113 protein-coding genes, 3 pseudogenes, 1 riboswitch and 1 other annotated feature are annotated in these 115,111 nt (G+C 29.1%); of the genes and pseudogenes, 20 read left to right on the top strand and 96 right to left on the bottom strand.

Translation table 11 applies throughout. The annotated features are described in order from the left end of the window. Window positions 1-179 precede the first annotated feature (179 nt). Both H8S20_RS17905 and mnmH read right to left on the bottom strand, forming a co-directional pair. Window positions 180-866, bottom strand: a complete 687-nt coding sequence (locus H8S20_RS17905) for a SpoIIIAH-like family protein (protein WP_186860973.1) — start codon at window positions 864-866, stop codon at window positions 180-182. An 83-nt stretch (window positions 867-949) separates the two neighbouring features. After that, window positions 950-2,059, bottom strand: coding sequence for a tRNA 2-selenouridine(34) synthase MnmH (mnmH, locus tag H8S20_RS17900; RefSeq protein WP_186860972.1), 1,110 nt, complete (start codon window positions 2,057-2,059; stop codon window positions 950-952). Window positions 2,060-2,273: 214 nt separating this feature from the next. Here mnmH and selD point away from each other — a divergent pair, with 214 nt between their 5' ends. Further along, complete coding sequence (gene selD, locus H8S20_RS17895) at window positions 2,274-3,311, top strand: selenide, water dikinase SelD (RefSeq protein WP_186860971.1); 1,038 nt, start codon at window positions 2,274-2,276, stop codon at window positions 3,309-3,311. 78 nt (window positions 3,312-3,389) lie between these two features. Here selD and H8S20_RS17890 read toward each other — a convergent pair whose 3' ends face one another. The 13 genes from H8S20_RS17890 to H8S20_RS17830 form a co-directional block, all read right to left on the bottom strand. Then, window positions 3,390-4,766 (bottom strand): FAD-binding oxidoreductase, encoded by a 1,377-nt coding sequence (locus H8S20_RS17890; protein WP_186860970.1) that lies wholly within the window; start codon window positions 4,764-4,766, stop codon window positions 3,390-3,392. Between the two features lie 23 nt (window positions 4,767-4,789). Next, on the bottom strand, window positions 4,790-5,452 hold the full coding sequence (locus tag H8S20_RS17885) for a methionine ABC transporter permease (RefSeq protein WP_032118738.1): 663 nt from the start codon (window positions 5,450-5,452) through the stop codon (window positions 4,790-4,792). A gap of 1 nt (window position 5,453) precedes the next feature. After that, window positions 5,454-6,482 (bottom strand): methionine ABC transporter ATP-binding protein, encoded by a 1,029-nt coding sequence (locus tag H8S20_RS17880; protein WP_186860969.1) that lies wholly within the window; start codon window positions 6,480-6,482, stop codon window positions 5,454-5,456. Between the two features lie 32 nt (window positions 6,483-6,514). Next, the gene (locus tag H8S20_RS17875; RefSeq protein WP_186860968.1) at window positions 6,515-7,357 is read right to left on the bottom strand and encodes a MetQ/NlpA family ABC transporter substrate-binding protein; all 843 of its coding nucleotides are present in this window, start codon (window positions 7,355-7,357) and stop codon (window positions 6,515-6,517) included. A 96-nt stretch (window positions 7,358-7,453) separates the two neighbouring features. Further along, window positions 7,454-8,611 carry a pyridoxal phosphate-dependent aminotransferase gene (locus H8S20_RS17870; RefSeq protein WP_186860967.1) on the bottom strand — a complete coding sequence of 386 codons (1,158 nt, stop codon included), beginning with the start codon at window positions 8,609-8,611 and terminating at the stop codon, window positions 7,454-7,456. An 86-nt stretch (window positions 8,612-8,697) separates the two neighbouring features. After that, window positions 8,698-8,930, bottom strand: a riboswitch (SAM riboswitch). A 167-nt stretch (window positions 8,931-9,097) separates the two neighbouring features. Continuing rightward, complete coding sequence (yedF, locus tag H8S20_RS17865; RefSeq protein ID WP_032118742.1) at window positions 9,098-9,694, bottom strand: sulfurtransferase-like selenium metabolism protein YedF; 597 nt, start codon at window positions 9,692-9,694, stop codon at window positions 9,098-9,100. Window positions 9,695-9,859: 165 nt separating this feature from the next. Next, window positions 9,860-10,528 carry a biosynthetic peptidoglycan transglycosylase gene (locus H8S20_RS17860; protein WP_186860966.1) on the bottom strand — a complete coding sequence of 223 codons (669 nt, stop codon included), beginning with the start codon at window positions 10,526-10,528 and terminating at the stop codon, window positions 9,860-9,862. A gap of 174 nt (window positions 10,529-10,702) precedes the next feature. Further along, window positions 10,703-11,728: a pyruvate kinase gene (locus tag H8S20_RS17855; protein ID WP_186860965.1), complete on the bottom strand. Its 1,026-nt coding sequence runs from the start codon at window positions 11,726-11,728 to the stop codon at window positions 10,703-10,705. Between the two features lie 255 nt (window positions 11,729-11,983). After that, window positions 11,984-13,000 (bottom strand): alpha-hydroxy-acid oxidizing protein, encoded by a 1,017-nt coding sequence (locus H8S20_RS17850; RefSeq protein WP_186860964.1) that lies wholly within the window; start codon window positions 12,998-13,000, stop codon window positions 11,984-11,986. 200 nt (window positions 13,001-13,200) lie between these two features. Continuing rightward, a complete protein-coding gene (rbsK, locus tag H8S20_RS17845) occupies window positions 13,201-14,127 on the bottom strand; it encodes a ribokinase (RefSeq protein ID WP_186860963.1) in 927 nt (308 codons plus the stop codon). 218 nt (window positions 14,128-14,345) lie between these two features. Next, on the bottom strand, window positions 14,346-16,334 hold the full coding sequence (locus H8S20_RS17840; protein WP_186860962.1) for a sensor histidine kinase: 1,989 nt from the start codon (window positions 16,332-16,334) through the stop codon (window positions 14,346-14,348). Between the two features lie 197 nt (window positions 16,335-16,531). Then, complete coding sequence (locus H8S20_RS17835; RefSeq protein WP_186860961.1) at window positions 16,532-17,893, bottom strand: 8-oxoguanine deaminase; 1,362 nt, start codon at window positions 17,891-17,893, stop codon at window positions 16,532-16,534. A 165-nt stretch (window positions 17,894-18,058) separates the two neighbouring features. Further along, entirely contained in the window at window positions 18,059-18,850 is a 792-nt protein-coding gene (locus tag H8S20_RS17830; protein WP_032118748.1) for a TIGR00266 family protein, read from the bottom strand. 279 nt (window positions 18,851-19,129) lie between these two features. Between H8S20_RS17830 and H8S20_RS17825 the strand changes: the two genes are divergently transcribed. Next, complete coding sequence (locus tag H8S20_RS17825) at window positions 19,130-19,720, top strand: hypothetical protein (protein ID WP_032118749.1); 591 nt, start codon at window positions 19,130-19,132, stop codon at window positions 19,718-19,720. Between the two features lie 191 nt (window positions 19,721-19,911). Here the strand turns inward: H8S20_RS17825 and H8S20_RS17820 are convergent, their stop codons facing one another. From H8S20_RS17820 to H8S20_RS17770, 11 genes are all read right to left on the bottom strand, one after another. After that, window positions 19,912-20,652: an SIS domain-containing protein gene (locus tag H8S20_RS17820; RefSeq protein ID WP_032118750.1), complete on the bottom strand. Its 741-nt coding sequence runs from the start codon at window positions 20,650-20,652 to the stop codon at window positions 19,912-19,914. Between the two features lie 72 nt (window positions 20,653-20,724). Next, on the bottom strand, window positions 20,725-25,920 hold the full coding sequence (locus H8S20_RS17815; RefSeq protein ID WP_186860960.1) for an alkaline phosphatase family protein: 5,196 nt from the start codon (window positions 25,918-25,920) through the stop codon (window positions 20,725-20,727). A gap of 170 nt (window positions 25,921-26,090) precedes the next feature. Further along, window positions 26,091-28,115 carry a DUF6259 domain-containing protein gene (locus H8S20_RS17810; RefSeq protein ID WP_186860959.1) on the bottom strand — a complete coding sequence of 675 codons (2,025 nt, stop codon included), beginning with the start codon at window positions 28,113-28,115 and terminating at the stop codon, window positions 26,091-26,093. 13 nt (window positions 28,116-28,128) lie between these two features. Further along, a complete protein-coding gene (locus H8S20_RS17805) occupies window positions 28,129-28,869 on the bottom strand; it encodes a sugar isomerase domain-containing protein (protein WP_186860958.1) in 741 nt (246 codons plus the stop codon). Continuing rightward, window positions 28,863-29,828, bottom strand: coding sequence for a BadF/BadG/BcrA/BcrD ATPase family protein (locus tag H8S20_RS17800; protein ID WP_186860957.1), 966 nt, complete (start codon window positions 29,826-29,828; stop codon window positions 28,863-28,865). The genes H8S20_RS17805 and H8S20_RS17800 overlap by 7 nt, the downstream gene beginning before the upstream one ends. An 82-nt stretch (window positions 29,829-29,910) precedes the next feature. Continuing rightward, the gene (locus tag H8S20_RS17795) at window positions 29,911-31,203 is read right to left on the bottom strand and encodes an ABC transporter substrate-binding protein (protein WP_186860956.1); all 1,293 of its coding nucleotides are present in this window, start codon (window positions 31,201-31,203) and stop codon (window positions 29,911-29,913) included. An 83-nt stretch (window positions 31,204-31,286) separates the two neighbouring features. Further along, window positions 31,287-32,141 carry a carbohydrate ABC transporter permease gene (locus H8S20_RS17790; protein WP_186860955.1) on the bottom strand — a complete coding sequence of 285 codons (855 nt, stop codon included), beginning with the start codon at window positions 32,139-32,141 and terminating at the stop codon, window positions 31,287-31,289. A gap of 1 nt (window position 32,142) precedes the next feature. Further along, a complete protein-coding gene (locus tag H8S20_RS17785; RefSeq protein ID WP_243177763.1) occupies window positions 32,143-33,078 on the bottom strand; it encodes a carbohydrate ABC transporter permease in 936 nt (311 codons plus the stop codon). 62 nt (window positions 33,079-33,140) lie between these two features. Further along, a complete protein-coding gene (locus tag H8S20_RS17780) occupies window positions 33,141-33,440 on the bottom strand; it encodes a DUF3307 domain-containing protein (protein ID WP_141395448.1) in 300 nt (99 codons plus the stop codon). A gap of 60 nt (window positions 33,441-33,500) precedes the next feature. Beyond that, window positions 33,501-34,643 (bottom strand): glycerate kinase, encoded by a 1,143-nt coding sequence (locus tag H8S20_RS17775; protein ID WP_032118757.1) that lies wholly within the window; start codon window positions 34,641-34,643, stop codon window positions 33,501-33,503. 161 nt (window positions 34,644-34,804) lie between these two features. Continuing rightward, window positions 34,805-35,938: a CdaR family transcriptional regulator gene (locus tag H8S20_RS17770; RefSeq protein ID WP_186860954.1), complete on the bottom strand. Its 1,134-nt coding sequence runs from the start codon at window positions 35,936-35,938 to the stop codon at window positions 34,805-34,807. A 220-nt stretch (window positions 35,939-36,158) separates the two neighbouring features. On the opposite strand from H8S20_RS17770, the gene H8S20_RS17765 reads away from it, so the two are divergent. Next, complete coding sequence (locus tag H8S20_RS17765) at window positions 36,159-37,265, top strand: DEAD/DEAH box helicase (protein ID WP_032118759.1); 1,107 nt, start codon at window positions 36,159-36,161, stop codon at window positions 37,263-37,265. 177 nt (window positions 37,266-37,442) lie between these two features. Here the strand turns inward: H8S20_RS17765 and H8S20_RS17760 are convergent, their stop codons facing one another. Next, complete coding sequence (locus tag H8S20_RS17760) at window positions 37,443-38,030, bottom strand: nitroreductase family protein (protein WP_186860953.1); 588 nt, start codon at window positions 38,028-38,030, stop codon at window positions 37,443-37,445. 170 nt (window positions 38,031-38,200) lie between these two features. On the opposite strand from H8S20_RS17760, the gene H8S20_RS17755 reads away from it, so the two are divergent. Then, on the top strand, window positions 38,201-38,536 hold the full coding sequence (locus H8S20_RS17755; RefSeq protein ID WP_032118761.1) for a winged helix-turn-helix transcriptional regulator: 336 nt from the start codon (window positions 38,201-38,203) through the stop codon (window positions 38,534-38,536). A gap of 206 nt (window positions 38,537-38,742) precedes the next feature. On the opposite strand, the gene H8S20_RS17750 is transcribed toward H8S20_RS17755, so the two are convergent. From H8S20_RS17750 to H8S20_RS17740, 3 genes are all read right to left on the bottom strand, one after another. Continuing rightward, the gene (locus tag H8S20_RS17750; protein ID WP_186860952.1) at window positions 38,743-40,710 is read right to left on the bottom strand and encodes a class I tRNA ligase family protein; all 1,968 of its coding nucleotides are present in this window, start codon (window positions 40,708-40,710) and stop codon (window positions 38,743-38,745) included. 59 nt (window positions 40,711-40,769) lie between these two features. After that, window positions 40,770-41,038: a binding site (T-box leader), on the bottom strand. A gap of 114 nt (window positions 41,039-41,152) precedes the next feature. Continuing rightward, complete coding sequence (locus H8S20_RS17745) at window positions 41,153-41,449, bottom strand: YciI family protein (protein WP_032118770.1); 297 nt, start codon at window positions 41,447-41,449, stop codon at window positions 41,153-41,155. 49 nt (window positions 41,450-41,498) lie between these two features. Next, the gene (locus H8S20_RS17740) at window positions 41,499-42,245 is read right to left on the bottom strand and encodes a DNA alkylation repair protein (protein ID WP_186860951.1); all 747 of its coding nucleotides are present in this window, start codon (window positions 42,243-42,245) and stop codon (window positions 41,499-41,501) included. Window positions 42,246-42,471: 226 nt separating this feature from the next. Here H8S20_RS17740 and H8S20_RS17735 point away from each other — a divergent pair, with 226 nt between their 5' ends. Continuing rightward, complete coding sequence (locus H8S20_RS17735; protein ID WP_186860950.1) at window positions 42,472-43,176, top strand: DUF421 domain-containing protein; 705 nt, start codon at window positions 42,472-42,474, stop codon at window positions 43,174-43,176. A gap of 137 nt (window positions 43,177-43,313) precedes the next feature. Here H8S20_RS17735 and H8S20_RS17730 read toward each other — a convergent pair whose 3' ends face one another. Further along, window positions 43,314-43,850, bottom strand: coding sequence for a flavin reductase family protein (locus H8S20_RS17730; protein ID WP_032118772.1), 537 nt, complete (start codon window positions 43,848-43,850; stop codon window positions 43,314-43,316). 105 nt (window positions 43,851-43,955) lie between these two features. Here H8S20_RS17730 and H8S20_RS17725 point away from each other — a divergent pair, with 105 nt between their 5' ends. Further along, window positions 43,956-44,273 carry a winged helix-turn-helix transcriptional regulator gene (locus tag H8S20_RS17725; RefSeq protein WP_032118773.1) on the top strand — a complete coding sequence of 106 codons (318 nt, stop codon included), beginning with the start codon at window positions 43,956-43,958 and terminating at the stop codon, window positions 44,271-44,273. Between the two features lie 17 nt (window positions 44,274-44,290). Here H8S20_RS17725 and H8S20_RS17720 read toward each other — a convergent pair whose 3' ends face one another. Both H8S20_RS17720 and H8S20_RS17715 read right to left on the bottom strand, forming a co-directional pair. Further along, window positions 44,291-45,073 carry a ZIP family metal transporter gene (locus H8S20_RS17720; protein ID WP_186860949.1) on the bottom strand — a complete coding sequence of 261 codons (783 nt, stop codon included), beginning with the start codon at window positions 45,071-45,073 and terminating at the stop codon, window positions 44,291-44,293. 216 nt (window positions 45,074-45,289) lie between these two features. Continuing rightward, window positions 45,290-46,168: a hypothetical protein gene (locus tag H8S20_RS17715; protein ID WP_186860948.1), complete on the bottom strand. Its 879-nt coding sequence runs from the start codon at window positions 46,166-46,168 to the stop codon at window positions 45,290-45,292. A gap of 226 nt (window positions 46,169-46,394) precedes the next feature. Between H8S20_RS17715 and H8S20_RS17710 the strand changes: the two genes are divergently transcribed. From H8S20_RS17710 to H8S20_RS17695, 4 genes are all read left to right on the top strand, one after another. Beyond that, window positions 46,395-47,207 (top strand): GDSL-type esterase/lipase family protein, encoded by an 813-nt coding sequence (locus tag H8S20_RS17710; RefSeq protein ID WP_186860947.1) that lies wholly within the window; start codon window positions 46,395-46,397, stop codon window positions 47,205-47,207. A 113-nt stretch (window positions 47,208-47,320) separates the two neighbouring features. Further along, the gene (locus H8S20_RS17705) at window positions 47,321-47,830 is read left to right on the top strand and encodes a DUF4358 domain-containing protein (protein WP_186860946.1); all 510 of its coding nucleotides are present in this window, start codon (window positions 47,321-47,323) and stop codon (window positions 47,828-47,830) included. A 23-nt stretch (window positions 47,831-47,853) separates the two neighbouring features. Then, a complete protein-coding gene (locus H8S20_RS17700; RefSeq protein WP_186860945.1) occupies window positions 47,854-49,260 on the top strand; it encodes an MBOAT family O-acyltransferase in 1,407 nt (468 codons plus the stop codon). Between the two features lie 15 nt (window positions 49,261-49,275). Continuing rightward, a complete protein-coding gene (locus H8S20_RS17695) occupies window positions 49,276-50,469 on the top strand; it encodes a DHHW family protein (protein WP_186860944.1) in 1,194 nt (397 codons plus the stop codon). 124 nt (window positions 50,470-50,593) lie between these two features. Here the strand turns inward: H8S20_RS17695 and H8S20_RS17690 are convergent. The 5 genes and pseudogenes from H8S20_RS17690 to katG form a co-directional block, all read right to left on the bottom strand. Next, a pseudogene (locus H8S20_RS17690) lies at window positions 50,594-50,908 on the bottom strand (nucleotide pyrophosphohydrolase). An 844-nt stretch (window positions 50,909-51,752) separates the two neighbouring features. Further along, window positions 51,753-52,295 (bottom strand): flavodoxin family protein, encoded by a 543-nt coding sequence (locus H8S20_RS17685; protein WP_186860943.1) that lies wholly within the window; start codon window positions 52,293-52,295, stop codon window positions 51,753-51,755. Between the two features lie 370 nt (window positions 52,296-52,665). Further along, window positions 52,666-54,042, bottom strand: coding sequence for an MATE family efflux transporter (locus H8S20_RS17680; RefSeq protein ID WP_186860942.1), 1,377 nt, complete (start codon window positions 54,040-54,042; stop codon window positions 52,666-52,668). Between the two features lie 106 nt (window positions 54,043-54,148). Next, window positions 54,149-54,463, bottom strand: coding sequence for a hypothetical protein (locus H8S20_RS17675; RefSeq protein ID WP_207725355.1), 315 nt, complete (start codon window positions 54,461-54,463; stop codon window positions 54,149-54,151). 192 nt (window positions 54,464-54,655) lie between these two features. Beyond that, the gene (katG, locus tag H8S20_RS17670) at window positions 54,656-56,866 is read right to left on the bottom strand and encodes a catalase/peroxidase HPI (protein WP_186860941.1); all 2,211 of its coding nucleotides are present in this window, start codon (window positions 56,864-56,866) and stop codon (window positions 54,656-54,658) included. 200 nt (window positions 56,867-57,066) lie between these two features. Between katG and H8S20_RS17665 the strand changes: the two genes are divergently transcribed. Then, window positions 57,067-57,363: a hypothetical protein gene (locus H8S20_RS17665; protein ID WP_186860940.1), complete on the top strand. Its 297-nt coding sequence runs from the start codon at window positions 57,067-57,069 to the stop codon at window positions 57,361-57,363. A 63-nt stretch (window positions 57,364-57,426) separates the two neighbouring features. Here H8S20_RS17665 and idi read toward each other — a convergent pair whose 3' ends face one another. Continuing rightward, a complete protein-coding gene (gene idi / locus H8S20_RS17660) occupies window positions 57,427-57,960 on the bottom strand; it encodes an isopentenyl-diphosphate Delta-isomerase (protein ID WP_366456554.1) in 534 nt (177 codons plus the stop codon). Between the two features lie 189 nt (window positions 57,961-58,149). Continuing rightward, window positions 58,150-58,827, bottom strand: a complete 678-nt coding sequence (locus H8S20_RS17655) for a Dph6-related ATP pyrophosphatase (RefSeq protein WP_186860939.1) — start codon at window positions 58,825-58,827, stop codon at window positions 58,150-58,152. A 245-nt stretch (window positions 58,828-59,072) separates the two neighbouring features. Between H8S20_RS17655 and H8S20_RS17650 the strand changes: the two genes are divergently transcribed. After that, on the top strand, window positions 59,073-59,738 hold the full coding sequence (locus tag H8S20_RS17650) for a hypothetical protein (protein WP_207725354.1): 666 nt from the start codon (window positions 59,073-59,075) through the stop codon (window positions 59,736-59,738). 158 nt (window positions 59,739-59,896) lie between these two features. Continuing rightward, entirely contained in the window at window positions 59,897-60,166 is a 270-nt protein-coding gene (locus tag H8S20_RS17645) for a hypothetical protein (protein ID WP_186860938.1), read from the top strand. Between the two features lie 121 nt (window positions 60,167-60,287). Here H8S20_RS17645 and H8S20_RS17640 read toward each other — a convergent pair whose 3' ends face one another. From H8S20_RS17640 to H8S20_RS17505, 29 genes and pseudogenes are all read right to left on the bottom strand, one after another. After that, window positions 60,288-60,710: a polysaccharide deacetylase family protein gene (locus tag H8S20_RS17640; protein ID WP_366456574.1), complete on the bottom strand. Its 423-nt coding sequence runs from the start codon at window positions 60,708-60,710 to the stop codon at window positions 60,288-60,290. Window positions 60,711-60,884: 174 nt separating this feature from the next. Further along, window positions 60,885-61,640: an AIM24 family protein gene (locus tag H8S20_RS17635; protein WP_032118785.1), complete on the bottom strand. Its 756-nt coding sequence runs from the start codon at window positions 61,638-61,640 to the stop codon at window positions 60,885-60,887. Window positions 61,641-62,046: 406 nt separating this feature from the next. Further along, window positions 62,047-63,675, bottom strand: coding sequence for a hypothetical protein (locus tag H8S20_RS17630; RefSeq protein ID WP_186860937.1), 1,629 nt, complete (start codon window positions 63,673-63,675; stop codon window positions 62,047-62,049). A 204-nt stretch (window positions 63,676-63,879) separates the two neighbouring features. After that, window positions 63,880-64,755 carry an aminoglycoside 6-adenylyltransferase gene (locus H8S20_RS17625; protein WP_186860936.1) on the bottom strand — a complete coding sequence of 292 codons (876 nt, stop codon included), beginning with the start codon at window positions 64,753-64,755 and terminating at the stop codon, window positions 63,880-63,882. Between the two features lie 120 nt (window positions 64,756-64,875). Then, window positions 64,876-65,088 (bottom strand): hypothetical protein, encoded by a 213-nt coding sequence (locus H8S20_RS17620; protein WP_186860935.1) that lies wholly within the window; start codon window positions 65,086-65,088, stop codon window positions 64,876-64,878. Then, window positions 65,081-65,305 (bottom strand): hypothetical protein, encoded by a 225-nt coding sequence (locus H8S20_RS20565; RefSeq protein ID WP_243177760.1) that lies wholly within the window; start codon window positions 65,303-65,305, stop codon window positions 65,081-65,083. The genes H8S20_RS17620 and H8S20_RS20565 overlap by 8 nt, the downstream gene beginning before the upstream one ends. A 4-nt stretch (window positions 65,306-65,309) precedes the next feature. Further along, a complete protein-coding gene (locus H8S20_RS20560) occupies window positions 65,310-65,603 on the bottom strand; it encodes a GNAT family N-acetyltransferase (RefSeq protein ID WP_243177758.1) in 294 nt (97 codons plus the stop codon). 225 nt (window positions 65,604-65,828) lie between these two features. Then, window positions 65,829-67,202: an MFS transporter gene (locus tag H8S20_RS17610; protein WP_186860934.1), complete on the bottom strand. Its 1,374-nt coding sequence runs from the start codon at window positions 67,200-67,202 to the stop codon at window positions 65,829-65,831. A 37-nt stretch (window positions 67,203-67,239) separates the two neighbouring features. Beyond that, a complete protein-coding gene (locus tag H8S20_RS17605) occupies window positions 67,240-68,811 on the bottom strand; it encodes a carboxylesterase/lipase family protein (RefSeq protein WP_186860933.1) in 1,572 nt (523 codons plus the stop codon). A 105-nt stretch (window positions 68,812-68,916) separates the two neighbouring features. Beyond that, window positions 68,917-69,810 carry an ROK family protein gene (locus H8S20_RS17600; RefSeq protein ID WP_186860932.1) on the bottom strand — a complete coding sequence of 298 codons (894 nt, stop codon included), beginning with the start codon at window positions 69,808-69,810 and terminating at the stop codon, window positions 68,917-68,919. A gap of 67 nt (window positions 69,811-69,877) precedes the next feature. Next, complete coding sequence (locus H8S20_RS17595; RefSeq protein ID WP_186860931.1) at window positions 69,878-72,115, bottom strand: glycoside hydrolase family 3 protein; 2,238 nt, start codon at window positions 72,113-72,115, stop codon at window positions 69,878-69,880. A 253-nt stretch (window positions 72,116-72,368) separates the two neighbouring features. Further along, complete coding sequence (locus H8S20_RS17590) at window positions 72,369-73,289, bottom strand: AraC family transcriptional regulator (protein WP_186860930.1); 921 nt, start codon at window positions 73,287-73,289, stop codon at window positions 72,369-72,371. A gap of 576 nt (window positions 73,290-73,865) precedes the next feature. After that, on the bottom strand, window positions 73,866-74,117 hold the full coding sequence (locus tag H8S20_RS20555) for a MerR family transcriptional regulator (RefSeq protein WP_243177756.1): 252 nt from the start codon (window positions 74,115-74,117) through the stop codon (window positions 73,866-73,868). A 159-nt stretch (window positions 74,118-74,276) separates the two neighbouring features. Continuing rightward, entirely contained in the window at window positions 74,277-74,855 is a 579-nt protein-coding gene (locus H8S20_RS17580; protein ID WP_186860929.1) for a DapH/DapD/GlmU-related protein, read from the bottom strand. Window positions 74,856-74,949: 94 nt separating this feature from the next. Next, complete coding sequence (locus H8S20_RS17575; RefSeq protein ID WP_186860928.1) at window positions 74,950-75,693, bottom strand: MFS transporter; 744 nt, start codon at window positions 75,691-75,693, stop codon at window positions 74,950-74,952. Between the two features lie 192 nt (window positions 75,694-75,885). Then, complete coding sequence (locus H8S20_RS17570; RefSeq protein WP_186860927.1) at window positions 75,886-76,422, bottom strand: GNAT family N-acetyltransferase; 537 nt, start codon at window positions 76,420-76,422, stop codon at window positions 75,886-75,888. 54 nt (window positions 76,423-76,476) lie between these two features. Further along, window positions 76,477-76,635 carry a hypothetical protein gene (locus H8S20_RS17565; protein ID WP_186860926.1) on the bottom strand — a complete coding sequence of 53 codons (159 nt, stop codon included), beginning with the start codon at window positions 76,633-76,635 and terminating at the stop codon, window positions 76,477-76,479. Window positions 76,636-76,808: 173 nt separating this feature from the next. After that, window positions 76,809-77,549 carry a phosphotransferase gene (locus H8S20_RS17560; protein WP_186860976.1) on the bottom strand — a complete coding sequence of 247 codons (741 nt, stop codon included), beginning with the start codon at window positions 77,547-77,549 and terminating at the stop codon, window positions 76,809-76,811. A gap of 149 nt (window positions 77,550-77,698) precedes the next feature. Continuing rightward, window positions 77,699-77,971: a CD3324 family protein gene (locus tag H8S20_RS17555; protein ID WP_186860925.1), complete on the bottom strand. Its 273-nt coding sequence runs from the start codon at window positions 77,969-77,971 to the stop codon at window positions 77,699-77,701. 381 nt (window positions 77,972-78,352) lie between these two features. Next, window positions 78,353-78,562 (bottom strand): annotated as a pseudogene (locus H8S20_RS17550) (aldo/keto reductase); the annotation flags it as partial. An 80-nt stretch (window positions 78,563-78,642) separates the two neighbouring features. Beyond that, window positions 78,643-79,356, bottom strand: coding sequence for a GntR family transcriptional regulator (locus H8S20_RS17545; RefSeq protein WP_186860924.1), 714 nt, complete (start codon window positions 79,354-79,356; stop codon window positions 78,643-78,645). Between the two features lie 25 nt (window positions 79,357-79,381). After that, window positions 79,382-79,762: a PTS sugar transporter subunit IIA gene (locus H8S20_RS17540; RefSeq protein ID WP_186860923.1), complete on the bottom strand. Its 381-nt coding sequence runs from the start codon at window positions 79,760-79,762 to the stop codon at window positions 79,382-79,384. Window positions 79,763-79,787: 25 nt separating this feature from the next. Further along, entirely contained in the window at window positions 79,788-80,654 is an 867-nt protein-coding gene (locus H8S20_RS17535; RefSeq protein ID WP_186860922.1) for a PTS system mannose/fructose/sorbose family transporter subunit IID, read from the bottom strand. Between the two features lie 2 nt (window positions 80,655-80,656). After that, window positions 80,657-81,445 (bottom strand): PTS mannose/fructose/sorbose/N-acetylgalactosamine transporter subunit IIC, encoded by a 789-nt coding sequence (locus H8S20_RS17530; RefSeq protein WP_186860921.1) that lies wholly within the window; start codon window positions 81,443-81,445, stop codon window positions 80,657-80,659. Window positions 81,446-81,608: 163 nt separating this feature from the next. Continuing rightward, window positions 81,609-82,100 carry a PTS sugar transporter subunit IIB gene (locus H8S20_RS17525; RefSeq protein ID WP_186860920.1) on the bottom strand — a complete coding sequence of 164 codons (492 nt, stop codon included), beginning with the start codon at window positions 82,098-82,100 and terminating at the stop codon, window positions 81,609-81,611. Between the two features lie 31 nt (window positions 82,101-82,131). Then, on the bottom strand, window positions 82,132-82,812 hold the full coding sequence (locus H8S20_RS17520) for a PIG-L deacetylase family protein (RefSeq protein WP_186860919.1): 681 nt from the start codon (window positions 82,810-82,812) through the stop codon (window positions 82,132-82,134). 15 nt (window positions 82,813-82,827) lie between these two features. Beyond that, the gene (locus H8S20_RS17515; RefSeq protein WP_186860918.1) at window positions 82,828-83,766 is read right to left on the bottom strand and encodes a GNAT family N-acetyltransferase; all 939 of its coding nucleotides are present in this window, start codon (window positions 83,764-83,766) and stop codon (window positions 82,828-82,830) included. A 282-nt stretch (window positions 83,767-84,048) separates the two neighbouring features. Further along, window positions 84,049-84,627: a histidine phosphatase family protein gene (locus H8S20_RS17510; protein ID WP_186860917.1), complete on the bottom strand. Its 579-nt coding sequence runs from the start codon at window positions 84,625-84,627 to the stop codon at window positions 84,049-84,051. A gap of 178 nt (window positions 84,628-84,805) precedes the next feature. Further along, entirely contained in the window at window positions 84,806-85,420 is a 615-nt protein-coding gene (locus tag H8S20_RS17505; RefSeq protein ID WP_366456571.1) for a transketolase C-terminal domain-containing protein, read from the bottom strand. A gap of 21 nt (window positions 85,421-85,441) precedes the next feature. Between H8S20_RS17505 and H8S20_RS20845 the strand changes: the two genes are divergently transcribed. After that, a complete protein-coding gene (locus H8S20_RS20845; protein ID WP_207725353.1) occupies window positions 85,442-85,537 on the top strand; it encodes a MerR family DNA-binding transcriptional regulator in 96 nt (31 codons plus the stop codon). A 431-nt stretch (window positions 85,538-85,968) separates the two neighbouring features. Here H8S20_RS20845 and H8S20_RS17490 read toward each other — a convergent pair whose 3' ends face one another. The 4 genes from H8S20_RS17490 to kdpF are packed head-to-tail and all read right to left on the bottom strand — an operon-like array spanning window position 85,969 to window position 90,496. Beyond that, on the bottom strand, window positions 85,969-86,592 hold the full coding sequence (locus tag H8S20_RS17490) for a K(+)-transporting ATPase subunit C (RefSeq protein WP_186860916.1): 624 nt from the start codon (window positions 86,590-86,592) through the stop codon (window positions 85,969-85,971). 15 nt (window positions 86,593-86,607) lie between these two features. Further along, complete coding sequence (gene kdpB / locus H8S20_RS17485; protein ID WP_186860915.1) at window positions 86,608-88,665, bottom strand: potassium-transporting ATPase subunit KdpB; 2,058 nt, start codon at window positions 88,663-88,665, stop codon at window positions 86,608-86,610. Window positions 88,666-88,676: 11 nt separating this feature from the next. Continuing rightward, the gene (gene kdpA / locus H8S20_RS17480) at window positions 88,677-90,401 is read right to left on the bottom strand and encodes a potassium-transporting ATPase subunit KdpA (protein ID WP_186860914.1); all 1,725 of its coding nucleotides are present in this window, start codon (window positions 90,399-90,401) and stop codon (window positions 88,677-88,679) included. Window positions 90,402-90,418: 17 nt separating this feature from the next. Next, window positions 90,419-90,496: a K(+)-transporting ATPase subunit F gene (kdpF, locus tag H8S20_RS20840; protein WP_081921746.1), complete on the bottom strand. Its 78-nt coding sequence runs from the start codon at window positions 90,494-90,496 to the stop codon at window positions 90,419-90,421. A 366-nt stretch (window positions 90,497-90,862) separates the two neighbouring features. On the opposite strand from kdpF, the gene H8S20_RS17470 reads away from it, so the two are divergent. Both H8S20_RS17470 and H8S20_RS17465 read left to right on the top strand, forming a co-directional pair. After that, window positions 90,863-93,559, top strand: a complete 2,697-nt coding sequence (locus tag H8S20_RS17470; protein WP_186860913.1) for an ATP-binding protein — start codon at window positions 90,863-90,865, stop codon at window positions 93,557-93,559. Continuing rightward, complete coding sequence (locus H8S20_RS17465; protein WP_186860912.1) at window positions 93,552-94,256, top strand: response regulator; 705 nt, start codon at window positions 93,552-93,554, stop codon at window positions 94,254-94,256. Before H8S20_RS17470 ends, H8S20_RS17465 begins: the two co-directional genes overlap by 8 nt. Before the next feature lie 35 nt (window positions 94,257-94,291). On the opposite strand, the gene H8S20_RS17460 is transcribed toward H8S20_RS17465, so the two are convergent. From H8S20_RS17460 to H8S20_RS17445, 4 genes and pseudogenes are all read right to left on the bottom strand, one after another. Then, complete coding sequence (locus H8S20_RS17460; protein WP_186860911.1) at window positions 94,292-94,669, bottom strand: hypothetical protein; 378 nt, start codon at window positions 94,667-94,669, stop codon at window positions 94,292-94,294. Between the two features lie 183 nt (window positions 94,670-94,852). Further along, the gene (locus H8S20_RS17455; protein ID WP_186860910.1) at window positions 94,853-96,517 is read right to left on the bottom strand and encodes a ribonuclease J; all 1,665 of its coding nucleotides are present in this window, start codon (window positions 96,515-96,517) and stop codon (window positions 94,853-94,855) included. Between the two features lie 420 nt (window positions 96,518-96,937). Continuing rightward, on the bottom strand, window positions 96,938-98,215 hold the full coding sequence (locus H8S20_RS17450; protein ID WP_186860909.1) for an FAD-dependent oxidoreductase: 1,278 nt from the start codon (window positions 98,213-98,215) through the stop codon (window positions 96,938-96,940). Continuing rightward, window positions 98,212-99,159, bottom strand: a pseudogene (locus H8S20_RS17445) (sulfide/dihydroorotate dehydrogenase-like FAD/NAD-binding protein); the annotation flags it as partial. The gene H8S20_RS17450 and the pseudogene H8S20_RS17445, both read right to left, overlap by 4 nt. Between H8S20_RS17445 and H8S20_RS17440 the strand changes: the two are divergent. Then, the gene (locus H8S20_RS17440; protein WP_186860908.1) at window positions 99,148-99,612 is read left to right on the top strand and encodes a helix-turn-helix domain-containing protein; all 465 of its coding nucleotides are present in this window, start codon (window positions 99,148-99,150) and stop codon (window positions 99,610-99,612) included. The pseudogene H8S20_RS17445 and the gene H8S20_RS17440 overlap by 12 nt on opposite strands. A 15-nt stretch (window positions 99,613-99,627) precedes the next feature. Here H8S20_RS17440 and H8S20_RS17435 read toward each other — a convergent pair whose 3' ends face one another. The 12 genes from H8S20_RS17435 to H8S20_RS17380 form a co-directional block, all read right to left on the bottom strand. Next, window positions 99,628-100,614 (bottom strand): GIY-YIG nuclease family protein, encoded by a 987-nt coding sequence (locus H8S20_RS17435; protein ID WP_186860907.1) that lies wholly within the window; start codon window positions 100,612-100,614, stop codon window positions 99,628-99,630. Window positions 100,615-100,745: 131 nt separating this feature from the next. After that, on the bottom strand, window positions 100,746-103,148 hold the full coding sequence (locus H8S20_RS17430) for a hypothetical protein (protein WP_186860906.1): 2,403 nt from the start codon (window positions 103,146-103,148) through the stop codon (window positions 100,746-100,748). Window positions 103,149-103,211: 63 nt separating this feature from the next. Beyond that, on the bottom strand, window positions 103,212-103,694 hold the full coding sequence (locus H8S20_RS17425; RefSeq protein WP_186860905.1) for a hypothetical protein: 483 nt from the start codon (window positions 103,692-103,694) through the stop codon (window positions 103,212-103,214). An 11-nt stretch (window positions 103,695-103,705) separates the two neighbouring features. Next, window positions 103,706-103,933 (bottom strand): hypothetical protein, encoded by a 228-nt coding sequence (locus H8S20_RS17420; protein WP_186860904.1) that lies wholly within the window; start codon window positions 103,931-103,933, stop codon window positions 103,706-103,708. Between the two features lie 276 nt (window positions 103,934-104,209). After that, entirely contained in the window at window positions 104,210-104,638 is a 429-nt protein-coding gene (locus H8S20_RS17415; protein ID WP_186860903.1) for a hypothetical protein, read from the bottom strand. A gap of 10 nt (window positions 104,639-104,648) precedes the next feature. After that, on the bottom strand, window positions 104,649-104,855 hold the full coding sequence (locus tag H8S20_RS17410; protein WP_186860902.1) for a hypothetical protein: 207 nt from the start codon (window positions 104,853-104,855) through the stop codon (window positions 104,649-104,651). Window positions 104,856-104,861: 6 nt separating this feature from the next. Further along, a complete protein-coding gene (locus tag H8S20_RS17405) occupies window positions 104,862-105,743 on the bottom strand; it encodes a ParM/StbA family protein (protein ID WP_186860901.1) in 882 nt (293 codons plus the stop codon). A gap of 149 nt (window positions 105,744-105,892) precedes the next feature. Further along, window positions 105,893-106,102 (bottom strand): helix-turn-helix transcriptional regulator, encoded by a 210-nt coding sequence (locus H8S20_RS17400; RefSeq protein ID WP_186860900.1) that lies wholly within the window; start codon window positions 106,100-106,102, stop codon window positions 105,893-105,895. A gap of 50 nt (window positions 106,103-106,152) precedes the next feature. Beyond that, complete coding sequence (locus H8S20_RS17395; protein WP_207725352.1) at window positions 106,153-106,365, bottom strand: LexA family protein; 213 nt, start codon at window positions 106,363-106,365, stop codon at window positions 106,153-106,155. 73 nt (window positions 106,366-106,438) lie between these two features. Next, a complete protein-coding gene (locus H8S20_RS17390) occupies window positions 106,439-107,500 on the bottom strand; it encodes a tyrosine-type recombinase/integrase (RefSeq protein WP_186860898.1) in 1,062 nt (353 codons plus the stop codon). A gap of 84 nt (window positions 107,501-107,584) precedes the next feature. Next, the gene (locus H8S20_RS17385; RefSeq protein WP_186860897.1) at window positions 107,585-107,821 is read right to left on the bottom strand and encodes a hypothetical protein; all 237 of its coding nucleotides are present in this window, start codon (window positions 107,819-107,821) and stop codon (window positions 107,585-107,587) included. A 16-nt stretch (window positions 107,822-107,837) separates the two neighbouring features. Continuing rightward, window positions 107,838-108,110, bottom strand: a complete 273-nt coding sequence (locus H8S20_RS17380; RefSeq protein ID WP_186860896.1) for a hypothetical protein — start codon at window positions 108,108-108,110, stop codon at window positions 107,838-107,840. Between the two features lie 129 nt (window positions 108,111-108,239). Here H8S20_RS17380 and H8S20_RS17375 point away from each other — a divergent pair, with 129 nt between their 5' ends. Together H8S20_RS17375 and H8S20_RS17370 are read left to right on the top strand one after the other, a co-directional pair. Continuing rightward, window positions 108,240-108,434, top strand: coding sequence for a helix-turn-helix domain-containing protein (locus H8S20_RS17375; protein ID WP_186860895.1), 195 nt, complete (start codon window positions 108,240-108,242; stop codon window positions 108,432-108,434). Window positions 108,435-108,479: 45 nt separating this feature from the next. Beyond that, the gene (locus tag H8S20_RS17370; protein ID WP_186860894.1) at window positions 108,480-108,638 is read left to right on the top strand and encodes a hypothetical protein; all 159 of its coding nucleotides are present in this window, start codon (window positions 108,480-108,482) and stop codon (window positions 108,636-108,638) included. Between the two features lie 257 nt (window positions 108,639-108,895). On the opposite strand, the gene H8S20_RS17365 is transcribed toward H8S20_RS17370, so the two are convergent. The 3 genes from H8S20_RS17365 to H8S20_RS17355 all read right to left on the bottom strand — a co-directional run bounded on the left by H8S20_RS17365 (window position 108,896) and on the right by H8S20_RS17355 (window position 110,155). Beyond that, complete coding sequence (locus H8S20_RS17365) at window positions 108,896-109,156, bottom strand: hypothetical protein (protein ID WP_186839287.1); 261 nt, start codon at window positions 109,154-109,156, stop codon at window positions 108,896-108,898. 47 nt (window positions 109,157-109,203) lie between these two features. After that, the gene (locus tag H8S20_RS17360; protein WP_186860893.1) at window positions 109,204-109,419 is read right to left on the bottom strand and encodes a hypothetical protein; all 216 of its coding nucleotides are present in this window, start codon (window positions 109,417-109,419) and stop codon (window positions 109,204-109,206) included. A gap of 616 nt (window positions 109,420-110,035) precedes the next feature. Next, the gene (locus H8S20_RS17355; protein WP_186838956.1) at window positions 110,036-110,155 is read right to left on the bottom strand and encodes an LPXTG cell wall anchor domain-containing protein; all 120 of its coding nucleotides are present in this window, start codon (window positions 110,153-110,155) and stop codon (window positions 110,036-110,038) included. 153 nt (window positions 110,156-110,308) lie between these two features. Here H8S20_RS17355 and H8S20_RS17350 point away from each other — a divergent pair, with 153 nt between their 5' ends. Continuing rightward, on the top strand, window positions 110,309-110,458 hold the full coding sequence (locus H8S20_RS17350; RefSeq protein WP_186860892.1) for a hypothetical protein: 150 nt from the start codon (window positions 110,309-110,311) through the stop codon (window positions 110,456-110,458). A gap of 55 nt (window positions 110,459-110,513) precedes the next feature. Here the strand turns inward: H8S20_RS17350 and H8S20_RS17345 are convergent, their stop codons facing one another. The 4 genes from H8S20_RS17345 to H8S20_RS17330 form a co-directional block, all read right to left on the bottom strand. Continuing rightward, window positions 110,514-111,371 carry a DNA adenine methylase gene (locus H8S20_RS17345; protein ID WP_207725351.1) on the bottom strand — a complete coding sequence of 286 codons (858 nt, stop codon included), beginning with the start codon at window positions 111,369-111,371 and terminating at the stop codon, window positions 110,514-110,516. 65 nt (window positions 111,372-111,436) lie between these two features. Further along, window positions 111,437-113,029, bottom strand: coding sequence for an AAA family ATPase (locus H8S20_RS17340; protein WP_186860891.1), 1,593 nt, complete (start codon window positions 113,027-113,029; stop codon window positions 111,437-111,439). A 219-nt stretch (window positions 113,030-113,248) separates the two neighbouring features. After that, window positions 113,249-114,229 carry an N-acetylmuramoyl-L-alanine amidase gene (locus H8S20_RS17335; protein ID WP_186860890.1) on the bottom strand — a complete coding sequence of 327 codons (981 nt, stop codon included), beginning with the start codon at window positions 114,227-114,229 and terminating at the stop codon, window positions 113,249-113,251. A gap of 64 nt (window positions 114,230-114,293) precedes the next feature. Next, window positions 114,294-114,713: a phage holin family protein gene (locus H8S20_RS17330; protein WP_186839013.1), complete on the bottom strand. Its 420-nt coding sequence runs from the start codon at window positions 114,711-114,713 to the stop codon at window positions 114,294-114,296. Window positions 114,714-115,111 lie beyond the last annotated feature (398 nt).

Genomic DNA, 115,111 nt, shown 5'->3' with positions numbered 1-115,111 from the left:
TATATCGTTACTTTTAAATATACTCATAAAGATACCTCTCGTTATATTTAATAAAAAGTCGTCAAGACGACTTAAAAAATAAGACCATTAGATATATTATACCTAACAGTCTTAATATTTTGTATTAAACATTTTATTAATAATTTATTAATACTAATATATAAATGTTATACTATGTTCTAGCTTCTTGATTCTATTTGAATATCACTTAATCCAGTAATACCTTCAACTATATTTTGAATCGCTGATGCATTTTCTTCAGTGAAAGCATCATTTGCTTTTACATAAACTTTAACTATGTTTGCATCTATCATACATAAAGCATCTTCATAGCCATTATTCAATATTTCTGTTTCTATAGCAGTTTCTTGCTCTTGTTTTTGAACTTTTTCGTTTAATAAGTTAGTTGCATTATCAATAACTTCTTGTGAAGAGGTAGTATCCTCAATAATAGCTGTCATCTCTTCCTTAAACTCAGTATCTGATTTAATTTTATTTGCTCTATCATTATAGAAAAAGCCTTGATTACCCATTGTTTCTTCTGCATTATCATTTTCTAAAAGTAAAGCTGATAAATCAGTAGTTAAATCAGCAGTATTCTCATTAGTTGTTTTTCCAGTAGAATAAATAACTGTACCAATTATTGAAATACATAATATTGCCCCAACAATAATTGATAATTGCCTGTTTTTTACTTTTGATCTGAAGTTCGTTTTAATGTTTTTAAAGTCGTACTTTGGATATGTCCTATCAATTCTAGCTTGTGCTAAGTCAGTTTGTAGTACTTTACCACAACCTATACATAAGATATTTCCTTTCTTGTTTTCTTTACCACACTCTGGACAAATAATTTTATTCTCACCCATAAAAAACTCTCCTTATTCATTTCTTTATAGTTTAATTATATGAGTGAAATTATTGTAAAATTACGGAATTATTATATATTTAACTAATTATTTTCTAAACTTTTTATATATTCAGTAACCTCATCCTTATTACCCCTAAATATAATATTTCTATTACCCTTTTCGATAGAATGTTTATACATAGGATCATAATAATTATGTAAAAATAGTTCAATCCAAACTCTATTATAATCATAGCTTCCATTAGACTTTTGAATATCATATGCTTTATTAAACTCATCTATTACAATTTTTAACCTATCTCCACCAAGCTTAGATTTAACTCTCTCCATACTTTTTAGCATATCTTCATACCAAAGTTCTATTGCTAAATCCTTATCGTTACAACTAGCTATGAATTCCTTTTGTCCATTAATAACATAATCCTCAAGGATATTATCAACTCTCTCTTCCATTAAAGATTCTAAGAAGATTAGATCTGCGCCATGGAATAAGCTATAAAGACTAGTAGGTATAAAGCTTCTACCTATATTCTTACTTTCATCTTCTAATATCATATACTTAAATCTTTTATTATTATGTTTTATAATTTCATAAGCTAAATTATTTTCAAAATTTATTTGAGTTGGTTGAGCTGTAACATGATGACCAAATGTTGAACCTCTATGATTAGCTATCCCTTCAAGATCTATAGAGTTATTAAGTTTATTTAGTAATATAGTTTTCCCAGAACCTGTATATCCTGTAAGCATTAATGGCTTTGATTTTATATTCTCAGGTTCTAAAGAAGTTATTAAATAATTACGAAATGCTTTATATCCTCCTTCTAGCTTTATTATGTCTTTTTTAGCTACTTCATTTATCCAGCTTTGAGCTATAGTTGAACGGGAACCCCCTCTAAAGCAATAGATCATTGTATTAGGGTTTTGCTCTATAAAATTAATCCATTTTTCAATTCTGTCTTCTTTTATCTTACCAGATACAATCTCATATCCTAACTTAGTTGCCTCTGCATTTCCTTTTTCTTTATAACATATTCCAATAATATGGCGCTCATCATTAGTTAAAATTGGCATATTAATAGATGTCTTAAATGCACCCTTTTCAAATTCAATAGGAGCTCTCACATCTATCAAAGGAATATTATTTAAAACTATATTTTCAAAATCATTAGTTGTTATCACTATCTTCATCCTCTATTCTAATTATTAATTTATATAAAATAATACATTATTTATTTTACACTTATTTAAATAAATATGTAAACCATGAAATAAACTTACAATACATATAAGTAAATTAAACTAGATATATTATAGTTATGGTAATATAATGTATTTATATATGAGCTACTAAATAGTGTGTAAATAATTTAAAAATTGATTTTAATAATTAGGAGGACTAAAAATGTCTAATAATATAAAGTTAACTACTTTAACAAAAACTTCTGGTTGTGCTGCAAAAATTGGACCAGCTGTACTAGATTCTGTACTAAAGAATCTTCCTAAATTTGAGGATTCAAATCTTCTAGTAGGCTTTGATAAGAAAGATGATGCTTGTGTATATAAAGTTTCAGAAGATAAAGTTGTAATTCAAACAGTAGATTTCTTTCCACCAATGGTTGATGATCCATATACTTTTGGGCAAGTAGCAGCTACAAATGCATTAAGTGATGTTTATGCTATGGGTGGGGACCCTGCCTTAGCAATGAACCTACTTTGTTTTCCTTCATGCTTAGAACCATCAATTATGCATGATATATTACAAGGTGGATATAGTAAAATTAAAGAAGCTGGTGCAGTTGTTGCTGGAGGCCATACAATAGCTGATCCAACACCTAAATATGGTCTATGCGTTAGTGGATTTGCACATCCAAAAGAAATACTTACTAATAGTAACGCTAAAACAGGTGATGTCCTTGTTTTAACTAAGCCTATTGGTGTTGGAATCTTAAATACTGCGAATAAAGCAGAACTATTAACAGCTGAAAAAGTAAAAGAAGTTACCAATATTATGATTGCTTTAAATAAATATGCTAAGGAAGCTTTTAAAGGATTAACTGTTAATGCTTGTACAGATATAACAGGCTTTAGTTTAATAGGTCATGGATACGAAATGGCTAGTGGTAGCAATAAAACAATAGAGTTTTTCAGCAATAATATTCCTCTTATAGCAGATGCTTTAGAATATGCTAAAATGGGTATTCTACCTGAAGGAATGTATAACAACTTAGAATACTTAAAAGATATATTTAGAGTTACTAACGGAGTAAGTCAAGAGATGCAAGATGTTCTTTTAGACCCTCAAACTTCAGGTGGACTTCTACTATCAATGCCTGAAAAGGACGCAAAAGAATATTTATCTCGTATGGAACTCTATACTCCACATGCAAAGATAGTAGGACATGTAACAGATAAACAAGATTTATCAATAATAATAAAATAAAAAGCGAAGCACTTTGGTGAAAAGCTTTCTTACTTCATTTAAATGTAGTAGACTTTTCACCTAGCTGCTTCGCTTTAACTATTGAATATATACCTTATTATTATTTAGTATAAATTTATCATCAAAAACTTTTTTAATTTCTCTCATATACTCTATATTTTTATTACTTGTATTTCTTAAAAAATACTCCTTCTTAGATATTCCTATTCCATGTTCGCCAGAAGTTACTCCATTTAATTCATAACACTTACAATATAGTTCTTTTAATAATTTATGAGACTTCTCTCTCCATAAGCTTTCTTCTATTCCATTTCTCACAACACATAAATGTATATTACCATCTCCTGCGTGTCCAAAACTTACAACTTGAATTTTATATTTTTCTTCTAAGATTTTAGTAAAATCTATAAACTCAACTATTTTATCTATAGGAACTACAATATCTACTGGTTCCTCCTCTGATATGACTTCTACAGCTTTAACTAATGCCCCTCTTATTTGCCATGTATTATTTATCTCTTCCTTATCTTTTAAAAGAATAAAGTCTACAGCCCCACTTTTTGCTGACACTTCCTTAGCCTTATTAGAATTCAATTCAATTTCGCTATCTGTTTCACCATCAAAGGTTAATAAAAGATATGAATTTCCGCTACTGCATGGAAACTTTAAATTTAAGTATCTTTCAGTATTCTCAATTACCTTTTTCTCCATAAATTCAATTGCTGTTGCATTAATATTTTCATTTATTATTCTATTTACAGATTCGATACCTAACTCCAAAGCATCAAAGGCAATAATTGCACTTATAGACTTTTTAGGCTTTGGAATTACTTTTAAAAATGCCTTAGTTATTACTCCAAGAGTACCTTCAGAACCTATAAACAAGTCCTTTAGATCTAATCCTGAACTATTTTTTATAGTATCTCCTCCTAAGTTTAAAATTGTGCCATTTGCTAGAACAACTTCTAACTTTCTTACATAATCTCTGGTTACGCCATATTTTACTGCCCTCATTCCACCGGCATTTGTACTTATATTTCCTCCAATAGTTGCAGTTTTTTCTCCTGGATCTGGAGGATAAAATAGACCTTCATTTTCTACATATTGTTGCAATTGGTTCAATACTACTCCACTTTCTACCTCTACTGTAAAAGTACTTTTATCTAAATTTATTATCTTGTTCATTTTAGATAAATCAAGTATTATTCCTCTTTCTGTAGGAACTGTTCCCCCAACTAAACCTGTTCCTGATCCTCTAGGTGTTACTTTAATATTACTTTTATAAGCATATTTTAATACACAGCTAACTTCTTCAGTATTTACTGGAAAAACCAAAACGTCTGCTTCTCCATAAATTCTTTTAAGCCCATCAGTGAAGTAGTCTCTATTTATATTTTCAGTACTTATAATTCTATCTGTATCCTTTAAAATATTTACTAAATCATTATATATCATATATTAGCCCCCTTATATAATGCCTATCTTTTTAAAAATTTCTTTGATAAATTATCACCTAATAATTGAAAAGCTTGTACAATCACAACTAAAATTATTACTGTAATTATCATTACCCCAGTTTCATATCTATAATATCCATATCTAATAGCTAAATCACCGATTCCCCCTCCACCAACGATTCCAGCCATTGCAGAATATCCAACTAAGCTTACTAAAGTTATAGTTACACCTCTAATTAAACTAGGCAGCGCTTCTATTACTAATACATCAGAGAATATAAGCCAAAATCCTGCTCCTGACGCTATTGCTGCTTCTATCACTCCATTATCGATTTCACTAAAGGCTCCTTCAGCGACCCTGCTAAAAAAAGCTATAGATGCTACTGTTAAAGGAACTGTAGCTGCTTCAGGCCCAATATTAGTACCTACAATCATTTCTGTTAATGGTGTTAGTACTACTAGTAAAATTACAAAAGGAATTGATCTTATTACATTTATAATAAATCCTGATATTGAGTTTATAGATTTATTTTCAAAAAACATCTTATTAGAGGTTAAGTATAAGATAAGCCCTAAAACTCCACCAACTATTATTGATATTATCATAGCTATAAAAATCATCTTAGAAGAATCCATTACTGCATTTCCTAATTCATTTCTAAGAATCTCTAAAGTATCTGTCATATTAAATCACCGCCTCTAATGAATTTACCTCTTCTTCATTTACATCAGCATTTTTTTCAATATATGCTCTTGTATTTTCAATTTCTTGATCATCCCCAATAATATCTATAAGCAAACTACCTAATGGCTTTCCATCAATATAGTCTATCTTTCCATGAATAATATTTATCTGAGTGTTAAACTTTTTAGCTGCCTCAGATATAATAGGCTTTAAACTTGTCTGCCCAATATAATTAACTTTATATAATCTACCTTTTACTAAATCTCGTCTTACTACTTCAGGCAATCTAAGATTAGAATTTTTACTGACTAAAGATTTCGTAACTTCATGTTGTGGCTTAGAGAATATAGAGTATACATCGTTAACTTCTACGACTTCTCCACTACTCATTACTGCAACTCTATTAAATAACTTCTTTGCTACTTCAATTTCATGAGTAATAAATACTATAGTTATTCCTAATTTCTCTTTAATATCTTTTAATAAAGTTAGTATTTCTTCTGTATTTTCTAAATCTAAAGCTGATGTAGCTTCATCACAAAGCAATATTTCTGGATCATTTGCAATAGCTCTTGCAATACCTACTCTTTGCTTTTGACCACCACTTAAATTAGCAGGATAAACATCTTTCTTATCACTTAAGTTCACTAAATCTAACAAATACTCTATTCTTTCTTTCATTTTATTTTTAGGATAATTATTAGCTTTAAGTACAAATTCAATATTTTCATAAATTGTTTTTCCACTTATTAAATTAAAGTGTTGAAATATCATCCCTACTTTTAATCTAAGGCTTCTTAGCTCCTTGCTATTTAACTTTGTAATATCTTTATCTTGTATTATTACTCTTCCTTCAGATGGCTTTTGTAGTAAATTAATTACTCTAACTAATGTACTTTTACCTGCACCACTCAAACCAACAATTCCAAATACTTCACCTCTATTTATTGTAAGAGTTACATTCTTTACTGCATCTAATTTATTTTTACCATCATTAAAAGTTACAGATATATTTTCTAATTTAATCACTTTTTCACCACCATTCCTTTAATTTATAACTATTAATTAGCATTAACATACCACTCTGGTTTGTTAAAATCCTTATATTTTCCACTTTCAATAGCATTTCTAAATTCTTCTGATTCCACAGCTTCTTTTAAATCCTTCCCTAAGTCTTTATCTAAATCTTCAGTTCTTACTGCAACTACATTTTTATATTCTTCTGATAATTCTTCAATAGCTAAAGCTTCTGCAAAATCCAATCCAGACGCTATAGCATAATTTCCAGGTACTAAAGCAATATCTGCACTGCTTATACTTCTTGCTAATTGTGCTGCTTCAACTTCTAAAAACTCTAAATTCTTGCTGTTTTCAGTAATATCATTTTTTGTAGCTTTAGTATCATCAACATTAGAATCTATTTTTATTAATCCTTGAGTTTCCAATAAGGTTAATGCTCTTGCTAAATTTGATGGATCATTTGGTATAGCAACCTTACCACCTTCGCCTAATTCACTTAAAGAGTTAAGATTATTTGAGAATATACCCATTCCTGCTGTTGGAACTGAAATAACAGCTGATATATCTAGATTGTTATCTGCACTAAATTTTTCTAAGTAAACAGTATGTTGCATTAAGTTTGTATCAATCTCTCTATTATTTAAAGCTTTATCTGGTTGAATATAATCACTAAACTCCTTTACTTCAACCTCATACCCATTTGCCTCTAAATAAGGAGCTATACATTCTTTAACCATATCTCCGTAAGGTCCAGGACATACCCCAACAGTAATATTTTTAGTATCTGTTTCTAGAGATTCTCCTCCTTTACTAGCACATCCTACTACTCCTAGTGATAAAGTTGCTGCAAGTGTTATTGCTACTAATCTTTTATTTCTTTTCATTTTTATACCCCCAAGTTTTTATATTAATATTTTTTTATATTTACTATTTCGATTTTGGTTCTAAATCTTATCTATTTATTTTTATAAAGTTAGAATTTATTTTGATACTTTTAATCTTTCAAGTCTCTTTAATGCTTCTTTTAATGTTTCATCTTTCTTTGCAAAATGTAACCTTATATAGTTATTTACATCTTCTTTAAAGAAACTTGAGCCTGGAACTGCTGCTACTCCAATATCCCTTGTAAGATACTCACAAAAGCTTATATCATCTTTCGCACCAAACTCGCTTATATCTACTAACACATAATAAGCACCTTCTGGCTTGAAATATTTAAGCCCTATTTTGTCTAATCCATTTAAAAATAAATCTCTTTTCTTATCATACTTATTTATTAAATCTTCATAGTAATCATCACCAAACTCTAATCCAGGTATTACTGCCTTTTGTAATGGAGCCGCAGCCCCAACTGTTAAAAAGTCATGAACCTTTTTACAGTTATCTATTATTTTTTTATTACCTAGTACATATCCTAATCTCCATCCGGTAATAGAATAGGTTTTAGATAATGAGCTACATGATATAGTTCTATCAAACATTCCAGGTAATGAAGCAAAGTATATATGCTCATTAGGAGGAAATACTATATGTTCATAAACCTCATCAGTAATTACAAAGGTATCAAACTCTTCGGCTAAACTTGCAATATATAACAATTCATCTCTCGTAAAAACCTTTCCTACAGGATTTGATGGATTACATAGTATTAAAGCTTTAGGATTTTGCTCAAATGCTCTTCTTAATTCTTCTTTATCAAATCCAAAACTAGGTGGTTTTAATGCTACATATACAGGCTCTGCCCCTGAGAGAATTGTATCTGCAACATAGTTTTCATAAAATGGTGAAAATACAATGACTTTATCTCCAGGATTGCATACCGCCATCATTGAAACCATCATAGCTTCTGTACTTCCACATGTAACAACTATATTTTCTTCTGGATTAATTTCTATCCTCATGAACTTTTTTTGTTTTTCTGCTAGCTTTTCTCTAAATATTTTTGAGCCCCAAGTTATCTCATATTGATGAGGTCCTTTTTCAGCTACCTCTTTTAAACTATTTAAGATATCTTTTGGCGGATCAAAGTCTGGAAATCCTTGTGATAGATTTATTGCTCCATATTGATCTGCTATTCTTGTCATTTTTCTTATCGTTGATTCAGAGAACCAATCTAATCTATTACTTAGTTCTGCCATTTTTTTGCCCCCTCTTTACTTTTAAATAAAAAAATAAAGCACTAGAGAATAAATCTCTAGCGCTAATAAACACTACATAATTCACCCTCTTATCTACTAGCTAAAAAGCTACAGGAATTAGCACCACGTATACAGTTAAAAATTAAGAATTAAGAATTAAGAGTTGCTACTGAAATTTTCTTGAAATTTCTTAACTTGAAATGCATAAAACTATCTTATGAGTTTTATCCATAACTCTTAACTTTTCTCTACTAACTATTAACTAGTAACAGGTTGCCGGGTTTCATAGGGCCAGTCCCTCCACCGCTCTTGATAAGATTAACAATATTTAGTTGTAATTCCTTTATTTATTGAATTAATATTAAATCAAAATTTTTACATTGTCAATATATTTTAATAATTTTTTCCAAATACTTTTCACTTTGCTTTTGGAATTCTAAATAAAGCACTATTATTTTATTTAGTTAATAATATATAGTTAATTCTCTATAATGTGATAACTTTAGAAGTGGATTTCATAACTCCGACAATATCATACATATTGCTTACAGTTCCAACTTTAAGTTCTCCTTCAAGATGATAATAATTTAAACATGCTCCACAAACTAATACATTAACACCTTTTGCAACTAAAGCATTTAAATGCTCAATAGCCTGCTCGTTTAATGTTGGTACCTTTACCCCATCATTCATAAACAAAATAGCTTTAGGTAAGTCCTCATCTTCAGATAATGTATAGAAAAACATTTTCATTAAAGACTTTCCAAGCTCTTCTGCACCAGCTCCTATAATATCTTTGCCAATAAAAATACACCAATCACCTAAAGGCTTTTTCCCTTGTATTTTATTTAAAACTTCTTGACATTCTTCACAACCATTAGAAAAATGTACTGTGTAAATTCCTTCATTTTCTTCAATTTTAGTTTCAAATCCTTGACTGTTGGCAAGTTTTTTTAAGTTCTCTACAGCTATACCATTGTCTACTTGAACTGAAAAAAACTTAGTTCCTAAATCTATTTCTTTCTTTGCCATTATAACAGGCATAGGGCAAGCTTTTCCTTTCGCATCTATAACTTTTTTCATACTTTCCTCCATTACTTTATACTATATTAATTTTATTTACCATATTTTAATTATATCACCTTTTTAATATAATCTAAATTAATAAAGTTATTTTCATAATAAAATAAGCCTTATGATTAATAAGACTTATTCATTATAATTATTATATTAATTTAAAACCTTTTATTAATTTGAAATTGCAAAACTTTCAAGGGCATCAATTACTTCCTCTTGTCTATCTACAGCTTTTTCATAATTATTGCTTAAACCATAAATACTTGGTGCTTGGGGTAAGCCCGCTAGTAATGTTGCTTCATCATATGTAATTTCATTTGGTTCTTTTCCAAAATATCCATTACAAGCTTCTTTTATACCTGTAAATCCATCACCATAATAAATCACATTTACATATAATTCTAAAATCTCATCTTTTGTATATTTTTTCTCTAAATCATAAGATAAAAATATTTCTTCTACTTTTCTTTTTATAGTTTGCTCTGGGGTTAAAAATAAATTTTTAGCTAATTGTTGAGTTATTGTACTACCACCTTCAACAATTTTACCTGCTTTCAAATTAGTTAATAAAGCTCTACCTATAGATATAAAATCTACAGCCCCATGTTTATAATATCTATGATCTTCTATTGCAACTATTGCTTCTAAAAAAGTTTTATCTATCTCAGAAGCTTGTACATAATTATCTCTTGACTTTATTTCATTAATTTCTTCATCTATAGACATATCTTGCGTAACTTTTTCGTATACACCACATCCGATACCAATAAATGCTGTAATAATAATTAAGCTGAATACAAGTGTAAATTTTATAAATTTCAATGATGTTCTTTTTACCATTTATATCATCCTTTTTTATATTTTCTTATGAGTATACTATACTATAAAATACTTAAGATTCTATATCGATATCTATTACATTTATATTACAATTTTGTCATATTGGAAATTATGAATTATAAATATAAAAGCCAGATATTATCTGACTTTTATCTGGCTAGAAAATGTATTATTTTAATTGCAGTATTTATTATAGAAACTATTTAAGCATTTTATTACTGTTATAGGTTCTCTAGAAACTGCAACTTCCGTTGATAACATAAGACCATCCACACTATTTTTAATATATTTATATATATCATTTGCTTCTGAAATAGTAGGAGTATCTTGACGCCTCATAGACTCTAAAATATATGTAGCTACAATTAGCTTTTTCTTGCTCTTTTTCATTCTATTTATAATTTTCCCTTCTTCATAAGGAATCTCTTCTATAGGAATCTCTGCCTTCAAATCCCCTCTTCCAAGCATTATTCCGTCACTTACTTTTAAGATATCTTCAAAATTTTCTATACCTTCTTTACATTCTATTTTAGCCCATATTTTAGGGGTTCTACTATTATAGACTCTAACTAAAATTTTAATGTATTTCTTTAATTCTATTATGTCATCAGCTTTAGTAACATATGATAAACATATATAATCTATATTATTCTTGACTCCAATTTCAATATCAAATTTATCTTTCTCTGTTAAATGCAAATTATCCCTAATTAATTCTGGTGCATTAACACCTTTTTCTGCTCTTAAAATGCCACCTTTAATTGTCACAGCTTTGATATACAGTGAGTTTTTCTCTATTATTTTAAATTTCATAGTAGCATCCTTCATAAATAATTCTTTAACATTTTTAAAATCATCTAACGAACCATAATACATTATGGGAATTATTCTTATATTTTTGTATCTATTCTTTTCATAGAATTTCTTAAAATCTTTTTCAAGACAAAATATTACTTCTTCTTTTATATTTACTTTATATTCACCAGTAAAAAGCTTAGAAATCCTAAGTTTATTACCTTGCAAGTCTTGTAAAATTTTCATATTAGGATACTCAATATGTATTTCCTTAATTAAGGTTTCAAACTTTTCATAATCAATATGTGAAAAATTAAAACGTGGTATTGTCATACCAGCTTGTGCAAATCTTTTAATATCTTCTATATCTCTTACAGTAGGGCCAATTGAGCAAATTAGTTCCATAATACCTCCTATATAAATTTATAGTACCTTTTTATCTTCTTATGAGCCCTATTTTTAATCATTTGTTTTACTATGTAACCATATGCAGTTATCATAATATTTTCCCCTATAAAATACTATGCTACTTTTGTAACTTTTATTATCACAATTTTATATTTTCAAATAAATAATGCTTACTATCTAATTTAGAATTATAAAGCAAGGTGGACTTATTCTTTGTCCACCTTGCTTTATAATAGTAATATTTAATTTTTATTATAATCTAATCATATCTCTAGAAATATCCCCAAGAGAATAGGCTCCACACATTGACATTGTATCCTCAAGTTCAGCTGCTAATTTGTTTATATATGTTTTAACACCTTCTTCTTCTCCACCATAAAGAGCAGTTACAAAAGTTCTACAAATAAGTACTCCATCAGCACCTAAAGCTAAAGCTTTAAAAACATCTACTCCTGAACGTATACCGCCATCCACAAATATTTTCATTGAATCACCAACTGCATCAACTATATCAGCTAATACTTCTGCAGTAGCAGCACATCCATCTAGTACTCTTCCTCCATGATTAGATACAACAATAGCGGAAGCTCCTGCTTCTTTAGCCTTTAAAGCACCTTTTACTGTCATTATTCCCTTTACTATAAATGGGACAGATGAAAGTTTTATTATCTCTTTAAGCTCTTCTACTGACTTTGCACCTGCAGGAGGATTCATGTTCTTTAAGAATGGAAGACCTGCTGCATCAATATCCATAGCTACAGCAATAGCTCTAGAGTCTTTTACTAAATCCATTTTCTCTTTTATAGTATCTATATTCCAAGGTTTCACTGTTGGTATTCCCATACCATCTACATTTTTTATTGCCGCTGTAGCAGCTTTCATTACATCAGAATTTACTCCATCTCCAGTAAAAGCTAAGATTCCTTCTTTAGCACAAGCTGAAACTAAAATGTTATTATAAGTCATATCATTATACTTATCACCATAATGTAAATTAACTGCACCTACTGGTCCTGCAAAAAAAGGATATTTAAAGGTTTGTCCAAATATTTCTAATGTTGTATCAATCTTTTTATTTTCTGTTAAAGTATCCATATTAACACGAATTTCTTTCCACTTATCATAATTTCTTATGGCTGTATCTCCAATGCCTTTAGCACCTGGTCCCGGCATTTGATTTTTACACACCTTACCATTACATTCATTGCATGCTTTGCAATACTCTCCTATACAAGTTCTTGCATTTGCTAATACTTCTTTATAGTTCATAACTCCACACCTTTTCCTTATATTATACTGATTAATAATATATAATTATATACTATTAAGTTATTAACATAAAGTGTTATTAGTTATCTAAACTATTTATATACACTAATCCATTAAATATTAGGGAATAAAAATGCTATACATCAACTTCATTGATATATAGCGTTTTTAATGTAAAACTATGATAATTAACATTTATTTTAGTCTTTATAAAATTTCAAAACCTCTTCTAAGTATGGAATAGATGGTTGTGCACCTTTTCTTTGAACAGCTATTGATGAAACTTTATTTCCAAATACTACTGCATTTATTAAAGTTTCCTTGCTTATATTTTTAATATCTAATTTAGAGCTAAATCCTCCAATAAAACTATCTCCAGCTGCTGTAGTATCTATAGCCTCTACCTTAAAAGCTGGAACTAGTTCTGTGAAATCTTTACCTATAACTACAGCCCCTTTAGCCCCTAAAGTTATAATTGCATATTTTATTCCACTCTCTAAAAATACCTCTGATGCTTTTTGAGCATCTTCTACTGTATTAATCTTAACTCCTGTCAATACCTCAGCTTCTGTTTCATTTGGAATTATTATATCAATATATTTTAAAAGTTCCTTATCTATCTTTTTAGCTGGGGCAGGATTTAATATAGTTATCTTTCCAAAATCTTTAGCCTTTACAAATGCTTTTAATGTCATCTCCTCTGATGTTTCAAGTTGAGCTATTATTATATTACTTTTTTTAATTGCTTCCTCTGCAATGTTAATTTCTTTTTCTGTAAGTTTCTTATTTGAGCCTGACACAACTATAATTGAATTATCCCCTTCTTTATTAACAGTTATGAAAGCCATACCTGTAGATTCGACATCATCTTCAAATACATAGTCAACATTTATATTATCTTCTATTAACTTATCTTTAAGAATTACACCATTTTCATCATTTCCTATCTTTGAAATCATGTAAACTTCTGCTCCACATCTTTTAGCGGCAACTGCTTGATTTGCCCCTTTTCCTCCAGGTATCTTTTCAAGAGAATTAGCTAAAATTGTCTCACCAACTCTAGGTGTATTATTTACCCCTATAACTAAGTCCATATTCATACTTCCTAGTATGCAAACTTTATTCATAATTTTCTCCTTTATATCATTAGTTAATCTAAACTCTTCTTCATATATTTATTGTAAATAAATATTGCTTATAATTCCACTATTTATACTATTTTAATTAATATTAATTCTCTTTAGAAACTTATGGTACATAAAATATTTTCTACTTTTGATGAAGCTATTTTATATAAATAAAGGAGCCGTTACTTTTACGTAATAGCTCCAAAACTTATTATTTTTTATGTATTCAATATTTCATAAATATCAGACAACTCTACTTCAGTATTATATGTATCATTATCATATAATTTCATCTCGGAATTATGTATAATCTTATTTGGTAATAATATTGTAAATATGCTACCTTCATTCTCCTTACTATCTACCAAAACTTGTCCACCATGAAGGTTAACCATGGCTTTAACTATACTAAGGCCAATCCCACTACCTTCATTCATACGATTAAATGATTTATCGACTTGAACAAATCTATCAAATATAAACTCCTTACTATTATCATCTATCCCTATTCCTTCATCGATCACTTCAATTTTAACGACTTTACTTTCTACCACTACATTAACGTATATATTTTTATTTTCTTCAGAAAACTTTATCGCATTAGATAGTAAGTTAAGTATTGCTCTTTCAATCATTGAAGGGTCACATTTAATTATATGTTCTTCTATATTAGTATCGAATTGCACATTTATAGATTTTGACAAAGCATAATTAACAACTGATAACGTAACTTCTTCTACCAAAAACACTATATCATAATTTCCAAAATTAGCTTCCAAAATGCCCATATCTATTTTAGACACATCCATTATATTATTTATTAGTCTTAACATTCTTTTGCAATTTGTATGTAAACTCATATTATACTTTTTATAAATTGATTTGAAACTTGAACATTCATTATCAGCCGCTTTATCTAATAATTGGACAGTTGAATAAAAAATATTTAAAGGAGTTTTTAACTCATGAGACATATTTGCTATAAATTCACTTTTTTCTTTATCATAAATTTTAAGTTTTTCTAACTCTAACTCGGTTTTTATTTCCTCTGAAATATCCATATAAGATACAGCAATTTCTTTACTATCTCTAAATTCACTAATTAATTGTGCTGTACAATCAATAGTTTTATTTTCTTCTTCAATTTTTATAATTCCTCTCCAAACTCCAGTTTCATTTAATGCCTTAAGTATCTCATCTCTTTTACCACTCTCATACATTCTAGTTTTTAATATAGCATCAAAATAATTATTAGGTACATCATAGGTTCCAAAATAAAACTCTCTTACTTTTTTATTTGTATATAAAACTTTGCCTTCATCAGTGCATATAAACATACAGGTATGCTTATTATTATCTGTTAAATTGTAAAAGACACTTAAATTATTATTTAACACTTTATTTTTACTAATATATAAATATAATTCTATAAAGCTTCCTACAATTATAATACAAAAACATATATATGTTATAGCAACAGACATTAGTTTTACGTAAAATGATGGTGTTGTTATTCCATATATTGCATACATAGCTTTTAAGGCAAGCATAAATATACTTGAACTTAAAACAACATATAAATACTCTTTTTCCTTTAGTCCTGAAATAAATAACTTTACTGAAACCACGCTATATACTACAGTTAAGAACATATTATAAATTATGAAAAAGTTATTACTATTGTATATTATAGAACTATTATATTTATGTTCTATAATCCCAAGTAATAAAGTATATAATAAAACAAATATAATTGATGACTTTTTATTATTTACAATTACTGATCTCGCTTTAGATTTAGGCGAAATAGTAATAATAAGTAAAAACATTCTCAACAAGGATGTTGATACTACTATATAATTTGAAAGTTTTATTTCTTCATAATAAAAAGTAAGATAATCTATTTGTCCTAATAATATTCCTATAGCTAATGCCAAATACATTAATGATATAATAAATATATTATCTTTCTTTAACCTATTATATGATATTACACAGCTAATAAAGGCTAATAATGATAATATAATATTAAATGTTTTAATAAAGGTTAATGTTGATTCTAGATAAGTGAAGTCATTATTTTTATTAATCGTAATAGTGCCGATTAATATACTTAATATTATCACCGTAACTATAACTATACAGATAAAAAGTTTATTTTCTTTTTCTGCTAAGTATCTATTTTTCGAACTTTGTTTTAATACCATTCTCTCTACACCCTACTTTATATATTAAACTAATCTTACTTATTTTCTTTTTATTTACAAAGTTTCATACAACTTTTCTATTATATTACAATAATTTGTAATGTCAAGCAATATTTAAACTGTTAAATTGACTAAAAATAACCACTCATTAATAAGATTATTGAGTGGTTTAATTACTTTCATTAAATTTTTATATATTAAATCTTATTAATTAACTTTTCTATATATTTGTTAGCATCATAAGATAAATTTTCTTCATCTAAACTTACTAATTTTCCATCCTTTACAACAATTTTACCATTAGCTATTGTGTAATCCACAGAGTTTTTAAATCCAACAGTTCCTAAAATTGATTTTGGATCATATCCAGTTCCAACAAGCTCTATCCTATTTTTATTTATCATAAATAAATCTGCGGCTTTTCCTATTGATATTTCCCCAATATCATCCCTTCCTAAAACCTTTGCTCCACCTTTTGTAGCTAATTTTAATATGTCATACGCAGTTGGTGCATTATTACTTGCTTGTAATCTATGCAATAAATAACATACCCTTAGTTCCTCTAAAAGATTAGAACCATCATTACTAGCACTTCCATCTACAGCTAAACCCACTGGAATATCTAATTTAATCATATCAGGTATTCTTGCTATACCTGATGAAAGCTTCATATTGGATATAGGACAATGAGCTATACCAGTTCTTGTTTTAGATAATAGATTTAATTCTTCATCATTAAAGTGTATACCATGCGCAAACCATACATCTTCGCCTATCCAACCTAAGCTTTCCATATACTTTAATGGTCTCATATTAACCTTTTCTAAAGTAAATCTTTCTTCATCTTTTGTTTCAGCTAAATGAGTATGAAGCCTTACCCCTAATTTTCTCGCTAATTTTGCTGATTCTTTCATAAGCTCTGCTGTAACACTAAATGGAGAACAAGGAGCTAATGCTACTCTTCTCATGGAATACTCACTATTATCGTTATATTTTTTTACCACTCTTTCAGAATCATATAAGATCTTATCAATGCTTTGCACAACAGAGTCTGGAGGTAATCCTCCATCCTTTTTACTTAATGACATACTTCCTCTAGATGCGTGCATTCTTATTCCTAATAAACTTGCAGCATCAAATTGAGTATCTATTAATGTATCTTCAGCACTTTGTGGAAATACATAATGATGATCAAAGCATGTTGTACAACCACCTTTTAAAAATTCTCCCATCCCAACTAAGGAGCTATAATATATAACTTCACTATCTATCCCTTTCCATATCTCATATAAAGTACATAGCCAAGGAAATAACTCCATTTTCTGTACTTGTGGTAAGTTTCTTGTAAAGGTTTGATATAAATGGTGATGAGTATTTATAAGACCTGGATAAACATATAGATGTCTTCCATCTATAACTTCATCAGCATCATATATGTTATTATCTATACTTTTAATTACACCATTCTCAATAAAAATATTTATATTTTCAAAAACGTTTTCATTTTCATCACATGTAATAAGCGAATCAATATTCTTAATTAATATTGTATTAGCCATTTAATCACCCCTTCTCAGTACTATAATCCCTTTTTAAAATTTACCTATTATAATATAAAAATAAAAGTTCACTTTAATATCAACATATGATATTAAAATGAACTTTATGTTACTAAATATTTCTCTATTACTTTTCGTTGTTATTATATCTTTATACCGTTGTTTTTAATTTTCAAATAAATTGCTTATTCCACCAAGTATGCTTCCTTCGTCTTTAGTTCTTCCTGCTAACTGTGGAGCCGCTGATATAACTCTATCTGCAAGTTTACTAAATGGTAAACTTTGAATCCATACATCTCCTGGGCCTGTTAATGTAGCAAAGAATAACCCTTCACCACCAAAAACTGTATTTTTAATGCCACCTACAAATTGAATATCATAACTCACATTTTTAGTCATAGCCACTAAACATCCAGTATCTATTTTTAGGGTCTGTCCTGGCATTAATGTTCTTCTAACAATAGTACCTCCACCATGAATAAAAGCTAATCCATTACCTTCAAGCTTTTGAAGTATAAAACCTTCACCGCCAAAGAAACCTGCTCCAATCCTTTTAGTAAAAGCAATTCCTAAACTAATTCCCTTTGCACAACATAAGAATGCATCCTTTTGACAAATTAATGAACCTCCTAAGGCACCTATGTCCATTGGTAATATCTTTCCAGGATATGGTGCAGCAAAAGCAACACTTTCTCTACCATATCCTGAATTAGTGAAGGCTGTCATAAATAAGCTTTCACCTGTTATCACTCTCTTAGCAGCTCCTCCTAGCTTCCCAAAGAGCCCTCCGCTTTTACTCTTTTCGCTACCATCTCCAAATATAGTCTCCATAGTTATGCTATTATCCATCATCATCATTGCCCCTGCTTCAGCTACGACAGTTTCTTTCGGATCTAAAACTATTTCTACAAATTGCATCTCATTACCGTGAATCTTATAATCAATTTCATGTACCATTTAACTACTCCTTAACATAATTATTTACTGTAAAAGTACATATCTATGTATTTATATTCTACAATATAGTTCTTTAGCATTCTATATAATTATTTAATGTATCTAAATATCAATATTCAACTTCCATTATTTTAGAAAAACTCAAACCAATATATACTTTCTTATATTTATTTTTAAAAATACTTTTTTTCTACACTTTTTTTATATTATTTCATAGTATAAATTATAACTATTTTTTATAAAAATGTTTACTATATTTTAACTTAGGAGGAAATTAATATGTTTGATTATCGTGATACTTTAGGTGATGATTGTTGTGGTTGCTCAGATTGTTCAGATTTCTCTGACTTCTCAACTTATGACAACTATAATGATGAATGTAACAGTTGTGAGGATATACTAAATACTAACTTTGCTAGTGATTGTTCCAATAACTCTAACTTTAATGTTGATTTAAGAACTGAACTAATTATAAAAGAATCACCACAAACTATCTGTAATGTTTTACAAGAGCTTTGTAATCAAAAAATTAAAATTGATGGTTTTTCAATTCAAGCAATATGCAATCATTGCTCAATATTTAGATTTGTTGTAGGAGCTGATGATTGTCAAAAACTTACTGATATTCAAGTAGCTAAATCTATACTATCAACTCTTGATATTAGCTTTTTAGAAGATGCAATTTTCAAGGTAACTTCTGGAAGAAATTCAAGAGCTACTTTACCAAATCTTTATTGTGCATTACAAAGAAATGTAACTGTTAATGCTTCATATCCATCAACAACCGACGGTTTATATTTTCAAGCTGAGCCAATTGATGAAGCACTTAACACATTAAAAGTTTCAAATTGTGCTAAATGTACAAGGTAACTAAATTATATTAATGATAATATAATTTATAATTTTGTAGAAAGAAGCTAAATATATTAGCTTCTTTCTGCAATATTTAAAATAGATAATAGCTGACATCATAAATAAAGTTCCTTTAGTTAGCTCATTAGTTGAGCTCTCCCAATTTAGTAAAAAATCCTCCAATTATACTTTTATCAATAATTTTCATATTAATATTTATAATGAATAACATCGCTATACTCTTTATATATTTTTTTGTTTAATTCATCTCCACCATCAAGATTTGCACTATAAAATATAGGGGGTTTGCTAACTCCTTTATATATTAACTGTTGAGTTACCTCAGCCACAATTGAGTTGATGATAAGTGCACCAATTACAGTTGATGATGGAGCAACCTTCTGTTCTATTCCATCTATTTCAATACATGCGTCACCTATATCTCCATGATTATCTATTACGATATCAGAAATTTCATATAGATTTTTTCCTAATGGATGTCTTGACGATACTGTTTTAGAATATTCTACATTTGTAATACTGATAACCGCAATATTTCTTTTTTTAGCCTCCAATGCTAGCTCTATACTTACAGGATTTCTTCCTGATACCGAATGAACAACTAGTATATCCCCAGATTTTATTGGTACTTTTTCAAAAATATTAGTTCCATATCCAATAAGTCTTTCCATTTTACTTGTGAAAGTAATTGGAGAATTATCTAACATAAGAGATCTTTCAAATATTGGATTAAAAACTACCAACCCACCAGCCCTATAAAACACTTCTTCAGTTATAATTCCTGCATGAGTTGCTCCAAAAACAAATATAGATTTTTTATTTAAGATAGTATCTACAAACAAGTCTACAGCTTTATTCATATTTTCATTTTCTTCTTTTTCAACTATATCAATTATTTCTCTTATCTTATCAATATACTTAAATCTCATAATTCCACACCCTATCATATTAAATTTCAAGTAGAGGGACTTAGAAAACACACTAAGCCCTTTATTAAATATTTATGCTATATTCTTTTTATTTACAATAAAGTATCCTGAAGCTACTATAAAAAGTGCTATTATTAATACTGTACTGGAACTAATATCACTACCTGTTTGAGGAAGATTATCTCCTTTACTTGAATCACCATTACTATCTACAGTTTCATCAACATTTCCATCACCGCCTTCACTAGGCCCTCCATTCTCCTGATTATTCTCTTCATTACCTCCACCATTTCCTGGTTTTTCTGTTTCTCCTTCTAAATCTTTAATCTTATTAACAGCTTCCTCAAGTTTATTATAATTTACTACTAATATCTTATGGTTTTCTGACAGATTATTATATCTATCTACTAATGAATATACTAATTCCTTATGTTTTAATTCTATTTTTGCAGGAATTTTATCAATATCTTCTATTAGGCATTTAATCTCTTCTGTAATTGCTTCAACTGCTTCTGAATATGAACGCCCAATAACAGTTTTTATAGCAAATCTATATTCATTAGAATATTTAATATCTAAAGTTATTTCATATGAATTTCCTTCTTCATTTTTATCAATTCTTTTTGACCAATTTTGTCCAATTTTATTATCTATTTCATAGATTACATATTCCTTAGCATCTTTTACTCCAGTCCATGTTAATTTAATATTTCCATCTTTTGTTTCTGATAACATAAAATCTTCTACTTTATTAGGTGCAACATCTGTTCTTTCTATAGCATAAGAATCATATAGTGTATCAGAATTTAATAGATATGACTCTACCCTCAATTCATTACCACTAACTTTAATTCCGCTATATACCTGTTCATTAGGTTGTCCGGTTTTCTCAAAATACTGTAGCTGAGCATCTTGATGTTGATCATAATACTTAAATCCTGAAGTATTGTTTACTATATACATAGTCCCCTTTGGATTAGTTACTTTTCCATCTACTACTTTATCGTTAGTAACATGTCCATTATAGATTTGATGAGTTCTTGCATATATATGATCATGACCTTGAAGTACTAAATCTATTCCTAATTCATCTATTACAGGTTCTAACATAGGTTTAATTATTTCTACTATATCTTTATCCTTTATATGAGACGAAGTACTATACATAGGCTTGTGTAATACAACAATTCTCCACTTTTTATCTGTCGCTATCATATCTCTCTTTAACCAATCAATCTGTGGTTGAAACATTTCTGCTGATTCTGTCATCTCTGTATTTAACATAGCAAAGTGTACATCATTATAATCAAAAGAATAAACAGAATTATCAGGTGTTGCCATAACTCCACTTATAGTTGGTAAATTAAAGTGATTGTTAAAACCAGTATTATTTCTTCCTTCATGATTTCCAATTACAGGAGCTATTGGTAAATTTAATAATGACTTTTTAGCCTTTTCAAAATAATGAATCCATTCTTGTTCATTATTTGGTACATTTAAACCTGCATCAACCATATCTCCAGCCATTACAAGAAATTTCGAATCTTCGAACTTACTAATAGCAGCTTCTAAAGTTTCTGACCAAACATCATAATCTCCTTCATTTTTTCCTTGAGAATCAGTTAAGTATACAAATGAGAAGTCTCCTTGACTTGATGTAGTAAAGCTTCCAACCTCACTCCATGTAGTTCCATCTCCAACTTTATAAAAATATTTAGTTCCTGGCTTTAAATTATTAGCTATAACTTTATGACTTTCATAAACAACATTATCACCATTAAGCTTAACTCCTATAGTGGTACATATTCCATTAAAATTTGTAGCATTAGAAAAATCTGATTCTTCACCTTTTGCTTCAACAACTTGCACTACTGTTCCTTTTATATCTTTATCAGTATACCAAGCAAATCCCATAGAATTTTCAGTATCTCCATTTGGAGTCATTACAACTGTAAACGGATCTCCCGTTTTAATAGTATCTTCTACTTGCTCTTCATTGTTATAAAAATCTATTTTATCTAAATTAACTTTTGCTGATCCTCTTCTTGATTCAAAGACAAATTTAACTGAATCGCCTTTATTTAAGTCTATATTAATAGTTTTACCTTGATATTTATTTTCAGTTTCTGTCTCTGGGAAATATATATCTCTTACAATTTTATCATTTACATATAACACTAACTTTCCATCATTTTCAGCTGAATAATTTACTTCCATCTTTGTAGCTTCAGGTACATTAATAAACTCTACAAAGGATCCCTCACTATTAATACCTGTAATTGCCATTCCGTTTGAAGCATTTTCATCAAAATACTTATTAGCAGCTCCATTTACTGTAGCTGATTCTGCTTCAATAGCTTGGATGTATTCATCTTTAATTTTGGGAGTGTTTAATGCTCCGTAAATAATATTCCCTGTTGAGTCTAATGGATAATTTAAACCTAAAAGTTCTGACATTGTAGCAGCGAAATCTGTATTATATATTTTTTCAGTATATACTTCTCCCTTTTTAACTCCATTACCCCACATAAATGAACCTATATGTTGAGCTTCGTCCTCCAAACTATCATGTTGGCCTCTAGCTGTTAATCCCGTAACTGTTGGTCCATGGAAATGATACGGTGTTTTAGGTGAGACTATCAGGTCTGCAAATCCTTTGCTTACTCCCCTTGATTCTATCTCATTAGGAAGCATTACTTCTCCAATATAATTTTTAACCTTTAGAACTTCTAATATTTTGGTGTTCTTTTCTGCTATTATTTCATCATTAAACTCACCTACATAAGATATTTGGGCTTGTAAGCCTACTGTTACTATGGCTATATCTGTTCCCTCTGAAGGCACTGCTATTTGGCTTGGATGTAGAAATTCACACTTATAACCTTCACCTAAAGATTCAATAGCACTCATTAAATCTAATAATTTACTCTTTGTACTATCGTCACCCAAAGAATTTTGTGCTCCAAAGTTAGCCATACCATGATCTGCAGTTAAAACGAAACTCATTTTGTCATATATTCCAGCATCTTTGCAGGCTTGAATAAATTCTCCAAGCTTCGTATCCATTATTTCTAATCTGTCTAATATATTTTCTTTTCTACCTTCCTCTGTTTTAGCTATTGGTAATCCATAAGTTTCTACTTCATTATGACCCACACCATCTAAATCATCCATATATAAAGATATAAACCTTGGTAATTTATCTAATTTAATACCTCCAGCTTCTAATTCAGTTACTAATTTTATAGCTGTATCAAAACGAGCTACAGCATCAGAATATCCATTCGCACCTACATCAGCATTAACATATGGATTTAACTCATCTCCAATTATATTTCCTCTATCTTCAAAAGCAAATTGATTTATAGATATTGAGTTTAATCCTTGCCTCTTTACACTTTCAGCTAATGTCTCCGCCTCATTTCTTCTAGAGATAGGTTCTTGAATTACTTTATTTTGTCTTTTATCAAAATGTCTGTAGCTATTTCCAGTATATTTAGATGTAGTTCCTGAAGAAATAGCTGCTTGCATAGGATTTGTTATTGAAGGAATTCCTGTATAAGCATTAGAGAAATACACCCCTTCATTCTCTTTTATATTACTTAAAGTGGGAATTCTCCCTTGAGCCTCTGCTAATTCAACATAATAGTTTGCAAAACCATCCCAATTAATATATACAATAACATTTCCATCTGGTATTTCAGGTTTTACCACATAATTAACTGAAACAACTGAACTTGAGGTCTTTCCATCATAATTAGTAGCCTCTATTAGAATATCATTTTTCCCTTTTTTTAATGTTACGTCAGTAGAGAATTTATTACCTGTTACATCCACTTCAATTCCATTTACTTTAACTATTGATGAAATATTTACCGTTCCAGTTAAGTTAATTACTTCTTTGTATACTGTTAAGTTATTACTTGGATAAGTTATAGTTATAACAGGGGCTGATGATACTTGTTCAAATGTCCAAACTCTACCTTCGTTATTATTAGGAGGGTTTACTCCTAAAATACTGCAAATTGTAGGTACTATATCTTTAATAGATAAATCTCCTTTTACTCCACTTCCATTTTCAATATCATTACCTGATACTATGCAAAATACTTCTTTTAAATGTAAGTCATCGGTTCTATATACACCTGATCCTGCTGCTGAAAAAGATTTACCCTCAATAGGATTAATTAAATAATCACAATAGTCACTAGATAATCCTAAATCTTCATAATAATATATACTTTCAATATCTTTACCAATCTCACTTGTTTTATCATTTAAATACTCTAGTACTTTAGTCTTATCTTCTTCTGTTGCTGCATCAGTAAAGTAAAGTTGTGCATAAGCCATAATATATTGTTTTATAACTACAACTTTTGCATCTTCAGGGATTGCACCTCCACCACTCTCTACTGATTTTACACCTGTAGCAACTGTAATTTTACTTGCTAAATTAGATGTGGTTATCTTGCTTCCTATAGTATAAATCGGAGCTAAAGAATTTAGAATTATAGTTGTGTCCTCAAATTTACCTGTGTCTTTTAACGCTTGTACTACTTCACCTACTTTTGTATCTATAAGCCTAACTATATCATCTAACTTACTATTTATAGATGAGTCTGTTCCACCCCATCCAGCCATCTTTATATCATTAGAGTATGCAGTAATAAATTCAGGAGTATTCTCGCTATTAATAGCAGTAATGATATCATTTGCTATAGTATCAATTGAAACTAATTTATCCCCTCTTGAATATTCCTTTAAAATATAATCTTCATTTCCTGTTGAAAATACGCCTCTTCCATCAATTGTTTTATCAGCTACTTGCCAACCTGAAGCTAGTACTCTTATACCAGTATTATCTTCAATTAATTTTTCAAATATAGTTTGTGCTTCCATTTTAAATGATATATTCGTATCACTTATCACAGAATTAGTTGTTCCATCATAATATCTGTATAAAAATCTATTAGTGTCAGTAGCTGCTCCTGTTAATGCTACTGCTTGAGATCCACCATAAGCAGGAATAACGGTTTCTACTTCTCTTAATCTAGATCCATTAGCTATTAATGCTAGATTTGGTGTTTCAACACCTCTAGCTTTAATCTCTTCATACATACTATCTGATAAGCCATCTACAACAATATTTATAACTTTTCTCTGAACTATATCCTCTGCATAGGTAGGTTCCATTGGAATTATTGATAAAATCATAAATAATGCTACTACCAATGCAAAACTTCTCTTTATTCTCCTAAATACCTTCATAAATTTCCTCCTAAATATAATTAATTCACATAATAATTCTATATTTAGAATGTTAACCTCCCATTGTATTTGTGTTAAATCATGGGAGGTATTTTCAACATTTAGTTTTGCTATTAAATTTTACTTTTCTCTTTTCTTTTATTAATATTTTATATATTTAAAAGAAAAGTCTATATATTAATAATAAAGCAGTATAGTCTACTTTTATCAATAGATAGTAGTACTTCATCATTTTCAACATTTATTACTTCTTTATCCCATTCCATGTTATATGCTTCTATATTGCTTACCTTTTCTTTAAACTTCAAAGAAAGCTTAGAATCTTTTTTATTACTACAGTTGCCTACTATAACAGCATATTTATAATCCGAAATTCTATATACAGCTGCTTCACATTCATTAGGTATCCTTGTAATATATTTATTATCAATAAACTCTGCATCTTTTATATATTGATGTATATTCTTTCTAAAAGCTACTGAAGCTTTAGCATAAGTATGATACTCTCCAGCATCTTCTGTTAACCTTGTAGTTATACCAAGCCATAATATATTTCCTAAAACTATAGCCCTTTGCATATCCTTAAAGAATGCTTTATATTGTTTATCTTCATTCTCTTCCCAACCTCTTGGATTAACCATATTAACTTGAACAAACTCTGGAAATGTATACTTAAATACATTATAAAATTCGTCATAGTCTGCACCATTCCAAGTTAAATTTCCCCAAGTATAGCTCCCATATATGTCACCACAGTTTTCTGTCATTATATAGGATTTAGGATTATGCTTTCTAAGTCTTTTTAATAATTCTCTTAAAACATAGATATATCCATTATTAAACTCTCCAATATCTTCATGACTATGTTCTTGGTTATAACATGGTAATGGTTCTGCTGAAGCTAGTTGATCTAAATATATTCCATCACAACCATAAGCCTTAACTGTAAATTCAGCTGTGTCTAATAAATACTCTCTCCATAATTTATCGGATGGGCAGTTTACAGTAAATTTCTCTGGACCATAAATTTCATAAATAAATTCACCATTTTCATCTATTATACCCATCCTTTCTCCTACAGTCTTATGAAAATCTGATTTTACATCGAATATACGTGCATTTATATATAAAGTAGCAATTCCATCATGATCCCTTATATATTCAAGTCCTCTCTTAAATTCCATTGCTGATCCTAATTCCATATCTGGATAATACTCTGGATAAAAAGAATCAAAGCCTGTCCTATTCCAACTAGCTAAAAACATATGATTGGCTCCAAACTCTTTTCCTTTTTCAAATAAAGTTGGTATCTTATCAAATGTATTTTCTATCCTTCCACTTCTTTTAAAGTTGTAACATTGATTTAATGCAAATTGTTCCTTTAAATATTCTGGATTATGATCAAAATCTAAATATTTTCCAATATAATCTCTATATACCTTTGAACCATAGTGCCAATCTTTATCTGTAATAGCTAATACATATTCACCTGTATCATATATATCGTTAAATTTTATCTTCTTATACTTCCTAAATCCAAATCCCATCCATGGATTTTCAGTTGAACCGCTAGTTTCAGCAATTATACCTGTTACAGGAAACCTTTCATCATGACTTCCTATATATAAACCACTATTATCATCGTAATAGTACATCCAACTCATAGATGCTAACCCACAATAATTTATTTCTCTTCTATAAATATCATTATATTTAACACTACTAGCTCTCCAAAAATCTTTCTTATTTATTCCGTAACCTGTTACTGGGTTTAATGTTTTCTCTCCAGCATGATGAGGATATATTATTGAGTCATCTTCATAGCTTTCTCCTAAATATATACCTGAGATATGAGGCATTAAAATTTCTGTAATTTCTACTGTATTATCTAAATTCTCAATATTTGCCCTCATAACTAATTTATCTTCTATAGCTTTAATAATTAAATTACATTTAATGTCCTTATTAGAAAATTTACCATATTCAATAGTTAATTCATTTTCATTTCCCTGAATTTTGCCTTCTTGCGGGATTAACTCTGATTTAATATTATCAGCAGTTCCATAAAGAGTTATTATAGGTACATTGACTTCTTTTTTAATGTACTCATCATTAGAAATAATATTTTTAATACTAGTAAAATTATTGTATTTACTAGAAAATTCTGCTGTAAAAGTTTTGCCTCTTAAATTCATAGTACACCTCTAATTAATATCCATATTTAGTATAGTTATCTATTGCTTGTCCATTTATTTTTGAAGCATTTGGCATATGATTTGATATATATACACTTGGTTTAAGACCCATTTCTAATAATTTTTCTACAACAGTGCTTTGAATTGCCCACATTACATAACCAGCCGATATTCCACTGGCTGGGCAGATTTTTTGCTCAAATCCTTCAACATCTACTATTGTATCTCCATAATTACTACAATTATCTATATAATATTTACAAGCTTCAAATAACCTCTTTCCACTTGGATGCTCAGATTTTAATTTACTTGAATACTCTACAGTAGTTATAGCAACAGTTAAACAACCAATAGCATTACATTTCAAAGCCAAATCTATTGGAAAATGCTTATATCCTGATACAGAGCCTACCATTAATATATCCCCTGGTAAAATATTAGACCTTCCTATAACAAAATCAGCAAATCCTAGAATGCTATCATAACCTACTGCTCCCTTAGATTCAGATGGTCTATATCTTACTGGGTTATCAAGTTCACATGTTATTTTTATTGGTTTTAAAGCCATCATACCACCAGTTCTGCCTACCCCTTCAAACATAAGCATATGCCCTGTGTCCATTATGTGCCATGCAGCTCCTTTAGATAAACGTTTTGCTATCTCCTCAGATACTTCCACTATCTTCTCCTTTTGTGTTTTTTCAATATCTATCAAAACATTTTTCATGGCCTCAAAATATTTATCCATCAACATAAACTATACTCCTCCTCATATTTCTTCAAATTTTCATTTATTTCATTACTTTCAACATCTACTTCTATTTCATTGTATAAAACATATAACATAGCTCCTACTAAAGGGTTATATTTAGGATTAACATAATTCAAATTGCTACAATTTTTAGTCAACTCTTCTTTTAAAATATCTATAAACAAATTTCCTATCTTGCTAACTCCACCAATTAATGTAACCGGTAAACTTTCATTTCCTAATCTTTCATTAACAGCCTCAACTAACTTTACTAATTCTCTAGCAGCTTCTTTTAATATTCCTAGAGCATAAAAATCACCCTCTGATGCGGATTTAGAAACTACTTTGCAAAATTCAGCTACTTGCTCCCTATTAAATGTTTTAGAATAAATTATATCTCTCATGGCAAATTCATTTGATATATTAAACTTATTTAATGCTAGCTCTCTCATTTTGCTATCCTTTATTTCATTATCATAAAAATATGCAAGATGCTCTAAGCACATTAAACCTATGTGATAACCACTACCTTTATCTCCAACTAGGGGGCCCCATCCACCAGTAATAACCTTCTTATTTTCTTTAGATACTCCTACAGCAAAGGACCCTGTACCACTTAAAACTACAATTCCATGCGCTTTTCCTAGTGCTCCATAAAAGGCGTTGTCTATATCCGATAAACACTCTATATCATTTACTTCTAATTTAGATTTCACTTCATTAATACACGCTTCAAAACCAGGTATAAATAATTTAATTTTAGTTATTTCGTCAAGTGATGTTTTAGATATTTTTAAGCATTCATCTATACCACTTATAACATTATTTATAGCAATATCTTCATCTAAAAACTTGGCATTAGCACCTCCTTTTTGACAATACGCTAAAGTTTCTCCTATCTCATTAAAAACAAGAAAATCTGTTTTTGTTCCGCCTCCATCACAAACTAAAAATTTTCTCATCTCATATCTCCTCTTATTTTCTACTAATAATAAATTTGGGAAGGTTAACCCATCCCAAATTTATTATTGCTATTTATTTTGATTACTTATTTAATATTTCTTTAGCTTGTTCATCTACACGTTTTGCGAATTCATCTGGAGTAATAACTCCTGCCCATAAAGATTCACATTCTTTTTCAAACATAGTTTGGAATGCTGCTCCATTTATATTCACAGGGTATGGAACTGCATTTTCTAAAGATTGTACAAAGTATTTATTGTATGGTTTTTCATTAATAAATGCTGTTGTATCAACAAGATTTGATGCAGGTAAACCGAATTTCATATCTAAAGCTATTTGTTGTCCTTCTTTACCTGATAAGAATTCTACAACTCTCCAAGATAATTCTGGATTGGCAGCTTTACTTGGAATTGTCCAAGTATTTACAAATGAAGATGATTGGCTAACTCCATTTACTGTTGGGAAAGGCAATACTGTATACTCAGTATTATTAGCATCAAAAGTTGCACTTGTAGAAAGTGCTCCTACTTGAATAGCTACTTTATTTGCCATAAATGGTGCAAATTCATTATCACCAAATTGTGCAGCTTGTGCAGCTGTTGGACAAACTTTATAAGTATTAGTTAAATCATACATAAATTGTATTGCTTCTTTAGAGTTCCCATCAGTTGATAAAACACTTGATTTACCATCTTCAGAATATAATTTACCACCAAAAGCAGCCATTAAAGCAAAGGTTTGATCACTGTAATTTTTCCAGTAATAACCCCATTGAGCATCTGCTCCTGATCCTTTAGTAAGTTTTTTAACTATTTCAAGGAATTCATCCATTGTCCAGTTGTCCTTTGGAATTTCTATTCCAGCATCAGCAAACATCTTAGTGTTTAAATACATAACCTTTGGAGTTACATCACGTCCAGCTGCATACATCTTTCCATCAACAGTAAGCGCTTCCTTAACTACTGGATAAAGAGCATCTTTATATTCTTGGCTTGCCAAGTCATCTAAAGGCATTATCATATCTGATAGTGCATAACGAGGTACTTGGTCCATAGCTAACATCATAACATCTGGGATTTCTCCTCCTGCAAGCTTTGTTACCATTGTATTAGCATAATCACTTGGTACAGTTATAAATTCTAATTTAATATCTGGATTTTCTGCTTCGAAAGTTTCCTCCATTTTTTGTAGATGAGCAAATTTTGTTATATCCCACCATGTATATACTTTTAAGGTTGTTGGTTCAGTTTGCCCTTGCTTGTCTCCCTCAGTTTTTTCTGGTTCTGCCTTTTCTCCACTGTTACAACTTACAAGACCAATAGTCATTACCATAGCTAGTAAAAGCATCAATGATTTTTTTAATAGGTTTTTCATCTCAAATCCCCCCGAAAATTTATATTTATATATTATTTAAGAACTAAAATTAATTGCTCTTAACATAATCAAATTTAAACCTTTTACTTTCCACCAAAACCTGAATTTACAGTAGAAGCCATAAAATACTTTTGGAACACAATGAATACTATTACTATAGGAATAATACTTAATGTAGCTCCTGATAAAAGCACTGCCCAATTTGTTTCCCATTCTTTTAAATACTTTAGTCCCACTGTAATAGGCAACTTATCATAATCATTTATAACAAGCATTGGCCATAAGAATGAGTTCCAAACATTTCTAAAAGATAATATAGCTGTTGTAGCTATCGCTGGCTTTGCATTAGGTAATATAATTTTGAAAAATACTCCTATTTTCGAGCAACCATCTATAATAGCTGCATTTTCAAGATCCTTTGGAATGCTTAAGAAATACTGCCTAAAAAAGAATATATTGAATGCATTTGAAGCCGTAAACATACTTGATAGGAATAGTGCTGTAAATGTATTATACAAGTGCATTTCCGTAACTATCTTATAATTTGGGATCAAGGTAACGTGGCTAGGTATCATCATTGTTGCAATAAATGCAAAGAATAATATATTTTTCCCCTTAAATTCAATTCTTGTTATAGCATAAGCACATAAAGAAGCAACTGCAATCATAGCAATCGGAATAGTAATTGATAAGAAAATTGAATTTATCATCATCTTACCGAAGGGCAGAACTTCCATAAGTCTAGCATAATTTTGAGTAGTAAATTCAGTTGGAATAATACTTAATGGATTTTCTGCATATAGTTGCTGAACTGGTTTAAAGGATGACATAACAGCCCAAATAAATGGATATATCATAATTAAACTTAGTATAATCATAAAGGTATGATAAGCTACTTTGCTTACAGTTTTTTTCTTTTTAACTCCAATTTGCAACATACTATTCCCCTCCTTGTTCATTTCTAAACCTATATTGAATTAATGTAATAACCATAATTACAGCAAAGAATATCCATGCAATTGCAGATGCATACCCCATATTGTAATTTCTAAATCCTTCTTCATAGATGTAGTACATAATTGTACTTGTTGATCCTAATGGCCCTCCACTAGTCATAATAAATATAGATTCAAACATATTAAATGCTTCTATAACTAGCAATATAATTACAACAAAAGTTGTATTTGAAAGCATTGGTACTGTTATTTTAAAGAATCTTTGAATACCAGTAGCTCCATCTACCTCCGCTGACTCGTATAAACTTTCAGGAATAGTTTGTAATCCTGCTAAAAACATAATCATATAATAACCACTCATCTGCCACACACGCATAATAATTAATGCCATCTTACTTGAATCTGCACTATTTAGCCACATTGGCGGATTATTAAATCCTATAGCAGTAAGAAAATTATTAATAAGCCCTATATCGGGGTTAAATATCCATAGCCATACCATACTAACAGCAATTGTTGATGTTATACTTGGTAAAAATAATGCTACTCTATAAGCTTTGGTAAGTTTTCCTGCTTTTTTGTTTATTAAAAGAGCTAAGAGTAATGATATAACTAATACAATTGGAACTAGGAAAACAACAAAATATAATGTATTTCCAAAATACTTATAAAAATACTCGTCTTTTGTAAACGCTTTAATGTAATTTGCAAATCCTATAAACTTTGGTTCTGTCATTAAGTCATAATCTGTCAATGATAAATAAAACGAATAGATTATTGACCCAAAAGTGAATATCGAAAATCCTATTAACGCTGGTGATACAAATAACCATCCAGTTAATGATTGCTTAGTTTTTAAGGTCATGTGATTTTTTTTAGGCTTTTTTACATCCACCTTAGGAGTTATCTCAGCTTTCATATTCTTTTACACCTTTCCAATTAGAAGCCATATGAACTGCCCTAATTTATCTTTTTAATTATTTAAATTATAAAAACTAATATTAATATAATGTAGTGAATTATTTGATCCACATATAAAGCGTATTTATCACCTAAATATTTAGGTGATATACCTCGTGCTTTAATATAGTCAATAGGAAAGTGGGTTATGGCAACTAATGCTAATTGTTCTACACTTACTACATATTCCATTAAATACCCAATAACCATAATTCCACATGCATATAAAATTGAATGTACAAATAACACATAATTATCTTTTCCCTTATCTTTGGCTAAATGTGCTGTTTGAAACAAGTAATCTCCTGTCGCATGAGCCATTAAAACAAATAATATATCTTTAATACCTAATCCCACCTCTCTTAATTCTTTAATCTATTATTACTTACAATTTTTATATCCAATACATATGGCTCGTATTATTCTCTCTGATACATCTTTAATAAGATTTGTTGAATTATTAATACTTTCTTTCAATGTCATAGGTCTATTATTGATGCTAAAAATACTATCAAAACCATATTTATAAAGTTCTTTATATCCATCTCCTATACTCCCGCAAATAGCTATTACTGGTATATTGTATTTTTTAGCTACTTTCGCTACTCCATAAGGGGTCTTCCCAAATTTAGTCTGATAATCTATTCTTCCTTCGCCTGTAAATACTATGTCAGCACTTTTTAACACCTCTTCTAATTTTGTTTCCTTTATAATTAAATCTACTCCTTTTTCTAATTTTCCTCCTATTGCTAAGAGAGCCGCTCCAGTACCTCCTGCTGCACCTGCACCCTTAATATTTGATACATCAACTCCAAATTCTTCTTCAATTATTCTAGAATAATGTTTCAATGAATCATCTAAAATCTTTATATCCTCTTCCTTTGCTCCTTTTTGTGGCCCAAATACATTTGATGCACCATTAACTCCACACAATATGTTATCAACATCACATGCTATCTTTATATTGCATTTTAAAATTTCACTATTAAAGTTGCTTCTATCTATATGATGAAGCTGATTTAATGCTTGTCCCCCCTCGGGTATATCCCTTCCATCTTTATTTAAAAATCTAATTCCTAAAGCTCGAAGCATTCCAGCTCCCCCGTCATTCGTTGCACTTCCACCAATTCCAATAATTAAATTTCTACAACCTCTTGCTATCGCATCATTTATTATTTGACCAGCTCCATATGTTGATGTAATTAAAGGATTTAATTCATCTTTTCTTAGCAAATTTAATCCTGAAGCTGCTGCCAATTCTATAATTGCAGTCTTTCCATCACCAAGAATTCCATAAAATGAATCTATTTCCCTTAATAATGGATCGCATACTTTCAATTTAATTGTTCTTCCACCTGTTGCATCAATAAAAGCTTGTACAGTTCCTTCTCCCCCATCAGCCATTGGAATCTTTATTATTTCAATATCTTTACTATAAATAGATATTCCTTCAGCTATAGAATTTGCTACTTCCGAAGCATTTAAGCTTCCTTTGTATGAATCAGGAGCAATTACTACTTTCATATGTTCACCACCTATTCTGTTAAATATTCCTTACTTATATAGTAAACATTTACAACAAGTGGAACAATGTGCACTCTTAACAACAATAAAAATTCAATTTAGCAATTTATTGTTTAGCGTGCACAATTTTTACTTATATTTTATATTTTTTAAATTATTTTCTACGCATTTCTATTATTTTTTTCATCGTTAATTAAAATAGCTAAAAAAACTTTAGTGCATTCATATGGCTTACTTAAATCAATTCCATATAATGATTTAAACTTATTTAATCTATATAAAACAGTGTTTCTGTGAATATACATAGCTTTAGCTGTTTGTCCAACTAACATATTATTCATAAAATACATCTTTACTGTTTTCATCATTTCTTCAGATAATTTATTATGTCCTTCAAATAGTTGTAGAAAATTATTTTCTATATATATATTTTTAGTAGTCTTTGAAATTCCTTTTACAAGCAATCTTAAATCATAATCTCTTACTTTTATTACCTTTTTATCTCTGTATGGATCTTCTATAGACTCTACTAAGCAAATCTGAGAATATACTTTTTCATAATCTATAATCTTCTTACACTTTTCACCTATTATAAAAGTATAATTTGATATATTATTTTGATTTAATTCATCAATTAATAAATCAATATATCTAGATATGTCTATATTTTGTTGTATTAGCAATATTATTTTTTTATTATTTAAATTTATTATCTCAATATCTAAATTTCTAAGTGTTGTAGTAAATAAGCTCTCAGTTACATGGTATACGTTTTCTTTTGGATCATCACATTTAAAAACAATCATTTTACGTATAGATTCTATATTTATTTCTAATAATTTAGCTCTTGAATAATATGTTTCTATATCTTGAATATCTATACCCTGAATTATGTCCTTAAAATAGTTAATCTTTTTATTCTTTTTAACTTTTTGTGAGTGTTCTTCATCCATCTCTCCTACTATTAATTCAACTAATTCTTTTATTAATGGTGCATATGGAAGTACTTCTTGAGCTGTTCCAGTTATTCCAACTACACCAATTACATTGTTATGGTATGTAATTGGTATATTTACTCCCTCTTTACAACCTCTATACATATGTTTATTACTATCTGTTATAATTACATTTCTATTACTGTTAGCACTTATTCTCGCTGCTTCATGATAAGTATTCTCTCTTTTTTTATTACTTGATGCAATTATTATTCCGTCTACCCCTATAATATTTATATCTTTTGTAAAAATTGATGTTAATCTATTTATTATTCTTATAGCCAAATTATAATTTAACATTTATATCCCCCTATACTAAATATTAATTATATTTAAAGAATAATATATTTCTCAAAATTTTACAAATATTTAAAATATATACATAGTTAATTTTAATACTAATTTACTGTGACTATTTAAAAAGATTATTTTCTTAATCTAAGGCTTATTTAATATACGTTTAATCCTTCTACTGTGTTATAATAATATAAAACTTATGAGAAAACGGAAGGTACAATACATGAACTTTAAAGATTTAGGAATTAGTAACGACATAGAAAATATATTAAATAAATCTGGAATTAAAACTCCAACGCCAATTCAACAGGATAGTATAATACATATTTTAAATAATGAAGATGTTATAGCAGAAGCTCAAACTGGTACAGGAAAAACCTTAGCCTTTTTATTACCTATATTTGAAAATATATCATTAAGCTCTAATGGTATTCAGGCTTTAATAATCTCTCCTACAAGAGAACTTGCAATTCAAATAACTGAGGAAGCTAATAAATTAAGCCTTGCTAAAGATATCGGTATTTTATCTATGTATGGCGGTAAGGATATTGGCTCACAAATGAAAAAGCTTAAAGGAAATATAAGACTTATAATTGCAACTCCAGGAAGACTTTTAGATCATCTTAAAAGAAAAACTGTAAATTTAAGTACTTTAAGAACTATAGTATTAGATGAAGCAGATCAAATACTTTTAATGGGATTTAAAAATGAAATTGATATTATAATGAAGGAAACTCCTAAAAAGAAACAAACTTTATGCTTCTCTGCAACTATGGATTCTTCAGTAAAAAAACTTGCTTATAGGTATATGCAAGATCCTGTGGTTATAAGTGTAAAAAAAGAAGAAGTAACTTTAACTAATATCAAGCAAGAAGTTGTTGAAACAATTGATAGAGAAAAAAGAGAAGCTTTATGCAAAGCTTTGGACCAAGACAATCCTTTTATGGCAATAATATTCTGCAGAACAAAAAGAAGAGCTGATGAGCTAGAGCTTGTTATGCACAGACGTGGATATAACTGCAAGGTAATTCATAGTGATATTCAACAATCTAAAAGAGAAAGAATCATGAAATCTTTCAGAAATGCAGATATTCAATATTTAATTGCAACAGATGTAGCATCTCGTGGTTTAGATATTAGCGGCGCTAGTCATATTTACAACTATGATATCCCTGAAGCTGTTGAAACTTATATTCATCGTATTGGTAGAACCGGAAGGGCTGGAAATGTAGGTTATACTTGTCTTTTTGTAGATCCTAAGGATTCTAAAATGCTTTCTAATATTGAAAATGAAATTAAGTTTAAAATCCCTAGAAGAGAGTTAAAATAAATTGTTTGCTACTCTCATTAATAGAAATGATGTCTTTGGCAAGGGAACTATGTCACTTTATTTCAGAGAAATATTCAGCAATTTGAAGATATATATTTTCTTATACAAATATAAATGCCGACCTCATATAAATATCTGTGGTCGGCATATTTCTATACACTTCAAGTATATATTTCTTTAATAAATTCTCTTTATTCGTCCTTCTTTTCTATCCTTACCTTTTGGTAATTCACAATCATAATATCCAAGAGCAATATGATATGTTGGAGTATATCCTTCTTTTAATCCCCATTCCTTTAAAATATCTTTACCATACTCCCCTTCAAAAGTTTTATCAGCTCGTCCAACCATGCAAGAACCAATTCCTAATGAATGTGCTGCTATCATAATATTTTGTGCTACAACAGCACAGTCACCATCTGTATATAGATAGTTATTAGGTGCAAATAATGTTATAACTGTTGGGGCTCCATAAAAGGCACTTTTAATATTTCTATCATCTGCAATACTAGGCTGTTCTTTAGATACTCCTAATTTAGCATTTTTAGGAACACTTTCATAAAAAGCTCCACGATTAATCTTTCCAAGTATTTCATTAACCTTTTCATTTTGTGACACTACAACTAATGCAGATTGCCTACCTCCAGCATTAGGCGCATAAATAGAAGCTTCTAAAATTTCGTTTAATTTATTTTCCTCTATTTGCTTTTTTAAATATTTACGTATTGAACGTCTTTCCTTTATACACTTAATTACTTCATTCATTTATCTTCTTCCCCTTATTTTTTAAATTCGATAGTTATTAATAGTTGCATGCACTCCTAACTGTCATTATAATATCATTAGGTGTAAAAGCTTGGAAGTAGGCACTTTTATGTTCGCTACGCACCTTTTGGTAGGAATTAATATTTTACTTACTTTGGAGGGGAAATTTTATGAAGACAAAAAAAGAGCTACCACTTTGCCCAGTTGCAACAACTGTTGCACTTATAGATAGTAAATGGAAGCTTTTAATATTAAGAGATCTTTTAGCTGATACTAGACGATATAGCGATTTTCAAAAAAGCATACCAGAGATCAGCCAAAAAGTATTAACTCAATCCTTAAAATCTATGGTTGAAGATGGGATTGTAATTAGAATTGCATATCCAGAGGTACCACCTAGAGTTGAATATAGTTTAAGTGACCTTGGAAATTCATTAAGACCTGTCATTAATGTAATGGAGGCTTGGGGAAAAGACTATCAAGCTAATTATTATAATAAAGATTAAAGATGCACCTGAAATGTCAGATAATTTTTCTAACACTTTAGGTGCAACTTATCTTAATATTATTTTAAAGTTAATAGTTTTTATATTAGACCATGTTAGACACTTTTGTTGATATATGCCACTTGCACAGGTATATAATGAACTAGTATTTAGAATTTCATTAGTAAGTATAATATATCAACATTTTAGTCTAACAGGATCTTATATTAATATTGATACTCCATTTTCTTAAAGAAATCTATCTTCGGTTCAAGAAATTTAAAGTTGTGATTTTCACCATCTTTAAAATAGAAATTAATAGGTTCAAATATATTATCCCAGTTCCATATTTCATCATCAATATTTAGATACTCCTTAAACATTTCACACCCTTCTGGTGCAATAGGATGAATTAGTATAGCTATAACTTTACAAGCATATAAGCAATCAGCTACTACTTGTATTTTTAATTCATCATCTTTTATATTGTTAGTCCAATATTTATTCATCTCTCTTATATACTCATCTAGAACGTATGCTATTCTATGGAAGTCTTGATTATACATATGTCTTTCGTATTCAAAAACTGCTTTTTCTGCTAAATCTTTTATCTTTTGGCTTACTTCTACTGTTGTAATATTTTTATTTAAACTTTGTAATGTATAGAAGCATGAACGTATAAGCCTATTAAATACATTTGTTAAAAGGTTTCCTTCTTTTAATACTGGATCTACTCCTACCTTTTCTTCTTCTTTCATATAAACTTGAGGTTTAAATCCAACGCTCTTTGATGATAATCCTAAGCTCATAAAATGCATACGTAATTGATCTTTAGTATAATACTTTAACAATTCATCTGCCATTGGAGGCTTTATCTCTGAACTACTACTTGCTTTTTTATCCATAAATAAAATATGTTTATTAGAAACTATATGCGGTAGATTTAATTTACTAACATCTACCTTTTCACCTTTAGCTAATCTTAAGCCTATTAACATAGCCATTTCTGCAATTGAGTAAAAATAGATATTATCCTCACCTATAAATTGATAAACTATTGACTCTTCAGATTCCCACCAATTACTCCATTCTTCTGGATTTTCTCCTTTTGACTCTAAATAAGTTTTTAAAAATGATATTGGCGCCCATAAAGATTCTGGCCATACCCAGAATGTTAAATCTTTTAAATCGTCCTTATCCGGAACTGGTACTCCCCATGAAATATTTCCTGATAATCTAAAAGGTACTAAAGTCTTACCACTTGTATAGTTAATGCTTAAACTTTCTAATACTTCCTTAGCCTTATCTCTATCTTCTAAATGTTCAAAAACAAAAGTTATTGAAGACTTCTTCTCTTCATCTATAACTTCATGGTTAGGTAACTTAGCTTCTAACTCAACTAAATCATCAATATATTTTCTTGGAACATAAATTAATGGCTTCTTTAAAAATTCATCTATAGCTTTTAGTTCATATTTCCTTCTGTTAGTGCTCCTCTTTAAAAACTCATTAAGCTCCTTCATAATATCCATCGAATCCTCTAATGTAAAGTACCAGTTATCCACGCTTTTTAATATTGGTTTCTTACCTGATAATGTACTCACAGGATTAATTAATTCTGATGCCATATATTGATGTCCTAATGAACATTCCTCTGCATAAGCTTTATCAGAGTTACAACCAGCAATCGGACACTTCCCAACTACTTGTCTTCCATTAAGAAATGTGTTCTTATCTTCATCATAGAATTGTAATGCTGACATCTTTTTTATATAGCCATTTTCAAATAAAGTATTAAATATTTCTTCTGATACTTCCTTATGAACTTCTCCACTTCTTCCAATAGCTGAAGCTCCAAAAATATTTAAACTTATATTGTAAGTATCTAAAGTTTCCTTTTGGCTTAAATGATTTTCTCTAACATAATCCTCTATACTATTTTCATAGCCATCTTCCTTTAATTTTCTGTAGCTTTCAAGAATTGGTGAACCATAACAATCTGTACCCGAAATAAAAATTACATTTTCTTTTCCTATTCTATCCCTTAAAAATCTTGCAAATATATCTGCATGGACAAACATTCCTCCAACATGACCAAAATGAAGATTTTTATTTCCATAAGGCATTCCAGCAGTAATTACAGCTTTTTTGGGGAATACTGGTCTTTCATTTCTCTCTAATCTTTTACTTATCATAACAATCTCTCCTCTAAGATTTTTTTAACGTCAAAAAAGCCCCTGTAGAACATAAATTCCACAGGGGCGAAAATTCAATTCCGCGGTACCACCCTTTTTCTTAAAATGTCACCATTTTAAGCTCATCAAGTACACCATCTTCCTAAAAGGTCAAATCATACTTTAGTTCTGTAACGTGAACAAACGTCATATCATCACCTATAATTAATTTATAAGATCCCATATGCAGCTCCAAGCCTTGTTTCATTATGATCTCATAATTTCCTCACACCAACCGAAAACTCTCTGTATATACCTTCATAACTACTCTTCTCTTCATAGCCTTTATTTGTCATAATTATATAGCTTAAAACATTAAGTGTCAATTATATAAATTAATAATTTATAAACTTATATTTATATTTATTATATGTATTTATATTTATTTTAATCAACTTTCTAGTTATTTACTAAACCATTCATTAGGAGATTGATTAAAGTAATGAGGTGAAAATTCTATAACTTTATACTCCTGTATCCCATAAACTTTTAATGGCTCATTCGCTAAATAGTATTCTATTTTTTCACAGGACTCTGCTTTCATAACAAATAATCCTCCACTCATATCTTCCTTAAGACCAGATGTTAATATTAACCCTTCATTCATTGCTTTTTTGGAATATGCCATATGCTCTTTCATAACATTATCATTCATTAAATCTGCATTTATTATTGTACCTTCTACTATAAAATATCTCATTTTTTCGTAACCTCCCTAAATTAAGCAATATTTTAACTCTTCATTTTAGTTAACAAATACAAGTCTTTCTCTTGCGCCCTACTCTATTCATAGCAATTACTTTTTGGATATATTCTTCAGCAACTGGTACTTTGCAACTAGTAGTTCCAAGTGATACATTAACTTTCCCTATATTTTTAGCAACTTCTAACGCTCTTTCATTTAATTCTTTTATATATGACCCCACACTTATTACAAAACTATTCATATTATATCTCACTTTATTTTTATTATTATGTATATCTGTTTCAATAATATTTAAAAGTTCTCTTATTTCATCCATATCAATTAAGTTATTTTCGGTAATTGATATATAATTAGACATTGTGCTCCATCCACAAGATTCAATTATTTCATCATCTGATTTTATCCATTTTCTTGCAAGCTCAAGTGCAAACTTACTTTCAGCTGCGACATTTGAAACTATAGATACTGCGATAGCATTACAATATGCCTTTTCTAACCAACCTTCTACCTCAGCTTTTGTCATACTTTTAGGATTTATAGATAATCCTGCTAAATACATAGCATCATAATTACCTGTATTGTATAATTCCCTTGCTAAAATATCATTTTTCTTAACATACTTAACTAACTTTTTCAGATCCCCTATTTTAGTTCCGTAAAATGGCTCCTGAATTCCATGCTTCATTAATACCTTTTTTATTTGATCTGAGCCTAATTCCTTTAATTTATCCATCATTGTCTCTAAATCAACATTTATAGTATCAAATTTCTTTTTATTCTCATTATTCATCTCTAGTTTTTTAATAATTCATACCTCCTTAACTATTATTTTATAGATAAATAATAGCATAAATTAAGAAAAGGCATATAATAAATCTTTATTATTTATATATACTATCTTTTTTAATTCATTTCTGGCTCATCTTTATACACACTGATATCCATTTAATCTTTTCATCAATTATTGGTTAAAATAAGATAAGTATTAAATCTTTTAGATAAAGGAGGTATTTTAAATGGATTTTTTATATAGTCAAGAAACACTTACAGCCATTGATTGGGCACTTCGTGCTATTATTGCTTTTTTATTATTGTTGACTGTTGCAAAACTATTAGGCCAACGTTCCCTTTCTCAATTAAGATTACTAGATTTTGCTATTACTTTAGTAATTGGTAATATTATTGCCCATCCGTTATCTGATGAAAAACTTGGATTAGAAGGCTCTATAATTACAACATTTATATTAGTTATCCTTTATCTTTGTGGAGTATTCATCACTATTAAATTCCCCTGTATTTCCAGATTTATTAATAACTCTCCAATTACAATTATTCAAAATGGTGAAATCCTTTATAATAGATTAAAAAAGGCAAGAATATCAATTGACGTTTTATTAGAAGAATTACGTAAAGAAAAAGTAGATGACCTAAAAAAGGTATCCTTAGCCATTTGGGAACCCAATGGTAAATTTTCTGTTTTTTTATACCCAGAATATGAACCAATTACGCCTTCATCTTTGCATACTAAAATGGAACCTTTTGATTTCCCAAGAACAATTATTAAAGAAGGAAAATTAAATTTCAATGAGATAAAAGAACTTCATAAAGATGAAGATTGGGTTGTTTCCAAATTAAAAAATTCATATAACACCGATGTAAAAAACGTTTTGCTTGCCACACTTGATAATAAAGATAACCTAAAAATTTTTTTATATAAGTAATCAATTGAGGTTTAAAAATATCTATTTATATACAAATTGGTTTAAACCTCTTTTACTTTTTGTACTTAGTATAATAGAAATTTATCAACTTTATCTTATTACCATAATCTAATAATATATTAAAATTTCAAAATATACTATTCGATAATATAGGCACTAACAATTTCACCATAGTAAGCTGTGTGAAAATCTCTATTAGCCCCATGGAATGAGCTTTCTACATCTTGTGGATAAAATCTGCTTTTATTTTCTTCTGTAATCCCATTCTCGTTTTGTTTTTGTTTATATATAACCTTACATTCAAGTGTTAGTGGAAGTTCTTTTATTCCTGGAACGGAAATAATATTAGGTGATTCAAGCGACAAGTTAAGTTCATTAATTTTATCAGTTACATGACCAGATTTTGTGCCACAGGTTCCTAATATTTTTCTGTCAAACTCACCAATTGGTATATTTATAGTGAATTCAGGGTTCTTTTCAAGTTGGTGCTTCGTGAAACGATTCTCTCTTACAAAAACTGTGAAAATCATCTTTCCCCATTCAATTCCTAAAGTTCCCCATGAAATAGTCATTGAATTAACTTTATCTCCTGCTTTTGTTGTTATCAAAACGCCTGTTTTAATAGATTTCATAATTTCATTTGCATAATCAAATACTTCTATTTCTTTTTTCATAATACCATCCTCCTTGAAAATTTCTTATCTCTATGATAAATTAATATAATATTATTAACAAGTATGTACTTTTTAGTTAGATACTATCAAAAAGGAGAGTAAGGTATGGATAATGATGTTAATGTTAAACCATTTGCTTATGCAATGTCTTTAATTGAAGGTAAATGGAAAATGCACATATTATTTTGGCTTTGGAAAAAACAAATTCTTAGATATGGTGAATTAAAACGTTCACTTGAGACAATTACTCACAAAATGCTTAGTACACAGTTGAAAGAATTAGAAGCAGATAATTTAATTATCCGCAAAGAATATCCTCAAGTCCCTCCAAAAGTAGAATACTCACTATCCGAAAGAGGATTAACAATTATGCCTGTTCTACAATGTTTGTGTGAATGGGGTAATAATCATATCGATGATTAATATTATTTAGGCTTTTATTACGATAATGCTACATCCAATATCATCATAATCACAAAACCTACAGCAAAGCCAATTGTACTTATATTTGAATGATTTCCAATAGATGCTTCTGGAATTAATTCTTCTACTACAACATAAATCATAGCTCCTGCTGCAAAAGAAAGAAGATAAGGCATTACAGGTGTAAGAACGCTTGAGAAGACAATTGTTAAAATTGCACCTATAGGTTCAACCACTCCAGATAAAAAACCACTTAAAAATGATTTCCCCTTGCTCATTCCTTCCCCTCTTAAAGGCATTGATATTATAGCTCCCTCCGGGAAATTTTGAATTGCGATACCTATTGAAAGAGCAAATGCTCCTGCAAGAGTTATCGCCGCTCCATTATTCATAACACCTGCAAAAACAATCCCTACTGCCATTCCTTCTGGAATATTGTGAAGAACAACAGCCAATACAAGCATAGTTGTTTTTCTTAACTTTTCACTTTTTACACCTTCAGGTTTATCATTATCCAAATGAAGATGAGGAATAATTTTATCTAAAATAAGCATAAATACTATCCCTATTAAAACTCCAACTGCTGCCGGGAAAAAAGCAAACTTCCCCAGATTCTTACTCATATCTATTGCTGGTATAATTAATGACCATATAGACGCAGCAATCATTACTCCTGATGCAAATCCTAGGAGTCCTTTATTTACTAATTCATTTATCTCTTTTTTCATTATAAAAACACAAGAAGCACCTAATGCAGTACCTAAAAGTGGTATCAAAATACCAATAAATATATTTTTCATAAATTCCCTCCATTTTATTGTGTCCCTACCAATATATTATATAAGATACTACTAAGTATATTATTATATAATAAGAGTTATTCATTAAAGTATTTGCTGCAAACCACCAAATTTATGATTCTAATATATGTATTCCTTAAATATTTATCTCAATTATTTCATATAAAAAAGCTACAGATTTATACTGTAGCTTTTTTTAATAATGCATAATACTATCTATATTCTTTTTACCTCTACAACCTTTTTAGATAGTCCTCCATGGATAAGCTTAAGGCCATCACCTTCATTGTAACCACAGTAATCATCTACCTTGAATTTTATCTCTCTCTTATTAAAAAAGTCAGTAACATAAACCTCATAGTATATTCTTCTAGACCTTTTCCCTCTCTCTTTCATTATAATGCCTGTACATATTCCTTCAGTTTCTGTATATAATCCAAAAAACATATCTAAAATATATATAATATCTGATATTAAAAATACCAAAATAATAATTAGCATAGGAATTCCTTGTATTGTAAAATCTTTAGTAAATAGTAATATAAATATAATTGAAAACCAATTAATATGTCTCACTCTTTCAGAAAAACTTACTGACACATGCGGTACTAACATTGGTTTAATCCTCCATAAAAAACCACCTTCTTCATATGAAGCTTTATTATGAAATTCTCTCCAGTTTTTCTGAGTTTCAGTAAGAGTCGTAACAGTTCTACTTTTACTTTTAAACATATACCAATTTATATATGCAACATACATAATTATTGATGAAATAAATATACTGTTATTTTTCACAATCAAAAGTGCAAATATTATGTATCCTATAAAAATAATATTTAATAGCTTCATTCCATACATCTTTTTATTAAGTTCATCCTTTTCTTCCTCAGAAAGTTCTCTCTGTCTAGTAAGAAAATTAAAAAGACAGCAGATTAACACACTAAACACAGTAAAGACATTACAACTATTAACAATCTCCAAAATTGAATAGGAGTCTGTACTTATAAAATATGTAAAATTGGTAGCTATATTTATCACTATAGGAAATACAGCAAAAAATATAAAATTCTCAATCCCTCTTTTTTCAGACCACATATCCATGCTCCTCTCTTTTGTAAATTAGTATTATTTATATTATACTAAAAAAAGCTCACTAATAAAATCCATATATTCTTCTCAAAAAAACTATGACTTTTCATTATTTAAAGTTAATAACTACATTTTTCTTTTTTATGTCATCTATCTGTAACCCTTTTGTAACAAACTTTAAAAATATATATCTTATAATTAATCTGAAATTTATTAATATGAGGGAAGTACAATGGGAAGAAAAATATTGTTAATAGTAACTTTAATAACAGCTTTTTATGTTACGTATGCATTTATTACAGGTATGGTAAGTGGAGTCTTTAAAAGTAAAAGCTCTCCAGGAAAAGATTATCTTGCCCAATTAGAAAGTAAATCTTTAGATGATGTCCAAGATAAGATAGATTCGTATCAAAATCAACTTTTAAAGGAGAATAGTAAGAGCACAGAAAATACTACTACTGACACTTCAAATAATCAAAACTCTGCTAATGCTGATATTAATTACGCTAAGTACTATGAAAATACTGTTTTTATGGGTGATTCTATAACTGAATCATTATCTGAATTTGAAATTCTTGATAGTTATAACGTAATCTCAAATAAAGGTGATACTGTAGTAAAAGCTATGCTGAATATAGACAAGCTTCAAGGTATAAATCCTAAAAACTTAGTTTTATTATATGGGATGAATGACGTTATTGAATTTGATATTAATTTATCTGGACAAGACTCTAATACCTTTAAGGAAAAGTATATTGAGCTTATTAATTCAATAAAAGCAGTATTGCCAAAAGCAAATATTTATTTAATATCTCCATTGCCTGTAATGGCTAATGCAGTAGATACAAATTATAGATTAACTAATGAGAACTTAAATGAATTTAGGTCAAAGGTTAATGAAGTTGCCAATGTTACTGGTAGCACTTATATAGATTTAGCTAGCATAATAGCCGGAAAAGATTATCTACATGAACAAGATGGAATTCACTATAAATATGATTTTTATCCTCTGATGTTAGATCATCTTACTGATTATATAAAGTAAACTATAAGTTGGCTATATAGCTTAAAACTTTCATAATCGCTAAGCTTGTGAATATCATTATTATCATTACATTTATTATAGTTATATTATTAAATTTTCAGTGAGGATTAAATATGATACATGAACATAAAAAAACGAATTTAAATAACCGCAAGAAATATAGAAAATATTATTTAATTGAGATTGCTATACTTATAGTTTTATTTATAGGTTTATACCCTGTGCTAAATGTTAAAACTGCTAGTATTGCTGCAATTAAAAGTGATTTAGAAGAAAATATAAACTTGGATTTTGTAAATGTTGGAGATAAAAAAACATTAAAAAATCTATATTATATTAATAGTAATGATATTGAAGATTTCATTTCTTATTCACCTAAGAGTAATATGGATGTTGAAGAAATATTATTCTTAAAGGTTAAGGAAGATACCGATATATCTGAAATAAAATCAAAAATTAATAAAAGACTACAAAAGCAAGGAGAAAGCTTTAAAAACTATAGGCCAGAAAAATATAATATTATTGAAAATGCTGTATTAGAAGAAGAAGGACAATATTTGATATTTATTGTATCTGAAAATGTTTCATCTATACACAAAATAATTAAAGATAACTTTAAATAAAGAAGTAATTGGAGTGAGTCACTATGGTTTTTAGTAGTTTAATTTTTATATTTATATTTTTACCACTAGTTTTAGTAAGTTATTATATCGTACCTAAAAGGTTTAAAAATTCTATTATACTTTTAGCTAGTTTAATCTTCTATGCCTGGGGAGAACCTGTATATGTACTACTTATTATAGTATCAATACTTATAAATTATTTCGGAGCCTTATTAATTAGAAAATATATTAGTGACAAGGAGAAGTCTAAATTTGTTTTTATAACAGTACTACTTATAGACATAAGTGTGCTTTTCTTCTTTAAATATTATGGATTTGCTATAGAAAGCTTAGGTTCTATTTTAGGCTTAAATTTACAGGTTAAAAGTATTGCTCTGCCACTTGGAGTATCATTTTATACTTTCCAACAAATCTCTTATATAGCTGATATTTATATGCAAAGGGTAAAACCCCAAAAGAACTTAATAGATTTTGCAGCCTATATTACAATGTTTCCACAGCTTATTGCAGGACCTATTGTTAACTATAACGATATATACAAACAGCTTGCTAACAGAAAAGAAAGTATCTCTAAGTTTGGAGAAGGAGTTCAAAGATTTATTATTGGTTTAGGTAAAAAGGTAATACTTGCAAATAATATAGGACTAATTTGGTCACAAGTAAAGGAGATACCTTTAAATGATCTATCAGTTGTATTAGCTTGGATAGGCATAATTGCTTTTACCCTTCAAATATACTTTGACTTTAGTGGATATTCAGATATGGCAATAGGTCTTGCTAAAATGTTTGGCTTTGACTTTTTAGAAAACTTTGATTACCCATATATCTCAAAAAGTATAACTGAATTTTGGAGAAGATGGCATATGTCCTTAGGTGGATGGTTCAGAGAATATATCTATATTCCACTAGGTGGAAATAAGAAAGGTACACTTATTCAAGTTAGAAACTTATTTGTTGTGTGGTTTGCAACAGGATTATGGCATGGAGCAAGCACTAATTTTATAGTTTGGGGCTTATATTTTGGAGTAATTCTACTTATAGAAAAATTATACTTAAAGGATTTACTAAAAAGAATCCCTACTATATTTTCACATATATATACATTAATAATTGTAATCATAGGATGGGTTATTTTTGATATGAATACACTTCCTGCTGCAGGTCACTATATTAAAATAATGTTTGGACTTGGTAGTAACATATTTATTGATAATATGGCTAAATACATCTTAAGTACTAATTTTATTATTCTACTTTTAGGATTAATCTGTAGTACAAAATTAATTAAAAATTATACTAATAAACTTAAATCTACCTTAAAAGAAAAGGACGTATTTTTAGTAGCATCAATTAACTTATTAATTTTAATAATCTCTACTGCTTATTTGGTAGGGGCAAGCTATAATCCTTTCCTATACTTTAGGTTCTAAAAAGAAGGTGTTTTTATGGAGAATCAAAAAATTGACTATAATTCTAAAACGAAAAAACAAAATAAAGGAAAATTTAAACGTAATAATAAAGCTCTAAATATACTTATGTCTTTGATATTCACAGGCTTTATTGTAATTGTAATACTTTTTAATCTTTTAAAGGTAGATAAAGCCTTCTCAGAAGAAGAAAATAGGCCACTAGCTACAATGCCTAAGTTTACAATAAAAAGCTTCTTAAGTGGAGAGTTCACTGAGGAATATACGAAGTATGTAGAAGATAATTTTGCTGGCAAAAAAGGCTTTATCAGTATTAAGTCTAATTTAGAAAAGCTAGAAGGTAAAAATGAAAGTAACTCTATTTTTATTGGTAAAGATGGACAACTACTTCAAAGCTTTAAAGAAGGATCAGAGGAAGAAACTAACGCTAAAATAGCTGCTATAAACTCTTTTTATGAAAGACATAGCAACCTAAATACAAGCTTTATGTTAACACCTACAGCAACTAAAGTTCTTGAAGAAAAATTGCCTAAATATGCTCCTAATGATGATGAGTTAGATTACATAAATAATATTTTTTCTGGATTAAATAATAAAATTAATACTATAAATCCATATGAAGCTTTAAACGAAAACAAGGATGAATATATCTTTTATAAAACAGACCATCACTGGACAAGTAAAGGTGCTTATATTGCTTACACAGCAATGTGTGAAAGTTTAGGATTAACACCAAGTCCTATTAATGAATTTGATGTTGTTACTGTTACTAATTCATTTTATGGAAGTCTATCTTCTAAAGTAGGTATAAAAGGAAAAAAAGCAGACAGCATTGACGTATATATCCCTAAGGAATCAGACTTTGTTGTTAATTATGTAAATGAACAAAGGAAGAGTACAAGTCTCTTTGATAGCACCTACTTAGATAAAAAGGATAAATATGAAGTGTTTACTGGTGGAAATCACCCACTAATTAATATAAAAACCTTAGGTGATCCAAATAAGAGGTTATTAATTATTAAGGACTCTTTCGCAAATTGCTTCTTACCTTTTTTAACAGCTCACTATGGTGAAATTAATGTAGTTGATTTAAGGTATTATTATGATGACTTAGATAAATTAATTGAAAATAGAGAAATAACAGATGTACTGTTTTTATATAACGCTAATACTTTTAATAGCGATGATTCTATATTAAATATTGAAAATTAAATTGCTTCCTGCTAAAAAGTCAGATTAAATCCCTTCATTAGTATTGTTTTTAATAAGGTAATTTAATCTGACTTATATTTTTCATAGGACAACGTCTAAGTATATGCCCAATCTTCTATTACTTTTATAATTCAGTATACTTCTTACTATTTCCTTTAGCTTTTTCTACTGGATATTTTTTTTCATTCTTATCCATCTTTTTATTTATAATCTCTTCAATATTGACGCCTAAAGAATCTGCCATATGTAAACAATAAACCATAACGTCAGCTAGCTCTTCACATACTTCTTCTTTATTGTATTTATTATCCCATAAGAAATGCTCTAATAACTCTCCTGCTTCTATGCTTATAGCTTTTGCTAGATTTTCTGGTGTGTGAAATTAATCCCAATCCCTATCTTCTCTAAATTTTCTTATTCTTTCTATTGTATTATTCATAAAGTTCTCCTTGACAATGAAAATTATATATCTAAACATAGTTATATATTAATCATATTATAACATAAGTATATTTGTAGTATAAATTATAAGTTATTATCTTTGTTAAGTATGATTTTAATTGTTTTAATACTCATTTACGAGTATTTTATTTAAAAGCAACTAATTATTTTTATATCTTCAATGTAATTACGTTACTTTTAAATATTATTTTCTTACTCCCCTATTCATTCCTCAAAATATAAAAGGTTTATTGTAATAAACTTGTAAATAATGATAATATAAGATTAATTTGTGTATAAAAAACTATTAAATAGGGAGATATTTGGTAATGATAAATAAAAGAATCATTTTAATCGATAATATACCAACATTAATATGGGGACCAGATTCAGATAAGATTTATATATATGTCCATGGTAAAATGGGTTGTAAAGGTTCAATATAACTGAGGATGATTTAAGAAAAGAAAATTCAATTCCTACTCCGGTTGGAGAAACATTATACTGGGATTATTGGATATATACAAAAGAAAATCCTATTAATAAATGGACTGTAGATACTTATATTTTTTACCCTTCTAAAGATAGCCTTACTGAAAGAAGTACAATAGACGAGTTTATATCTGACCACTCAGCTAAACTAACAGTTTTAGATGGTGCAGAACATTATTTCACAGACTGTAAATCTTTAGAAAAGTTGGAAATATGGTTGCAAATTAATCAAAGTAAGTTTAAATATCTTATCTTACTAAGAAATAACATACCTTTTTGTAATAAGAACTGCGTTTAAGTATTATACTTTTCTACTACACTTAAACGCAGTTCTTATCGTTTTTGATACTCTATTTTATTCCTCTTCCCATCTCATATGCTTGCGAAAATGCTGGAGTATTTTTAATTTCCCCCTTTTCCCATGCTCCATTTCCATAAATAATTCCCTTTTCTTTTGTCCCACTAAGACAATCTTCTGTAAAGCCACGCAATCCTTCTATAGTACGTTCAAGCATATTATTATCTGTATCTGCAGCCGTCATTATATAATAGAAATCTTTATTAGATATCTCTGTATATCTTGGCACAGTTCTATCAATAAGTGTTTTTAGTTGGCCATCCATTGAATAGAAATATACAGGTGTAGCTAGTACAATTACATCAGCAGATACCATCTTGTCAAGAATCTCTGCCATATCATCCTTCTGGACACATTTATGAGTTGAATTACATACTCCACATCCCATACAATAGTTTATTTTTTGCTTTGCTATAAAAATCTTCTCAACATCATTACCATTTTCTTCTGCACCTTTCATAAATTCATCACAAAGTAAATCTGAATTTCCACCTTTTCGTGGACTTGAAGATAAAATCAATACTTTTTTACTCATTTCCTTAACCCCTTATCTATTTTTATTTTAATTTTAAATACTCTTCATCACAAATGGGTTCACACCACTCATTTGCTGCTACCCCTGTATTACCTACAACTAAATTCTTAATAGAACCATTCACATAGTTATTCCCCTCCCTAGAAAAATAAATAATTACTCCTTTTCCATTATAGTCACACATTTTTATCTTATACTTATTTCCAATAAAATAAGCTTACTCCTTGGAGTTAACTTAAAGTCAATACCATTTCTTAAATTTAAATAAAAACATTGACAAGACGACATAAAAAGCCGTCGATTTTCTTAGCTCATACGCCTTTCTGAAACTTGCCTAAAAAATAAAAAAGGCTACAGATTTCTCTGTAGCTTAAGCATTACTCTCAGCTTTTGCAATTAACATTTTATTTTTACAGTCTTCAAGCCAATTAGATTTTTTATAATATATTAAAAATACAGTTGAACTTAAAAACCATGTAATAGGGTATGCCCAAAATACTACAGCTACATTATTTATGAAATATGTAGCTATTTTTATATATGAAACACGTATTACGCACCAACAAATTAGCATTGTAAGCATCGGTATCTTTGATCGTCCAGCTCCCCTTAATACTCCAGATATGCAATGTGAAAATGACAGTAAGAAATAAAATAATGCATTTAAGTGAGCTCTTTGTGTTCCTACTGCTATAACCTCAGGATTATTTCCAAATATACTTATAAGATATGGGGCTAGTACAAATATAACTAATCCAATTAGCTCTGCGCAGACACATGAGAATATGATTCCAAATCTTGCTCCATCTTTTACTCTATCAAAGTTTTCAGCCCCAATATTCTGACTTACAAACGTAGTAATTGCCATAGAAAATGCTGTAACTGGTATAAAAGCAAAACCTTCTAATTTTATATATGCACCATTACCAGCCATAACAACTGCTCCAAAGGCGTTAACACTAGATTGAACAACTACATTAGCAAAAGCTATAACGGAATTTTGTATACCTGAAGGTAATCCTATATTTATCATACCTTTAAGAATACTTTTTTCTATGCAAATACCTTTCAAAGTTACCTTGTATATGCTATCAATACGAGCTAATCTAAAAAAAGCCAAAAAGGCACTTGTACCTTGGGATATTACTGTAGCTATTGCAGCTCCTATAACACCCATATTAAAAAATCCCACAAATAATATATCTAAAACAACATTTATTACTGCAGATATAACAAGATAATATAAAGGACGTTTACTATCCCCCACTGCCTGAAATATACCACACGCTGTATTATACATAACAACAAATAGTATACCTGTAAAATATGTTCTTATATATATTGATGAATCTTGAAAGACATTATCAGGAGTTCCCATAAGCCTTAAAAGAGTAGGTGTCAATAAAGTGCCTACTATAGTAAGGATAGTCCCACTAATCAATCCAAAGGATACTGCAGTTCCAACAGCCTTCTTTATCTTTTTCTCATCATTTGCCCCAAAGTATCTAGAAATAATTACTCCAACACCTGAAAACATTCCTCCAAAAAATCCTACTAATAAAAATATTAATGCCCCAGTACTTGTTACTGCCGCTAAAGCATTTTGTCCTACATAATTACCTACAACTATTGCATCTACAACATTATATAGCTGCTGACATACTTGCCCTAAAAATATTGGAAATGCAAACTTCAACATTCCTATCTTTGCATTTCCTTCTATTAAACTTATTTTTTTGCTTTCCATTTTTATACCTTACCCCAATTTTGATATTTTTTCTTTTTACTTTCATGTTTATAATATAACTTTTTAGACTTGTACTACTTAATCCCAAAATTCTATTTACTTTTTCTTAGTCTATTAAATCTACTCTTTTTATTGAATCAACACGTAAAATATGTGTTTTTTCTCCTACTTTTTTATCAATAAAGCTAATCTTAATCCATTCATCATCGACATCTAATATAGTACATTCAACTTTATCATTTAACCCTATTGCAAGGCCATCTTCACTAATTACTTTACATTTTTTATTTATAAGGTCAGTTAGTATTTTAGACATAGAATTTTCCCCCTTTAAATTTCTCTTAATATTTTTTATTTCTCTCTCCATTTTTTTGATTTTACCTGGATAAGCTGCATACACTGCCATAAATATAAATGCCATTAATCCAAAAAAACTCCAAATATGCCACTCCTTTCATCCTATATATTATTCTACTACAAATTTATGAGAATTCAAATTTTACTTTTTTTCATCATATCTAAGGAAAAAGTGACAAGCTACTGCTTGCCACTAGTAATTCTTTAAACTCTACTTCTGTTGCCTTGTTACCTCTTATCATTGCTGCTAATTTCTTTATTCTTCAGTTGATTCACGTTCAACATCAAATCTATCTGCATTCATTACCTTATTCCAAGCAGATATAAAATCACTTAAGAACTTTTCTTTATTATCGTCACATGCATATACCTCTGCTATTGCACGAAGTTGTGAATTAGAACCAAATATGAGATCAACCCTTGAGGCTGTCCACTTTAATTTGTCTGTTTCTCTATCACGACCTTCAAATCTATCTGAATCTTCAGAAGTTGGTTTCCACACTGTATCCATATCAAGAAGATTTATAAAGAAATCATTTGTAAGACATTCTTCTCTTTCTGTAAATACACCATCCTTAGAATTATTATAATTAGCATTTAACACACGCATACCACCAATTAATACTGTCATTTCAGGTGCTGTTAATGTAAGTAGCTGTGCGCGGTCAATTAACATATCCTCCGCCTTTATATCCAAATTTTCTTTTATAAAATTTCTAAATCCATCTGCCTTAGGTTCAAGTACACAAAATGATTTTATATCGGTTTGTTCTTGTGTTGCATCAATACGTCCTGGAGTAAAAGGAACTGTAATATTATGTCCTGCTTTTCTTCCTGCTTCTTCAATGGCTGCACATCCCCCAAGTATAATTATATCTGCTAGGGAAATTTTCCTACTTCCTGATTTTAACCCATTAAATTTAACCCTAATATCTTCAAGTGTATTTAAAACAGCTTTAAGTTCTTTTGGCTCATTAACTTTCCAATCCTTTTGTGGCTCAAGAGCTACTCTTGCTCCATTTCCACCTCCACGTTTATCAGATCCACGGAAGGTAGAAGCAGATGCCCATGCTACTTTTACAAGTTCTGATATTGATAATCCAGAAGCTAAAATCTTTTTCTTTAGATGGATGATATCCTTTTTATTAACCAATTTATAATTAGCTTTTGGTACATTGTCCTGCCAAATAAAAGTTTCCGTTGGTACCTCTGATCCAAGATATCTTGATATTGGTCCCATATCCCTATGTGTTAATTTAAACCAAGCACGAGCAAAAGCATCAGAGAATTTTTCTGGATTTTCTAAGTACTCCTTTGCTATTTTCTCATATATAGGATCATATAGAAGCGATAAATCTGCTGTAGTCATCATAGGTCTATGTTTCTTTGATGGATCATGAGCATCTACTACCATATCCTCTTCATCAACGTTAATTGCTAACCACTGATATGCGCCTGCAGGACTTTTAACTAGCTCCCATTCATATTTAAATAATGTTTTTAAATAACCCATGGTCCATTTAGTTGGATTTGCCTTCCACGCACCTTCTATACCACTTCCTATAGTATATTCACCATTACCAGTTCCATAGCTGTTTTTCCATCCAAGTCCTTGCTCTTCAATAGGCGCAGCCTCTGGTTCAGGCCCAACATATGTAGCAGAACCTGCTCCATGGCATTTCCCAAATGTATGACCACCAGCTATAAGTGCCACAGACTCCTCATCATTCATAGCCATACGTGAGAATGTTTCTCTAACATCTTTAGCTGATAATATTGGATCTGGTTTCCCATTTGGCCCTTCTGGATTTACATAAATCAATCCCATCTGAACAGCAGCAAGTGGATTCTCTAACTTTTTATTTTCTGGATCACTATTATCCCCAAGCCACTTTTTAGGGCTACCCCAATATATGTCTTCTTGCGGTTCCCAAACATCCTCACGTCCACCAGCAAAACCAATTAGCTTTACTCCCATAGATTCTAGTGCACAATTACCTGTTAATATCATAAGATCAGCCCATGAAATTTTATTTCCATATTTCTTTTTTATAGGCCAAAGTAAACGACGTGCTTTATCTAGATTTACATTATCAGGCCAGCTATTAAGTGGTGCTAAACGTTGAGTTCCTCTTCCAGCTCCACCCCTACCATCTCCAATTCTATAAGTTCCTGCACTATGCCATGCCATCCGTATAAATAATGGTCCATAATGACCATAGTCAGCTGGCCACCACTCCTTTGAATCTGTCATTAAGTTAATTAAGTCCTTTTTTATTTCTTTAAGATCTAGTTTTTTAAATTCCTTAGCATAATCAAAACATTTCGACATTGGATTACTTAATTCAGAATTTTGACGTAAAATTTGAAGATTTAGTTCATTTGGCCACCAATCCTTAGTGCTATATCCACTACCTGCTATAGATACACTTGTATTACCTGTTACAGGACATTTTGATTCAGTCATAACATTATCCTCCTTCTCCTTAATTTAATTAACATTTCACAAACTAAGTTCCTTAATTTATTATATTAAAGATATAAATTCACATATAACTAACTATCGCAAATAACATTAGAAATATGTTTTATATTTCTTATTTCTTCTATATAATAAATATATATTCAGTATCTTTATTGGTACTTTTAAAAATTGGAGGGGAGTTTATGGAGAAAATATCTTATAACAAATTAGGAAAATTCCTACTAGCTTTTTCAATTATATGTTCATTAATCGTAACATTTTTAAGTTTTAGTGGTGGAAATTTCATAGAAAGTTTAAATAATAGCAGTCTTTCTAGTTCAATATTACGCTCAATAACTTTTACTCTTGTTATCTTTAGTGGATTAAATCTAAAAAAGAAACTACCTGAATATTATAAATATCAAATTATAAGTGGTGCAATTTTACTAGTAACCTCTTTAGCAATTGACATAATACCAAGGATAATTTACTTAACTTAATTATTTAGAAAAAAATAGGATGCAAAACTGCATCCTATTTTATATATTTACATTACTTTCAAATCACTCTACCAATTTTCTATATGATATAACTTTTTCAATTGAATCCTTAAACCAATAAGTGTATTTATCACTATTAACTTTAATATCATCTACTAAATCATCTAAAGAAACCCACTTATAATCCATAACTTCATCATAATTTAGTTTTGGTGCTTCATCATATTTACCAAAAAACACATGATCATACTCATGTTCAATTAAATTATTATCTAAATCTGCACGGTATATAAATGAAAAAACTCCTTTTAATTTAGTTTTTATTCCTATTTCTTCAACTAATCTTCTTTCAGCAGCTTTAAGTAAATCTTCATTTACTCTTGGATGGCTACAACAACTATTGGTCCACAATCCTCCTGAATGGTATTTATTCAAAGCTCTTCTTTGCAATAAAAGTTCATTTTTGCTATTAAATATAAAAACAGAAAATGCCCTGTGTAATTCTCCTTTATGATGAGCCTCCATCTTTTCCATATCACCAATGGCTATATCATTTTCATCTACTAAAATTACTCTTTCTTCTTTAATTTTCTTCACGTCCTTTTTAAATTATATAAGTATTATATCATAATACTTTATTTAATAGTTTTTAAGAGGTCTAAATAATTATCATCAAAATCTTTTTCTCAAGATTTGTTTTTACATAACTCTAATAATTCTTCTTAATAATTAATGCCTCACATAGTAATAACCTTACCAACTAAATTAAGTCCCAAAGATTATTTTCTATTTTAACCCTAAGGTTAGATACATATAATGTCCATCTGAAGTTATATTTCCCTCTTTAACTTCTAGCTTTTCTTTAAAAAGCGGTCCATCTATAACTACAGTATGAAACTCACCACCTTCACCACAAGGATCAATCCCCCTATCCTCTAGTTCTTTCATATAATCAAAAGAAAGAATCCTTCCTAAGTCTTCTTTCTTCATTCCTTTTCTTGTATCAATTGTTATAACCTTAGTTACAAATCCTAAAGAAATAAACTCCTTAACTACTTCTCTATGGTCCATATTCCAAAGAGGTATCCCAAGGTCTAGTCCTACACCACCAGCAACTCTTTCATGCCAGCAATTCTCTTCTGGAATATCAATATCACCAGTTACTAGAACCTCTGCTCCTATCCCCCTTACTTCCTTTAGTATTTCAACAAATACCATCTCATAGTTATCCCAATTTGCTGCTCCTATAAATAACGGAATTCCTCTGGCCTTTGCTTGTGCCTTAAGTAAATCTGGAAATAAACTATGAGCTCTTGATCTTTCACCATTTTCCTCCATCATTACAATAATACCCAAAGCTGTCCCTTGCTCCATTGCTTTATATAAAGCTAATGTACTATCTTTTCCTCCACTATATGAAGCTATAAACCTTTTACCCTTAGCACCATTAATCCAATTCTTCACTACTATATCACCTATCCTAATTTCATATGTACTTCTATATATCTAATAATTCTAGCATATATTCTTATTAAAAGTTTAACTAACTTTATTAATAATGGTTATTATTTAGCTTTATATTTATTATTTATTGTATAATATAGTTTACATAGCTATATTTTAGTCTATAATAAAATAAGTAATTAAAAGTATTATTTTGTGGACAAATACAATATTTTTGAAAATATAAATCTTATGAGGTGTTAAAATTGAAACCAATATATAAAAATATAGGAAACTCTTACGAAGTTAAAGATAATGTTGCATATATTACAATTCTAAAAAAAGACGGAACAGAACTTATTACAAAAATTGACGAAGCTGATTTAGCTTTAATAAATGATATGGGAACTTGGTTTGCAGAATGGAATAAGGATTATAATAATTATATAGCTCAAAACATAAGTAAAAATAAGAAAAACAGCAAAAACAAACCTTTAAAACAAAGCATAGCAAGTGTATTATTAAATGTTAGTCCAAAAGCACCTATAAAACATTTAAATGGTGATACTCTTGATAATAGAAGAAGTAATTTAGATCTAGCTAAAAAGAAGACTAGAAATGAATATGAAGAAAAAGACGAAAATACTATTTCTATAATATTAAAGGATAAGTTTGATAAAAAAGAAGGCTATGCTTCAATTTCCAAAGAAGATTTAGATTTAGTAGTAAATGATACTTATAGCTGGGTTCTTCATAATACTCATGGTAATATTTCAGTTGTTGCAAACACTCCTGATGGTAGACTTCCTCTTTGGAAAGTAATTATGAATCCGCAAGAAAATGAATCTATAGAATTTAAAAATCATAATCCCTTAGATAATAGAAGATCTAATTTGATACTAAAAAAACAGGAAGAAGAAAACAATAAATAGAACGTAAAATTGCGTGTATCTAACTTAGTTGGATGCACGCAATTTATTTTCTAAAAACGTGCTTTTAAACCTTTATTAGCTATATTTTACTATACTATAACATAACCGTTCATTCTTTAATATTATATAAGTATAAATTTAATTATAGGAGATTTTATATGGCAAAAGATGATTTCTTCGATGATGCCTGTTGCAATAACCACTGTAATAACCCTGCTAATAATAATTTTGATATATCTTTTATTTGGATATTAATAATAATTTTTCTTTTTAGGGGAAGCCCCTTTGGTCATGACTGCTTTTGGGATGGCTATTGTAACGCCTTTAATAGTAGTGGGTTTAGTTGCCGTAATTTTAATAAGACTATCGGTAATAATAACTTTAACTTTAATAATGGTAATGCTAACAACTTCTTTAATAACAATTAATGTAGCTAAGTCTAAAGATTGTTATACTCTATTGTATATAAAAAACACGCCCTTTGTTAAAAATCTACTAAAGGGCGTATCTAGTATAACTCTGTGAATTTGCTTGCACTTGACTTAAGTTCTATAATAATTCAATTGTTTTTCTTGATCCTATTTTTACAGTTTTTCCATCAATACTAATCCATATATCTAACGAGCTAGGATTGTAAACTCTTGACTTATCTCCTGGAAATCTAAGAGACTTAATAGACGTTATATAATCATAAACTTCAATATTAGTTGCATACCAAATATCATTTTTATTGCTGACCATCTCTGCAAACTCTTCAATATCTTCATTTTCAACAATAGTTCTTGAATAATCAACTCCACATGACCTAATAATATCCTTAACCTTTGAGTTATATGTACCAAAAGGATAAGACATACCTCTAATTACGCCTCCATAAATTTTTTCTAAATTAATTTTATCACCTAAAACTTCTTTAAGAATATTATCTTCATTTAACTCCTCTAAATGCGGATGTGTTGCGGATACAAAAATCTTGTTTTTCTCATAATCTTCTCCTTTAATATAATTCTCTCTTTACTTAAATTATATCAAATATACTTTAAATAAATAATAAAAAAAATGATGGGTCTAACCGTCCTTTTGTGGATAGTAGATAGACTTGTGTAAAAGCAAATCTATCTACTTTTTTAATGACTAATTTTTATATTAAACTATAGGTGCCATAAGAATTTTACCTGTTCCTCGATATACATTTACAAATCCTTCACCTGAAACTGCTGATCCAACTAAGCTTTTACTTGACTTTTCTACTCTAAAATCTAAAGATTTTGACCATGCAATTGCAAAGTTACCATCAATTCTAACTTCATCATTTTCTAATATAAATTCTATAAGTTCATCCCTTGGTACTGGACTTTCAAGAACTGCAATTCCGTCTCCTTCAAGGCATAAATTAAATAAACCTTCATTTCCTAACATTGCTGAAGATAAATTAGTTCTTGCAACTACCTTCTGTTTTATCCTAGATTCACAAGCAAGAAAAAGCCCATCATCTAAAACTAATCCATTCCACTCTGAAACATCTTCAAGAAGAATATGTTTATATGTAGGCTCTAACATCAATAACCCATTTCCTTCATATTTAGGCTTAATTGATGATTCCTTTGTAACCTTTGAAGAAATTGCCTTTCCAAAAAAATCACCAATCCCTTTAACATCAGCTGCCATTTTTACATTACCAGACGTCCATTGCATAGCTCCAGCACTAATTGTATATGCATTACCATTTAATTCAATTAATACTTGTCTCTTTCTCACATTCATCTCTGATGCATAATATGCAGCCATAGCATTTCCAGTATTAACACTCAAATCCTTCTTATATTCAAGTACCTTAACTCCACCTTTTGATGCTATCAGATCTATATTTTTATTATCATATAAATTATTACATTTAACCATAATTGCTACCTCCAATTAATAAAATTACATAAATATTATACCATAAGAAAAAGCCATAGATAAATCTATAGCTTTTTCTTATGGTTAATTATCACATCTAACAATCACTATTTAACTATGTAGAATCAATGTGCTTAAGTCACCCATTTATTCCCTATACCTAAATTAAGTTTGTAGTTTTTTTGAATTTAATAATCATTTACGAGTATTTTATTTAAAAGTATAATTGTTAATTAATCTTTAATACTTTATCTTTGTAGATTAGAAGTTATACAACATATATGACCTTTTACCCCTATGTAAATAATTGATTTTTTAGAACAAAATAGCTGCTACTTTTTTAGTAGCAGCTATTTTCCCCTTACTTATATATTATTCTTTTTCTATATAGGTCCCTATATTATTGTTATTTTTCAAAGTATTTTAATGCTTTATCATAATTGCTATATGCCTTTAATTTATTAAGACTATAATCTAACACTTCATATCCACCATTAGTATCTACTAATATACCATCTTCATTTATATCAAAAAGTGTGAAATACATATTTTCACTTTTACTTATGATATCACCTGTTCTTTTTCCTAGTACGTATAATTTTCTTTCATCCCAAGGTAATACTACAATGTATTTATCATTAAACAATATTTGATAAACATCTCCTGCTATATCTATCCCTATGTTTTTTTCTTCTTTTGTCTCTATATTATAAGTTACCAGTACGGATTTTTTTCCATCTTGTACTAGGTATCCTAATTCACCATTATTAATAGTTAAGTGTTTTATATGCTCCTTACTTTCATTAACCTTTTTAACTAACTGCTTGTCCCCTGTGTTTATATCAATAGCTAATAGCTCTAATTCGCCTAAATCATTTTCAGCTATATTATAAACCTTATTATTTTCATATGTTAAATCCCAAAGTATAAATCTATCATCTACATTAAAGCCTTCAAAGCTTCTTATTACATAATTAGTATCTGCTTTAACTACTGCAACTTCTCCTCCAGCTAATACTACAACTTCCTCTTCATCATTAATTTTTTTCCTATTGCTTCTTATAAACTCAACTTTTAAAGGATACTGATAGTAATTTTCCCCTGCCTTTAACTTTTCATATTTAGAATCCTTAGAATATATATACTCACCAAGTAACAGCCTATTATAAGTCCATGAATTTTCTATAATTTTTAAATAAAGATTATTATCATTAGTATCATAAAAGTACTTATCATAAACAATTCTGCCATTGTCATAATATAACTTAGATTCCCCCATTACTTTTTCAAGAATAATCTCCTCATTAAATTGAAAATCTAACTTAACCAAGTCTTCATAATACTCACCTTTACTATATGTATAAATATTATCTTCGTATAATAGTAATTCTCCACTATATAATTTATCCGATGTACCAATAATCTTTTTATCACTTAAACTATAAATATTAATTTTATTATCTAAAATATAAGCTGCCTTATCTTTATATATTGTTAAAGGAATATTTTCTATGGTATCAAATGTCCCTATTTCATACTCTTCTTTTGTAACTATATCTTTTACTACCACAGTAGTTTTAAGGTTAGAAACATAAGAATAAATAAGCTTATTATCATTAATCTCTAAATCTTTTATTGCATAGATCTCTTCATTTTTAGGTGTTTTGTCTAATATAATTTCAGTAGTTCCATTAGTAACATTTATTCCTACAATCTTTCTATTTTGAATCTCCTTAATTAATATCCAATCTCCTGATGACTTTGCTTCTCTCATATCAGCAAAAACTTCATTACCAATATTAGATAAGTCATATTCATTTTTCTTATTACTTTCTTTATCATAAGTAACTAACTGAAAATCACTTAGTTTATTTTCAAGTGTAAATTTATTATTGTTATAAAGTGCAAAATAATACTTATCATTATTTCCAACTAATTCTATAGAATCATTCTTTCCTTCATTATAATTAATTACAAATATACAAATAATAATTACAGTTATTATAAACCAAATTATCTTATCTCTTTTAGTCATAGATTCTCTCCTTTCTTGGTTTATACAAAAATATTATATTAATTTCTTTTTCTGCTTTTAATTGAGTTGATCTATTTTCCATTAAATTACCTTAAATACGTCTCTCTATATTTATATAGCTTATTAAATAATACTATTATGGGTTAATTATAGCATCACTTACAAATGTCATACCATGTATTTTCCAAAGATAAAGCATCTTAATTAACTCATAATATAATAAAGATCATCCTTTATATTGTTAAGATATTGCATTATATTTTCCTCGTCTTTTATATTGTATATATAATCAAACTTCTCAGAAACTTGTTTTGCTATGATACTAAAAAACTCACAACAAGTAAAAATAGCATCCCAAAAATTATTTAAATCACAATCAGAATATGTATTTAAGTACATATCATAAAATTCTAAAGGCAGATATTTACTAAAGTATTTCCCCCACATCCCTGTATAAATGGTAAAATTATTATTCATTGCAATATACCATTCAATCATTTTATCAAGCTGTGGATGTACAACTTCAGTATACATTCTCATAGCATAAGGAATTTGATTTCTGCCAATCCCTTTCCCTACATTATTTAAACACCACCAAAATTCATTGCAACAACCAAAATACATTTCCTTTGTCGGTGGTTTAATCCAATGAGTCATATCGTTAGAAGGAGAAATCTCTGGTAAAAAATCGTCCTTATCTAAAAGCTTTTGTGTTAATGTATCTGAAAGATATCTTTCCAATGCTACATCTTTTACTTCTATGCGTAAATCAATTCTATTACCGTCCTTAAACAACATTAGCCAAGTATATGAATAGTTACAATCATGGTTACTTCCCCAACCAAAGTCTCTTGAATCAGGCTCCTGAACAATTGCAATTTCCCCAAATAAGTTAATCCAGTTCTTATCATCCAAGAACGATTTAGTTTCTGAAACTACAAAAACTATATCATAGTCTTGAAAAACATCTTTTTTCACATTATAGTTTACTTTTGACCCATTCATATAAACAGCCCTAATACGTTCATCTGAGTTTGCAATATTTAATATAAGTTTCATCATTACTTGTTCGTCTCTCAATTTCTTCCCCCCAATTAGCGATACTATTTTATTAATATTTAAATTTAAACTAATCAGCAAATAGTAGTTTAGTGTTTATAATATTGTTAAACACTTGATAATTACATTGAATAAGTATTGTTATTTATTATACATCAATTCTATAAGTATAATTTTTGTAAACAATATTAGTTCCACTTTTTTGAAAGCGCCTTCTTTTTCAATATTAAAACCAAGTTTTCTTAATACTGCATTTGAACCATCATTAACGAATATAACAATACGATTACGTAATAGTTTAATACTTTTAAAGAATACTGTGTTATATATATGATAGTTATAAAATCTAGACATTCATAACTCTATTCTTTAAATATGAATTAAAGTTATTATATTCAACTTGAGTTAAAAAATCAGGATATGACATAACTGATAGGGAATGTCCCTTATTAAATTTACTATACGGCGGATGGATGTGATTGAAGGTATTTTCTTTATATCCAACTCGTGTATAAAACAATTTCCTTCGAATAGATATTTCATCTATAGGTGGATCAATTTCTAATATCATTGTTTTATTCTTTTTTTTTGAGTAGTTCAAGTGCATTTTCTCCGTACTTTTTATTACGCATATTAGGCTCTATACAAAAATGCTCAATATATATATAATCTAATGTTTCCCAATAAAGAATAATCCCTATAAAGTTATCATTATCATAAATTAAATCAAAATTATATTCTTTATCACTCAATATTTCCTTTTGAGATTCAATTTTTCTTTGCTCATGATACGGAAAGCTTTTTCGATATAACATAATAGCGTCATTAAACATTTTGTCATCTTTAGATAATAATCTAATAAATTTCATAATTCACCTCTTAGTTGCAGGTTGTAATTTAGCTATACAGCTTAACTAAATTATAACATATTCTGTTAATACCGTATTATTCAATTTTCAAAAATCATTTTCATTAGTACTTCGTAATAATGAAAATGATTCGTAATGCTTTTGAATTTCACACTAAAAAATACCGCATATTCTCTTTTGAATACTACGGTATTTTACTAATTTTATATCTATAATAGTTTAAATTTACTTATTTTTATTTTCACGTTCAGTTAATTCTTTTATAACTTGAGGATATTGCTTATCAAGTTTGTAGAAGCAATAAAGAATAGGTAGAATTACAAGGAAGATTATAGGAGCATAAATGTATAAATTAGAAATTGCTCTAAGGGCAGACTCACTTTGAACTGCAAGTGCACCATTATATCCTGCCATTCCAAGAACAGTTGTTGCAGCTACCATTCCAACTCCTCCTCCAACTTTTGCTCCAAATGTTGTGGCACTGTATAATGTACCTTCAATACGTACTCCAGTCTTCCAATGACCATACTCAATAGAATCCGCCATCATTGCAAACAATGTTGCCATTAATGGTGCTGACCCAATTCCTTTTACTATGTTACAAACTACAAGCCATGAAAATGATGCTGGATTTACTATTATAAGAAGTTGTGAAATAAGAGAAATTATAGTTCCAACAAGAGCTACATTACGCTTTCCAAATCTTTTAACAAATGGCATCATCATTGCCATTAATACAATTGAAACTCCTTGCTGAATAACAGCTAAAAATCCGAAGTATGCTTCATTATGAAGAATATATTTTGCATAATAAACACCAACTCCCATTCCTATAGCCATACCAAGAATATTTACAATCCATATAGCACATATAAGAAGCCAAGCATCATTTTTCATCATTAATTTTAGAGTTTTAATAAATCCAATTTTACGATCTTCATCTGAAACTACATTAACACGCTCCTTTGTCTTAGCAAAACAAAGTAAAAATAATGCCGCTGCAATAAAACCATAAACACTAGAAACTATCATCCATGATGATTGATTAGTAGAACCTCCCACTGCATTTATAAATGGTAATGTACATGCATTTATGATAAGGCCTCCAATTTGAGCCATAGTCATACGGAATACATTAATACTTTCACGTTGAGTTTGATCTCTAGTCATAAGTGAATTTAGTGCCCCATAAGGAATATTAATTGCCGTATACAAAAATGTAGTAACAACGTTATAAGATATAAATACATATATATACTTCCCAACATTACCCAAGTCAGGAACCATAGTTAAAAGCGCCGTACATACTCCAAAAGGAATTGCAAGCCAAAGCATCCATGCACGTGCTTTACCATGCTTTGACTTAGTTTTATCCATAATAAATCCCATAATTATATCTGTAAAACCATCAAAAAAACGTGATATTAATATTAAAGTTCCAACAATACCTACATTAAGACCAAGTGCATCTGTATAGAAAAATGAAATGTATGTCCCTGTAAGAACCATAACTAGGTTACTTGCTAAATCTCCACAACCATATGCTAGTTTTTCTCCAACCCCTATTTTTTCTGTATAAACAGACTCTACTGTTTTCATAATATACCCCCCTATCCTTTTATACCATTGTTTTTTACTAATGCTGAACTTCGTCTCCCATAGTTGCTAATATAGTTTCTAATGTTAACTCTGGTAGTGCTTCTTTTACCACTCTTAAAATTTCATCATCAAAATTATGGCGAACTTCACATGTTTTATCAAAAATCATTGTTGATTCATCTGCAGGTGTACATGCATTCCATTGAGGAATACCTTCATGATTTGGATTTCCAGTTTTCGCAAACTCTATAATTGCTTTAAACATGTTGTCTTGTAATTCTTCACTAACACCTTCTATGTTTGCTACTGGTACTTTATCAATGTTATGGAACACAAATGGAATATCTGCACAATGCCATGCTGGTTTACCATGATAGCAAGGGAAATCTAATGAAAATACATACGTATATGTAGGTGCTTCACTATATTGTGATTTTGCATTTACCAAATGTTTACTCAATGGACGGAATACCATATCTAAACTTAATACATCAATAATTTTTTTATCAGGATATGCTTGTTTAAATGCTTCGACAATCTCAGATGTTTTATCTTGGAAACGCTCTTTTATCATTTCAATCATTTGCTCTTCACTTAATTCATATTTGTTTATTTGACTAGGAGCAAAACTGTTGAATTCACCAAACACTGTTCCAACCATTAAAGGTGTATTTTTTGCTTGTTCACTGAATCCAGTCATTTGTGCTTCTCCAAGGAAGTAATCATTAATCATTGGATTATTTCCAACATAAGCACCTGTTTTAGCTACATCTTGAACAACTTTTAAATAAGCACCTACTAGCCTTTGATAAGGAACTGTTTCTATTTTTTCAACTTCACTTACTGGAATCTGTAATTCTTCTAACATTGCAGTTACAATGGCACGTCCATCTCCACCCTCACAAGGTTTCATAAAGTCCCCAGCAACACCACTCATAATAATTCCTTTATGGAATAAACCTTTCGCACTTGGTATTTGCATTAATGCTCCAATTTTCATTCCACCACCTGATTGGCCAAATAAAGTCACATTTTCTGGATCTCCACCAAATTGATCAATGTTTTCATTAATCCATTTTAAAGCAGCAACTATATCAGCAAGCCCAGCATTAGCAGAATTTTCATATTTTTCACCAAATGGAGATAAATCCATAAATCCTAAGATATTTAAACGGTGATTTAATGAAACAACTACAACATCACCATGTTTACTCATATTTGCTCCATCATAAGCAAGTTGTTCAATGGAAGAACCTGCAAAATATCCTCCACCATGGATCCAAACAAGAACTGGTTTTTTTGCATTAGAATCTAAATTATTTGTCCACACATTAATATATTGACAATGTTCATCTTCAGGCCAATACATATGTGGTACAAGCATTTCTCCCTTTGGATTATCTGGAACCATTAATGGAGCAACTCGTCCATAAGACGTTGTATCTAATACACCTTCCCATGATTTAGGATCTGTTGGCATTTGAAATCGATCTGCATAAGCATAAGGGATACCTTTAAAAGTATAGATATCATCATATCGATAACCTTTCACAAATCCTGCTGTTGTTTTCACTGCTGGAATATTATCATATTCAAATTTTAAGCCCATTTATAAGCCCTCCTCATTTATACTAAATTTTATTTATAATTTTCTTTTTATACCATTAATCTAAAAATGATAAACTTACTTACTATACTTTTCTTGTCATGACTTTTAACATTCATAATGTGTTTTATAATTATATAGAGCACCAATTAAATTAGAATCATTATAATAAGCACAGTTTTCAACTATTGCATGAGGTATTGGAAACGGAATTTTTTCATACATACTATTTAATTTCTCTTGGATTTTTTCAATCAATAGTTTCTGCTTGGAAATCCCACCACCAATACATACCTTTTCTGGATCAAATAAGCATTGTAAATTATATATTTGTACAGCAATATTGTTTGCTATATTTTCTAAAGCAGCCATGGAATCTTTATCTCCTTCATGGATCCATTCAAAAATTTTCTTTCCATCAAGAGTACTTGGTTCTATTCCTTTTAAAGCTGCAACTTGAAGAATCAAGGCTGTTGTACTTCCCTTTAAAGCAAATACATTTTCCATACCTTGTGAATTTAAGTCAGTCATCAAATAAGAGACTTCTCCGGCAAAAAAGTGTTTTCCTTTAATTAATTTTCCTTGATGAATAATACCTCCACCAATTCCAGTACCAATGATTAATACAATTCCATCTTTACAATCTGAAAGATTTCCTTTCCATAATTCAGCTAAAGCAGCACTTTTCCCATCATTTTCAACAGCAACATTCACATTAACTCTTTCTTGAATCGCTTTAATTATATTTACATTAGCATTATATGTAAGCGCACCAGGTGTATAAATCTCTCCTGTATCAGAATCAATATTACCAGGCATACTTAAAGCAATACCATCCACTTTATCTCTGAACTTATAATATAAACTTGTAATGACATCTAAAAGATGCTCCAGTGTATCTGTAGGGGTATCCAATTCCCCTTTTTCATGAATAGTAGCATCCATATCCATAATGGCATATTTGATAGCTGTTCCTCCAATATCAATAACTAATTTTTTCATAGTATCAGCCTCCTAATCTAAGTCACTTATATTTGATTTAATAAATCAAGTGTTTATAATACAGTACTTACTTTCTATATTTTTTAACACGTTCATCTTCAATGACACCACTAAAGTTCATACCGAAGGCAAAATCATAACTGTGATTTTCTTCATCTTTATGACATTCCATATCAAATGAAACATCTTCTAACTGTGTTTCAACTGTACTCATATCACTTGGTATTTGGAAAGGTAGTAAAGCACTTGGCTCTTTGTTTCCACAAATAAGTTCAAGAATCGCTTGTGTTTGGACATTGAAATCTAAAAGAATCACATCAACACTTCTTTCAAACTCCTTCATGACAGTTGGATTCTTACAGTTCATAGAAACAATTACAGGTTTGTCTTTCATAAGCTTTCTTGTTTCTAATACAATATCTAAATCAGCTTCATTACTACATGTATTTGTTTTATTGTAGGTTGTCCTATTAACTATTTCATCTCTCTCATCTTGTGCAATACTTTCTTTTCTAGCAAGTGTAGCTTTATATGGACGATATTGTAGTGTAACAGGTAAATAACCCTCTTCTGACGAATATGGTTGGCATTGTGGTGATTCTATAAACACCATTGAAAAATCTGCTTCATTAGGATCTGAAACAACATCATAATAACGACTTACAATTTCTAAATTTACTGGCATCTCAGCATGAGCTTCGATAACATTGCCAAACCAATCTTTACTTTCTTCAATACGTCTTGTTGGAATATAAACTTTTTTATGTTTTTTCATTGGCAATATATTATTTTTATTTTTAAGCAATACTACTGATTTACATTGTGCTTCAAATCCTTCATTCATAAATTGCTCATTTCCAACTGTTTTTTGTGAAATTTCAGGATCTACATAAGCATTTTCAAATAAACCTGTTTGAAATATATTACGAAGCAATCGGCTTGCACTTACTTCAAAACGTCTTCTCATGAATTCTTCACCATGATTCTTGACTCCCATTTCATAAGCATCAAGTACTGGTTGAATTTCGTTATTTCCACCAAATTGATCAACGCCTGCCATTAAAGCTTTATAATGCCTCTCTGCCTCACTTAACGTTTCTACTCCCCAACATTTTCCACTTAAAAATGAATCAAATTCAGGAGCATCTTTCGTAGTCATCCAGTCTGTGCATACAACACCATCATATTCATATTTTTCACGTAATAGATCTTTGATAATAGTTTCACTGTATGAATTTCCTACATTCTCATGATTCTTTTCATCAATATCGTAAGAAATCGTATAATAAGGCATAACAGCTGCTGATTTTAGTGTTCCTCCTTTTAATTTGAAGGCACCTTCCGTAAATGGTTTTAAGTGTTCATCGAAATTATTTCCTGGATAAACGGAAAATTTACCATAAGCATAATGGGCATCTCGTCCGCTTTCTACAGTTCCTCCACCTGGCCAGTGTTTAACCATGGCATTAACACTTTCATTTCCCCAACCATCTATTATTCCTTTAGTTGTTTGAAAACCATCACAGTAACTCATAGCCATATCAGAAGATAATTGACTATCTTCTCCAAAGGTTCCACAAAATCTCATCCATCTTGGTTCAGACGCAATATCAATTTGAGGAGATAGTGCAGTCGCAATTCCAAGTGCGCGATATTCTTTTGCAGCAATCTCTGAAAATCTATATACAAGATCTGGGTCAAAAGTAGCTGCTAGTCCTAAAGATTCAGGCCATTTTGAAATATCTCCACCAGCACCTGCATTAAATTCTGTATGGGCAGAAGGTGTATGACGTGGATCTGAACTATTATTACATGGAATTCCCAAAGGAAGTTTTTCCACAAATGCTTGCATATTATTATTCCATTTTGCAGCTGTATAGGCGTCATCAACGACAGTCATAAGTACATGTCTTACTCCATCTTTTGATAAGAAGTCTTTTTGCTGGTCACTTAAATCCCAAATATTTTTATTACTTTCACTTAATTGCTTCCCATCATAAGTTCCTTGAAACATCTTTGCAAATAATGAATCACTTGTTGAAACTGATTGATGTTGACTGTATAACATGAGTCCAGCTATTTCTCTGATACTCATCTTGCTCACTAAATCTTGAATACGCTCTTCTAAAGGTAATCGCCAATCTTCATAAGGATCTAAAATCCCATTTTTATTAAGATCCTTAAATGCATAACCATCATCTTCTATAAGATTGACCCCACTATCTTTAGCATAAGCAATATCTTTTCCACCTTCATTATGAACAAAAATATAGTTATCAATTTCAGTACATATATATCTCTTCATTCCAAAGCCCCCTCGTTATCGTTTACATTCTTATTATACAGTAGATTTTTTTTATTATGTTGTTATTATTTGATTGAAAAATTCCTATTTTTTGATATTTAGTATATTTATTCTGTACTCTCTTGATTTCCATGAGAATCATCATTAAAGAAAAAACCTGTACAAATAGAAATACAAGTTTTTCTATTTGTACAGGCTCAGTTAATCTAATGGATACTATTTATTCTACGTTGTTCACAAAATATAAGTGTTTTCATATATTGCTTCTAACATTGAAAGAAGTTGTATTATTTTTAGTATGATTATTAACATTTTTTGATGCTTGATATAGTTTTCTATATTGATATGGAGTCATTGAATAACTATCCTTAAAGGCACTAATGAATGATTTTACACTTGAAAACCCATAATCAAGGGCAATGTTCTGCATACTTTTTGTAGAATCAATAACATCATTATAGCTACAATAAAGTCTGTAATTTGTTAAATATGTTTTGAAATTAGTCCCGAAATATTCACGAAATACTCTACTAAAATGTTCCTCACTCATGTGACACACCTCAGCCAATCGAGTCAAACTCAAATCCTCTTTATGATTTTCTTCTATATAATCAAGTATTTTATGTTGTCTTTTCTTTGAAATTACATACTTCTTTTCATCCCTAGATAAATCAACTTGGAATTCATTGATTAGTATATAAAGTAGTTCATAAATATATGCATTAACCATTAATTCATCATTTAATTTTGGTTTCTTACTAAAAACTTTAAAAAATTCATAAATTTCATAAACTCTCTTTTTCTTTGGCGAATCTTTTTTTATATCAAAAAATAGATTATCTATATCTGGTAATACACGTTTTAAAAAATCATAAGAAAGTATAACTAATAAAACTTCACACTCCTTATGATTTGGGCTATCCAATTTATGTACTTGTCCACTATTAATAAAAATAAAATCTCCTTCTTTAAGAGTATTTTTATGATTATTAATCCATAAATCTACTTCTCCTTTGCAAACAAGTGAAAATTCAATGCTTCTATGCCAATGAGGAGGAATATAGCTTTGTTTAATTCGAAAAGGATTTTCTTTAATATTCTCTTTATCTATATACTTAATAACAGCATTTAAATCTTGTGTAATATCTACTTTTTCATAACTAACCTTATCCAAAGGAAGTAACCACCTTTCTTACTATTATCATTTCATCAAAAAGAAATATATAAGCACCTACTTCTAATTTGAATTTGATTCTAAGTTAATTATATATACTTTATAAAAATTTTACATCATAATTTTTATTTAACAACTAGTAAAACTTTTAAACCTAGGTATAAAGGAAGTTATTTTATATAAATATTACTGAATTATACACTATACTTTATCAATGGCTTTCTTAATTGAAACTAATGAAACGTTCTCCTATTAGTGCTTCCTCGTTAATTACTTTCATTTAACTCAATACCATCTTTCATTTCACTTATTTTAATATATTACTTATAGCGTAATACGAGTTATTCCTAATGTTTATATCTATCAAAACAAAAAGCCATCTAAGAATTATTTACTTATCTTTTGATGGCTTTATACTAGCTATACACTTTACTTCTTACTAATATCTTTATGAATAGATTCACTGCCTGCCTCAATAGCTGTCTCATAATAACGAATCTTATGGTCAATAACATTCATAATATTGTTTAGTTCCTCTATCTGCTTTTTAACTATTTCCTTCCGCTTAAGAAAAACCTATAATCTATCTATAAGAGTGCTATCACCCTCTATACACATATCCATATACTTCTTTATTTCCTTTATTGGCATACCAGAATTTTTCATACATGTTATTATTTCCAACCCTTTAAAATCCTCATCTTTAAATACACGAGTACCATTTTCTTTTTTCTCTATAAATGGCATAAGACCTTCTTTATCATAATAACGTAAAGTTGGAACTGATACTCCCATTTTCTCTGCAACTTGCTTTATGGTATATGTCATAAAAAAACTCCTTTATCTAATAATATTATATTTACTTAACTGACAATCAAAATTTCACATTTTGTACTTGAAATATACACATTCAACCTTAATGAAAGAGTGTTTCATTATATATATGATATAAGATAAAGTTAACTTTATGTCAATCTTAGCTACTATTTAAATATCACTCTCTACTTCTACACATTTTATAAACTTAGCTGGCACTCCACCGTATACACAATTATCCGGTACGTCTTTAGTAACAACTGAGCCTGCTCCAATAACTGAATTCTCTCCAACAGTTATCCCTGGACAAATTATCGCCCCTGCACCAATCCAAGCATTTCTTTTAATTTTTACACTTTTTAAAATTACACCACGTCTATTTCTAGGATCTAAAGGATGATTAACTGATAATATTTTTACCTCTGGTCCAATAAGAACATTATCCTCTAATTCAATACCTCCTAAATCTACAAACATACAAGATTTATTTATAAATACATCTTTGCCAATCTTAATATTACGACCAAAGTCTGTATTAAATGGTGTTAAAACCTGTACAGAACAATCTATTTTATTTCCTGTTATTTCTGATAAAATACCTCTTACTTCCTCTGGAGTTTTATATCCTGAGTTTAATTCAGTTGTTAACCTTAAAGTATCCTCTAAAACTTTATGAATTTCAGTAAATATTGCATCCTCATGTGAAATAAACTCCATATCCTCTATTATCTTTATTAAATCCATACTCATATTTGCCTCCTAAATTCGTCTACTTCTTTATCTTAAGAGATAAAGTTAACTTTAGGTCAATACCTTTTTATAAATTTTCATATTTTTCTATAATCTAAATATTAACTGCTATCTTTTTAACAGTTGAATTCTTTTTAAGTGAATATCGCTTTATAACTATATACATTAAAATCAAATTTGTAAAATTTATTCCTATAGCAATAAGAAATGCATAGACATAAGAGCCAGTAAAGTCATAAATATATCCTACTAAAGCTAATGCAAATGCGCTTCCAAAACTAGTAGCAAATGATATTATAGGATATACTGTTGAATAATTTTCTACTCCAAAGAAATGCTTTGTTAATAAGGCAAAACCAACTGCCCCAACAGAGTAAACCGATCCAAATAAAAATGAACCAATTAATAATGCTATTGATGAAGGTGCAATTAATAAGATAACTATAGAAATTATATTAGTAACTATCATAATTATTGTGGCTTTAACGGGTCCTACTCTATCACTTATAAAACCTATAACTAACTTTGATAAAATATTACCTACCATTCCGGCTGATAACATAGTAGCTCCAACTGCAGCAGTATAATTTAAAGTTTCATCAAAGCCTGGTAAATGTTGAGTTATACCTGAAATTGCAGTATGCAATATTGCAAATATAAAGAAGCATATAAAGCTTACAGTAAAGAAATTAAATTTATTATTCTTTTTCACAATATTATTGGCAGTTCTTTCTTCTTTTGCAGTTTCTCCATAAGCTAATAATCCAATATCCTTATGATCTATGGAAAATGGATATACTACTGCTGGAATACATAATCCTATAATAGCTAGTCCCATTATTATATATGTTTTCTCCCAGCCAAAGATTTGTATACATCTACTAAATATAGGCGAACATACTGCTCCTGCTGAAAATTAGATTTACAAGAACAATTTCCTCAATTAGACGAACTAAAATTTATTTAGATTAAAAAAGACATTGAGTGACTATAAAATGAATATAAGCAATGAAAAGAAATAAATTATTCATTATCTATATTTACGATAATAAAAATAACTATCACTTTCCATATTAGGTTGCTTATGACTTATTGGTGTTCTTTTTTCAAACAATTCAAAGCCACATTTTTCCGCAAGTTTACATGATGCTACATTCACACAATCAATAGTTAAAATAAGATATTTTATATTAGATACACTAAAGCACCAATTAACTAATTCATTTACTGCTTCTTCCGTGTATCCTTTCCTTTGATATTCTTCTGACATAAAATATGCTATTTCAACTTCATTCAATGTATCTTCAAGTCCCATACCAGCCATACCAATCATTTCATCTGTATCAGCTAATGCAATTACATATCTTTTATTTTCATATATATCTGTTGAGTCAACATGACTTTGATGCCAGTCAATATATCTAAAATATTCTTGTGGAGACTCCCCAATCTCTGCCCAATCAGGCATAAATCTTAAAATATCCTTTTCTCTAACAATTCTATAGAGATTTTCAGCATCAACTCTATTAAAGTCTCTAACAACTAATCTACTAGTTTCTATTCTCATAATTCCTCATCACCCCATTAACTATTAATATCTATCCATTGCCCTATTATCATTTCAAGTTTCCTCGCTTAAACTTTCTTTATTACAATATAATTTATTAAGCGCCTCATAACTTAACTCAATCATCTTCATAACTTTGTCAATTTCACTTATTTCACTTTCAAGCCTATGAATAGTAGCTTCTTTAAATATAGAAATATCCCCCTTCATCATAACCAAGACTTGTTGAGCTAGGATAAAGGTTTAACTCCTCAATCCTTGCAATTAATTTAAGTATTGTACCCTTTCCACTACCATTAACCCATACTATCCCTACCTTCTCTTTATCATAAACTTAGAAGGTAATATTCTCTAAAACTAAATTTGTATCTTTATATTTTTTAACGTTATTTAACGATAATTCCACCATTTTCTCCATCCCATTTATTCTGCCATAGTTCATTTAGATAATTAGCCATTTTTATATTATTGTTTGCAATATCCTCATATCCTTCTCTAGCAAAGTAAGCAACCATTACTATTTCTATTGAAAGCATCATATTTTTCATAGATTTAATTTCGTGAGAAGTAAGCTTATTTACACTTTGGTAGCCTTGAATAAATGCTTTAATAAATTGTATCCACTTATCTCTCATTTCAGTATCATTAAATATTGTTGTAAGGGAACCTGTACATAAATAACATATATCAAATAACCTTGCATTAATCTGACTTAAATCAAAATCTATAACCCCAACAATATCTTCATTTTTAAATATAATATTTCCTCCGTGAAAATCTCTATGAATAACTTGTCTAGGCAATTTATAATAATCATTTCTGAACCCATTCAACAACTCATTTATACATTCTTTAAATATGTTTATTTCATTCTTATCTAAAGTAGACTTTTTTACATACTTATCTATTTCATCTATTACCCAGCCATTAAGCTCAGCTATCAAATCATTATCAAAGGCCACTATTTTTCCTTTGATTTCATCTGTAATTTTACTTAAGCCAATATGGAGTTCTGCCAAAGATTTTCCTATATTATTGCCTCTTTTTATAAAATCGCCTTCAAAATAGTTCTTTAAAACTTTTCCGTCTATTTTTGTTAAAAGAGTATAATATCTTTCATCTAAAATCTACCCAATTCCTCATATAATTATTTTTCTATCAATTAAATTAGTTTTTATAGTTATATTATAAAAATTACATAAGCTATAATAAACCTAATTTATTTTTCATAAACGAAAATGAGCCAAGACTTTAATCATGTCTTAGCTCATAAATCTCATTTAGATTTTTCTTTTAAGATAATTCTATCTATGCTTTTCTTTGATAAGAAGTATTTTTCGGCAAGTTCAACTCTACTTGCTCCATTCATATATTCATTATAAATATTGTAGTCTCTTATATTTATTTCCTTACGAGTATTATTAGCTGTTCCCCAGCCTTGTCTATTATTCTTTCTCTTAGGAATATAAATATATTCACCCTCTACATATTTTTGAATTAACTCAATTATTTCACTAGGTAATACTGCTTTTGCTGCTATATAGCACATAATGCTTCCCCCTAAATTTAAAATTTCTATTTAGGTTAAGCAAAGGCTATTTCATACTATTTTAAAATGCAATAGCCATTTGCTATGCATTATTAGCAGGTGTAGTCATAAAAATTCCTCCTTAAATTATATGTATATTTTGATTTTACTATTTTGGGGTATAACCTTCAATTAACTATTTTCTTTTTTATTACTTATTAATTAAATAAATCAAGTTGTATAAATCCTATACTATTTATTATTTTGGCCCATAACTCCAACTAATTTATGAGGTATATATGACTCTTCTAAATACTCTATTTCCTCTTCTGTTACTCTTACTGGACTAGCTTTTATAGCATCTTCTATATGTGAAATCTTTGTTGCTATTACAACCTCTTAACACTTAGCTAGCTTTTTTATAGCTCGTCCAAGATATTTTTCACTTGTACCATTTTGGTATGCAATCGCTGTACCAAAAAAATTAATTCCTTCATCAAGAGTCCAAGAGTGAATTCCTTTTGTAGAATCACCAAAACCCATACATCCAAGACAAATTCGTGATACATTTAAATCCGAATTTCTTAATGAAAATTCATATAAAAAAGCTATATGAATTATTTTAATTCACATAGCTTTACGTGTTACAAAATTATAAACATTAATTTAAGTAATTGGATAAGTACTAATTTCTATATTTTAATATTTACTGTAACGGAATACCACTCTTTATTGAAGTAGGTTTCTGCATATTCTATTATTTCATCAGCTTCATTAAATGCAATTCGTTTAACAAAGAAAGTTGCCTCTCCCTTTTTTATATTCATCATCTTTTGAATTTTAGTATTGTTTAATTCCTTTATAGAATAATTCTCATTTACCCATGTAGGAATAATTCTAAAATTAGATAATGTCTTATAAAATGACTTAGTCTTATAAATGTCTTTCGCATCTTCTAAACTTAAAATTCTGCTATCTATATATGAAGATTGATATGCTATTGGTTCATTGTTAGCCAACCTAACCCTCTTAATACATGTGATAGGCTGTTCCTTATGAATTCCTAACTTTTCAGCAATTTTTTCATTAACTATTTCTGAAATGTCATCAATTTTCATATCTATCTCATAACCTTGTTGTATTAATTCATCACTAAAGCTTATTGATGTTAGATTACGTATCATTTGTTTTTTTGCAACAAATGTTCCTAAGCCTTGAACTCCATACAAATATCCATCACTTATTAAGTCAGAAAATGCTTTACGAACTGTAGTAGCTGACACATTATATTTTTTCTTAATTACTGATTCACTATCAACCTTATCTCCTGGTTTCAGCTTTTGATGCTTAATCGCTTGGATAATATCTTGTTTTATTTGATAGTACTTTGTACCTCTGTTTTCCATGATACACACGTCCTTATTTCTATAGTCAAAATTTAATTACTGATTCTTTTGTTGTATTAATTGCTTTTTCAGCAAGAGCATGTACATCTCCTTCATTTGCCATAGCTAATTCCATATATGCCATAGCATTTAATCCAGCTACTGTACAATATCTTTCTTGATTTTCAGCAGTTATCATTGCAGCAACTCTAAATGGAGAAGCTCCTATAATATCACATGCAAATAATACTTGATTATTACCAAATTCGTCAAGTAATTTTTTCACTTTTTCTTCCAAAATATCCAAACTATCCTCTTTTGTCAAATCTATAAAGTGCATATTATTAGATACTCCAGATACCATTTCTAAATTTTCCTTAGTCCCTCTTGCATAACCTCCATGGCCCATTACTATTATATTAACCATATTTTTCTCCTATAAACTTCTAATTTTATACGTAAAATCCTGTTGTATATCCTATAAATGTTAAAACCCCTGCTAATACTAATATTAATCCCATTAATTTTAGTGGCGACCATTTCTTTTTACTGTATAAATAATATACAAACAGTGTTAATCCTAAAGGTAAAATTTTAGGAAATATACTATCAAGCATAGTATTAGCATTAAATAACACCTGATTTTCTAATAAAGTATTTGTTGTTGCATCAAATACATCCTTTACAATTTGAATTGGTAAAACACAACTAACAAATGAAGCTGTTAATGCACCAACAACAGTTAAGCCTAATACTGTCATAGTATCTGTTAATATATCAATCTTACCAGTTGACATAAAGCTGTGCATTCCTTCAATTCCTGATCTATATCCAACCTTAAATAGTTTCCAACTTAACCAGCAAGTTAATACAGGGTATACTACCATGTACATAACTGGTCCTATCCATGGAATAGTAGTAGCACCTTGTGAAATTGATAAACACATTGTTAATAATATAGGTATAATAGTCGCAACCCAAAGAGAATCTCCAATTGCTGATGTTGGTCCTATTAAAGCAACCTTAACACCACTAATTAATTCAGGTGTACACTGTCCATTTGCATTAGCTTCCTCTAAACCACAAACTATACCATTACAAATGCTACCTACTTGAGCTTCTGTATTAAATAATGTAATATGTCTTTCAAGAGCTTCTGCCTTTTCTTCCTTAGTGTCATATAATTCATCTATAACAGGAGCCATTGATTGTCCAAATGCCATACCTAACATACTTTCTGCTTGTTGGGAGCATCCATTCCAAAAAAACCAATTTAAAAATGATTTTTTAAGTGTCTTTTCGCTTATTTTCTTCCCCATAATTATACCTCCTTCTTAACTGATAAACTATTTACACAAGTGTAATAAAGAACCGCTACTATAATAGCTATTACAGCAACTGCCATAGTATTTAAGTTGAGATAAGTTACAGCAATAAATCCAGCAAGGAATATAACAATATGATAACGTTTCTTTAATAAGAAAGATAAAATAATCCCCATTCCTAGCGCAGCCATCATTCCGCCAAATATACCTAATAAAGTAGTTATCCAACCTGGTATTAAAGTTACAAAGTCAGCTTGTGCTGAAGCAGCTGTAATTGAAGTTAAAACAATAACTGCTGGTATAAATCTACATGCAAAACCAATTAATTGTCCAAAAACAACATTAGGAATATACATCTTTTTAGTTTCTCCTTGTGCTGCATATTTTTGAGCAATACGATTTAAAGGAAGATTACATGCATAAGAAACATTCCACATCAATTGTCCAACTAATCCTCCGATACCTGCAAAAACAACTGCTAATCCAATAGCTTGTGTTGCATCCATTCCCTTACCAAACACAAGAGCTCCTGCTACACCTATATATGTTGCGTAAGATAAATCCCAAGCAACTGCACCACCTGGTGTTACATTTCCCATATACATTATTTGTAGTGGAATACCAACAATCATCGCTGTTTGTAAATCTCCCATTATTAATCCAACTATAAAAGCTGCTACTAAAGGTCTTCCTAATGTATACCATCCAATTGTATTACCTACAATTGATCCAATAGAACCTAAGTAAATAAATAACCCAATTAAAATAATTTGAATAATACTCATAAAAATTCTCCCCTTATTATTATTAAGCATAATCGCTCTTTAGATAGAATTATATTTATAATTTCTTACCTTAATAAAACGTTTAATAAATATATATCTGCTGTGGCCACTAAGCAAAAATTCCTTTATTAAAACTGTATTATTCTAAAACAAATGACTTATATTATTTAATTGTTTTTTTAAAAGCTTCCCAAGATGTTTTGCTCGCACTAGGTAGCTGTTGGAAATTAACTTCTAATCCACTATCAACAAGGCTATCTATAATTTTTACATCATTGTCACTTAAATAAAAAATCCCTGTTGAGCCGCTTAGCTTGTGATTTGTATCAGCTCTCTTCGCTATGTTACCAAGCATTATAAATTCACAATCTGAAATTTCATCTTTAATTTCTTCAAGTTTTATTGGAAATTTTACTATTACTAAGCGGTTTTTATCTCCTCCTTTTGACAACATTACTTTAGCTTCTTCAGTTGTAACTATATGTGTCTTATAAGTTGAAGGAACCCCCATTGTCATTATTGATTTTAACATTGGATTTTTTGCACTAGAATCATCAATTGCAATTATCTCACCGATACTAAGGGTTGGACACCATGCAACTATCGTTTGTCCATGAATTAATCTATCATCTACTCTTATATAAGTTTTGCCCATCATTAACCTCTCCTTTAATTATCTTTAATTATTACCATAATTCATTTTCTATTAAGCTTGCATACATATATGTCACTGTATATCCACTGCTATTTGATTCTATTTGTCGCACCCTACCATTAGTTGGATAATATTCTTGATATGGAAATGTATTAACCTTTCCTTGGAACACTTGATATTGCTTTAGTCCACAATACCATTGCTTTACTTCCTCTTCATTTAACACAAAATAGGCCTGAGGAATAAATCCAACTAAATCCTCAAAAGTCTCGCCATATACTAATCGTATATTACTTCCTTTTTCTCTTAATCTCTTTACTGCAGTAGTTACTGCATCATGAGTATTTATATGCCGTGGATGCATTGATCCTCTCCAGTGTGTAATCACCAAATCTACCTTTTCATCTATAAAATATCTTTCCATCCTATCTGAAAACTCTTCTAAAGATGGCATATTATTTGATACATATCCAAGCCATATAGTATCTCCCCCTAAATCATTTGCCGCTCTTTCATTTTGTTTTAATAAATCCTTTAAATATAAATTTTTTTCTTCATCCGTTGCATTAGGATCTTCAAGTCTTCCTTGAGTTACATGAATAAATGTACAGTGTGCACCTTCCTTTGCATATTTAATCATCAATGGCCCCCCTAAAAGTTCTGCATCTAACGAATGAGCTCCAATACTAACTACTCTTTTTATAATACTCACATTTCTCACCTCTTTTTATAATGTTTTTCTATAGTCTACAAATATTCTAAATAATTTAACGCCATGTCTTTCATAAAATCTTCTTCCTGGAATATCTGTAGATACAAAATACAAATGATATATACCCCGTTTCTTCATTTCTTGTTGCATAATATCAAACAATATTCCACCTATCCCATAATTTCTTGCCTCTTTTGCTACTCCAATCGGTCCAAATCTCATAGGATTTCCATCTATCATCCTCATACAAAAGCCTACTATCTTTTCTTCTTTATTTAAAACTAACAATACACAATCTTCTGCTGTATTATTTTGCATAGAAATTAATAGATTTCTTTTCCATCCTCCACCAAACTCAACTTTTGCAAATTCTAATGCTTCTAATGCATATTTATAATCAAAGTTTACAATTGAAAACCCTTTTTCTTTTGCTACCTTCAACTTTTGAATTGTATCTTCACTTAATTGATAATCGTGTAAATCTTTGCACATAGAATAGCTTTCATCACCTGCGACATATCCTAACTTTTCAAAAAACTTTATTGCACATTTATAATTTTCTTTATCCACACCTGGGAAAATATAGTTTGGACTATATGCTCCGAGTGTAATATTTTCAGCACCTAGCACTTTTAATTTCTTCTCAACTTTAGATACAAGAGCATGTCCAATTCCTCTTCTTTCATAAGCTGGATCTACAAATACTACATTTATCCATCCTCTTTTTGGCTCTAACCCTCTTTCTAAATAAGGAAATATACGTTTAGTTCCTAATATATAACCAACAACCCTTCCTTCTTCGATAGCCACATAGCTTAATTGGGAGTTAAAATTATCATCAAATAATATCTGCTTTCTAAATTTATTAACACTAATTAAATCCCATTCTAATGTACTATTCCATAAGTTAATAACCTCTGCTTCAAATTTTTGAGAATAATTCAATATTTTCATTTCTAAATTTCCTCCTGTATCAAAAACATACTCCACATATTAACAAGTTAACATGTTAACCTATTAACTAATCTAATTGTACAATGTTAATATTTACATTTCAAGGTTTTTTTGTTATTTATTAACATTTTTGTTTCTTCATATTTCTACATTATCTATTTGCTCTTACTACATCTTTCATAATAAATAAAAGAATTTTATGTTTATATCAAATAAAAAATCTGTATATGTATAAAATTTCGTTTTATACATATACAGATTTGTATGCATTATCTAGTTTTGTTACAATGTTTCTGGAACTCTTTGAATTACCTCTACAAATGTAAATTTCCCATCTTCGTATTCATACTTAAATATTGCGCAGTTAGAAAAAGCATTTCTAGGTAATTTACTTGCATCATAGCAATGTTCTAGAAATCTTAAACATGCACCAGCGTGTGAAACTGCTAATACATATCTATGATCTTCTTTCTGCATAATCTCGTGACAAGTTTTCACAACTCTTTCTCTACACATATCTCTAGATTCTCCACCATATTTAGTAAAGAATGTTTCAAATGTCTCTCTATCAGGGTTTAAATCCTCGCTTTCACCTTCAAAAGTTCCAAAGTTCATTTCCTTTAAACCTTTTAATCTAGTATATGGCATACTATTTTCTGTTACAATTTCTAGCGTATCAGAACATCTTTCTGCTGTTGAGCAGTATAAATGGTCAAGTTCTATATCTTTAAAATATTCTCCTGCTGCTTTTGCTTGTTCTATTCCAAAATCAGTTAATGGGGAATCACACCACCCTTGTATCTTTCTTCTTAAATTAAATAATGTTTGTCCATGACGCATCATATAAAATATCTTTTTCATCTTCATACCTCCCCTTTACGTTTACATTGTATTACTTGGAGTTAACTCCAAGTCAATATCTTTTTATAAATTTGTTAAAAAATAAGATATCCCAACAAAGCCATTTTAACTTTGCTGGGATTTAAACTCCACTATATTAGATAAGATAATTATACTTTTTTACTATATTATTTTTTACTTACTCCAATACCATTTTTATATCATTTACTATTAACTCTTCTGTTAAATGATAACGCTGATATAACTCATTTAGAGGAACTCTATCTGTAAATTCTTTTGTGGCTCCGAAGTTTAATACTTTCATCTCTTTATCACCATAGAATCTTGATATTTTTTCTCCAAACCCACCATCTAGTATTCCATCTTCTAATGTAATTACTAATTTATGATTATCTAATAGTTCTGTTAATAACTCTTTATCAATTCCTGTAATAAACCTAGGATTAATTAATGTAGCATCAATTCCTATTTCTTCTTTTAATTTTTCTTGTACCTTCTTACCTAGCCCATAGAAGGAACCAAGACCTATTATTGCCACTTCACTACCATTAATAGTCTTTTCATAAGTATTTAGTTTATTAAAATCAGCTTCAACTTTAACACCAGTAGAAATTACATCTGTATTGGGAAAACGTATAGCTACTGGCTGATTATCTTTTGGTGAATCAAACACATAATGTAAAGCTATAGTGGCTTCCACCATCCCAAGATTAGGACCAAAATGTCCACCTGTTGTACTTGCTTTCTCAAAAAGTACTTCTCTTATTTCTTCTGCTAAATCATTTAACTCTATTTTTTAAAGGAGTTGATAGATATGAATTATAGTATAAAAGAAGTTTCTAAAATGGTAAATTTACCTCACTCAACTATTCGCTATTATGATAAAGAAGGGCTACTCCCCTTCCTTTAAAGAAAAGAATCAGGTTATCGTATTTTTACCGAAGGTAATATTCAAATGTTAAAATCATTGAGTGCTTTAAAAATACAGGTATGTCTATTCTAGAAATTAAACAGTTTGTTAATTGGGTTAAAGAAGGTGATTCCTATTTAGAATAAAGATATAAACTGTTTATGGAAAGAAAAAAACAGTACAAGCACAAATTAAAGCTCTTCAGAAACAATTGGATTTAATTGATCATAAATGTTGGTATTATAAAACCGCAATGGAAGCTGGTACTGAAAGTATCCACTTTACTAAAAATTCTGATGATTTATCCTGCTTATAACTATAGATAATGCAAAATAGTTATGAGTTAAAGAAAAAAGTCAGCAAAGCTGACTTTCAATTTTATAACCTTATGAGCTATTTAGCAGCTTCATTCTTAATGATTACCTCTTAACTTAAATAACTCCTATTTTTTTAGCTATTTCTAAATTTACTCCTAATACATTAACTGTTTCTTCACCGAATATATTTAAAAACTTCCCTTTAGTATTATTATCAATAATCTCTAGTAACTCTTCTTCTGCTAAGCCTGTAGTTTTTACTAGATTAGCAACTTGTATTTTAGCAGACTCAGGAGAAATATGAGGATCTAGTCCTGATCCTGAAGCAGTTAATAAGTCTGTTGGTATATCTTCTTTTTTTACATCAGGATTATTTTGCAAAAATTCAGCCATATCTTCTTCAACTCTTGTTATTAGGTCAGGATTTGATGGAGCGTAGTTATCTGATCCTGACCTAACTCCAGTATAAGTTCCATTCTCTTTTTCTTCAGCTGTATAAGTATTATAATTTACAGCTGACGGACGACATTTCATAAATCTTTCGTCTGTAAAGTCTTGTCCTACTAGCTCTGAACCTACTTCTTTTCCATTAACCTCTATAATACTTCCATTAGCTTTATTAGGAAATAATACTTGTGAAATACCTGTTACAACTAATGGATAGATTATTCCACATAGTAGTAATAACACTACTGAAAAAATCATGATCTTTTTTAGTCCATTTAACATCTTACTCATTTTTGTTTCCTCCTATTATATTCCTATAATCTTTAATAAAGGATTTATTATAAGGTCTATAATCTTTATACCTATAAAAGGGGTAATTACTCCACCTAAACCGTAAATAAGCATATTTTTAGCTAACATTTTTCCAGAGCTCATAGGTTTATACTTAACACCTTTCATTGCTAAAGGAATAAGTGCTGGAATTATTATTGCATTAAATATTAAGGCAGATAAAATAGCACTTTCTGGAGTTGCAAGTTTCATAATATTAAGAATTTGCATTTCTGGTATTACTATCATAAATATAGCTGGAATTATAGCGAAGTATTTTGCAACGTCATTTGCTATACTAAATGTAGTAAGTGATCCTCTTGTGATTAGAAGCTGTTTACCTATTTCTACAACTTCAAGAATCTTTGTTGGATCTGAATCTAAGTCAACCATATTGGCAGCTTCTTTTGCTGCAGAGGTACCACTATTCATAGCTAGTCCTACATTAGCTTGAGCAAGTGCTGGAGCATCATTTGTCCCATCACCAGTCATTGCAACGATCTTACCTTCAGCTTGTTCCTTCTTTATAGCTTCTATCTTATCTTCAGGCTTACATTCAGCTATAAACCCATCTACTCCTGCTTCTTGAGCTATAGTTGCTGCTGTTAGTGGATTATCTCCAGTACACATTATAGTTTTTATTCCTATTTCACGAAGTCTTGCAAATCTCTCTACTAATCCTGGTTTAACTGTATCTTTTAAATATATTACTCCAAGAATTTTGTTATCTACTGATACTACAAGCGGTGTTCCTCCTAGCTTTGATACGTCATTAACACTATTTTCTAAGTCATCTGGAATACTTCCATTTTGTTCTTTTACATATTTAATAATTGAATCTGCTGCACCTTTTCTAATTTTTGTACCATCTTCTAAATCTATTCCACTCATACGAGTTTGTGCTGTAAATTCTATAAAGGTTGCATCATAAAATTTATTTATATCAAGTTTATTATCAAGAGTAGTTCCAAGCTCAACAATAGATTTCCCTTCTGGAGTATCATCTTTTAATGAGGATGCTACTGAGTACTTAATAAGTTCACCTTCACTAACTCCATAAACAGGGATAAATTTTGATGCTAGACGATTCCCATATGTTATAGTTCCTGTTTTATCAAGAATCATAGTATCTACATCCCCACAAGCTTCTACTGCTTTACCTGACATAGCAATTACATTAAATCTTGTTACTCTATCCATTCCAGCTATTCCTATTGCTGAAAGAAGACCGCCTATAGTTGTTGGAATTAAACATACTGTTAAAGCAATCAATGTTGAAATTGGAATATCTACATTGCAATACGCTGCTATAGGATATAAAGTAACTATAACTATAAGAAATATAATAGTTAAACTTACAAGTAAAGTGTTAAGTGCTATCTCATTAGGTGTCTTTTGTCTTGAAGCACCTTCAACCATATTTATCATCTTATCTAAGAAAGATTCACCTGGGGATGATGTTATAATAATCTTTAGCCAATCACTAGCCACAGTAGTTCCACCAGTAACTGATGCAAAATCTCCTCCACTTTCCTTTACTACTGGTGCTGATTCCCCTGTAATTGCAGATTCATCTACTGAAGCAATTCCATCTATAACTTCACCGTCATTTGGTATTATTTCTCCACTCTTTACTAAAACTATATCGCCTTTTTTTAGTTCTGAAGCATTTATTATCTCTTCAGTTCCATCATCATATACAATTCTAGCCTTAGTATCCTTCTGAGTTTTCTTTAAAGTCTCTGCTTGAGCCTTACCTCTTCCTTCCGCTACTGCTTCAGCAAAGTTTGCAAATAATACAGTTATAAACAGTATTACAGAAACTACAATATTATATAACCTTAAATCTTCTACACTTTCTCCAAATATATTAGGAAATATAGAAAGTAATACTGTTATAAAAAAGCCTACTTCTACTACAAACATAACTGGATTTTTAATCATATATTTAGGGTTTAATTTTATAAATGAATTTATTACTGATGATCTTAAAATATCTTTAGTAATAAACTTTGAATTTTTCTTTTTACTCATACAAATCACCTCTATCTCCAAAGAGTTAAATGTTCTGCTATAGGTCCTAGTGATAAAACTGGAAAGAATGTTAACGCAGAAAATATTAAAACTACCATAACTAATGTTAATGAAAATCCAAAGGTATTTGTCCTAAGTGTTCCTATGGATTCATTTACTCTTCTTTTAGCCATTAATGATCCTGCAATTGCTAACTGAATGATTATTGTTATATAACGCCCTACAAACATTACAATTCCTGTAGTTATATTCCAAAAGTAGCTATTATCTGCAAGTCCTTCAAAGCCTGAACCATTATTAGCTGCTGAGGATGCAAATTCATATAGTACTTGTGTAAGTCCATGAAATCCTGGATTGCTTATCCCATCAACTCCTGCTGAAACTGAAACAGCCAATGCTGAAAATGCTAATATAAGTAATGGATGAAGTATAATACACATAGCTGCGAGCTTCATTTCTTTTCCTTCTATCTTCTTTCCAAGATATTCAGGTGTACGTCCTATCATAAGTCCGCAAATAAATACAGCTATAATTGCATATAATGCCATATTCATAAATCCTACACCTTTACCTCCAAAAACTACATTTAGCATCATATTTAGTAATGCTACCATTCCTCCTAGAGGTGTAAGTGTATCATGCATATTGTTTACTGTACCTGTTGTAAATGAAGTGGTTACAGTTGTAAATAAGGATGACTGAGCTATCCCAAATCTTACTTCTTTACCTTCCATACTTCCCATAGCTTGGCTTAACCCAACCTCTGCTAGCTCAGGATTTCCAGCTTTCTCTGCTAAATAACAAACTGTAAGCCCTATTAAGAATAAAATTGACATAGCTACGAAAATTGTTCTACCTTCCCCACCAAACAATACATTATTCTTATTTTTATTACTGCCAATATCTTCTTCTTTTTTACGATAATATACCATAAGACCAAAAACTATAATACAAGCCCCTGGTAAAACCATCATTGATAATAACTCTATAATATTTGAAACAACTGTAGGGTTTTCTAAAGGTGTTGATGAATTGGCTCCTAAAAATCCACCACCATTAGTTCCTATATGCTTTATTGACTCAAGAGCTGCTATAGGTCCCATAGCGATATCTTGATATTTTCCTTCTATTGTCTCTACAGTTTTATTAGCACTTAAATTTTGTGGGACACCTTGTCCAACTAATAAAATACCAACTATTAAAGAAAGTGGTATTAAAGCTCTAGTAATCACTCTTACTACATCAACGAAAAAGTTTCCTAAGCTTTTCTTGCCTGCTATACCTCTAATAAAAGCCATACATACTGCATATCCACTAGCTGCGGCTAAAAACATCATAAATATAATAACTGCCATTTGGCTTAAATATGATAAACCAGATTCTCCTGAATAATGCTGAAGGTTTGTATTAGTCATAAAACTTATAATTGTATTAAATGAAAGGCTTGGTTCCATTGATTCTATATTATTAGGATTAAATATAGGTAGATTTTGAATTCTAAGAATTATATAACCAATTAAAATCATTACTCCATTTGTAGCTATAAGAGCTAATGCATACTGCTTCCAATTCATATCCTCTTTTTTAATCCCACATATTCTAAAGATAAAATTATCTATAGGATTAAAAACAGGATCTGCAAAGGTCTTTTTATTATCAGCTATATGATATAAATATCTACCAATTGGTATAACTAATGCAATAAATAAACATAAAACTAAAATTATTTGTAACATATCTTATCCCCCTAAACTTAAAACTTCTCTGGATTCACAAGAGCATATAAAAGATATCCTCCGAGAAAAATTATTATTATTCCTAACAAAAACATAAAAGTTTTCCCCCTTAATTACTTATTTATTTGTTTATCACACCATCTTATTAATAAGCTGCTGCTTGAGAAAAGTATGAAAATTAATCCTATCATCATTAAATCCATAGTTTACGTCCACCTCCTATTGCTTTTATGTATTTAATATATAACTTACCAAATAAAGTTTGTGTTAATCTTATATATAAAGACATAAAGAAAGTATAAAGATTTTATTTAGTATTATTTAAATTTATTAATATCAAACACTTCATAAAATATCTTTATACTTTCTTAACATCTATAAATAAATCTTTATTTTATTTTTATATTCACTATATTATAATTGTTGTATAAAATTAACTTGTTTTAAATATGGGGGTTAAAATGAATGATTCTAGACCTGATCCTGAAAAACTACTTAAAGAAATAAAGAAAAAGGAAGAAGAGTCTTCTCGTGGTAAACTTAAAATATTTTTTGGTTATGCTGCTGGTGTAGGTAAAACATATGCTATGCTCGAAGCAGCTCATGCTTCAAAAAACTTAGGTATAGATGTAATTGTAGGGTACATAGAGCCCCATTCTAGGCCAGAAACAATAAGTCTTCTTGATGGTTTAGAAATATTACCACCATTAATAATAAATAAAAAAGGTATTACATTAAAAGAATTTGATGTAGATAAGGCTATTGAAAGACATCCAAAGATTATTTTAGTAGATGAACTCGCTCATACAAATGCTCATTTATGCCGTAATTTAAAAAGATATCAAGATATTGAAGAATTATTAAAGGCTGGTATCGATGTTTATACAACAGTTAATGTTCAACATATAGAAAGCTTAAATGATATAGTCTACCAAATAACTAAAATTACAGTTAACGAAAGAATTCCTGATAAGGTTTTTGATAATGCAGATAAAATTGAATTAGTTGATATTGAACCTGATGACTTAATAGCTAGATTAAATAGTGGTAAAGTGTATAAAAGTAGCCAAGCTAAGAGAGCTTTAGAGAATTTCTTTACTAAAGATAATCTCATTGCACTTAGAGAAATAGCTTTAAGACGTACAGCAGACCAAATAAATAATACCTTTGAAAAAAGAATACCGAAATCTAATCATAGTTATTATACTAATGAACACATATTGATATGTTTATCAAGCTCACCATCTAATGCAAAAGTAATTCGTACTGCTGCTAGAATGGCCAATGCTTTTCATGGCAAATTTACAGCATTATTTGTTGAAACACCTAATACAAAAGAGTTTTCAAAAAATAATATAAACAGTTTAAGGTCAAATGTTAAACTTGCTGAACAGCTTGGTGCAAATATCGTAACTATATATGGAGATAATATTCCTAAACAAATTGCATATTATGCAAGTATATCAAATGTATCAAAATTAGTTATCGGAAGATCTAATAATAAGAAAGGTCTTTTCCCAAAGCAAAGTTTTGTAGGAAGCTTAACAGAGCTTGCTCCTAGCTTAGAAATATACATTATTCCTGATAGTATAAAACCTTATAATAAAAATAATCCTAGACGTTTTAAAATAACTACACCTAAATTTATTGATATATTAAAATCAATTCTTATTTTGATAACAATAACTATTTTAGGATATTTATTTTATAAACTAGGTTTTAATGAAGCAAATATTATTACAGTTTATATATTAGGAGTTTTATTTATATCAATATGTACAGACGGGAAGCTATATAGTACAATCGCTTCGTTTTTAAGTGTTCTTATATTTAATTATTTTTTTACTGAACCTAGATTTACATTAAAGGCATATGATAATGGTTATCCAGTTACCTTTATAATTATGTTCATAGCAGCTACATTAACAAGCACCTTAACTAAAAGAGTAAAAAAACAAGGTCATCAAAGTGCTATGCAAGCAAGAAGTACAGAGGTTTTATTAGAAACTAGTCAGAAACTTCAACAAGCAACTGATAAAGCTAATATCTACTCTGTTATGGGTGAACAATTATTAAAGCTTCTTAACTCTACAGTTATGATATATCCCGTAACTAACAATAGCATTACTTCTACTCCAATAACTTTTCTTAGCTCTACCGAAGAGTCTATTGATGAATATATTACTTCTGATGAAATAGCTGTTGCAAAGTGGGTTCTTAAAAATAATAAAAATGCTGGAGCTACTACTCACACCTTATCTGGTGCAAGATGCTTATATCTTTCAGTTAGAGGACAAGATACTGTTTATGCTGTTGTAGGTATTGCTATAAATAAATCCGAGCTTGATTCCTATGAAAGAAATCTACTAATTGCTATGCTTGGAGAATTTGGACTTTCACTTGAAAAAGAAACTATTAACGAAATAAAAAAAGAAATCCATGCTCAAGCAAAGCAGGAACAACTTAGATCTAACCTTTTACGTGCCATCTCTCATGACTTAAGAACTCCTTTAACATCAATCTTAGGAAATGTAGGATTTCTAATAGGTAATGGAGATATGTTAGATAAAGATAAAATTAATGAATTATATTTAGATATATATGATGATTCTAAATGGCTTATTAACTTAGTTGAAAATATACTATCAGTAACTAGACTAGATAATGGTTCTGTTTCTATTAAGCTAGAGCCTGAATTATTAGATGAAGTAATTTTAGAAGCACTTAAACATATTAATAGACGGTGCTCTGAATATAATATTACTGTTGATTTATCAGATGACTTTTTAATGGCTAATATGGATTCTAAGTTAATAATTCAAGTAATAATTAATATTGTAGATAATGCTATAAAATATACTCCACCTGGAACAAATATTAAAATAAGTGCTCGCCCTTATACTGAAGATAGATTAGTTATAGAAATCAGTGATAATGGTAACGGAATTAGTGATACTGACAAACTTAAAATATTTGACATGTTCTTTACTTCAAGTAATAATACTGGTGATAATAGACGGGGTTTAGGCTTAGGATTATCACTTTGTCAATCAATAATTAATGCTCATGACGGTGAGATTTGGGTAAGCGATAATAAGCCTAAGGGAACTATTTTTTCATTTACGCTTAAATCAAAGGAGGTTAAAATCTATGAATAACTATAATATTTTCATTATAGAAGACGATAAAGCCATAAGAAACTTGATAACGACAACTTTAGAAGTTCAAGGATATAAATATCAAACAGCCTCTAATGGAAGTTCTGCTATTATGGGAGTACTTTCCTCAAAGCCTGATATAATCATCTTAGATTTAGGTCTTCCTGATATGGATGGTATTGATATAATAAGAAAGATTCGTTCATGGTCAGATGTTCCAATAATAGTTGTTAGTGCTAGAAGTGAAGATAAAGATAAAATCGATGCTCTTGACTCTGGCGCAGATGACTATTTAACAAAACCATTTAGTACCGATGAATTACTTGCACGGCTTAGAGTTACATTAAGAAGACTTAGAAACCAAAACTCTACACCTCAATCTATATCTGATACAACTTTTATTAATGGCGACTTAAAAATTGATTATTTATCAAGACAAGTTTATATAGAAGATAAAGAAATACATCTTACACCAAATGAGTACAAGCTCCTATGCTTGCTTGCTAAAAATGTAGGTCGTGTTCTTACTCATAATTACATTCTTAAAGAGGTTTGGGATAGCACATTATCCTGTGATACACAATCATTAAGAGTATTTATGGCTACACTTAGAAAAAAAATAGAAAAAGATAAATCTAATCCAAAGTATATTCAAACTCATATTGGTGTTGGATATAGAATGATTAAAATTGATTAGTTTATTAAAATAAAGGACTACCTCCTAGTAGTCCTTTATTTTGATTGTAAATTAGTATATAAATTTTTTGTATCTAAGTTTATACGCGCCCTATAAAAATCCTCTCCATACTCTATATACTTTTCAGTTCTTTTATAATTATAAGAAGTTATTCTTTGTAAATTATTCATAGGTGCTTTAAAGGTTGGCTCTAAATCCCAAGCTGCTCTATAATGCTTTCCTGACATATTTAAATCACCTTTCTTCTCATAATATATTCCTAATAAATTATGGACTTCTCCTGAAGAATCATTTATAAACATAGCTTTATGAATATAATCTAATGCTACTTCAAAATTATTTTCTTTTAAGTTGCTTATTGCTTCTTTAATATTTCTTGTATATTCTTTTTCAACTAAATACATATCAAACATAATTCTTATGCCTCCATATCCACCTTTCCTTTTGCCTATATTATATAAAGAAAAAAATAAATAGGATGTTAAGATATATTCATACTTATAAAGATCATATTAAAATTTGTAGTTTTACTTATCGAGTAAAAAAATAATGGAAAAGCCCTTAATCTAAAGACTCTTCCATATTATAATATTTTACTATATCTCCATTATAATTGGTATAATTATAGGTTTTCTCTTTGTTTTGCTATAAATAAAATATCCTACTTCATTACGTATATATTTCTTTATTTCACTCCATTTTAGAATTCTATTATCTATGCAATATTCTAAACTTCTACTAGCTACTTCCCTTATTTCAGAAACTAGTCCTTCAGATTCTCTAACATATACAAACCCTCTAGTCACTATATCAGGTCCACATAAAATATCCTTGCTTTCTTTTTCTAAAGTAACAACAATATTTATAATTCCATCATTCGATAATACCTTTCTATCTCTTAATACAATATTTCCAATATCACCGATACCAACACCATCTACTAAAACATTCCCAACTTGGACTTTTCCATTTATTCTAGCGGTTTTTCTAGTAAGTTCTAAAACATTTCCATTTTCTAATATAAATGTATTTTCCTTTTTTAATCCAAGCTGTTGTGCTATAAGTGAATGTTTTCTTAAATGCTTATACTCCCCATGTACAGGCATAAAAAACTTTGGTCTAACTATAGAATGTATAAGCTTTAATTCTTCTTCACAAGCGTGACCAGATACATGAATATCTTCAATAGCTTTATATATTACATTAGCGCCTTTTTTAACTAACTCATTTATAACTCTTGATACTGGCTTTTCATTTCCTGGTATAGGAGTAGCAGAAATAATTATCATATCACCTTGTTCGATATGTATACTTCTATGAGTTCCTGCTGCTATTCTAGTCAATGCTGACATTGGCTCTCCTTGACTACCTGTAGTTACAATAGTAATTTGCTCACTATTATATAGCTTAATATCTTTTAAATCTACCAATGTTCCGTCTGGTATATTTAAGTAACCTAAATTCATTGCAACTTCTGATATTTTCTCCATACTTCTTCCACTAAAAGCTACTTTTCTTCCATATATCACTGAAGAATCTATTATTTGTTGTAACCTATGGATATTAGATGCAAATGTTGCAACTATTATTCTACCATTAGCTTTTGAAAATAGATTTTTTAGAGTTTCCCCTACTGTCTTTTCTGACATTGTATATCCACTATGCCCTGAATTAGTACTATCAGCCATAAGAAGTAATACTCCACGCTTCCCTAACTCTGCAAATCTACCTAAGTCTATTACTTCTCCATCTACCGGGGTAAAATCTACTTTAAAATCACCTGTGTGAACTATTACTCCTAATGGAGTATGTATAGCAAGAGCACAGCTATCAGCAATACTATGATTGGTTCTTATAAATTCTACCTTAAGCTTATCAAGCTTAATAATTTCACCTGGTGTTACTAAATTCAAAGATGTAGTACTTAGCATATTAGCTTCATCAAGCTTACTTTCAATTAAGCCTAATGTTAATTTAGTCCCATAAATAGGTACATTAATTTGTTTTAATATATATGAAAAAGCTCCTATATGATCTTCATGTCCATGAGTTACAAAAAAGCCTTTTACTCTTTCCTTATTTTTTACTAGGTAAGATACATCAGGAATTACTACATCAACTCCTAGCATATCAGAATCTGGAAAAGTCATTCCACAGTCTATTACTACTATCTCCTCTCCATACTCTATAACAGTAATATTCTTACCTACCTCACCTAATCCACCTAAAGGTATAACCCTTATTCTATTTTTATTTTCCATTAAAATCTCCTTAGTTAATTATCCATAATTTTTATTTAATAAAATAATCCGCTCAACTAATAAATTAAAATTCTTAATCTACTTAACATTAAATTAAAAATCCACTAATGCCCGTATCAAATTTTTAATTGTATTAATGATTAAATAATTTATTTTAGTCTATAAAAAAACTTAAATAAATACAGAGCTTTACATCAAATATATTCATTTAACTTCCTTTACAACTACTCCTATTATATATAATAAACTTTTTAATTTCAATCTACTTTTTATTTTTATCTACTTTATCATATAATTATCTACATACTTTTTTATCTAATAACTCTATTTTTATTATATATAATAAAAGAATTAGTAGTTAGATTAATTAATTTAACTACTAATTCTACTTTCAACTTAACCAATTATAATCTTTTTAATCTATACAAGTTTTTCTTCAAATATATTATCTAAATTAAGTTTCTTCATTCTATTATTTATTTCATTTATATCAGTAGTATAAAGACCTAATTCTTCCATTCTCTTTAAATATCCAGCTCCAGCGAAAGTATATCTATTCATTCTACCTTCTCTTGTTGCAGACTTTTCATTTGCATATCCTATTAAATCTCCAATTGCTATTGATGCTGGTAATATTAATAGTGGCATTCCTATCATAAGTCTTACAGCGTTATGACCTGCTAATGATCCAGTACATATTGCTTCGGTATGACCTACAAATAATCCTGATTTTTCCCCTGCACAGAATAAATTGTCTACTCCAATAACCTTCATGTCATTAGTCCTTGGTGCAACTGAAAGGTACCTTATTGAATTACCTTTACTTCCTGCATATGGATCAACATACTTAGCATATTCTAATCCTTTAATCTTTCTTAGCTTTTCCAGTGGATAATAAGTTGTCATGAGTTTAGCATGACCTGTATCTAATAAAACTATATTTTCAGCAAATTCTTTTAAAGCATATTGTTGGCACACTTTAGTGCTTAGCTTGTCATAGTTAACATCTTCTTCTGGAACATGCAAGACTACAACACCTTTTTGATCTAATTCATTTCTTATATCTTCTGAAAGACTTTCTTTAGCTAGCTTACAAGATCCTGAAAATGCTCCTAATGAATCATCTTCTCTTTCACCTTGAATATCTTGAACGCCACACCTTGCACTAATACTCAATCTTGGTCCAAAAGCTGGGCATCTTAAAACACACATTGAACATCCATTGCCATATCTTAAGCAATTGCCCATTGGTCCTGTTGATCCTGTAGTTTCTATAAATACATCTCCACTTACATAAGTATCGTCACTTAATAGTATTCCGTTTATCTTGCTTTTTTCAACGTCTACATCCTTCACCCTCTTTTCTAGATGAAGTTTTATTCCCATATCTAAAAGGTATTCTCTTACCTTTCCTTCAATTATATTTACATCATATAAAGTTGCATGCTTATGACCTGGAAAATCTATATTCCTGTGTTTTGACCATTTATCTGTAATCTTTATTAAATCTCCTGCTCCTAATGCTATAAGTTCTTCTGACGCAGTAAATCTTCCGTTATTTCTCATAATTCCGCCAACATTTCCAAGTCCTAAAAGCAAATCTGTTTTTTCATATATATGGACTTCTGCTCCTGCTTTCTTTGCTGTAATTGCAGCTGCGCAGCCTGCCCATCCTCCTCCAACTATAATTACCTTCATATAAATCTCCTTCCTCCAAAGATATTACGAGGATCTGTTTGAACCTTACAAAGCCTCTTTACTCTATGGCCGCTAAATCTAGCAGTACAACTACCACATATTCCTTCACCACAACACATCTTCATATTATTACAACATGATAGGTCTATATCTTTTCTTTCTAACTCATCTAAATAATCTATTACCTTATAAGTTAATATATCTGCACCAGCTATATGAATTAAAGATACGTTATTATATTTAATAAGTGACTTAATAGCCACCTTAGCTTCTGGTGATAATTGCCCCTTTTCAATTAAATTCATTTCTTGTGGGATTAATTCTAATTTATCTAACCATTCATTAACGTATATATCGTTAAATGGTTGCTTATCTACAATAAGTGTTACTTTATTATCATTTTGAATTAGTCTTTTTAACACTGGCATCATAGGTGCCATTCCTATTCCTCTAGCTAATACTAAAACATGGTTATTCTTTTGTTTTTCTATGTTCTTTATCCCAAATACTCCATTCCAATAAGGTCCTCTAATTACTATATTTCCTTCCTTCTTTAGATCCAATATCTTCTTAGTTTTAATACCTCTTATTTCTATCATGACAGTTACTATATTAGTATTTATATCGGATTCTAAAATTGATATTGGAACATCATAATAAATATTTTCATCACTTCTTATAAAGATGAAGCTACCTGGTTTTGCTAAATCTATTGCTAACTTATGAGGTGCTTCAAATTTAATTATCAGTAAAGACTCTTCATGTAATATTCTATCTACTACCTTACAGCTAAAGACTTTTCTTTCTTCTTTAGGTTTATTGCCATTATCATAGAATTCTTGATATATGCAAACTCCTTTCCAGTTTAAGCAATCACAAAAATTACTTCCATGAAGCTGTGAACATAAAATACATTCTCCAGATGCTGCTAAATGACAAGGGCAAGCTTGTCCTACTTAAAAGCAACTTTCTGGAATGAATTAGTAATAGACTTAAAATCAATAGATATGCCTACTAACCCTACAACTATTGCTGATTATTTAAGGTATTACAGAAAACTCTATAATATATCCAGAAGACAATTAGAGGTAAAAGTAAATATTCCTATGAATTCAATTAAAAGCTACGAGGATAAAGATATATATCCTACAAGAGAAGTATCAATAAAATTAGCACAGTTTTTTAATTTAGATACAAAATACTTCTATGATCCATTTTATGAAAATAGCTTAGATATTATAAATATATTAAAAAAATATAGAGGAAATAATACATATGTATCTGTAGCAAAAAAGGTTGGTGTTCATGCTCATACATGGAGAGATTGGGAAAATGGTAAATACTTTATAAAAAGAGAAAATTTTTATAAACTAAAAAGACTAAGGATTATTCCCTAGTCTTTTCCTTTAACATTAATAAACCTTCATAAATATCGTTTCACAATAAATTGTTAATATTAGATTATAAGCAAAATCAAAAAGATTATGTATTTTCGTCTCTGTACTTCTATTTACACTATCTAAATACCTTACCTTTTCCATGAAATCCATAGATAATATATCTTCATTTATATTTGAAACATATAAAGTTAACCACCTTAATAAATCATTGTTCATATTGTAGTTTTTTTTAATTCTAAATATTACATTCTCTATAAATGTTGGTCTACATAATTTTTGCATTTCATTACTGCATAAAGAAAAACTCATAAATAATTTATCTGTTATTTTTCTTTCTAACTTTTCATTTATATTAAGTATAATATTATATGCAATATAATTAAATGAACAATTTATATATAAAACATCATTTGTAATATATTCATTAAGAATATTCTTTATATTATAATTATAATCATTTTTATAATTGCTTAACCCTCTTGTAAGTTCATCCATTAAGAAATTTGTGTAATCACACCTACTATATATATCATTCTCAGTTGAATTAACTTCATTCCTATCCCTTTTATATTCATCAAGTATAATAAGGTATTTATCATCTAGCATAGTCAGACCTACATATTCATCATAATTTACTCTAAATCCATCAATCTCATAACTATACTTTTTTTTAGTATTTCGATCTCCAAATACAACAAAACCATTTTCTTTAAAATAATTAATAAAAAACCATTCCCACTGCCCTAATAAATTTACATTACAATTTATTAAAGTTCCTGAAGTTATGAATAATCTTCCAATTGTATTAAAAGCTTCCTGTAATCCTTTATTATAATGCCTGTTCCCTCTTAAATCACTCATATGCTTATTGATTCGTCCTTTAATATTGGTAGACTTACCTATATAAATAAATTTTTTATATTTTGATGCTATATAATATATTCCAACATTAGCATCTACCTTCATTAGTTTTTCTAGTTCTTCAAAAATCTCTTTCATAACAACCTCCATTAATAGTTATTGTCATGATTACATTGCTTTAATCAGAAAAGATTGAACTTTAAATTAATTATTAATTTAAACAAATAAGACCACATTTCCTAAAAAGAACTACGGTATATCCATAGTTCTTATATTTTTCCTAACTCACCAGGCATTTTACTTATGAAAGTTGTAATTGCTTTTTCTCTTCCCCTAATAATATTAAGACTATGCCACATAGGCATATGAAGTAGATTCTCTATTTCGAAATCATTTCCTATTTCTTCTTTTAATAAATTGAAATTTTCCTTTTCAGCTCCTGCTAAAAGCATGAAGTTACATCCAGTACCCTTTAATGGTTCCCAAAGCTTTATATTTTTAAATTGGCCTAAAAATTGGCAGGTGAACACATAGGTTGTCCTAAACTTTCTATCCTCAGCTAAGTTTTTAATCATAAGACTCGCACTATTATCAAGTTGATGGATTTCATCAAGCATTATATGAACAACTTTTCTTTTATCCCTATCCGAAATCAACGCAGCTCTCTTCTGCCCTGCTAATTTCATTCTGGATAGAAAGTAAGTCATTACTATATCCTTTAATTCATAATCTGTGAAGTAACCTTCAGGCATAAGCACTAATACCACCTTATTTTGTTCAAATATTTCTGTGAAGTTAACATTGTTCCTATCTATCCCCAAAAGCATTTCCTCTGTTCTACTATCTCTCATAAGAGCATTAAATCTATCTAATACTCTATCTGCTTTTTCATTGGTTCCACTTGTATAGCTCTTACCAGCTTTACTCTTAGTAGTCTCATCTAAACTTTCTAATATAGAAAATCTAAAATCATCTTCCCTATAAATATTCATTTCTTTAACTTTACTAACTGCTGTATATCTAAATCTGTAGTCGGTAAGTATTTTATAAATACTATACATGTCAGTATATCCAGCTATAAAACAAATACTACATGCTGATATTAATATATTTCTCATATTTGCAGTAAGCGGCTGTGCATCTCCAATATTAATAGTATTAATGAATTTTTCCATCAACATACAATAATCAGATGCAAACCTCTTTATTGTTCGTTCGTATTCATCATCCTTAGGAATAAATGAAATATCAAGCTCTGGATAATCAAAAGTAAATCCTTTGCTTAGATCCAGTACAACTACATCATCTTTAGGAATATGTCTTGCTACTTCCCAAGCATTTTTATTATTTTCAATGTAATCAAAGTAAATAATGCAATCTCCACCTTTATATGCATTATAAACATAATTTTCAAAGTATGTTGACTTACCAGCCCCTTTAACTGAAACAATAGCTTTAGATTGGCATAATAAATCTTTATTTCTACTCCAATAAGCTTCACTTTTACCACCATAGATATGCCCTATTGGAATATATCCATCTTGAAGTTCCTTAGGTACTTTAATTTCAGCATAATCTAATCTTTCTATACCTAATTCTTTTTGAAGTGTAACTTGTGGTAATTGTAATAAGTTTTGTAATTCACTTACACTTAGTATCATTTTTTGATTATCTAAAGGCGCATAAAACAGTTCTCTGTTCACTATTCTATTTAAACTATATTTAGACTCTTTTATAGTTTTTAATATTAATGTATTATCTAAATCTAAACATCCAAAGCAATTTGCAAACTGCTCCAATATAAAATTTCTTCTACCTTCACTTTTAGCATATACTATTCCTCTGATGGATACTTCAAATCCTCTCTCTGTTCCTTTTTCTAAAGTTGCTCTTTTTAATCCTCTTTCTCTCTTTATTAAGCTAACATCATCATCTGTTGTGTCAATTTTCTCTACTCCATCTGGACCATACATTATCTCTTCTGCTATATATAGTGTTTCAAGCGCTACATTTAAAGCTACATTACCAAATACATTAAACATATCTTTAGCAGTAATCTTAAATTTTCTAGGCATTTTACCACGTTTGAATTTATTGTATGCAGCAGTATAAGTCTGCCACCAATCACTGCTTAAAGGTTCAATTATTACTTGATATATAAACTTCTCTCCCTCTTTAAGCTGTCTCTTTAAATCTAAAATATATTTTAATGGCTCAAGGCCTTTATTCGAAGTTTTTAATGAAAACATAAAATGTTCTCTGCTTTGCATAGTTGCTACAGTCATATTTTTAGTAATTTCAATTGGATATTCTCTTACTACATCATCAAACTTTATCTTATCTATATATTTAGAATACGTCTTTTTTACATTTTCTAAATCTCTACTCAATAACCTAAATTCAATATTTTTTGAAGTCATCTCTATTTCATATATAAAATTATTTTGCAGAATCAATAAATCTGTTTCCTCTTTAGACTCTAAAACTTTCTTAACAAAATCTTTTCTAACCAAAGATTTTAAATGAATTGACTCTCCCTCTTCAAGAAGTTTATCTATACATTTAAAATTGTATCTCTCTGAATATCTCTTTGGCTGATGAAGTGCTTTCGCTAAATCCTTAATATTAGTATTTGAAAGTGTACTATGTGGAATTATTCTTAAACCTTTCATATATCCCCCTATAAAATTGCTATGTAAAAATTAAGCTCCAGCTACTGTTGGAGCTTCTTATGTTTATAATGAATTCCTTAGCTCTCTTCCTATTAACTCTAATATATTTAATATAAACGGTACAAATTGTAATCCTACATATCCTATACAGGCCCATTTAATAATATCTATCCCTTTTGATTTTTTCCCCATTATAACCATTATAAAACCAGTTATTAACATGCCATACGTTACAGGATAACCAAGCCCAGCTAATAACTCTATCAATGGACTTACAATTGTTTTAAGCTTGTCTGATACCCCGCCTAATGTATCTGCATAAGCGAATGTTGTATTAGTTAATAAACTTATGCATAATGCTCCCCCAATTTTGTAATATTTGGATACATCTTTATCAGTATTTACTAAATTTAAAAACTTAGCTTCCATCTCGCGCATTTTAACTTCATTCGGTGCCAAACTCTTTAAGTTTGACACATACTCTTTACAACTTTTAAATTCCTTGTCCCATACCAACTCATTATTTAAAATTAAACTTATTTCCATAATGCTTCCCCCTATATCATCAATGAACCTAATATCTCTAAAACTAGTCCTATTAAATATCCTGCTGCTCCCCACCTAAAAACTTTAGTTATCCTATACATCCAAAGTAGAATCCCTATCATAATTACAACTACAGCTAATTCCTTAATAACTATCCCTGTAGTTGCTATTCCTGTTCCAATTCCTGTTACTGTCCACGCACATATGCCATCCCATATTCTACTTAGCCACTTTAACATTTATAAATCCCCCTTATATTTTTTATGATTTTGGATATAATTATTAAAAACCCCTATTGTAAGGAGATTAGATTATGATTTCAAAACAAACTAACCTTTTCAGTAAAATGATAACTATTTTCGGATATATTTTAATAACTTTAGGAACTTTATCCCTTTTAGCAAAAATAATTATTAAATTTTATTAAATTATGCAACTTTTTAAAATTGCTTGCATATACTTCTATTAGAAGTTGTCCATAAGGAAGTCTACCCTCTCACCAGGATAGGCTTTTTTTATTCCCTTTCCATATAATAAACACATCTATCTGGTTTAAAATCTTCATCTTCTTCATCCAGAACAAATTTTACAACCCTATTTAATTGAGTCCCGCTTTCGCATATTACAGTCGCTCTATTAATTCCTAATCTAGTGTTATTAATGTCAATAACTTTGCATTTTTGCCATCCTTCTATGTCATCTACATACACTTTCCAAATATACTCATGTATTTCATATTCCATCATGTATTCTTTACAATCCTTATTATCTTGTGAGTCAAATACAACAAAGTGAATATCATTGCCTCTAATATGTGTCATCACTTCAATATCTCCAACATACATATAACTTCTACCTAACCATCTTTCCCAAGCTTCCATTACTTCATAGTCTTTTTTGCCTATTCCTAAAGCTAAATCAGTAAAATTCTTATAAACTTTCATATTATATCTCCTAAAAATCTGTTACATCCATATCTAACTTACTGTCCTTTTTATCTTCTATAATCAATTCTTTTTGATTCTCTTTAATATTATTAACGTACCAATCCCAGAGAATAGTTTTTATTATATTTCCTCTATCTTCTAAAGAATTAAAGTAATCAAAAAGTATATTTTCCTTAGTAATATTTTTGAAACTAATATCAAATTTTCTAGCCATAATACTTTACTCCTTCCATAGATTTATCCCTAATTTATAAAATCCTTTTGCATTAGAAAATACAGGATCATTATCTAATATGATATTTTTTAACCTGTTTTTGAATGCTTTTTCAAAGACCTTACTACCTCCTCCAGTTAATAGCACATACCCCTTACTTGGATTAAAGTGAAGTTGTAAATCCTTATAAATACTATTAAAATTCTTTAACAATATGGGTTTTATAAATGAATTATCTTTATATTCTCCATCTAAAAACAGTCCATCTTTTAGAATTTCCTCTCCATCTTCTAATTTCAATTCTTGTGTATAAAGTTCATTAACATCATCAATTATTTCCTGATATACGTTAAGCATTCCTATTGGTATTGTTTTAACATCTAATATCTTTTTATTTTGAAATAAGCATATATCTGTAGTTCTGCCACCTATATCAACTACTAAGAGTTGTTTATTTCCTATGCTTTCTTTCTGCTCTGGTGTTAAATTGTAATAAGTACTAGCTCCTTCTGGTGCAATTAAAACATCTGTAATTAAAATATCTTTTTCTTTATTCTTAAATAGAACATGCTTAAAATTATTTTCTTCAATTTTAGCTTTTAAAGATTCTTTATTTTTCTTGTATTGACCTACTGGTAATCCTAAAACAACTTTAAAATAATTCCCCTCACATCTTGCTAAAGCACTATAAAGCAAAGGAATTGTATTATCTTTTTGACTTTTATTCCATTCGGTTGAAAATTCACCACTTGGGATATAATATATCTCCTCATCTATAGTTATTTTATTTTCTTCTGTAAAACTTGAAGATTCCGAAACCTTACTAATAAAGTTGACTAATTCAGATGTTTTTACTGAATAATTCCCAATATCTACTCCTATTATCATGAAACATTCCTCCTGTTTTAGTATTTTTTAATGCTTTATACTTTAATGTATGCTCAATAATTCCGAAAGTTTCCTATTACTCAAAAAAAATTAATATTTTTTATTTTTATTTCCTATTACTAAATTTCTGCATAAAAAAAGGACCCTCACTATTGAGGATCTTCTTCGTAATACACTATATCATTTATATTAATATTTAATTTATTAGCTATACTAAATAAAGTATCTAATGTTAATTTATCTTTATTATTTTCTAACCTGCTATAATAACTATTACCTATTCCTAAAAAACTAGCAAAATCTTTCTGTTTTTTATAACCTAATTTTAATCTAATTTCGAGAAGCCTATTTTTAACCATATTCCCACCCCCATTTAATTTTACAATAAATGGATTGTCATGTAAATTGATTAAATAGATTTTAATACTCTTATACTTCTTGGTGAATCCTTTCTTTTAGTTATGTACCCTTTCATCTCTAACTTATTTAGGTTAGAATGTACAGATGATGATGATGTTAACCCAACCGCTTGTCCATTTTCTCGTACTGTTGGTGGAATTCCCTCACGATTTATAAATTCATTTATTTCAATTAAAATATTTTTCTGTATTTCATTAAGCATACTCATTCCTCTTTAATATAGTTTACTACAATCAAAATAAACATTTGTTCTCAAAACAAGTTTTTCGATAATTTTAACTTACCAATTTCCTGTAACTATATTCTACCTCTGTTTGAGCTAACTTTGCATATACTTTCAATGTGATTCCTACATCTGAGTGTCCTAGTATTTCTTGTATAATTTCAGGTCTCATTCCACTTCGTAATGCTGATGTTGCAAATGTATGTCTAAAAGTATGTGGAGTTATATTCATTTCTATATTAGCCATACTTCGCATTTTATTTACAATTACCTGATAACCACGACTATTTAATTTTTTGTAAGGCTCTGTATTAATCGACTTTCTCTTTGGAGCTTTTGAAGAGCAGAATAAATATTCACTAATTATTCCTTTCTCCTCTCTCTCTTTTAAATAATTTAACAAAGCTCTTTTGCAACGTTCTGTAAAATAGACTCTACGTTCTTTATTCCCCTTGCCTATTACAAGCAAAGTTTTTTTATTAAAATCTAAATCACTTACTTTTACATTCCCTACTTCTCCTACCCTACACCCCGTAGCTAAGAAAAACTCCAGTATAGCTCTATCCCTTTTACTAAGCATACAGTCTCTTAGCATTTCGATTTGTTCTTCATTTAAATGTTGTTTTTGTCTTTTAGGCTCTTTAACAGGTTTTATGCTAGCGCATGGATCTTTAACTATAAATTCTTCGTTCTGCATCCATTTAAAAAACAATCTTATAGGTGTCATAAAGGTATTCATACCCGCAGGACCTTTAGTCTCCGATTCTGAATACATGAACATTTTTATATCTCCTGTAGTAATTGTGCTTACAGGTTTATTAAAATATCTATCTAGTTTTTGAAGTGAATATATATATGTTTTTAAAGTTGCTTCTGATAAACCCTCCAATTTCTTAGTAGCTAAAAAATAATTTATTTTACCTTGTATGTCACTTGCAACTATTGCAGTTTCTTTGCTGGTTACTTCGTAATTATAGACAATCTCCTCTATAATTCTTTTAATTTTTAGTTGTTCTGGTAAATTCACCTCTAATTGTGGTATTGCTAAGGTTAACTTTCCTATCAATTTAATTGTTAATTCATCATTGCAGTTCCTATAATTTAAGTTTTCCACTTCAACATCCCCCTTGATTATTTGATTAACCAAAGGTATAATAGATATTGCGAGTAGCTGCTATACCTTTGGTTAGTGGCTTTTTTAATTCCATACCTTATAATTTTTGTATGATATATCTACCCTTGGTAGTGAGTACTGTTCAACGTATTCAGATAAATAATACATTTTAACTAGTTTATTATAAGTACTAATTAAAATACTAGCCGCTTTCCATTCTCTAAGTTCTTTATAATTTTCCCCTTCTTCTTCTGCATCTTTACATAGCATAAAACATAAATCTATTTCATTTTCAATTCTTTCAAGCATATGATCATCCATTTATACTAACACCTCTCTATTTACCTATATATCCTATAGGTTCTTTATATTCATTTTTTATTAGATAACAATACTCAAATATTCCTACTATATTTGATGGCCTTCTAACCTTTATAACTTCACTTGCCTCTTTCCATATAGTTAAAGTTGAATTTCCATCTGTACCTAATTCTAAATTAATACCATCTTCTGATACTACAACCTCAGATATTGGCAACTTTATTATTAAGTTTGGTATATGCATATAAAAATAAGCATCCTCTAAATCATGTTTTAATAATTCTTCCATTCCCTTAACACCTCTTTTAAACTTTATAGTTTAATTATAAACTATTTAATTTAATTGTCAAGTTTATTTTTAAATCTTTTTATATACTTTTTAAATTTTTTAGTTTAAAATATTATTGAGGTGATTTTAATGGATATTACAAAAATTATTAAAAAGTTATTAATTGATAAAGGAATGACTCAAACAGAATTAGCTAAAAAACTAAATACTAGTAGTGGTAATTTAACCAATAAGTTAAGAAGAAATGATTTCAGAATTTCTGAACTTGAAGAAATATCAGAAGCGATCGGCTATGAATTGAAGATAGAGTTTATTGAAAAGTAAATGTCAACTTCAAGATATTTAACTATGATATTGGAGGTAATTAAAATGCATAAATTGAAACTTAAAAATATAAACAACCCTTTCGAGATGAGACAAGGTGAAAAAATTGTAGACTTAGATAGGTATGTAGAAGTTTTAAAAGAAAACAATATTCCTTTTACACAAGAGCAGTATGAAGAAGCTAAAAAGAACTTAGATAAATAATTTTAATTTTTTATGCCTAGTGAATAAATATTTTACTTATGGATATAATCTTAAATGTTTTTTGTTATTTTTCATTATTATACTACTCCCTAAGCTACTCAGCTTAGAGTACAATATAATATTACCTTAAAGCTCTGTATTACTACAGGGCTTTTTGAATTTTAAAATAAAAATACCGTATATTCTTTTGAATAATACAGTATCTCTCTATTCACATATAAATTTAACTTCGTAATATATTAAGATTTTTCATTAGTTTATTCAATTAATTTGCTATTAATTGAATATATAAAATTTGAATATAATCCTATTACAAGTCCCCATAATATAATGGCTGTGATTCGTACAGTTTTTACATCTTTTATCAAATGTTCAATAACGTCGTTCTCAAGAGTTAACTTCCCATCTTGCAATATGAGTTGTAATGTTTCTAGATTACTTGTTATTATACCTAATGACGCTGCTATTAATATGAATACTATCCATTGAACTGATTTATATCTCCAAACTTTCCTCATAAACCCTCCTATGTTATATTAAAGTGATGAACTATTTAATACAAATATTACTTACTTTTAAATTTCCAATTTTCTTTTATTAATAAAATAGCAAAGTATAAGGTTAATATTGCTCCTATAGCTGAAATAGAGTAAGTTAGTTGGCTTAACCAGAACCCAATAATAGGAATATAATGAAGCGCATCATAAGGAATAGACGTGCTTGCTAATGTTAAAATTATGCTCCCTAAAATACAATAAAGTAATTTAATATTATTATTCATGTATTGTCCCTCCTTCTATATTTTAACTAAATAATACAGGTTTGAGTTAATTATATCATATTTTGTAAATATATTGATACTAAATAAAAAATCTAATAATGTAGAAGTTAAAGCTCTTGGTAGAGATGAATACGTAGTTAAACTTTAATTTCTGCAAAAAAAGCACCTAGATTGCTCTGGGTGCTTTTATGACATTAACATATTTTTAAATAATTCTATGCATTTAACAATAATACTATAGCAATCTAAATAGTATATTATTGTTATACCTACTATCCCTGCTATAAATATAGTATTTATCCAAAATATTGTTGGATGCTTAATTTTAATACATTTTATGCCTTTTCTATTCTTACAACCTGGGGGACATTGGTTCCCATTCGTATAAAACTGACAATAACTCCTTATATTTTTATCAGTTAATTTAGCTATAAAATTTAAAAGCATAAATATTGTATTAAACATTACAAAACCAGTTATTAATATAGCAAATACTAATCTATATTTACTAACTTTATTTATGCTATTTAATACACTTTCTATAAAGTTTATTCCACCGAAAAATGTAATTACTATAGCACTAAATATTCCTATAATGCTTATTATTTCACGATTATTACTTATTTCTTTTTTTCATATATAATAATAACCCTAATCCTATAACAAAGATTATTCCTATTCCAACAAATAACGGTGATATTTTAATAGCCACTAATGTTCCTGTTACACTTTCCATAAAAATCCTCTCCTTGATTTAAGTATATAAATTTGTAAGTTAATTATATCATATTTTGTAAATATATTAATATTTGGCTCAAATTAACTTTGAAAATATTCACTATTATATTTTATAATTATAGTGTTTAATTTACTTTAGGGGGAATATATTGTGGGCATAAACGAAAATACTAAAGATGAATTAATATTAAATGTTGATTCTTCTTCTTTAGAAGCTATCGATAAGTTTATTGACTTATTAAAATCTAATAACGTGGAAGTTAAAGCTCTTGGGAGAGATGAGTATGTAGTTAAGCTTTAATTTCTGCATAAAAAAGCACCTAGATTGCTCTGGGTGCTTTTATTATAAATTATCTTTAAATAAACATATCATTATTAGGAGTATTTATGTTCTTAGAGAAAAATATAACTTCTGATCCTTTATATCTTCTCTGAGCAGAATATTGCAAATTATATATTCTTTTTTCAAATTTACTATACATAGATATAATTTCATCTACTAAATCATAAGTTACAATCCATTTATGCTTCCTTAGTCTTATAATTTTTTTAGATAATTCTACATGATCATTATGATTATAAAAATTCATATATAAACTTGATCCTTTTTTATAATATGGAGGATCAAAAAAAATAAAATTTTTACTTTTTGATCCGATAACAACAGTATTTAATAATTCTAAAGTATCTAAATTGTATAATTTTATTCTTTTTTTATATGTAGAAATCAATTTAATTTTTTTTACTAACTCTTCTTTATTAAATCTACAATCTAACTTATAGTTTCCATCTTGGTTAATACCTCCAATGACTCCAGCCTTTAATATACCTGATCTGTTTGTTCTATTTAAAAATAAAGTTGAAAATCCTAAAGATAGTAAATCAACATCATTTTTATTATTTTGAATTTCTTTTTGAAAATACCATTCGTCTATTGTAATATCTGTATCCATTATAATTTCACATAGCTCATCAGTATAATTTAATACACAATACCAAAAAGCATAAATTGATCTATCTTTATCATTTATTATAATTTTTTTTACTCTATTAGAAATTAATAAGTTCAATGCAACTGATGCACCACCTGCATAAGGTTCTATATATGTAATTGAATTATCCATTTGATTATTATCTAATATTTGTTTAACCAATTCTGTTAATTTATTTTTACCACCCGGATACCTTAACGGTGAATATGTCTTTATGGCCATAAACACATCCTCCTCTAATTAATATATATTTATCTTATCATTTTTTAGATCTATTGGCCATACTTTTATATTCTAGAAATGCATTTTCTAATGGCTATTTTATTGAATTTTTCAATAAACTCATTTAAAAATTCATTGCATTCTGCTTCATTTTCACTTATCCAATACTCAACTATATTAATAGTCTCAAAAATATCCTTCCACTTATTAAACCAACATTTAAATTCTTCCCTTGCCACAGTATTGGCATTTGTTTTTGGATAATCATCTTCTAATTTAGTTTTTGTTAATCCGAAATCTGTTAATTTTTCAACTAATGGATGATCTAATTCTAAATCTAATATATATCTGTATAATATTTCTTCTATGCTTTTCACCCCAGGAAGTTTTATTATATTATCAGTTTTCCCTAAACATGTTTTTTCTATCTCACTTTCTGGTACATCTCCATCTAATACAAATAATACATTGCTATAATATGTATAATCAAATTTATTTAACAATAACAAATTACCATAACTCATCTTTAAACGAACTAAATTTAATCTATAAAGATATACCTTAAGCAACTTCTCTATAAACCATCGTGCTTCATCATCCTCTGAATATACAGTTATTTTATTTTGTCTATCTAAAACTGTTGCTAGATTTAGATCATTGTAAATTCTATCATATGAAGGGTTAGATAATACTTCTAACTTTTTATTATCCTTAGTTATATATATCATTTCAATTTCGTTTACTTTTCCTTTTTTATTGAATGATATTTTTTTACTTATCATTTCTAGTATTGTTAAACTATGAGTTGTAAAAACAACTTGTAACTCTAACTCTCTACAGGATTTTAATATATAATTTATTAATTTTATTTGCGCTGCTGGATGAAGTGTTGCATCTAACTCATCAATCAAAAGTATTCCACCACAATAATTGTTTTTTTCTTTTTTTAATCTTTTAAATGACATTATTGATAAAATAATTTGCCCAATATTATCTTGCCCAGCTGAATTGCATAATGAATCATAATCCACTGTTGATATTCCAACACCTTTTTTTCTATTAGTTTCTCCTATATCTATCGCATCAATTGCAATTTCATCCTCATTAAAAATCGATAATATTTTGCAATAATTCTCTAAAAACTCTTTCTTTTCTTCTGTTGATAATTTTAGGTTAGAAACTGATATATCTTTATCATCTGATTCTCCGATTGGAAATAATCTAGATAAGCCTAAATATAAAACTGGCCAAGAATATTTACTTGATATTCTTTTACCTTCTCCATCCTTTTCTGGTATTAATCTGAATCTTTTATTAGAGTTAACTTTACTAATCTTTTGCCAAGTAGTTCTACATCTTCTTGTATCAACAATGACATTAGGATTATTATACTCCGAAAAATTTACAATACATTTATTTGAACCACTTAAATCGTATTTTGGTGAAGCTTTAAATATCTCTCTAAACTCAGTTCTGAACTGCTTCTGCAATATAGGTCTACCATCAGAAGTTTTTAATTCACATGAGTTACCTATCATTCCTAATATAGTTGTTTTACCTAATGCATTTTTACCCGATAAAACCGTTAAATATTTACCTAGATTTATAGTTACATCTTTAAATAATCTAAAATCATTTATCTCTATACTATGTATCATTTTTCCTCCATTATATTATTTATATTTCATCAAATATATGCTATAATGGAAGTAGCTTTAATAGAATATATTTGATGTTTGAACTCCTGTTGATTTACAGTCATATTTCGAGTTCTTTTTCTTTTATTTTACAATAAATATGGTAAACTTGTCCATAAAATAAAAAAGGCTAGAGCTCCAATTACAGAACTCTAGTCTTTTAAAATTGCACTTATTTAATTATTTAGCATATCCATAACTTTCACCAGTACTTAAATCTTTTACTTTTAAATACCCAGTAGTTCCATTATTTCTTGCATATTCAATCCAATTAAAACCATTCTTATTTACTATAACATGATGATAAATTACGTGTTCCCCTGGATAATAAACTACATTTGTCTTTGCATTTTCTTCTGGAGCAGTTCTAACAGTTACAGCAGTATCAAAATAGAATGTTCCATTTTCAGCATATCTTTTAGATTGAGGTTGTGTTGGAGTTGAAGGAGCTGTATTTCCACTTGATACGATTTGTAAGTCTCTAATATAAACCCAACTAACTATTTCTTTTAATAAGCACTTATCACCATTAACTTGTTGAACTGTATAAGTATTGCTCTTAACCCATGATGGAATTGATTCACCTGTTGCATAGTTGAAGCCTACTACTCTTACTTTACTTCCTACTTTTATATTTTGATATTGATTAGATGATGGTGTTTGAGTATATGAACCATTTAATACATTAAGCTCTGTTTGTATCATATTCAAGAACCTTTGCCATCCCATATCTAAAGTTCTATGTGGGCAATACTTATTGCTAAAATCTTGATGTTTCTTAACGTTGTTAATTGTCCACCCATATTGTTTTAATAATGCTGCTACTTCTTTTGCAGCTCTCTTTTCTGCCTTTATAAATCTATCTCCACCAGATTCAGAGTAACATATTTCTACTGCTATATAATTTCTATTCCCTTGTCCACTTCCTCCATCTCCTGCATGCCAAGCATTTCTATCGAATGGTATAACTTGTATAGCTTCTAAATCATCAATTGCAATGTGATATGACACTTCATTATTATTTGACTTCATATAAGAAACTTCATTCTTTGCTGGAGCATCATTTGCAGTATTATGAATACATATCCCTTTTGGTGTCATTTTATACGGACACTTAACTCCATACTTATCACTTGAAATTAAACTTTTTACTAAACTCATTTTTCATTCCTTCTTTCTTTTAATTTATTTTTTAATAAAAAAGAGAGCCTACTGGCCCTCAGAATTACTGTTTATTTAATTCCTTCTTTTCTCCATCTTTAAGCTGCGCTAATGCGTCTTTTAATTTATCTGGTATAGGTAAGCCTAATCCAGCACAATTTTCTAATAAACTAATTCCCTCATTAGCTATGTAGAAGTAACAAATTAACGTCCTAAATACCCACGTACCTGTATTTAATAGCCTATCTAATAACACAGCAACTATTAATACTATAAATATTACAGTTTTCCTCGCTATTCCTTTAAGTCCTACATCACTAGATACCTCCTTATTTATCCATGCTCTTAGTAATCCTGTAATATAATCTAGTACCATAAATGCAATTAAGACTACTAATGCAGTGTCCCAACTCCCAAATAACCACGTTAATCCTGTTCCTATTGTTGCTACAATTACTTTAAAATAATTTAATATGTTTTCCATCTTTACACCTTCCTTTTTAATTTATTCATAAAAAATAAGCTAGACTAATTGTCTAACTTAGGAATATTTTTTAATATTTCACACAATATATAATTAAGGTACATTCCTTTATTATATATGATAGTTTGCTATGTCATAATTATCATTTATTTAAAACTTATACTAAATAAGATGTAATTTGTATACTCCTTCTGCATCTTACCAGTACGAATAATAGATACAGAGAAAACTTACGCATGCTGCTTTAGCTTCTGTATCTATTATTTTTTTGCTTCGCAATTTTAATCAAGTACGCACTAAATTACATATGATATTATTCCATATATATAATTACTTGTATAAGCCGAACTCCAATATAATTTGCACACACCTTTATTACTAATTTCTAAATATGCAAT

It is taken from the genome of Clostridium hominis (genome assembly GCF_014287825.1).
In the GTDB taxonomy this organism is placed as follows: Bacteria; Bacillota; Clostridia; order Clostridiales; family Clostridiaceae; genus Clostridium; species Clostridium hominis.
The sequence above is the reverse complement of the archived record's forward strand: the minus strand, read 5'-3'. Positions and strand labels throughout refer to the sequence as shown.

What these genes read in the sequence shown, in the direction of transcription:
- H8S20_RS17905 (WP_186860973.1), bottom strand. Translation starts at nt 866, where the DNA reads ATGGGTGAGAATAAAATTATTTGTCCAGAGTGTGGTAAAGAAAACAAG.
- mnmH (WP_186860972.1), bottom strand. Translation starts at nt 2,059, where the DNA reads ATGAAGATAGTGATAACAACTAATGATTTTGAAAATATAGTTTTAAAT.
- selD (WP_186860971.1), top strand. Translation starts at nt 2,274, where the DNA reads ATGTCTAATAATATAAAGTTAACTACTTTAACAAAAACTTCTGGTTGT.
- H8S20_RS17890 (WP_186860970.1), bottom strand. Translation starts at nt 4,766, where the DNA reads ATGATATATAATGATTTAGTAAATATTTTAAAGGATACAGATAGAATT.
- H8S20_RS17885 (WP_032118738.1), bottom strand. Translation starts at nt 5,452, where the DNA reads ATGACAGATACTTTAGAGATTCTTAGAAATGAATTAGGAAATGCAGTA.
- H8S20_RS17875 (WP_186860968.1), bottom strand. Translation starts at nt 7,357, where the DNA reads ATGAAAAGAAATAAAAGATTAGTAGCAATAACACTTGCAGCAACTTTA.
- H8S20_RS17870 (WP_186860967.1), bottom strand. Translation starts at nt 8,611, where the DNA reads ATGGCAGAACTAAGTAATAGATTAGATTGGTTCTCTGAATCAACGATA.
- yedF (WP_032118742.1), bottom strand. Translation starts at nt 9,694, where the DNA reads ATGAAAAAAGTTATAGATGCGAAAGGAAAAGCTTGCCCTATGCCTGTT.
- H8S20_RS17860 (WP_186860966.1), bottom strand. Translation starts at nt 10,528, where the DNA reads ATGGTAAAAAGAACATCATTGAAATTTATAAAATTTACACTTGTATTC.
- H8S20_RS17855 (WP_186860965.1), bottom strand. Translation starts at nt 11,728, where the DNA reads ATGGAACTAATTTGCTCAATTGGCCCTACTGTAAGAGATATAGAAGAT.
- H8S20_RS17850 (WP_186860964.1), bottom strand. Translation starts at nt 13,000, where the DNA reads ATGAACTATAAAGAAGTATTAGCAAATGCAAGAACTTGTATAGGAGAG.
- rbsK (WP_186860963.1), bottom strand. Translation starts at nt 14,127, where the DNA reads ATGAATAAAGTTTGCATACTAGGAAGTATGAATATGGACTTAGTTATA.
- H8S20_RS17840 (WP_186860962.1), bottom strand. Translation starts at nt 16,334, where the DNA reads ATGGTATTAAAACAAAGTTCGAAAAATAGATACTTAGCAGAAAAAGAA.
- H8S20_RS17835 (WP_186860961.1), bottom strand. Translation starts at nt 17,893, where the DNA reads ATGGCTAATACAATATTAATTAAGAATATTGATTCGCTTATTACATGT.
- H8S20_RS17830 (WP_032118748.1), bottom strand. Translation starts at nt 18,850, where the DNA reads ATGGTACATGAAATTGATTATAAGATTCACGGTAATGAGATGCAATTT.
- H8S20_RS17825 (WP_032118749.1), top strand. Translation starts at nt 19,130, where the DNA reads ATGTTTGATTATCGTGATACTTTAGGTGATGATTGTTGTGGTTGCTCA.
- H8S20_RS17820 (WP_032118750.1), bottom strand. Translation starts at nt 20,652, where the DNA reads ATGAGATTTAAGTATATTGATAAGATAAGAGAAATAATTGATATAGTT.
- H8S20_RS17815 (WP_186860960.1), bottom strand. Translation starts at nt 25,920, where the DNA reads ATGAAGGTATTTAGGAGAATAAAGAGAAGTTTTGCATTGGTAGTAGCA.
- H8S20_RS17810 (WP_186860959.1), bottom strand. Translation starts at nt 28,115, where the DNA reads ATGAATTTAAGAGGCAAAACTTTTACAGCAGAATTTTCTAGTAAATAC.
- H8S20_RS17805 (WP_186860958.1), bottom strand. Translation starts at nt 28,869, where the DNA reads ATGTTGATGGATAAATATTTTGAGGCCATGAAAAATGTTTTGATAGAT.
- H8S20_RS17800 (WP_186860957.1), bottom strand. Translation starts at nt 29,828, where the DNA reads ATGAGAAAATTTTTAGTTTGTGATGGAGGCGGAACAAAAACAGATTTT.
- H8S20_RS17795 (WP_186860956.1), bottom strand. Translation starts at nt 31,203, where the DNA reads ATGAAAAACCTATTAAAAAAATCATTGATGCTTTTACTAGCTATGGTA.
- H8S20_RS17790 (WP_186860955.1), bottom strand. Translation starts at nt 32,141, where the DNA reads ATGTTGCAAATTGGAGTTAAAAAGAAAAAAACTGTAAGCAAAGTAGCT.
- H8S20_RS17785 (WP_243177763.1), bottom strand. Translation starts at nt 33,078, where the DNA reads ATGAAAGCTGAGATAACTCCTAAGGTGGATGTAAAAAAGCCTAAAAAA.
- H8S20_RS17780 (WP_141395448.1), bottom strand. Translation starts at nt 33,440, where the DNA reads ATGGCTCATGCGACAGGAGATTACTTGTTTCAAACAGCACATTTAGCC.
- H8S20_RS17775 (WP_032118757.1), bottom strand. Translation starts at nt 34,643, where the DNA reads ATGAAAGTAGTAATTGCTCCTGATTCATACAAAGGAAGCTTAAATGCT.
- H8S20_RS17770 (WP_186860954.1), bottom strand. Translation starts at nt 35,938, where the DNA reads ATGTTAAATTATAATTTGGCTATAAGAATAATAAATAGATTAACATCA.
- H8S20_RS17765 (WP_032118759.1), top strand. Translation starts at nt 36,159, where the DNA reads ATGAACTTTAAAGATTTAGGAATTAGTAACGACATAGAAAATATATTA.
- H8S20_RS17760 (WP_186860953.1), bottom strand. Translation starts at nt 38,030, where the DNA reads ATGAATGAAGTAATTAAGTGTATAAAGGAAAGACGTTCAATACGTAAA.
- H8S20_RS17755 (WP_032118761.1), top strand. Translation starts at nt 38,201, where the DNA reads ATGAAGACAAAAAAAGAGCTACCACTTTGCCCAGTTGCAACAACTGTT.
- H8S20_RS17750 (WP_186860952.1), bottom strand. Translation starts at nt 40,710, where the DNA reads ATGATAAGTAAAAGATTAGAGAGAAATGAAAGACCAGTATTCCCCAAA.
- H8S20_RS17745 (WP_032118770.1), bottom strand. Translation starts at nt 41,449, where the DNA reads ATGAGATATTTTATAGTAGAAGGTACAATAATAAATGCAGATTTAATG.
- H8S20_RS17740 (WP_186860951.1), bottom strand. Translation starts at nt 42,245, where the DNA reads ATGAATAATGAGAATAAAAAGAAATTTGATACTATAAATGTTGATTTA.
- H8S20_RS17735 (WP_186860950.1), top strand. Translation starts at nt 42,472, where the DNA reads ATGGATTTTTTATATAGTCAAGAAACACTTACAGCCATTGATTGGGCA.
- H8S20_RS17730 (WP_032118772.1), bottom strand. Translation starts at nt 43,850, where the DNA reads ATGAAAAAAGAAATAGAAGTATTTGATTATGCAAATGAAATTATGAAA.
- H8S20_RS17725 (WP_032118773.1), top strand. Translation starts at nt 43,956, where the DNA reads ATGGATAATGATGTTAATGTTAAACCATTTGCTTATGCAATGTCTTTA.
- H8S20_RS17720 (WP_186860949.1), bottom strand. Translation starts at nt 45,073, where the DNA reads ATGAAAAATATATTTATTGGTATTTTGATACCACTTTTAGGTACTGCA.
- H8S20_RS17715 (WP_186860948.1), bottom strand. Translation starts at nt 46,168, where the DNA reads ATGTGGTCTGAAAAAAGAGGGATTGAGAATTTTATATTTTTTGCTGTA.
- H8S20_RS17710 (WP_186860947.1), top strand. Translation starts at nt 46,395, where the DNA reads ATGGGAAGAAAAATATTGTTAATAGTAACTTTAATAACAGCTTTTTAT.
- H8S20_RS17705 (WP_186860946.1), top strand. Translation starts at nt 47,321, where the DNA reads ATGATACATGAACATAAAAAAACGAATTTAAATAACCGCAAGAAATAT.
- H8S20_RS17700 (WP_186860945.1), top strand. Translation starts at nt 47,854, where the DNA reads ATGGTTTTTAGTAGTTTAATTTTTATATTTATATTTTTACCACTAGTT.
- H8S20_RS17695 (WP_186860944.1), top strand. Translation starts at nt 49,276, where the DNA reads ATGGAGAATCAAAAAATTGACTATAATTCTAAAACGAAAAAACAAAAT.
- H8S20_RS17685 (WP_186860943.1), bottom strand. Translation starts at nt 52,295, where the DNA reads ATGAGTAAAAAAGTATTGATTTTATCTTCAAGTCCACGAAAAGGTGGA.
- H8S20_RS17680 (WP_186860942.1), bottom strand. Translation starts at nt 54,042, where the DNA reads ATGGAAAGCAAAAAAATAAGTTTAATAGAAGGAAATGCAAAGATAGGA.
- H8S20_RS17675 (WP_207725355.1), bottom strand. Translation starts at nt 54,463, where the DNA reads ATGGCATTTATATTTATGGCAGTGTATGCAGCTTATCCAGGTAAAATC.
- katG (WP_186860941.1), bottom strand. Translation starts at nt 56,866, where the DNA reads ATGACTGAATCAAAATGTCCTGTAACAGGTAATACAAGTGTATCTATA.
- H8S20_RS17665 (WP_186860940.1), top strand. Translation starts at nt 57,067, where the DNA reads ATGGAGAAAATATCTTATAACAAATTAGGAAAATTCCTACTAGCTTTT.
- H8S20_RS17645 (WP_186860938.1), top strand. Translation starts at nt 59,897, where the DNA reads ATGGCAAAAGATGATTTCTTCGATGATGCCTGTTGCAATAACCACTGT.
- H8S20_RS17635 (WP_032118785.1), bottom strand. Translation starts at nt 61,640, where the DNA reads ATGGTTAAATGTAATAATTTATATGATAATAAAAATATAGATCTGATA.
- H8S20_RS17630 (WP_186860937.1), bottom strand. Translation starts at nt 63,675, where the DNA reads ATGACTAAAAGAGATAAGATAATTTGGTTTATAATAACTGTAATTATT.
- H8S20_RS17620 (WP_186860935.1), bottom strand. Translation starts at nt 65,088, where the DNA reads ATGTCTAGATTTTATAACTATCATATATATAACACAGTATTCTTTAAA.
- H8S20_RS20565 (WP_243177760.1), bottom strand. Translation starts at nt 65,305, where the DNA reads ATGATATTAGAAATTGATCCACCTATAGATGAAATATCTATTCGAAGG.
- H8S20_RS20560 (WP_243177758.1), bottom strand. Translation starts at nt 65,603, where the DNA reads ATGAAATTTATTAGATTATTATCTAAAGATGACAAAATGTTTAATGAC.
- H8S20_RS17610 (WP_186860934.1), bottom strand. Translation starts at nt 67,202, where the DNA reads ATGAAAACAGTAGAGTCTGTTTATACAGAAAAAATAGGGGTTGGAGAA.
- H8S20_RS17605 (WP_186860933.1), bottom strand. Translation starts at nt 68,811, where the DNA reads ATGGGCTTAAAATTTGAATATGATAATATTCCAGCAGTGAAAACAACA.
- H8S20_RS17600 (WP_186860932.1), bottom strand. Translation starts at nt 69,810, where the DNA reads ATGAAAAAATTAGTTATTGATATTGGAGGAACAGCTATCAAATATGCC.
- H8S20_RS17595 (WP_186860931.1), bottom strand. Translation starts at nt 72,115, where the DNA reads ATGAAGAGATATATATGTACTGAAATTGATAACTATATTTTTGTTCAT.
- H8S20_RS20555 (WP_243177756.1), bottom strand. Translation starts at nt 74,117, where the DNA reads ATGACATATACCATAAAGCAAGTTGCAGAGAAAATGGGAGTATCAGTT.
- H8S20_RS17580 (WP_186860929.1), bottom strand. Translation starts at nt 74,855, where the DNA reads ATGAGTATGGATTTAATAAAGATAATAGAGGATATGGAGTTTATTTCA.
- H8S20_RS17575 (WP_186860928.1), bottom strand. Translation starts at nt 75,693, where the DNA reads ATGGGACTAGCTATTATAGGATTATGTATTCCAGCAGTAGTATATCCA.
- H8S20_RS17570 (WP_186860927.1), bottom strand. Translation starts at nt 76,422, where the DNA reads ATGAGAATAGAAACTAGTAGATTAGTTGTTAGAGACTTTAATAGAGTT.
- H8S20_RS17565 (WP_186860926.1), bottom strand. Translation starts at nt 76,635, where the DNA reads ATGATGAAGGGGGATATTTCTATATTTAAAGAAGCTACTATTCATAGG.
- H8S20_RS17555 (WP_186860925.1), bottom strand. Translation starts at nt 77,971, where the DNA reads ATGTGCTATATAGCAGCAAAAGCAGTATTACCTAGTGAAATAATTGAG.
- H8S20_RS17545 (WP_186860924.1), bottom strand. Translation starts at nt 79,356, where the DNA reads ATGGAAAACAGAGGTACAAAGTACTATCAAATAAAACAAGATATTATC.
- H8S20_RS17540 (WP_186860923.1), bottom strand. Translation starts at nt 79,762, where the DNA reads ATGGTTAATATAATAGTAATGGGCCATGGAGGTTATGCAAGAGGGACT.
- H8S20_RS17535 (WP_186860922.1), bottom strand. Translation starts at nt 80,654, where the DNA reads ATGGGGAAGAAAATAAGCGAAAAGACACTTAAAAAATCATTTTTAAAT.
- H8S20_RS17530 (WP_186860921.1), bottom strand. Translation starts at nt 81,445, where the DNA reads ATGAGTATTATTCAAATTATTTTAATTGGGTTATTTATTTACTTAGGT.
- H8S20_RS17525 (WP_186860920.1), bottom strand. Translation starts at nt 82,100, where the DNA reads ATGGGCAAAACTTATATAAGAGTAGATGATAGATTAATTCATGGACAA.
- H8S20_RS17515 (WP_186860918.1), bottom strand. Translation starts at nt 83,766, where the DNA reads ATGAAAATATTGAATTATTCTCAAAAATTTGAAGCAGAGGTTATTAAC.
- H8S20_RS17510 (WP_186860917.1), bottom strand. Translation starts at nt 84,627, where the DNA reads ATGAAAAAGATATTTTATATGATGCGTCATGGACAAACATTATTTAAT.
- H8S20_RS20845 (WP_207725353.1), top strand. Translation starts at nt 85,442, where the DNA reads ATGAATTATAGTATAAAAGAAGTTTCTAAAATGGTAAATTTACCTCAC.
- H8S20_RS17490 (WP_186860916.1), bottom strand. Translation starts at nt 86,592, where the DNA reads ATGAGTAAGATGTTAAATGGACTAAAAAAGATCATGATTTTTTCAGTA.
- kdpB (WP_186860915.1), bottom strand. Translation starts at nt 88,665, where the DNA reads ATGAGTAAAAAGAAAAATTCAAAGTTTATTACTAAAGATATTTTAAGA.
- kdpA (WP_186860914.1), bottom strand. Translation starts at nt 90,401, where the DNA reads ATGTTACAAATAATTTTAGTTTTATGTTTATTTATTGCATTAGTTATA.
- kdpF (WP_081921746.1), bottom strand. Translation starts at nt 90,496, where the DNA reads ATGTTTTTGTTAGGAATAATAATAATTTTTCTCGGAGGATATCTTTTA.
- H8S20_RS17470 (WP_186860913.1), top strand. Translation starts at nt 90,863, where the DNA reads ATGAATGATTCTAGACCTGATCCTGAAAAACTACTTAAAGAAATAAAG.
- H8S20_RS17465 (WP_186860912.1), top strand. Translation starts at nt 93,552, where the DNA reads ATGAATAACTATAATATTTTCATTATAGAAGACGATAAAGCCATAAGA.
- H8S20_RS17460 (WP_186860911.1), bottom strand. Translation starts at nt 94,669, where the DNA reads ATGTTTGATATGTATTTAGTTGAAAAAGAATATACAAGAAATATTAAA.
- H8S20_RS17455 (WP_186860910.1), bottom strand. Translation starts at nt 96,517, where the DNA reads ATGGAAAATAAAAATAGAATAAGGGTTATACCTTTAGGTGGATTAGGT.
- H8S20_RS17450 (WP_186860909.1), bottom strand. Translation starts at nt 98,215, where the DNA reads ATGAAGGTAATTATAGTTGGAGGAGGATGGGCAGGCTGCGCAGCTGCA.
- H8S20_RS17440 (WP_186860908.1), top strand. Translation starts at nt 99,148, where the DNA reads ATGACAAGGGCAAGCTTGTCCTACTTAAAAGCAACTTTCTGGAATGAA.
- H8S20_RS17435 (WP_186860907.1), bottom strand. Translation starts at nt 100,614, where the DNA reads ATGAAAGAGATTTTTGAAGAACTAGAAAAACTAATGAAGGTAGATGCT.
- H8S20_RS17430 (WP_186860906.1), bottom strand. Translation starts at nt 103,148, where the DNA reads ATGAAAGGTTTAAGAATAATTCCACATAGTACACTTTCAAATACTAAT.
- H8S20_RS17425 (WP_186860905.1), bottom strand. Translation starts at nt 103,694, where the DNA reads ATGGAAATAAGTTTAATTTTAAATAATGAGTTGGTATGGGACAAGGAA.
- H8S20_RS17420 (WP_186860904.1), bottom strand. Translation starts at nt 103,933, where the DNA reads ATGTTAAAGTGGCTAAGTAGAATATGGGATGGCATATGTGCGTGGACA.
- H8S20_RS17415 (WP_186860903.1), bottom strand. Translation starts at nt 104,638, where the DNA reads ATGAAAGTTTATAAGAATTTTACTGATTTAGCTTTAGGAATAGGCAAA.
- H8S20_RS17410 (WP_186860902.1), bottom strand. Translation starts at nt 104,855, where the DNA reads ATGGCTAGAAAATTTGATATTAGTTTCAAAAATATTACTAAGGAAAAT.
- H8S20_RS17405 (WP_186860901.1), bottom strand. Translation starts at nt 105,743, where the DNA reads ATGATAATAGGAGTAGATATTGGGAATTATTCAGTAAAAACATCTGAA.
- H8S20_RS17400 (WP_186860900.1), bottom strand. Translation starts at nt 106,102, where the DNA reads ATGGTTAAAAATAGGCTTCTCGAAATTAGATTAAAATTAGGTTATAAA.
- H8S20_RS17395 (WP_207725352.1), bottom strand. Translation starts at nt 106,365, where the DNA reads ATGCTTAATGAAATACAGAAAAATATTTTAATTGAAATAAATGAATTT.
- H8S20_RS17385 (WP_186860897.1), bottom strand. Translation starts at nt 107,821, where the DNA reads ATGGATGATCATATGCTTGAAAGAATTGAAAATGAAATAGATTTATGT.
- H8S20_RS17380 (WP_186860896.1), bottom strand. Translation starts at nt 108,110, where the DNA reads ATGGAAGAATTATTAAAACATGATTTAGAGGATGCTTATTTTTATATG.
- H8S20_RS17375 (WP_186860895.1), top strand. Translation starts at nt 108,240, where the DNA reads ATGGATATTACAAAAATTATTAAAAAGTTATTAATTGATAAAGGAATG.
- H8S20_RS17370 (WP_186860894.1), top strand. Translation starts at nt 108,480, where the DNA reads ATGCATAAATTGAAACTTAAAAATATAAACAACCCTTTCGAGATGAGA.
- H8S20_RS17365 (WP_186839287.1), bottom strand. Translation starts at nt 109,156, where the DNA reads ATGAGGAAAGTTTGGAGATATAAATCAGTTCAATGGATAGTATTCATA.
- H8S20_RS17360 (WP_186860893.1), bottom strand. Translation starts at nt 109,419, where the DNA reads ATGAATAATAATATTAAATTACTTTATTGTATTTTAGGGAGCATAATT.
- H8S20_RS17355 (WP_186838956.1), bottom strand. Translation starts at nt 110,155, where the DNA reads ATGGAAAGTGTAACAGGAACATTAGTGGCTATTAAAATATCACCGTTA.
- H8S20_RS17345 (WP_207725351.1), bottom strand. Translation starts at nt 111,371, where the DNA reads ATGGCCATAAAGACATATTCACCGTTAAGGTATCCGGGTGGTAAAAAT.
- H8S20_RS17340 (WP_186860891.1), bottom strand. Translation starts at nt 113,029, where the DNA reads ATGATACATAGTATAGAGATAAATGATTTTAGATTATTTAAAGATGTA.
- H8S20_RS17335 (WP_186860890.1), bottom strand. Translation starts at nt 114,229, where the DNA reads ATGAGTTTAGTAAAAAGTTTAATTTCAAGTGATAAGTATGGAGTTAAG.
- H8S20_RS17330 (WP_186839013.1), bottom strand. Translation starts at nt 114,713, where the DNA reads ATGGAAAACATATTAAATTATTTTAAAGTAATTGTAGCAACAATAGGA.